Source organism: Glacieibacterium frigidum, from assembly GCF_007097155.1.
GTDB lineage: Bacteria > Pseudomonadota > Alphaproteobacteria > Sphingomonadales > Sphingomonadaceae > Glacieibacterium > Glacieibacterium frigidum.
In genome coordinates, this window is the sequence record NZ_VJWA01000001.1 from 1 (window position 1) to 112,794 (window position 112,794).

Consider the following 112,794-nt stretch of genomic DNA (forward strand, 5'->3'; position numbering starts at 1 on the left):
AGGGAGGGGCAGCAAGGGCTAGTTGTCGATGCTCTTGCGCGCGCCGGCGGAGTCGGCGGCCGGGTCGGCGGCGGGCTCGGTGGTCTCGGTGGCCGGAGGCGCCGAGGCTTCGGCGGTTGCCGCCTCGGTTGCCGCAGCTTCGGCGGGCGGCGTGACGGGGGTCTCGGTCGTCATCGCTTCGGTCGTCGTCGCGGGCGTCGTGGCGGTCGGCTCGGCGGCGGGCCGGCCGCAGGCGGTCAGCGCGAGGCCGGCGGCGGAAACGAACAGGATGGTCTTGATCGACATGGTTCTGGGCTCCCGACGCTCCCCCACGAAGCGCCTGACGCCGACGCTATCACGCCGTTACGCGCCCGCCTAGGCGGACAGCGACGCGAGCAGCGCGGCGAAGCGCGGCGACTTGCGCACGGGGTCCAGCAGCGGGTCGTGGCGGGCGTAATACAGTCCCGGATCGCGCACCGCGCGCGCCCGCTCCAGCGCCGCCAGCGCGCCCGCGCGGTCACCCCATTGCGCGCGCACCTGCGCCTGCTGGTAGATCGCGCTATCGCCGTTCTCGGCCACCAGTTGGCGGAAAGCCGCGTCGGCGGCGGCGGCGTTGCCCAGGCGGCGCTCGACGATCGCCAGGCCGGTCAGCCGCGCCCAGCCCTGCGGCTCGACCACATATTCGGCGCGGGCGGCCTTCGCGTCGCCCATCATCAGCAGCGTGTCGCCGATCACCGCGTGGCCCGACTGCAGCGCGGGCGACAGGCGCAGCGCCTCGCGCTGGCGCGGCAGCGCCTCGGCATAGCGCCGCGCATTGTAAAGGCCGAGGCCCAGGAACTTCCACGCGCGCGGGTTGAAGCGGTCGAGCGCGACGGCCTTTTCCAGCGCCGCGATGCCCTTCGCCATGTCGCCGGCGCGGACGTTGAAGGTGCCGTAGCGGATCAGGATGTCGGCATCGCCGCCGCCCGCCGCGATGCTGCGCTCGTACGCCTCGCGCGCGCCGCGCAGGTCGAGGCGCGACTGGCGGACATACGCCAGCGCCGACTGCGCCTCCGCCAGCCCGGGGGCGAGCGCGACGGCGCGGTCGGCGGCGGCGAGGGCGGCGGCGCTGACCGGCGGCACGGCGTCGAGGGTCAGGAACTGCGACGCGATCGTCGTCAGCGTGCGGGCGCGCGCGGCGTGCGCGGCGGCATAGCGCGGATCGGCGGCGATCGCGGTGTCGAACTGCGCGAGCGCGGCGCGGTAGGTCGCCTCGTCCCCCGACAGGTCGAACAGCTGGCGGCCGCGCAGGTATGCGTCGTGCGCCTCGATCGATCCGGTCGCGCCTTCGGCCAGCCGCTGCGCCTCGCGCGGCAGCAGGCGGATCTTCAACGCGTCGGTGACGGTGCGCGCGATCTCGGTCTGGATTGCGAAGACGTCGCTGACCTCGCGGTCATAGGTCTGCGACCATTGTTCGTACCCCGTGCGTGCGTCGATCAGCTGCGCCGAGACGCGGACGACGTTCCCCGAGCGGCGGACGCTGCCGTCGAGCACGTGCGCAACGCCCAGCTTTTTCGCCACTGCGCCGACCCCTTCGGTCGAAGCACGAAACGCGTTCGACGAGGTGCGCGCCGCAACCCTGAGCCCGCCGACCCCCGACAGCGCGCCGCGCAGCTCCTCGGCCATGCCGTCGGAGAAGAACGCCTGGCCGGGATCGCCGCTCAGATTGTCGAAGGGCAGCACCGCGATGCTGTTGGGCGGCGCCGCGGCGGGGGCGGCGATGGTCGGCGCGGGCGGCTTTGCGGGCTCGCCGGTGAGGCGGGTGAAGACCAGGACGATCAGCGCACCCAGCGTCAGCACGCCGACGATGATCGGCAGCGGATCGAAGCGCCCGGCGGTGCCGCCGTCGTGCCCGCCCGGAATCGCCGCGGCGGTATCGGGCAGCGCGATGTCGTGCGCCGACAGGCCCGACGCGGTCATCCGGAAGTACCACGCCCCGCCGAGTGCCAGCGGAAAGCCCAGCACCAGCGCGCCGAGCAGCACCTTCATCGTCGCCGACGGCAGCTCGAGGATGTTGGTCAGCAGGCCGCCGACCTCCAGCACGAGCCAGGCGACGACGAGATAGGTCGCGGCGACGCGCAACACCCCCCGCCGCCTGAACTCCCCCAGCAACTGCACGCCCCGTGTCCCTCCGTCGCCCTATGGGCGATCTTGCACGCGGACGCGCCCCGGTCCAGCACCCCTTGCCCCGCCGCCGTGCCAGCCGTAAGACCGCGCTCGCGTCAGGTTCCCGGCAACGGGATGAAAAGGGAACCCGGAAGCGGCCTCGCAAGGGCCGTAATCCGGGGCTGCCCCCGCAACTGTGACCGGCGAGCGGTCGCTCCACATGCCACTGGGTTCCGGCCCGGGAAGGCGGAGCGGTCCGTGCTGACCCGGGAGCCAGGAGACCTGCCCGGCGCGGTCGGCCCTTCGTGCGCACGGGGTACTTGCGCGTGATCGGGGGAGCACCCTCGCGTGGCGACAAGCAAGACCGGGCCTGACCGCCCGGTTGTCGTCAGGAGTCTGCCCCGTGCCCATGCTATTGCTCGCCGCCGCCACAGTTGCGGCCGCCGTTCCCGTTTCCGATTCCTCCGCCGAGACCATCGTCGTCACCGCGACCCGCTCGCCCGAGCCGCTGTCGCGCGTCGGCCAGTCGGTCACCGTCCTCGACAGCGTCGAGATCCGCACCCGCCAGACGCAGGTCGTCGCCGACCTGTTGCGCACCACGCCCGGCGTCACCGTCGCGCGCAACGGCCCGCCGGGGGGCGTCGCGTCGGTGTTCATCCGCGGTGCCGAGAGCGACCAGACCGTCGCGCTGATCGACGGGGTCAAGCTCAACAACCCCGCCTCGCCCGGCGGCGGGTTCGACTTCGGCAATCTGCTGACCGGCAATATCGACCGCATCGAGGTGCTGCGCGGCCCCTCGTCGGTGCTGTGGGGCAGCCAGGCGATCGGCGGCGTCGTGAACCTGATCACCATCCCGCCGAGCGCCGACCTGATCATCAACGCCCGCGCCGAGTACGGCGGGCGCGACACCGCACAGGCGGTGGCGAACGTCAGCGGCACCGCGGGTCCGCTGGCGATCAGCGGCGGTGCAGGGTACTACCGCACCGACGGCTTCTCGGCGTTCGACAAGGGTGCGGAGCGCGATGGGTACCGCAACTACGGCGCCAATGCGAAAGTCGTGGCGACGTTCAGCGACGCGATCAGCCTCGACCTGCGCGGCTACTATTCCAACGGTCGCGCCGATTTCGACGGGTTCGCACCGCCGACCTTCGCGTTCGGCGACACGCGCGAATACGGGCGGGTCGAGGAGATCGTCGGCTATGCCGGCGCCAACATCGCGCTGTTCGGCGGCAGGCTGAAGAACCGCCTGGGCTTCGCCTACACCGACACCGACCGCGACAATTTCGACCCCGACGGCTTTACCCGCGAGACGTTCAGCAGCGTCGGTCGCAACGAGCGCTTCGAATACCAGGGCGTCGCCGACCTGGGCGTCGCCACCGCGACCTTCGGGGCCGAGCGCGAGACCTCGAAGCTGCGGACATTGAGCTTCGGCACCCCCGACCGCGACCGCGCGCGCATCGACAGCGTCTACGGCCAGATCGGCGTGACGCCCGTCGCCGGCCTGACCGCGACCGCGGGCATCCGACACGACGATCATGACCGCTTCGGCGGCGCGACGACGGTGGCGGGGAGCGCGGTCTGGACGATCGCCACGACGACGCTGCGCGCCAGCTACAGCGAGGGCTTCAAGGCGCCGACTTTGTACCAGCTCGTCGGCGAATACGGCAACGCGACGCTCGCCCCCGAACGTGCCCGCGGCTGGGATGCGGGCGTTACGCAAAGCGCGCTCGACGGGCGGCTGGAGGCGTCGGCGACCTGGTTCGACCGGCGCTCGCGCGACCTGATCGACTTCGTGTCGTGCTTCGGCGTCGCGTCGCCGATCTGCGTCGGCCGGCCGTTCGGCACCTACGACAACGTCGCCCGCGCCCGCTCGCGCGGGGTCGAGGTCGGGCTCGCGGCACGGCCCGTCGATGCGCTGCGGCTGGGGGCGAACTACACCTACCTGAAGGCCGAGAACCGCAGCCCCGGCAGCGCCAACTTCGGGCGCCGCCTGGCACGTCGCCCGGCACACAGCGCCAATGTCACCCTCGATTATGTCTGGCCGTTCGGCCTGACGACGGGCGCGACGCTCAGCCACGTTGGCGACAGCTTCGACAACGCCGCCAACACGCGGCGGCTCGAGTCGTATGTCCTGGCGGACATCCGCGCGGCGTTTCCGGTGACCGCGAACATCGAGGTGTATGGCCGCGTCGAGAACGCCTTAGACGCGAATTACGCGACCGCCTTCGGCTATGGCACGCCGGGCCGCAGTGCCCATGCGGGCGTCCGGCTGCGCTATTGATCCGGGTCGCGGCCCTCGCGCTGCTGCTCGCGTCGCCGGTGGCGGCGCGGGCGCCCCGTATCGTGTCGATCAACCCGTGCATCGATGCCGTGCTGGTGCGCGTCGCCGATGCACGGCAGATCGCGGCGATCAGCCATTATTCGCACGACCCCCGCGCCACCTCGATTCCGCTTGGCGTGGCGCGGCGCTTCCCCTCGACCTCGGCGACCGATCAGATCGTCGCACTCGCCCCCGACATCGTCATCGCGGGCGGCCACGTCGACCCCGCGACGTCGAGCGTGCTGGCCCGCCTCGGCATCCGGCTGGTCAAATATCCGGTGCCGACAAGCATCGCCGAGAGCGTCGCACAGGTCCGCAGCATCGCGACGGTCGCCGGGCAGCCCGCCCGAGGCGAGACGCTGGCGCGGGACATCGAGGCGGCGCTGACACCGGTTACCGCCGCGCCTGTCCCGGCGCTGATCTGGCAGGGGGGCGGCATGGTACCCGGCGCAGGGACGCTTGCCGACGACCTGCTGCGCCATGCGGGGTTCAGCAATTTCAGCGCGACCCTCGGCCTGTCGCAATGGGACGTGCTGGGGCTCGAGTATCTCGTCGCCCGTCCGCCGCGCGTGCTGTTCACGACGCCGGGTGCGACCGACCGGCTGCTCGGCCACCCGGTGCTGCGCGACCTGCGCACCCGCGTCGCGGTGAAGGCTTTTGCCCCACGCCTGCTGTGGTGCGGCGGCCCGGCGATCCCCGAGGCGCTGGCGGTGCTGCGTGCTGCGCGGGCATCGCTCCCTGCCACAGGCGCGGCGCGTGATTAGACCCACCCCCGGGCCGGCTGCGCCGTCTCTCGCCCCTCCCCACGGGGAGGGGCGCCTCAACCTCCTTCTCGCCGTCGCCCTCGTCGCCGCGATGCTGCTCGCCCTGATGGCGGGCAAGATCTGGCTGCCCGCCGCGGCGTGGGACTTTGGCGATCCGCGCTTCGCGATCGTCGCCGAGCTGCGCGCGCCCCGCATCCTGCTCGCCGCGATCATCGGCGCGGGGCTGGGCGTGTCGGGGGCGGCGATGCAGGGCTATCTGCGCAATCCGCTCGCCGATCCCGGCCTGTTCGGCGTGTCGGCGGGCGCCGCGCTCGGGGCGGTGTGCGCGCTGTTCTTCGGCATGGCGTCGGCGACTTTGCTGCCCGTGTTCGCGCTGATCGGCGCGGGCGTCACCATGGCACTGCTGGCCTTGCTCAGCGGGCGGTCGCCGAGCCTCGTGCTGTTCACGCTGGCGGGCGTCATGGTGTCGAGCATCGCGGCGTCGCTGACCGCGCTCGCGATCAGCCTCGCGCCGACGCCGTTCGCCGCGTCGGAGATCGTGCTGTGGCTGATGGGCGCGCTGTCCGACCGCAGCTGGGACGACGTGAAGCTCGCGCTGCCGCTGACCGCGGCCGGCGCAGCCGTGCTGGCGACCGCGGCGCGCGGCCTCGATGCGCTGACGCTGGGGGAGACCGCGGCCCGCTCGCTCGGCCTCGACGAGCATCGTTTGCGCGCGCAGGTCGTCATCGGCGTCGGACTGTGCGTCGGGGCGAGCGTCGCGGCCGCCGGGGTCATCGGCTTCGTCGGGCTGATCGTGCCGCATCTGGTGCGGGGCCTCGTCGGCGGGCGGCCGTCGGCGACGCTGCTGCCCTCGGCGATCGGCGGCGCGCTGCTGCTCGTCGTGGCCGACGCGCTGGTCCGTGCCGCGCCGACCGTCGGCGAGCTGCGGCTGGGCATCGCGATGGCGCTGTGCGGCGGGCCATTCTTCCTGTGGCTGCTGCTCCGCCTGCGCCGGACGCTGGCATGAGGGCGGCGGGCGTCACGCTGAGCCTCGGCGGCACGCGCGTGCTGGACGGGGTCGACGCGAGCTTCGCGCGCGGCCGCGTCACCGCGCTGCTCGGGCCGAACGGGGCGGGCAAGTCGACCCTGCTCGGCGTTCTGGCGGGGCTGCGCACGCCCGACGCGGGGACGGCGACGCTCGACGGCGAGGCGGTCGCGAGCCTGCCGCTCCGCGACCGCGCGCGCCGCATCGGCCTGCTGCCGCAAACCGCCGAGGTTCACTGGGACATCGACGTGCGCAGCCTCGTCGGTCTCGGCCGCTTCGCGCACCGCGACGAGCGCACCGCCACCGGCCAGGCGGCGGTCGATGCCGCGCTCCTCGCCACCGATACCGCGCACCTCGCCACCCGCGTCGTCGGCACGCTGTCGGGCGGCGAGCGCGGGCGGGTGCTGCTTGCGCGCGTGCTGGCCGGTCAGCCCGACTGGCTGCTGGCGGACGAACCCCTCGCCAGCCTCGACCCCGCGCACGCGCTAGCGATGTGCGCGCGGCTGCGCGACGCCGCGGCGGCGGGCGCGGGGGTGATCGTCGTGCTCCACGACCTCGGGCTGGCGGCGCGCTTCGCCGACGATGCGGTGATCCTCGACGGCGGCCGCGTGATCGCAGCGGGGGCGGTCGGCGACGTGCTGACCCCCGAGACGCTGCGCGCGGCCTTCGGCGTCGTCGCGCACTTCGGCGAGGTCGACGGCGTCCGCACGATCACCGGCCTGTCGGCGGCCTAGGACAGCCCCTCGATCCGCCCGTCCGCGCCCAGCGAAATGCGCGCCGCGGCGGGCACGCGCGGAAGACCGGGCATGGTGTTGACGCTGCCGCACAGCGCGACGACGAACCCCGCACCCGCCGCCAGCCGCACGCTGTCCACCGGCAGCACGAAGCCCGAGGGCGCGCCGTGGAGTTTCTCGTCGGCCGTGAAGCTGTACGGCGTCTTCGCCATGCAAACGGGCAGGCGCCCGTGCCCCTCGGCCTCGAAGCGCGCGAGGTCACGCGTCGCGCCCGCGCTGAACGCGACATCGGCGGCGCGGTAGATCGTGCGCGCGACGGCGCGGATCTTGTCGGCGAGCGGCAGGTCGTCGGCGTAGGTCAGGCTGAGCGGCGCATCGTGCGCGTCTGCCGCCGCAGCCACCGCGCGCGCCAGCCCCTCCGCCCCCGCGCCGCCGTCGGCCCAGTGCGTGCAGATGTGCGCCTCGACCCCCATCGCGGCGCAGGCGTCGATCAGCGAGCGATGCTCGTCGGCGGTGTCGCCCGTGAAGGCGTTGATCGCGACGACCACCGGCAGCCCGAACCGCTGCAGGTTCTCGACATGGCGCGCGAGGTTGGCGAACCCCGCCGCCAGCGGGTCGAGCGCGTCGCCGCCCTGGAGCTTGAGCGCGCGCACCGTCGCGACGACGACGGCGCACGACGGTGCCAGCCCGCTCGACCGGCACTTGATGTTGAGGAATTTCTCCGCCCCGAGGTCGGCGCCGAACCCGGCTTCGGTCACCGCGAACTCGCCGAGCGCGAGCGCGGCGCGCGTCGCGATCACCGAATTGCAGCCGTGCGCGATATTGGCGAAAGGCCCGCCGTGGATCAGCGCAGGCGAGCCGCCCAGCGTCTGGACGAGGTTGGGCTGGATCGCATCGGCGAGCAGCGCCGCCATCGCGCCCGCGGCATGCAGGTCGCCCGCGGTCACCGGCGCGTTGTCCGCCGTCCGCCCGACGACGATGCGCGACAGGCGCGCGATCAGGTCGGCGGGGTCGGCGGCGAGGCACAGCACCGCCATGACCTCGCTCGCCACCGTGATGTCGAACCCCGTCTCGCGCGCCGGGCCGTCGGCGAGGCCCAGCACGACCCGGCGCAGCGCACGATCGTTCATGTCGAGGACGCGCCGCCACGTCACCTTGCGCGGGTCGAGCGCGCTGCCGCCCCAGTAGAGCTGGTTGTCGATCATCGCGCTCAGCAGGTTGTGGGCGCTGGTGATCGCGTGGAAATCGCCGGTGAAGTGCAGGTTGATGCGCTCCATCGGCACGACCTGCGCATGGCCGCCGCCGGTCGCGCCGCCCTTGCGCCCGAACACCGGGCCCAGCGACGGCTCGCGCAGCGCGATGACCGCGCGCCGCCCGATGCGGTTGAGCGCGTCGCCCAGCCCGATGGTGGTCGTCGTCTTGCCCTCGCCCGCCGCGGTCGGGTTGATCGCGGTGACGAGGATCAGGCGGCCCGCGGGGCGGCTTGCGAGGCTGTCGAGATAGGGCCGCGTCAGCTTGGCGATGTGGTGGCCGTAATGGTCGAGGCCGGCGGCCGGAATGCCCGCTTCGGCGGCGATATCGGCAATGGGCCGCAGCGTCGCGGCGCGCGCGATTTCGAGATCGATCGACATGGGCGGAGGTGATGCACGATGCCGCCGGGCGCGACAACTTTGGACAAGGGTGCGCGGCCGCACTGTGCTATGCGCGCCACCATGTTCGAAGGCATCTCCGCGCTCGACCTCGCCCGCGCGCAGTTCGCGTTCACCATCTCGTTTCACTTCATCTTCCCGGCCTTTTCGATCGGGCTGGCGTCGTTCCTCGCGGTGCTGGAGGGGCTGTGGCTGTGGACGGGGCGCGACGTCTATCTCAACCTGTTCAAATACTGGCTGAAGATCTTCGCGATCGCCTTTGCGATGGGCGTCGTGTCGGGCATCGTCATGTCGTACCAGTTCGGCACCAACTGGTCGGTGTTCAGCGACAAGGCCGGCCCGGTGATCGGCCCGCTGATGGCCTACGAGGTGCTGACCGCCTTCTTCCTGGAGGCCGGGTTCCTGGGCGTCATGCTGTTCGGCATGCAGCGCGTCGGCAAGAAGCTGCACTTCGCCGCGACGTGTGCGGTGGCGGTCGGCACGGCGATCTCGGCGTTCTGGATCATCGTCGTCAACAGCTGGATGCACACGCCGCAGGGCCATGCCTTTAACGAGGTCGGGCAGTTCGTGCCGCTCGACTGGTGGACGATCATCTTCAACCCGTCGATGCCCTACCGCCTCGTCCACACCGTGCTTGGGGCGTACCTGACCACCGCGCTGGTCGTCGGCGGCGTCGCGGCGTGGCACCTGCTGAAAGGCCGGCGCGACCCCGAGCACAATACCGAAGGCGCGCGCGTCATGTTCTCGATGGCGATGTGGATGGCCGCGCTCGTCGCGCCGCTGCAGATCGTCGCGGGGCACGCGCAGGGCGAGAATACGCTCGCGTACCAGCCCGCCAAGATCGCCGCGATGGAGGGCAATTACAAATCCTACCCCGACGGTGCGCCGCTGACCCTGTTCGGCATTCCCGACAGCGAGGCGGGGGTCGTGCGCCATGCGGTCGAGATCCCGAAGCTCGGATCATGGGTGCTGAAGGGCGACATGGACGCCCCGCTCGAAGGGCTCGACGCCTTCCCGCGCACCGAGTGGCCGCCGGTCGAGATCGTGTTCTGGACCTTCCGCGTCATGGTCGGCATCGGCGTGCTGATGCTGGGGCTGGGCGCGTGGAGCCTGCTCGCGCGGCTGCGCGGCAAATTGTTCGACTGGCCGTGGCTGCACCGCGCCGCGCTGGCGATGGGGCCGAGCGGCTTCGTCGCGGTGCTGTGCGGCTGGGTGACGACCGAGGTCGGCCGCCAGCCCTATACCGTCTACGGCCTGATGCGGACCGCCGATTCGGTGTCGCCGGTCGGTGCGCCGGCGGTGGCGGCGTCGCTGACCGCCTTCGTGCTCGTCTATTTCGTCGTCTTCGGCGTCGGCACCTGGTTCATCGTCAAGCTGATGGGCCATGCCCCGCATCCCGGCGAGACCGGCGTGCCGCAGGGCGGGCCGACGCGCACCGCGGGCATCACGCCGGCACCGGGGCAGAACCCCGACGCCGTCGCGCATCCGGCCGAATAGCATGGGCCTCGGTTTCGACTTCGACCTGACGGTGATCTGGGCGGGCATCCTGGCGTTCGCAGTGTTCGCCTACGTCGTGATGGACGGCTTCGACCTCGGTATCGGCATCCTGTTCCCGCTGCTCGATCCGGGGCAGCAGCGCGACGCGACGATGAACTCGGTCGCGCCGGTGTGGGACGGCAACGAGACCTGGCTGATCCTCGGCGGCGGCGGGCTGATGGCGGCGTTCCCGCTGGCGTACGCGATCATCCTGCCGGCGGTGTACGTGCCGCTGATCGCGATGCTGCTCGGGCTGGTGTTCCGCGGCGTCGCGTTCGAATTCCGCTGGCGGACGACCCGCCAGCCGATCTGGGATTTCGCCTTCTTCGCGGGCTCGGTCGTCGCGGCTTTCACGCAAGGGGTCGTGCTCGGCGCGGTGCTGCAGGGCATCTCGGTCGAGGGGCGCAGCTATTCGGGCCTGTGGTGGGAGTGGCTGTCGCCCTTCAGCCTGTTGTGCGGCGCGTCGGTGGTCATCGGCTACGGCCTGCTCGGCGCGTGCTGGCTGATCTATCGCACCGAAAACGAGCTGCAGGACCGTGCGTACCGCCTCGCCTGGCTGTTCGGCATCGGCACCTCGGTGGCGGTCGTCGCGGTCAGCCTCGCGACGCCCTTCCTCGAGGCCGAGTACTACAAGCGCTGGTTCAGCGCGCCCGGCATCTATGTCCTGTCGCCGATCCCGCTGCTCGCGGGTGCCGCGGCGCTGGGCTTCTTCCGCGCGCTTTCCAAGCGGGCGGAGCTCGCGCCGTTCCTCCTTGCGCTGGCGCTGTTCCTGCTCAGCTTCATCGGGCTGGGGGTCAGCATGTTCCCCTATCTCGTCCCCGGCGAGATCACGATCTGGCAGGCCGCGGCCCCCGCCAAGAGCCAGATGTTCATGCTGGTCGGCACCGCGGTGATGGTGCCGGTCATCATCGCCTACTCGGCCTATGCCTACTGGGTGTTCCGCGGCAAGGTCGGCCACGAGGGCTATCATTGAGGCTTTGGCATTGAAGGCGCGCCAACTCGCGTGGTTCGTCGGCATCTGGGCGGCGAGCGTCGCGGCACTGGGCGCGGTCGGCTGGCTGATCCGGCTGTGGCTGCTCTGACCGCGCGCCTTGCCCTCACCGCGCGGCTTGGCTATTGACCGCCGCTCTTCACCCCTGCGGGCGTGGCGGAATTGGTAGACGCGCTGGTTTTAGGTACCAGTATCGAAAGATGTGGGGGTTCGAGTCCCTTCGCCCGCACCACACCGTCGCTCCCAAAACCAGACGAGTTGCCAGATGCGCATTGCCGAGACGTTGAACGAGGGCCTTCGCCGCGAGTATAGCGTGCACATCCCGGCCGCCGCGCTGACCGCCAAGATCGACGCCAAGGCGGTCGAGGTCGCGAAGCAGGTCAAGATGCCCGGCTTCCGCCCCGGCAAGGTGCCGCTCAACCTCGTCAAGAAGATGCACGGCCAGGCGCTGCGCGGCGAGGCTGTCCAGGCCGCGGTCAACGAGAGCGTCCAGCAGCTCCTCAGCGAGCATAACCTGCGCCCCGCGATGCAGCCGCAGGTCGACCTGACCAGCGACGGTGCGGTCAACGACGACATCGACTTCAACGTCGCGCTCGAAGTCCTGCCGACGATCGAGACGCCGAACATCGAGGGCCTGACGCTCGAGAAGCTGATCGTCGAGCCGTCGGACGAGGAGCTGAACTCCGCGCTGAACCGCCTGCGCGACCAGCAGAAGCAGTTCGAGGCCGCCCCCGCCGACCATGCCGCCGCCGATGGCGACGCGGTGCTGGTCGACTTCGTCGGCTCGGTGAACGGCAAGGAATTCGACGGCGGCAAGGGCCTCGGCCAGCGCATCGTGCTCGGTGCGGGCCAGCTCATCCCCGGTTTCGAGGAGCAGCTGATCGGCGCCAAGGCGGGCGACGAGCGCACCGTCAAGGTGACCTTCCCCGAGGATTACAACGTCGCGACCCTCAAGGGTAAGGCCGCCGAGTTCGCGGTCACCGTCAACGAGGTGCAGACCGCCGCCGAAGGCGCGCTCGACGACGAGTTCGCCAAGTCGCTGGGCCTCGACAGCCTCGACGGGCTGAAGGAGATCCTGAAGGATCAGCTGACCAGCGAGCTCGAGGGGCTGACGCGCACCCACATGAAGCGCAAGCTGCTCGACACGCTGGCCGCCAACCACGACTTCGCGGTGCCGCAGTCGATGGTCGACGCCGAGTTCGAGCAGATCTGGCAGCAGCTCGAGCACGAAGCGAGCCACGAGGCCGACAAGGACGAGGCGATGGCGCGCATCGAGACCGAGCGCGGCGATTACCGCCGCATCGCCGAACGTCGCGTGCGCCTGGGCCTGCTGCTGTCGGAGATCGGCCAGCAGGGCGGCGTCGTCGTCACCCAGGCCGAGATGAACCGCCTGATCGCGCAGGAGGCCAGCCGCTACCCCAACGAGCAGCAGCAGGTCGTCAAGTATTTCCAGGAGAATGCGATAGCGGCCGCCCAGCTGCGCGCGCCGCTCTACGAGGACAAGGTCGTCGATTACCTGATCGGCAAGGCGACGATCACCGAGCGCAACGTGACGCGCGAGGCGCTGACCGCCGAGATCGAGAGCGACGACGAGACACCCGGCCACGTCCATGGTCCCGACTGCAATCACGATCACGACCACGGCCATGATCACGCGCACGAGGCGCCCGCCGTCGCCGCCAAGCCCGCCAAGGCACCGCGCGCCAAGAAGCCCAAGGTCGAGACCGCGGCCGAGCCGCAGCTCGCCGATGCCGGCCCTGCCAGCCCCGAGGCGACGCTCAGCGACGAGCCCGTCGCCGCGGTGAAGCCCAAGCGCACGAAGAAGGCCGCCGACCCCGCTGCGTGACCGCGAGCGGGCGGCGCGGGCGGGGGGCTTGAACGCAGGCCCGTTCGCGCCGATGTTGTCGGTTCAGCCCAGCGGAGCCTTCATGCCCTTCCAGAACGACCCCAGCGCCATGCTCGTCCCCATGGTCATCGAGCAATCGAACCGCGGCGAGCGTAGCTTCGACATCTTCTCGCGCCTGCTGCGCGAGCGCATCGTCTTCGTCACCGGCCAGGTCGAGGACAACATGGCCTCGCTGATCGTCGCGCAGCTGTTGTTCCTCGAATCGGAGAATCCGAAGAAGGACATCGCGATGTACATTAACTCTCCGGGCGGCGTGATCACCGCCGGCATGGCGATCTACGACACGATGCAATACATCCGCCCCAAGGTCGGCACGGTCTGCGTCGGTCAGGCGTCGTCGATGGGCAGCTTCCTGCTCGCCGCCGGTGAGCCGGGGATGCGAGTCGCGCTGAAGAATGCGCGCATCATGATCCATCAGCCGTCGGGCGGCAGCCAGGGCATGGCTGCCGACATCGAGATCCAGGCGCGCGAGATCCTGCGTGTCCGGCATGCGCTGAACGAGCTCTACGCCAAGCATACCGGTCAGGAGCTCGACACGATCGAGCGCGCGATGGACCGCGACAAGTTCATGTCGGCCGAGGAAGCGATGGCTTTCGGCCTGATCGACGCGATCCACGACAAGCGTCCGGCGCCCTTGGAAGAGGGCGGCCTGCGGGCGGCGTAATCGACTATCTCATGCGCCGTTAACCCATGACGGTGCTTATTGCGTTATTGTGACGGATACGCGGCTTGCCGCCGTGTGCCGTGTGCCGCTAGACTGTCTGGCGGCCGGAGAGGAAACCCATGACCAAGTTGAGTGGCGGGGACTCGAAGAACACGCTCTACTGCTCGTTCTGCGGGAAGAGCCAGCACGAGGTCCGCAAGCTGATCGCGGGCCCGACGGTGTTCATCTGCGACGAGTGCGTCGAGCTGTGCAACGACATCATCCGCGAGGAAACCAAGACGGCTTTGGTCAAGACCAAGGACGGCGTGCCGACCCCGCGTGAGATTGCCAAGCACCTCGACGACTATGTCATCGGCCAGGCACACGCCAAGCGCGTGCTCGCGGTCGCGGTGCACAACCACTACAAGCGGCTGAACCACGGTGCCAAGGGCGCCGAGGTCGAGCTGGCGAAGTCGAACATCCTGCTCGTCGGCCCGACCGGCTGCGGCAAGACCCTGCTCGCCCAGACGATGGCGCGCCTGCTCGACGTGCCGTTCACGATGGCCGACGCGACGACGCTGACCGAGGCCGGATATGTCGGCGAGGATGTCGAGAACATCATCCTCAAGCTGCTCCAGGCGTCCGACTATAACGTCGAGCGGGCGCAGCGCGGCATCGTCTACATCGACGAGATCGACAAGATCAGCCGCAAGGCCGACAACCCCTCGATCACCCGCGACGTGTCGGGTGAGGGCGTCCAGCAGGCGCTCCTCAAGATCATGGAGGGCACCACCGCCTCCGTGCCGCCGCAGGGCGGGCGCAAGCATCCGCAGCAGGAGTTCCTGCAGGTCGACACGACGAACATCCTGTTCATCTGCGGCGGTGCCTTCAACGGTCTCGAGAAGATCATCGGCGACCGTCTGCAGGGCAAGTCGATCGGTTTCGGCGCGCATGTCGCCGGCCCCGACGAGCGCCGCACCGGCGCGATGCTGCGTCAGTGCGAGCCCGAGGACCTGCTGCGCTTCGGCCTGATCCCCGAGTTCATCGGCCGTCTGCCGGTGATCGCGACGCTCGAGGACCTCGACGAGCCCGCGCTGATCAAGATCCTGACCGAGCCCAAGAATGCGCTGTCGAAGCAGTACGGCCGCCTGTTCGAGATGGAAGGCGTCAAGCTGAGCTTCGAGATCGACGCGCTGTCGGCGATCGCCAAGCGCGCCATCGAACGCAAGACCGGCGCGCGCGGCCTGCGCTCGATCATGGAGTCGATCCTGCTCGACACGATGTTCGACCTGCCCGGCCTCGAGAATGTCGAGGAGGTCATCGTCGACAAGGATGTCGTCGCCGGTATCAAGGAGCCGGTGCGCGTCCCGCTGAAGGAAAAGGCGGCCTAACGCGGCGCGATGGTCACCCATCCATCGCGCCCACGGGCTGCGGTTTGAAATCTACACCGACGATCACGAACCGCCGCACGTCCATGTCAGTGGGGACGGCGAATTGAAGGTCGTCATCCGGGGTCTGACGGCCTGCCCGAACTTGTCTATGCTATCGCGATGAAGACAGCCCAGCGCCGCCGCGCGATGGATGTCATCCGGGACGAGCAGGCAAACTTTCTGGCTACATGGCAGGCGATACACGGGAGCGGAGAATGACCGCGCATTGGTCCGACGCCCAGATCGACGCCGCGACGGCACGTGGCGAGGCAATGCTGGCGACCGAGCCCCGCGCCCGCGCCGCTCGCTATGATGCTGCGGCGGACCGCATCGTCATTGATCTCGTCAACGGTACCAGCTTCGCATTTCCGCCGCGGCTGGCGCAGGGCCTTCGGGACGCCAGTGCGGCCGATCTTGCCGAGGTCGAAGTCGCGGGCGCCGGTTTCGGGCTGCACTGGGAGCGCCTCGACACCGACTTCTCGGTACGCGGCCTGCTTGAGGGCCGATTCGGTACGCGCGCCTGGATGGACCAGTTGAACCTCGCCGTTGCAGCGGAGTAGCGGTGGCCACTCGCCTGCGGCGATTGCCGGCGCTATGAAGCGGCAACGTCGCGCGGGCTTGCCGACGACAGCCCAGGACCTGATTTGACCTCGCTCTATCACCGCTACGCCCTTCACATCGCCGATGCCCTCGCCGCGCTCGTCGCGGCAGGCGATCTGCCGCCGGGGCTCGACACGTCGGCCGTGACCGTCGAGCCGCCGCGGGACCCGACGCACGGCGACCTGTCGACCAATGCCGCGATGGTGCTGGCCAAGCCTGCGGGCATGAAACCCCGCGATATCGCCATGGCGCTGGCGCAGAAGCTCGCTCGGCTGCCTGAGGTCGAGACGGCCGAGGTCGCGGGGCCGGGGTTTCTCAACCTGCGGCTGCGCGCCGGCGAGTGGCAGGACGAGCTGCGCGCCATCCTGACCGCGAAGACCGAGTACGGGCGCTCGACGATGGGCGCGGGGCGGCCGGTCAATGTCGAATATGTCTCGGCGAACCCGACGGGCCCGATGCACATGGGGCATTGCCGGGGCGCCGTGGTCGGCGATGCGCTCGCCAGCCTGATGGCGTTCGCGGGCTTCGCGGTGACGCGCGAATATTACATCAACGACGCGGGCGGGCAGGTCGATACGCTCGCGCGGTCGGCGCACCTGCGCTACCGCGAGGCGCTTGGGGCGACCATCGAGATCCCCGAGGGCCTGTATCCGGGCGACTATCTGGTCCCCGTCGGCCAGGCGCTGGCGGCCGAGTTTGGTGACACCTACGTCGCGGCCCCCGAGACCGAGTGGCTGGTTCTGTTCCGCACGCGCACCGTCGCGTTGATGATGGAGCTGATCCGCGCCGATCTCGCACTGCTCGGCATCCGGCAGGACGTGTTCTTCGCCGAAAGCTCGCTGGGCGACGCGGTGCAGGCGGCGCTCGACGATCTGGCCGCGAAGGAGCTGATCTACGAGGGCGTCCTCGAGGCCCCCAAGGGCGAAGGTCATGACGATTGGGAGCCGCGCCCGCAGACGCTGTTCCGCGCCAGCGATTTCGGCGACGACAGCGACCGCGCGCTCAAGAAGTCCGACGGCAGCTGGACCTATTTCGCGGGCGACGTCGCGTACCACTACAACAAGCTGCGGCGCGGCTTCGTCGATCTGGTCGACCTGTTCGGCGCGGACCACGGCGGCTACGTCAAGCGCATGCAGGCGGCGGTCAAGGCGCTGAGCGGCGGCAGCGTCAACCTCGACGTCAAGATCGTCCAGATGGTTCGGTTGTTCCGTTCCGGCGAGCCGGTCAAGATGTCGAAGCGGTCGGGATCGTTCGTGACGCTCGCCGACGTCGTGCGCGAGGTCGGCAAGGACGTCGTGCGCTTCATCATGCTGACCAAGAAGTCCGACAGTCAGCTCGATTTCGACTTCGCCAAGGTCGTCGAGCAGTCGCGCGACAATCCGGTCTTCTACGTCCAGTACGCCCATGCGCGCATCCGCTCGGTCGAGCGGCGCGCGGCGACAGCGGGCATGGTTTTGCCCGAGCCCGACCTGACCCTGCTCGATGCCGAGGAACTGGGGCTGGTGCGCTTTGCGGCGCAATGGCCGCGGATCGTCGAGGCGGCGGCGGCGACGCGCGAGCCGCACCGCATCGCCTTCTACCTCGGCGACCTCGCGGCGGCGTTCCATTCGCTGTGGAACCGCGGCAACGACGATGCGTCGCGGCGGCTGGTCATCGAGGACAATGCCGCGCTGACCGCGGCACGACTGGCGCTGGCACGCGGGGTCGGGCACGTTATCGCCAGCGGCCTCGCGGTGATGGGGGTCGAGCCCGCCGAGGAGCTGCACTGATGGCGCGCCGCGATGACGATTACGACGACGACGATGTGCCGTGGCTCGCCGAAGTCGAGGAGGAGCGCCCGGCTTCGACCTCGGTGTCGCAGCGCAAGCTGATCGGCGGCATCGCGCTGTTCGCGGCGCTGCTGGCGCTGATCATCGGCGGCGTCTGGGCGATCACCTCGGGCCAGCGCGAGGGCGGCAGCTCGGGCGAGGTCGCGGTGAATGCCGAGGACGTGCCGCTGATCCCCGCCGACCCCGGCCCGTATAAGGTCCGCCCGGCCGATCCCGGCGGCATGCAGATCGACGGCGCCGGCGACACGATGTACGCGGCCGGCGAGGGTGCCGACGTCGGCGGCGCGCTCGACCCAGGCGCGTTGCCCGAGGATCCGATGCCGCGTCCCGGCACGGCGGCCGCCCAGCCCGAGGACCTGCTCCCCGCCGAGGGCGCGTCGGCGCAGGTCGCGATTCCGCCCGCGCGCGGCACCGTGGCGCCCGCCGCAGGAGCCTCGGCGCAGGTCGCCATTCCGCCCGTGCGGACACCTGCTGCTCCGCCACCGGTGCCGGTCGCCAAGCCTGCGCCGCTGAAGCCGCTGCCCAAGCCCGTTGCGCCCGTCGCCGGCACGCCTCCGGCCAAGCCGTCGACCGGCAGTGCCGCGCTCCAACTCGGCGCCTTCTCGTCGAGCGCCGCCGCCGACACCGCGTGGAAGGACCTGACCAAGCGCTTCACCTACCTCGGCGGCCTGAGCAAGGCGGTCGGCAAGGTCGAGCGTGACGGCAAGACGCTGTATAGGCTGCGCGCCACCGGCGTCACCGACGCCGCCAAGGCCGCCGACCTGTGCGCGCGCCTGAAGGTCGCGGGCGAAGACTGTCTGGTCGCGCCATGACGCCGCTGTTCCTCGGAATGAGCGGTCCGGTGCTGACCGACGACGAGCGCGCGCTGTTCGCCGCCGCCGACCCGGCCGGGTACATCGTCTTCAAGCGCAACTGCGTCGATCCGGGCCAACTGCTCGCGCTGACCGATGCCTTGCGCGATCTGGCAGGCCGCAACGTGCCGATCCTGATCGACCAGGAGGGCGGGCGCGTTGCGCGGCTCGGGCCGCCGCACTGGCCGGTGTTCCCCGCCGCGGCTGCATTCGGTGCGCTGTACGACCGCGCGCCGATCTCGGCGATCCAGGCGGCACGGCTGAATGCCGAGGCGATCGCGCTGACGCTGCGCGGCGTCGGGGTCAACGTCGACTGCCTGCCGCTGCTCGACGTCCCGCAGCCCGGAGCGCACGGCATCATCGGCGACCGCGCCTATGCCGCCGACCCGCAGTGGATCGCGGCACTCGGCAAGGCGACGCTCGACGGCCTGCGCGCGCGCGGCGTCTGCGGGGTGATCAAGCATATCCCCGGCCACGGCCGCGCGATGGTCGACAGCCACCTCGACCTGCCCGTCGTCGACGCGTCGCGCGAGGAACTGGAGACAGACTTCGCACCGTTCCGCGACCTGAACGATGCGCCGATGGCGATGACCGCGCACGTCGTCTACACCGCGCTCGACGCCGCGCGGTGCGCGACCATGTCACCGGTGGTCATCGACCTGATCCGCAGCGACATCGGCTTCGACGGGCTGTTGATGTCCGACGACCTCGGCATGCAGGCACTCGGGCACGGCGCTTCGGGCAGCAACGGCACCAACGACTTCGGCGCCCGCGCGCTCGACAGCCTTGCCGCCGGTTGCGACATCGCGCTCCACTGCTCCGGCGACTTCGCCGAGATGCGCGCGATCGTCGAGGCGGGGCCGGTGATGACAACGCAAGCCACGCGCCGCCTCGATGCCGCGATGGCGTGGGCCGCGACCCCCGACCCCCGCGAGATCGCCGACCTCGTCGCCAACCGCGATGCCTTGCTGGCGCTTGCCTAACCCCTCCCCTTCAGGGGAGGAGCGAGAGACGCCGCAGGCGGGGTGGCGGGGCTGGCCGTGAACGCCGATCGTCCCCACCCCCCGGCCCCCTCCCCTAAAGGGGATGGGGAAGTCCTTCACCTCGACCTCGGCGCGTGGGAGGGGCCGCTCGACGTGCTGCTGGCGCTCGCTCGGGCGCAGAAGGTCGACCTCGCGCAGCTGTCGATCCTGTCGCTCGTCGACCAGTATCTGGCGTTCGTGGCGGACGCGAAGGCGCTGCGTCTCGAACTCGCTGCCGACTATCTCGTGATGGCGGCGTGGCTGGCGTATCTGAAGTCGTGCCTGCTGCTGCCCGCCGACCCGGCTGCCGATCCCGATCCGCACGACCTCGCGGCGCGCCTCGCGTGGCGGCTGCAGCGGCTCGACGCGATGCGTGACGCGGGCGCGCGGCTGATGGCGCGCGACCTCGGCGACCGCGACGTGTTCCGCCGCGCCGCGCCCGAGGGGCTGCGCCCGCTGGTCCGCATCCGCCACGACTGCTCGCTGTTCGACCTGCTGAGCGCCTATGGCGCGATCCGCGCGCGGACGGCGCAGGGCGTCTACCGCATTGCGCGGCGCGCCGTACTGGCGCTCGACGAGGCGATCGAGCGGCTCGAAATGCTGCTCGGCACCGCGCTCGACTGGACCGAGCTGGCGCGCTTCCTGCCGGAAGCCGAGGAGCATGCGGGCGACGAGGAGTATCGCCGCTCGGCGCTCGCCAGCACCTTCGTCGCGACCCTCGAACTGACGCGGCAGGGGCGTGCCGAGCTGAGCCAGGGCGACGCCTTCGGCCCCCTGCTGGTGCGCGCGCGATGAGCCTCGACCGCGAGCTCGAGGCGCTGCTGTTCGCGTCCGCGACGCCGCTTACCGTGACCGAGATCGCGCGCTACCTGCCCGAGGGTGCCGACGTGCCGGCGCTGCTCGCCGACCTCGCTGCCAGCTATGCGACGCGCGGCATCGTGCTCGTCGAGCGTGGCGGCGCATGGCTGTTCCAGACCGCCCCCGACCTCGCGCACGTCGTCCAGCCGGCGCGCGAGCGGCCCGCGAAACTGTCGAAGGCAGCGGTCGAGACGCTGGCGATCATCGCCTATCACGAGCCCGTGACGCGCCCCGAGATCGAGGGCATTCGCGGCGTCGCGGTGTCGGCGGGCACCATCGACGTGCTGCTCGCCGCGGGCTGGGTGCGCCCCGCCGGGCGCCGCGAGTCGCCGGGGCGGCCGCTGCAGTACGCGACGACGCGCGAGTTCCTTGTGCACTTCGGGCTGCAGAACCGCCGCGATCTGCCGGGCCTCGCCGACCTCAAGGCGGCGGGGCTGCTGGAGGCCGACATCGCGCCCGGGGATGACAGCGGCGCGGGCGACGGCTAGGTCGGTCGGGTCCACTTCCTTTCGTCATCCCCGCGCAGGCGGGGACCCAAAGTCCCGGAGTTTGGTGACCTTGGGTCCCCGCTTACGCGGGGATGACGACGAACAGATCGGCAGCTCCCATGACCCATACCACCGACGTCCTCGCCATCGGCAACGCCCTCGTCGACGTCATCGCCACCGCGCCCGCCAGCTTCTTGAGCGAGAACGACATCCCCAAGGGCTCGATGCGCCTGATCGGTGCCGACGATGCCGAGCGGCTGTACGCGCGGATGGGCGCGACGCGCGAGGTGTCGGGCGGCTCGGCGGCGAACACCGTCGCGGGGATCGCGGCGATGGGCGGCAAGCCGGCGTTCGTCGGGCGGGTCGCGGCCGACCAGCTCGGCGAGGTGTTCGCGCACGACATCCGCGCCGCGGGCGTCAGCTACGACGTCGCGCCGATGGCCGACGGCCCGCCGACCGGGCGCTGCCTGATCGTCGTGACGCCCGACGGCGACCGCACGATGAGCACCTATCTCGGCGCCTGCCAGGAACTCAGCGAAGCCGACGTCGACGAGGCCGCGGTGCGCGCGTCCGCCGTGCTGTATCTTGAGGGCTATCTGTGGGACCCCGAGCATCCGCGCGCCGCGATGCGCAAGGCGATCGACATCGCGCGGGCAGCCGACCGCAAGGTCGCCTTCACGCTGAGCGACGTGTTCTGCGTCGAGGGCTATCGCGAAGACTTCAAGGCGCTGCTCGGCACCCATGTCGACGTGATGTTCGGCAACGAGCACGAGGTCTGCGCGCTGTACGAGACGCAGAACCTCGACGCGGCGATGGCCGAGCTGGCGAAGCATGCGACGATCGCGGTCGTCACGCGCTCGGCTCAGGGGGCGGTGGTGCTCGCGAACGGCCAGCGCCACGTCGTGCCGTGCCACCCCGCGACGCAGGTGCTCGACACCACGGGTGCCGGCGACCTGTTCGCGGCCGGGTTCCTGAGCGGCATGGTTGCGGGCCGCAGCCTGCCCGACTGCGCCCGCCAGGGCACGATCGCGGCGGCCGAGATCATCGCCCATTACGGCGCGCGCCCCGAGCGCGACCTGAAGGCCCTGGTCGCCGAGCAGCTGGGGCGCTGACGCGCCCCAGCCTTTACTTCGTCATCGGTGTGCCCGGGGGGGTGTCGGCGTCGAACTCCGGCACCTCGACGATGCCCTTGCCCAGGTGGCTGGCACGGCGGCTGTACAGGAAGTAGATCGCCAGCCCGATGCCCGCCCAGCCCAGGAACAGCATCAGGGTATAGGTCGAGAGCGAGAAGAACAGGAAGGTGCACCCTGCCGCAGCCAGCGGCGCGGTGACCCACACCAGCGGCGTGCGGAACGGACGCTTGCGGCCCGGATCGCGGACACGCAGCACCAGCACGCCGATCGCCACCATCAGGAACGCCAGCAGCGTGCCCGAATTCGAGATGTCGGCGAGCTGTTCGACCGGGAAGAACGACGCAAAGATCGCGACGAACACGCCGGTGATGGCGGTGATGACGTGCGGCGTCTGGTACTTCGGGTGGATCTTCGCGAACACCTGCGGCAGCAGCCCGTCGCGCGCCATCACGAAGAAGATGCGCGTCTGGCCGTACATAAGCGTCAGGATGACCGACGGCAGCGCGATGCCGGCGGCGATCGCCAGCAGGTTACCGCCCCAGCCGTAGCCGATTTCGGTCAGCACATAGGCCAGCGCCTCGCTCGACTTCGCCAGCTCGCCCATCGGCTGCGCGCCGACCGAGCCCGTCGCGGCGGCCGCGACCAGCATGTACAGCACCGTCGACACGCCGAGCGCCCCGATCAGGCCGATCGGGATGTTGCGGTTGGGGTTGATCGTCTCCTCGGCGGCAGTCGACACCGCGTCGAAGCCGACGAAGGCGAAGAAGATCGTCGCCGCCGCCGCCGACACGCCGACCGAGATCATCAGGCCGGGGTTGTACGGATCGGGGATATCGTGCGCGAAGAAGCCGCGCGGCATGAACGGCTCGAAGTTGACCGACTGCATGACCGGCAGCGCGAGCACCAGGAACATCAGCAGCGCCGCGATCTTGATCATCACCAGCACGGTGTTGAAGCGCGCGCTCTCCTTGGTCCCGACGATCAGCAGCGCCGCCATGGCGAGCGCGATGAACATCGCGGGCAGGTTGATCAGCCCGGGTTCCTTGTCGAACGGCCCGTGGACGAAGGTATTGGCGATGTCGGTGCCTAGGAAGCGCTCGGCCAGGCCGACCATATACCCCGACCAGCCGACCGACACGGCGGACGACGCGATCGCGTATTCGAGCACGAGCGCCCAGCCGACGATCCACGCCAGCATTTCGCCGAAGGTCGCGTAGGTGAAGGTGTACGCCGACCCCGATACCGGGATCATCGCGCACAGCTCGGCATAGGCGAGCGCGGTCAGGAAACAGACCAGCCCCGCGATCGCGAAGCTGATCATCATCGCCGGGCCGGCCTTGGTCGCGGCGGTCGCGGTCAGCACGAAGATGCCCGTGCCGATGGTGCCGCCGATCCCCAGCATGACCAGCTGGAAGGCGCCGAGACTGCGCGTCAGCGACTTTTTCTCGGCGGTACGAAGAATCGCGTCGAGCGGTTTGATGCGCCAGTTCAAAAGACTATCCCCTCATCGTGACAGGCGCGGGCTTGGCCCTGCTCCCCGTCGCGGTCTGCATGGGTTTACGGTTGGCCTGTGCCGCGTGGCACGTCAAGCATCTAGCGCGGCAGCATCGCCCCCATCTGCGTGCCGCCGAAGATATGGACGTGGAGGTGCGGCACCTCCTGATGCGCATGGATGCCGGCATTGGCGAGCAGCCGGTACCCCGGTTCCTCCAGCCCCAGTTCGCGCGCTACCTGCCCGACGGCGCGGACGAAGCCGGCGATTTCTGCATCGCCGGCGTTCGCCGAGAAGTCCGCCCACGACACGTACGCCCCCTTGGGGATGACCAGCACGTGCACCGGCGCCTGCGGGTTGATGTCGTGGAACGCCAGCGCGTGATCGTCCTCGAAGACCTTGCGGCACGGAATTTCGCCGCGCAGGATCCGCGCGAAGATATTGGCGTCGTCGTAGGGGGCGAGGGCGGGGACGGGCATGGGTCAGCCTTTCCGTGAAGCTTTCTCGGCGAGCCCCGACACGCCTTCGCGGCGTACCAGTTCGGCGCGGATATCGTCGAAGCTCAGGCCTGCGTCGGCCAGCAGGACGCTGAGGTGGTAGACCAGGTCGGCGGCCTCCGCCGTGATCGCGGCGGGGTCGTCCTGCATCGCGGCGATGACGGTCTCGACCGCTTCCTCGCCCAGCTTCTGTGCGATCTTGGCGCGGCCCTTGGCGGTCAGGCGCGCGGTGTGGCTCTGCGCCGGGTCGCCGAGGCGGTTCGCCACGACGGTCGCGTGCAGGCGGTCGAACACGTCGGCGGAGGCGTCGGTCATGCGTGGTCCCATGCGGCGACGGGCGGGGGCGGGTCAAGGAACGCTTGCGGGCCGCAACGGTTAGGCGGCGATGACAAATGACAGCCGATTGACGACACTGGCGCGGCTCGGCTTTGCGGCACGGGGGTTGACCTATGTGCTGATCGGCTGGTTCGCGATCGCCGCGGCGCGGTCGGGCGGCGCGCCGGGCGACAACCGTGCGGCGCTGGGCAGCCTGGCGGACAGCGCAGCAGGCCAGTGGCTGCTCGCGGTGATCGCGCTGGGGCTGCTCGGCTATGCGCTGTGGCGGTTCAGCGAGGCGTGGTTCGACCCCGAGCGGCACGGCAGCGACGCCAAGGGGCTCGCCAAGCGCGGCGGCTTCGCAGTGAGCGGCTTGGTACACGTCGGCCTAGCGCTGTTCGCGGCGCGGCTGGCGCTTGACTGGGGTGGCGGCGGCGGGTCGGGCGATGCCGAGGCCGACGAAGGCGCGGCCGGGCTGATGGCGCTGCCCGGCGGCGTCTGGCTGGTCGGCGCGGTCGGCCTCGTGCTGCTCGCGTCCGCTGCAGGCAATTTCGCCGAAGCCTATAAGGCCGGCTTCGCGAAGTATTTCCGCGGCGACCTGCCCGCCCGCGAGGCGGTCGTCGGCGCGGGCCGTCTCGGCTATGCGGCGCGCGGCGTGGTGTTCGTGCTCGTCGGCTGGTTCGCGCTGCAGGCGGCGCTCAATCACGATCCTGAGGCCGCGGGCGGCACGGGGCAGGCACTGCGCACGCTGCAGGACCAGCCCTATGGCCCGCTGCTGCTCGGCATCGTCGCGGCGGGTCTGCTGCTGTTCGGCGTGTTCGGCATCGTCCAGGCGCGGTATCGCCAGGTGCAGGTGGTCAGCCCGCTATAGACGCCGCACGCTGATGCCCGCCGCCGCCATGGTGGCGCGCGCCTCGGCCAAGGTCGCCTCGCCGAAGTGGAAGATCGAGGCGGCGAGGACGGCGCTGGCGTGGCCTTTGACAACGCCCTCGACGAGGTGGTCGAGGTTGCCGACGCCGCCGCTCGCGACAACGGGCACGGGCACCGCGTCGGCGATGGTGCGGGTAAGCGCGAGGTCGTAGCCGGCGCGGGTGCCGTCGCGGTCCATGCTGGTCAGCAGGATTTCGCCCGCCCCGCGCTCGGCGGCTTCGCGCGCGAAGGCGACCGCGTCGATGCCAGTCGGGCGTCGGCCGCCGTGGGTGAAGATCTGCCAGCCGTCACCGACGGCCTTGGCATCGACCGCGACGACAACGCACTGCTCGCCGAACTGCCGTGCCAGCGCGTCGATCAGCGACGGGTCGGCGATTGCGGCCGAGTTGACCGCGACCTTGTCGGACCCCGCGAGCAGCAGCGCGCGCGCATCCGCCACCGAGCGCACGCCGCCGCCGACCGTCAGCGGCATGAAGCACTGGTCGGCGATGGCGCGGACGACATCGAGGATGATGCCGCGCTCCTCGTGGCTCGCGCCGATGTCGAGCATGGTCAGTTCGTCGGCACCCGCAGCGTCATAGGCGCGCGCCGCCTCGACGGGGTCGCCGGCGTCGCGCAGCGAGACGAAGTTGACGCCCTTGACGACGCGGCCGGCGTGAACGTCGAGGCAGGGGATGATGCGGGTTGCAAGCATAACTACCCCTCCCCTTCAGGGGAGGGGCGAGAGACGGCGAAGCCGGCCCGGGGGTGGGGCAATCCCGCGCTCGAACATCCCCACCCCCGGGGCCGCTGCTGCGCAGCGTCTCTCCGCGCCCCTCCCCTGAAGGGGAGGGGGAGCGACCGGCGAGCCTTCACGCCGCCGCCAACGCCTGCGCCAGGTCCAGTCGCCCGTCGTACAGCGCGCGCCCGACGATGACTCCCTCGATGCCGTCGCCGGCATGGGCACGCAGCGACACGATATCGTCCAGCCCCGCAACGCCGCCGCTCGCCAGCACGGGGATGCGGACCGCCTGCGCCAGCGCCAGCGTCGCCTCGAGGTTGACCCCCGTCATCATGCCGTCGCGGCCGACGTCGGTGTAGAGCAGCGCTGCGACGCCCGCGCCTTCAAAGCGCTTGGCGAGTTCGGCGACGGGGACGCGCGAGGTCTCGGCCCAGCCGCGGGTCGTCACCATGCCGCCGCGCGCGTCGACCGCGACGACGATGCGCCCCGGGTGCGCCTTCGCCGACTGGACGACGAGATTGGGATCGGCGAGCGCCGCGGTGCCGAGCACGATGCGCGCCACGCCGCGCGCAATCCACGCGTCGAGCGTCGCGCGGCTGCGGATGCCGCCGCCCAGCTGGACGCGGCCCGGGAAGGCCGCGACGATCCGCTCGACCGCGGCCCCGTTGACGCTGCCGCCGGCGAACGCGCCGTCGAGGTCGACGACGTGCAGCGCGGTGGCACCGGCGGCAGCGAAGGCCTCGGCCTGGGCGGCGGGGTCGTCGTTGTAGAAGGTCGCGGTGTCGAGCTCGCCTTCGGACAGGCGCACGCACTTGCCGGCGTGGAGGTCGATCGCGGGGTAAAGCGTGAAGGTCATGCGGTCAGCCAGTTGCGCAGGAAGGCGAGGCCATAGGCCTGGCTCTTCTCGGGGTGGAATTGCACGCCGGTGATGTTGCCCGCCTGGACGATGGCGGCGATCGTCTGGCCGTAATCGGTGGTGGCGCGGACCATCGCCGGATCGGCGGGCACGAAGCGGTAGCTGTGGACGAAGTACGCGCTGCCGGTGCCGCCATCGCTGTCGGTCACGTCGTTCCAGCCCATATGCGGGATCTTCAGCTGGCCGGGGCCGGGGTCGAGCCGCGTCACGTCGCCGGGCATCCAATCGAGCCCGGCGTGTTCGCCATGCTCGTGGCCGGTGGTGGCGAGCAGCTGCATGCCGACGCAGATGCCGAGGAAAGGCTTCGCCTGCCCGTGCACTGCGGTGTCGAGCGCGTCGACGAGCCCCGAGCCCTTCAGCGCGCCGATGCACTGCGCGAACGCCCCGACGCCGGGCAGCACGATGCGGTCGGCGGCGGCGATGTCGGCGGCCGTCGACGCGATACGCACGTCGCCCGCGCCTGCCGCCTCGAGCGCCTTCGCCGCCGAGCGCAGATTGCCTGCGCCGTAATCGACGACGGCGATGCGCTCAGCCACCGAGGCTGCCCTTGGTCGAGGGGATCATCCCCGCCTTGCGCGGGTCGAGCGTCACCGCCTGGCGCAGCGCCCGCGCGAGGCCCTTGAAGCAGCTCTCGACGATGTGGTGGTTGTTGGTGCCGTACAAAGTCTCGATGTGCAGCGTCAGGCCCGCGGTCTGCGCGAAGCTGGAGAACCAGTGTTCGATCAGCTCGGTATCCCATTCGCCGAGGCGCTGGACGGTGAAGCCCGACTTCCACGTGCAGTGCGGCCGGCCGGAGATGTCGAGGACGACGCGGGTCAGCGTCTCGTCCATCGGCGCATGCGCCTCGCCGTAGCGCGCGATGCCGCTGCGGTCGCCGAGAGCGGTGCTGACCGCCGAGCCGAGGGCCAGCGCGACATCCTCGGTGGTGTGGTGCTGGTCGATGTGCAGGTCGCCGGCGCAGGTCAGCTCGAGGTCGAACAGGCCGTGGCGCGCCACCTGCTCGAGCATGTGATCGAAAAAGCCGATGCCGGTGTGGATGCGGTACTGGCCGCTGCCGTCGAGATCGAGGCGGCCGTCGATGCGCGTCTCCGACGTGTGGCGGGCGATGATGGCGGTGCGCGGCATGGCTGCGAGGTAGGGCAGGGCGGGCGTGCGGGCAAGGCTGGAGAGGTCAGTCGCCGGGGATGGTGAAACGGAAGACCGCGCCGCCGCGCAGGCCGGGCTCGTACCAGATGCGACCGCCGTGCGCCTCGACGATGGTGCGGCTGATCGACAGGCCGATGCCCATACCGCCGGCTTTCGACGTCGCGAAGGGGGTGAACAGGCGCGCATGGCCCTCGCCGTCGAGGCCGCGGCCGGTGTCGTGCACGGCGACCTCGCAGAGACCGTCGGGCAGGCGCCGCGTCTCGATCAGCACGTTGCGCAGCTCGAGGTCGCGCAGCGCCTCCAGGGCATTGCGCAGCAGGTTGATGACGACCTGCTGGATCTGGATGCGGTCGACGACCACGGTCCGGGCGTGGGGATCGAAGCGCGTGCGGTAGACAACCCCCAGCGTGGCGGCATCGACCATGGCGATGCCGCAGGCCTCGTTGATCAGCGCCGGCAGGTCCTCCGCCTGCCGCGTGACGTCGCCGCGCGCGACCAACGCGCGCAGGCGGCGCACGATCTCGCCGGCGCGCACCGCGCTGCGGTCCGCGGCGGCAAGCGCATCGATGAACTCGTCGCGGATCGACGGGTCGATGCCCTGCGCCAGACGCCGGCAGCCGCGGACATAGTTGGCGATCGCGGCGAGCGGCTGGTTCAGCTCGTGCGCCAGCGTCGTGCCCATCGCGCCCATCGCGCTGAGCCGGGAAACGTGGATCAGGTCGGCCTGCAACTGCTGCAGCTGGGTCCTCGCACGGTGCTTGTCCTCGATGTCCTCGACGGTGCCGTACCAGCGCACGACGCTGCCGTCGGCGGCGCGGCGCGGCGCGGAGCGCGAACGTATCCAGCGGTAGCTGCCGTCGCGGATCTGGACGCGATGCTCGTGATCGTGCGGCACGATGCGCTCGACTGCGTCGCCCCAGGTCGCGAAGACGCTCGCGACATCGTCGGGATGGACGACGCGCAGCCAGCCAAAGCCCAGCGATTCGTCCAGCGTCGCGCCGGTCAGGTCGAGCCAGGCGTTGCCGATGCCGATCAACTGACCTTCGGGCGACGCGGTCCAGGGGATCAGTGCGCCGAGCTCGATGGTGTAGCGATAGCTCGCCAAACTCTCTTCGAGCGACGCCTGTGCCTGCATCAGCTCCGAAGTACGCGCCTCGACGCGGGCCTCGAGCGTGACGGCGAGGTCGCGGACCTGCTCCTCGGCGGCCTCGCGCGCCGCCAGATACGCCTGGGCGCGCCGCTGCCGGGCGCGGGCGCGCAACGCCGCGCGGGCGGCACTGACCAGCGCGGTCGGGTGCATCGGCGATTCGAGGACCGTGACGTTGCCCAGCGCTGCCACCGCCCGCGGCCCGCTGCGCGCCACCGCCGACCGCGGCGTCAGCACGATGAACGGGCAGTCGGACCAGGGCGGCTGCGTGGCCAGCGCCTCGCTGGTAGCGCGCAGGCCGGCGTCGGTCAGCGCGTCGTCGGTGACGATCGCGGCACCCACCACGCCTTCGTGGATCGCCGCGACCAGTTCGCGCGGCGTCGCCACCGTGCAGGCGATTTCCGCTGCCTCCAGCTGCGCTTCGATGACCGCGGCGTCACGACCCTGCGGCGCGACGACCAGGAACTGGTCGACTTCGCTCAAGCGATGTCCAGCAGCGGCGTCCGCCCCGCATAGACCGGTACCGCCGCCAGCATGCCGGTGAAGCCGTCGAGCACCGTGCCGACATGGATGCCGCCCTGGTCGAAGCTGAGTTCGCGGATCGACCGCTCGTGGCGGCCGGTACGCTTCTTGATGACCGAGATGGCGCGGCGGATCTCGCTGCCCGCTTCGAAGAAGCGCACCAGGAAAACGCAGTCGGCGAGATAGGTCATGTCGAGCGAGGCGCGCAGCTGCGCCCCGACGCCGTCCTGCGCGAGGGTCAGGATGGTCAGCACGTCGAGTTCGTTCAGGTAGGTGACGAGCTCGTGCAGCTGCAGCAGCAGGTGCGTCTCGTCGGGCATCGCGTGCTGATAGCCCGACAGCGAGTCGAGGATGACCGCCGTGGTGCCCGCGGCGACGCGGTGGCGGATCGATCCCGCCAGCTCGCCGGGCGTGATGTGGGCCGGGTCGATCGCCACGAACACCAGCCGCCCGCTGTCGAGATGGCGCTGCGCGTCGAGACCGATGCCGGCGGCGCGGCGTTCGAAATTGCGCCGCGTCTCGTCGAAGCTGATGAAGACCGCGGTCTCTCCGCGGTCGAGCAGGTCGCCCAGCAGGCGCAGCGCCAGCGTCGATTTGCCCGCGCCCGACGGCCCCAGGATCAGCGTCGTGGTACCGCGGTCGAGCCCGCCGCCCGACAGCGCGTCGAGTTCCGCCAGGCCGCTCGGCACCAGCACCTGCGCGTCGCCGGGCGCGCGGCTGGCTTCGGAGATCAGGCGCGGGAACACCTCGACCCCGCCATGCCGTATGACGACGTCGTGATAGCCGCCGCAGAACGAGCGGCCGCGCATCTTGAACACCCGCAGCCGCCGCCGCTCGGCCCCATAGCCGGGGGCGTCGTGTTCCAGGCGCACGACGCCATGGCCGATGCTGTGCAGCATCAGATCCTCGTCGGGCTGGCTCAGGTCGTCGAGCAGCAGCACGGTGCAGCGCTGCGCAAAGAAAAAGCGTTTCAGCGCCAGGATCTCGCGGCGGTAGTAGAGCGCGCTTTGCGCCAGCAGGCGGATTTCGGACAGGCTGTCGATGACGACCAGCGAGGGCGCGGTGGCGATCACGGCTTCCATGACGCTGCGCACCGTCTCGCCAAGCTCCAGGTCGGCGGCGTGGATGATCGACTGGCGCTGCTCTTCGAGCGGGTCGAGGTCGGGCGCGAACAGCTCGGCGATCTCGATGCCGTCGAGCGACAGGCCGTGGCTTTCGGCGACGCTGTGCAGCTCGTGCGCGGTCTCGGAGAAGGTGACGTACAGGCAGGTCTCGCCGCGGGCCTGGCCGGCGATCAGGAACTGCATCGCCATCGTCGTCTTGCCCGCGCCGGGGCGCCCCTCGATGAGGTGGATGCGGTTGGCGGCGTAACCGCCGTCGAGGATATAGTCGAGGCCGGGGAGGCCGGTGGAAACGGTGGCGATCGGGGTATCGGGCATGAGCGGCCTTAGTTGTGCGTCACGTGTCGTCCGCCCGGCGTCGGGACCGGCATGGCGATGGGCAGGATGCCGGCGCGGAACGCGATACGCAGCGCGTCGGGCAGGGTGCGGACGCCGAGCCGGTCCATCATGCTGGCGCGGTGCATCTCGACGGTCCGCACGCTCAGGCCCAGCTCGTACGCCAGCACCTTGTTCGACCGCCCCTCGATCAGCCCGTGCAGCACGTCGTGCTCGCGCTGGGTCAGCCGGGCGATGATGGCGCGCGCCGCGTCCTGCGACGTCATGTCGAGCGCGTGATCCTCGAGCACCACGAAGGCGCGCTCCAGCGTCGCGATCATCTCGTCCTCGTCGCACGGCTTTTCGAGGAAGTCGCTCGCCCCCAGCTTCATCGCGCGGACGGCGGTTGCGACGTCGCCGTGACCGGTCATGACGATCGCCGGCATTGCCGAGGTGCGGTCGCCGAGCGCCGCCAGCACGTCGAAACCGTCGAAGTCGGGCATGCGGACGTCGAGCAGGATGCAGCCCAGGCGCAGACTCGTCACGTCGGCGATGAAATCGCGGCCGCTGGCGTAGCTGCGGGTCGCAAATCCGGCCGCCTTAAGGAAGAACGCCAAGGAGGCGCGTACGACAGCATCGTCATCGACGATGTAAACAATTCGACTTACGTTCATGACGTTGCCCTCTCCGTCACCTCCCCCGTCAGACAGACTATACCCTAAGTCAACTGATTGAAATCGACGGCGGCGTAACTTTCGGCCGGGTGGGCTGTTCGGCAACAGACTTGATAACGCGCCGTTAACTCTTGCTGATTTTTCTTCAACTGTTTGAAGCTTTGAAGGCAGACTGCCTGAATTGATGTTTTCCGGGCTGACTCGACCACCCGCATTGCGACTGATAGAACAGAACAGGAACAATGAGTCGCGAGTCGAGCCTCTTGTCCGCGCTGCGGACCCAGATTTCCGCACCGGCGGAGGCTCATGCATGGCCGTTCGTCGCGACCGGGTCGAGCGTCGCCGACGCACGGCTGGGGGGCGGCCTGGCGCGCGGCGCACTGCACGAACTCTATGCCGAGGAGGGGCATCATGCGGGTGCGGCTGGGTTCGCGCTCCTCGTCTCGCTGTGCGGCGACGCGGCCAAGCCGCTGATCTGGGTGCGTGAGGACAAGGGCGAGCGCGGCGACGGGCGGCTGCACGCGCCGGGCCTCGCCGAACTGGGGGCCGATCCGGCGCGCATCATCCTGGTCACCGGCCGCGACGCGCTGAGCGTGCTTCGAGCGGCAGCGGAGATCGTCGGCTGCGGTGCGGTCGGCGCGGTGGTCATCGAACCCTGGGGCAAGGCGCCGGCGCTCGACCTGACGGCGTCGCGGCGGCTGGCGCTGGCGGCGGCGCGGTCGGGGGTGCTGACGCTGGTGCTGCGCGCCGGCGCGACACCGTCGCCCAGTGCCGCGACGACGCGCTGGCGGGTCGGGGCGGCACCGTCGGGGCCGCTCGCCGCCAATGCGCCGGGACGGCCGACGTTCGACATCAGCCTGCTGCGCCACCGCAGCGGCATTGCCGGGTTCGATGCCCGTGTGGAGTGGGACCGTGACGCACGAAGTTTCCGCGACGCCGCCCCTCATCGGGTCGACGTCGGCACGCCGCTACCTGGGCGCGTATTTGCCCCTGCTGCCGTCCGAACGGTTGCGGAGTTCGGGCGGCGCGCCGCCTGACCTGCCGTTCGCGCTGGTCGAGACGGTGCGCGGCGGCATCCGCCTCGCGGCGGTCGACGCGCGCGCACAGGCACTCGGCATCGTCCCCGGGCTGACGCTGGCGGACGCCCGTGCGCGCGTCCCCGAACTCGCGTCGATCGAGCATCGCCCGGGCGACGACGCGGCGCTGCTCGACTGGCTGGCCGACGCCTGCGACCGCTATTCGCCCTCGGTCGCCTGCCATCCGCCGCAGGGCCTCGTGCTCGACATCACCGGCTGCGAGCATCCCTATGGCGGCGAGGCGGGCCTGCGCGACGATCTCGCCGGCCGGCTGGCACGGCGCGGCCTGACCGCGCGGCTGGCGTGCGCTGCTACCCCCGATGCCGCGCTCGCGCTGGCGTGCCATGCGACCGCAGACATCGGCGCGCTGCCGGTCGCCGCGCTGAGCGTCGACGGCGACACGCACCAGGCGCTGCGTCGCGCCGGGCTGCGGACGATCGGCGACCTCGCGGCGCGGCCGCGCGGACCGCTCGCGGCGCGTTTCGGCGAGGCGCTGCCGGTGCTGCTCGCCCGGCTGCTCGGCGAGGCCGACCCACGCATCGTGCCGCGCCGCCAGCCGCCTGCGGTGCAGGTCGAGGCGCGCTTTGCCGAGCCCGTCGCGCGCACCGGCTTCGTCCTCGACACGCTCGACCGGCTGGTCGGCGAGGCGGCGGTACGGCTCGGCGAGCAAGGCTGCGGCGGGCGGCGGTTCGAGGCTGCGCTGTTCCGCAGCGACGGCCAGGTCGCGCGCCTCGCGGTCGAGACGGGTGCCCCGGCGCGCGATCCGGCGATTCTTGCGCGGCTGTTCCGCGAGCGCATCGACGGGCTGGCCGACCCGCTCGATCCGGGGTTTGGCTACGACCTGATCCGCTTGGCCGTGCCCGTCATCGAGCCGCTTGGCGTCCAACAGCTGCGCCTCGATGGCGGCGCAGTCGCCGATGCCGAGCTGGCGGGCCTGATCGACCGGCTGGCGACGCGGCTGGGGCGCACCCGCGTCCGCCGCCTCCATGCGGGCGACAGCCATATCCCTGAGCAGGCGGCGTTCGAGCTGCCCGTCGGCGACCCCGCGCCGCCGTCGGCCTGGCCGCCGCTCGAACCCGGCGAGCCGCCGCTGCGCCCGCTTCACCTGTTCGATACGCCGCAGCGTATCGAGGTGCTGGCCGAGGTCCCCGACGGCCCGCCGCGCCGCTTCCGCTGGCGGCGCGTCCAGCACGACGTGATCCGCTCCGAAGGTCCCGAGCGCATCGCCGCGCAGTGGTGGCGGCGGCGTGACGGCAAGGGCCTGACGCGCGACTATTACCGCGTCGAGGATGCGCGCGGGCGGCGCTTCTGGCTGTTCCGCCACGGCCTGTACGAAACCGAGAAGGCCGACCCCGACTGGTACGTCCACGGCCTGTTCGCATGAGCTTCGTCGAGCTTGCCGCCGCCACCAACTACTCGTTCCTGCACGGCGCGTCGCATCCGTCGGACATGGTCGCCGAGGCGCTGGAACTGGGCCATGCCGGCATCGGCATCGCCGACCGCAACAGCGTCGCGGGGGTGGTCCGCGCCTACGTCGCACTGCGCGACGCGGTCGAGCGGTCGGGCGAAACGCTCGACTTCCGCCTCGTCGTCGGCGCGCGGCTGGTGTTCGTCGACGGTACGCCCGACATCATCGCCTATCCCGCGACGCGGCACGGCTGGGGTCGGCTGACGCGGCTGCTGACCGTCGGCAACCTGCGCGCCGAGAAGGGCGGCTGCATCCTGCATCTCGCCGACCTGCTGAGCCACGCCGACGACCTGTTGCTCATCGTCATGGCATCGCGGCGCGACGAGGCGGCGCTGCGGTCCGTCGCGGCGGCACGTCCGGGGGCGGTGTGGCTGGGCGCCGCGATGCCGCGCCAGGGCAGCGACCGGCGGCGCCTCGCCGGGCTGATGGACCTGGCCGGGCGCACAGGCGTGCCGCTGCTCGCCACCAACGACGCGCTGTACGCGAACCCCGACGCGCGCCGCCTGCACGACGTGCTGACCTGCATCCGCGAAGGCACGACGGTCGCGCTGGCCGGGCGGCGGCTCGCCCCCAATGCCGAGCGGCACCTGAAGCCCGCCGACGAAATGCTCCGGCTGTTCCGCGACTGTCCCGAGGCGGTGGCGCAGACAACCGCCTTGATGGCGCGCATCGGCTTCACCCTCGACCAGCTGCGCTACGAATATCCGCACGAGCCCGTGCCCGACGGCTGGACGCCGCAGGACTGGCTCGAAAAACTCGCCTTCGACGCCGCGCATGCGCGCTTCCCGGACGGCCTGCCGCCCAAGCTGCTGCGGATGCTCGACGAGGAGTTCACGCTGATCCGGTCGCGCAACTACGCCTATTATTTCCTGACCGTGCACGACATCGTGCATTTCGCGCGGTCGCAGACGCCGCCGATCCTGTGCCAGGGCCGCGGCTCGGCGGCGAACTCGGCGGTGTGCTGGCTGCTCGGCATCACCGCGGTCGACCCGATGAAGCACGACCTGCTGTTCTCGCGCTTCATGTCGGAGGAGCGCGACGAGCCCCCCGACATCGACGTCGATTTCGAGCACGAGCGGCGCGAGGAGGTGATGCAGTACATCTATCGCCGCTACGGCCGCCACCGCGCGGGAATTGCCGCGACCGTCATCCACTACCGCCCGCGCAGCGCGGTGCGCGAGGTCGGCAAGGCGCTGGGGCTGAGCGCCGACGTGACCTCGCGGCTGACCAGCACGGTGTGGGGCAGCTTCGCCGATACGCTGGAAAGGCAGCGCTTCGAGGAGAGCGGCTTCGACCCCGATTCGCCCGAGATCGCGCGGCTCGGCGACCTGGTGCAGCAGCTGCTCAAGTTCCCGCGGCATCTGTCGCAGCACGTCGGCGGCTTCGTGCTGACACAGGACCGGCTCGACGAGACGGTGCCGATCCACAACGGCGCGATGGTCGACCGGACCTTCATCGAGTGGGACAAGGACGATATCGACGCGCTCGGCCTGATGAAGGTCGATGTTCTGGCGCTCGGCATGCTCAGCTGCATCCGCAAGGCGTTCGCGCTGATCGAGACGCACATCGGCACCCGGTACGCGCTCGACAACATCCCCGACGAGACCAACGCCGATGTCGGCGACGTCTACGCCATGCTGAGCCGTGGCGACACGATCGGCACCTTCCAGGTCGAGAGCCGCGCGCAGATCAACATGCTGCCGCGCCTCAAGCCCAACAAACTCTACGACCTCGTCATCCAGGTCGCGATCGTCCGGCCCGGGCCGATCCAGGGCAACATGGTCCACCCCTACCTGCGCCGCCGGCAGGGGCTGGAGGCGGTCGAGTACCCCTCGCCCGGGCCGCCGCACGACCCCGACGAGCTGAAGGGCGTGCTCGGCAAGACGCTCGGCGTGCCGCTGTTCCAGGAACAGGCGATGAAGCTGGCGATCGTCGCCGCGAACTTCACGCCGTCGGAGGCGAACCAGCTGCGCCGCGCCATGGCGACCTTCCGCAACGTCGGCGGCATGCCGAAGTTCGAGGCGAAGATGGTCGGCGGCATGGTCAGGCGCGGCTATGACCCCGACTTTGCCGCGCGTTGCTTCGAACAGATCAAGGGCTTCGGCAGCTACGGCTTCCCCGAAAGCCACGCGCTCGCCTTCGCGCGGCTGGTCTGGGTCTCGTGCTACCTGAAATGCCGCTATCCGGCGGTGTTTGCCGCCGCGCTCCTCAACGCCCAGCCGATGGGGTTCTACGCGCCGGCGCAGATCGTCAGCGACGTGCGCGCGCACGACGTCGAGGTGCGCGCAATCGACATCAACGCCAGCGACTGGGACTGCACGCTGGAACCCGACGGCGACGCCTTCGCGGTGCGCTTGGGGATGCGCCAGATCGACGGCTTCCGCGAGGCCTGGGCGGCGCAGATCGCCGCAGCGCGGCCGTTCGACAGTATCGAGGCGCTCGCGCGCCGCGCCGTGCTGCCCCAGCGCGCGCTGCGCCTGCTTGCCGATGCCGACGCGTGCCGCTCGATCGGCCTCGACCGGCGCGAGGCGCTGTGGGAGGCGCGGCGCACTCCGACCGACGTGCTGCCGCTGTTCGCCGCTGCCGCGGCGCGCGAACTCGGCATCGAGCCCGCCGCCGACCTGCCGGCTATGCGCCCCGCCGAGCATGTCGCGGCGGACTATCAGACGACGCGCCTGTCGCTGAAGGCTCACCCCCTGAGCTTCCTGCGCGCGGATTTCGACCGCGAGGGCATCGCCAGCTGCGCCGCCACCTCGGCGGCACGCGACGGGCGGCGGATCCGCACGGCGGGCATCGTCCTCGTCCGCCAGCGCCCGGGCAAGGGCAATGCGATCTTCGTGACGATCGAAGACGAGACCGGCATCACCAACGTCGTGATCTGGGCGCGCCTGTTCGAGACCTACCGCCGGGCGATCATGGCGTCGCGGCTGATGCTGGTCGAGGGCGTCCTCCAGCGCAGTCCCGATGGCGTCGTCCACCTGATGGCGACGCGCATCATCGACCGCAGCGCCGACCTGAACCGCCTGTCCGAAACCCACGACACCAATACGCAGGCGTCACGCGGCGATGAAAACCTCGCGCCGGGCTATCCCCAAACGCACGGCCACCCGCGCAACGTCCGCGTTCTGCCTAAGTCGCGGGATTTTCATTAGTCGACTTCCGCCAGGACAGTCCAAGTTTACTGAAAATAAATATTATTTACCCGGTTGACTCGTTACGCCAGTCGCAGGAACTTCGTCTTCTCGTCAACGCGTCCAAAAAGGGGAATTTCAGATGAGGTCGTTACTTGCTGCTCTTGCATTTACCCTGGCGGCGCCAGTTGGCGCTGTCACCATATCAAATCCGACACCTATCGTAATTGTCGACGGCGGCGAGGCGTCGAGCGCCATCAACGTCAGCGGCCTCACCGGCAATATCACCAATCTGACGCTGACGATCTCGGGGCTCAGCCACACCTATCCCGACGATCTGGTGATGGGGCTGTACAACGAGAGCCTCAACCTCGGCTTCGTCTTCATGAGCTTTGTCGGCGGCAGCACAGACATCAATAACGTCACGCTGACCTTCAGCGATGCCGCGTCGGGCTTCCTGCCCGAATCGTTTGTCGACAACTTCCCGGTGACATCGGGAACCTATCTGCCATCGAACTTCGGCGGCTATGCGTTCAACAACTTCGACGATGCCGGCTCGTTTGCCGGATTCAACGGCAACAGCGCCAATGGTGAGTGGACGCTGCTCATCGCCGATGTCTTCCCGGCCGACTTCGGCACTGTATCGGGCGGCTGGAGCCTTGACATCACCACGGACGGCATCGCGGCGGTGCCCGAGCCCGCGAGCTGGGCGCTGATGATCGGCGGCTTCGCGATGACCGGCGTCGCGCTGCGCCGTCGCAAGGCTGTCATTACGGCTTGAAGGCTTGATCGATAATCGGGGGCGGTCCGTTGAGACCGCCCCTTTTTTCGTGTGGGCAACCTCTGGTCGAGCCGCTAGCGTCGCCGACGTTACAGGGGGGATCATCGGATGCGCTGGCTGGTCGTGATGGGCGTCGCTTCGGTCGCCGCACCGGCGGCAGCTGCCGATTGCACTTCGCTGCTCAGCGCCAAGCTGCCGATGGCCTCGGTGACCGCGGCGAGCATCGTCCCCACCGGCACCGCGCCGCTCAAGCCCGCGGTCGACGTCTGCCGCGTCACCGTCACCGCGCGCCCGAGTGCGGACTCCGACATCCGTATCGAGCTGTGGATCCCGCAAGGGTCGGCGTGGAACGGCAAGTACATGCAGGTCGGCAACGGCGGCTTCGCCGGGCAGATCCCGTACCGCACCATGGCGCTCGGGCTGCGTGCCGGTTACGCCGTCGCGGGCACCGACACCGGGCACCAGACCGAGGACGCGATCGATGCGCGCTGGGCGCTCGGGCATCCGGAGAAGGTCGTCGATTTCGGCTGGCGCTCGATCAAGGCGACCGGCGACGCCGCGAAGGCGCTGCTCGCGGCGTACGGCACGTCGCCGAAGCGCGCCTATTTCCTCGGCTGCTCCGACGGCGGGCGCGAGGCGCTGATGGCGGCGCAGCGCTTCCCGCAGGATTACGACGGCATCGTCGCGGGTGCGCCGGCCAGCCACTGGACGCAGCTGATGGCAAGCGCCGGGCTGCTCGACCGCACCATGTCGCGCCCCAAATTCGCGCTGACTGCGGCTAAGCTGCCGGCGCTCCAGGCGGCGGCGCTCAAGGCGTGCGGCGGCGGCAAGCCGTGGGTCGCCACGCCGCAGCAGTGCAGGTTCGACCCCGGCGTGCTGGCGTGCAAGCCCGGCACCGACACCGCGCAGTGCCTGACCCGCACCGAGATCGCGACGGTGCGCATGGTCTATCGCGGCCAGCGCGACCCGGCGACGGGCAAGCAATTGTTCGGCCTGCGTCCCGGCGCCGAGGCGGCGTGGCAGGGCTGGCTCGTCCCAGACCCCGGCCAGACCAACGAGAAGGGCTTCGCGCCGAGCTATTTCACCAACCTCGTGCGTGAGGATGCGAACTTTAAAATCGCCGACCTGACGACCGCCGACCTCAAGAAGAGCGAGGTGAAGCTGGCGCCGGTCCTCAATGCGACCTCGCCCGACCTGTCGGCGTTCCGAGCGCGCGGCGGCAAGCTGATCCAGTATCACGGCTGGAACGACCCCGCGATCCCGCCCGACTACAGCCTCGCCTATGCCGCGTCGCTGAAAGCGAAGCTGGGCGACACGCGCGATTTCTACCGGCTCTACATGGTGCCCGGCATGCTCCACTGCGGCGGCGGCGCCTCGCCGACGCGCGTCGACTGGATCAAGCCGCTCGAGGCGTGGGTCGAGGGCGGTTCCCCGCCTGGAACGCTGAACGCGACCGGTGCCGAAGGCGCGACGCAGGAGCTGCCGCCGACACCCTAGGCGCCGCCGCTGTACAATATGGTGACGCTGATCCGCCGGTTGCGCGGGTCGGTGCGGTCCTTCGGGTTGAAGGGGTCGGTCGCCGCGACCCCCTCGATGCGCCGGAAGCGCGCGTCGTCGACGCCGGCGTCGCGCAGCACCCGCCGCGTCGCGTCGGCACGCGCGGTCGACAGCGTCCAGTTGTTGGCGTCGCCACGGTTGTAGGCGACGGCGTCGGTATGGCCGCGAACTGTCAGCGCCGAGGGCCCGTCCTTCAGCGCGCGCGCGACGGTGCGGACCAGCGCCAGCGCCTCGGGGGTGAACACGCTGGTGCCGCTGCCGAACATCGAGAAGTCGGCACGCTCGACGATGTCGATGCGCATCCCTTCGCGCGTCGGCACGAAGCGGATCTGGCCCTTCAGGCCTTTGAGCGTCGGGTCGCCCGCCAGCCGCGCCGCGACGACGCGGCGGACTTTGGCGAAGCGCGCCTCGTCGGCGAGCCGCCGCGCGCCGGGCGCGGTCGCCTTGTCGGGCGAGGCGACCGCCGACTCGAGCGGTCCGCCGCCGCCGCCTGCCGCAAGCGGGGTCGGGCGCTTGCCGTCGCCCGCGGCGCGCAGCGCCTGGCCCTCGTCCATCGCCATGCTGCGCCCGCCGCCGACGCCGTTCGACCCGCCCGAGTTCTTCATCTGGATGACCGTCGGGGTGAAGTAATCGGCGATGCCCTTGCGCTGGTCCTCGTTGGTCGCGCCGATGATCCACAGCAGCAGGAAGAACGCCATCATCGCGGTCACGAAATCGGCATAGGCGATCTTCCACGCCCCGCCGTGGTGCGCGGCGTGCTTGTCGGTCTTCCAGCGGACGACGACCTCGGGCTCGAAATGCGTGGCGGGGTCGAGCTTCACCGCGCCCTCGCTTTTGTGGGTCGGGCGCTCACCGCGCCCTCATGCCGTCGAACACCTCGCTGAACGTCGGCTGGTTGGCAGGCGCGATCGCGGTGCGCGCCGCCTCGATGACCAGCGGCTGCGGCTGGCCTTTGAGCGACGCGACGATGACACGGCGGATGACGAGGTAGATCTCGTGATCGGCATCGAGCACCGACTTCAGCCGCGCCGCACACGGCCCGACGATGCCGTAGCTGAGCAGCACCCCCAGGAAGGTGCCGACCAGCGCCGAGCCGATCATGCCGCCCAGGATCGCCGGCGGCTGGTCGATCGACCCCATCGTCTTCACGACGCCCAGCACCGCGGCGACGATGCCCAGCGCGGGCAGCGCGTCGGACAGGGTCGTCAGCCGCTCGACGGGCAGATAGGCATGGGAATGGTGCGTCTCGATCGCCGAATCGATGACGTCCTCGACCGCCTGCGGGCTGACCCCGCCGGTCGACACGACGAGCAGCCGCAGGCTGTCGGTCAGCAGGTGCAGGAAATGCTTGTCCTTCAGGAACTGCGGATATTCGGCGAAGATCGCGCTCGTCGCGGGATCCTCGATATGCGGCTCGACCGCCACCGCGCCGTCGGTCTTCAGCATCTTCATCAGCCGCGCGGTCAGGTAGATCGCGGCGGAGTAGTCGGCGCGCTTGTAGCGCGGCCCCTTGAAGATCGCGACGAAGCCGCCGCCGATCGCCTTGATACCCTTGATATCGGTGGAGATAAGCGTCGCTCCGGCGGCAGCCCCGCCGATGATGAGCATCTCGTGGGGGAGAGCGTGCATCACCACGCCGAGGTTGCCGCCGGTTAACGCAAAGCCACCGAACACCATGACGAACAGCACGATCAGGCCGATTACCGAGACCATGCGCCCTCCCGCCGACCGACCCAAACGCCCGTCCGTCGAGCCCAGTTACGGCGCGGTGTTGCGTTGCTTGAGGGTCAGAGGCGTTCCCACAGCGAGAGCGCGTTCAGGCGGACAAAGCTCGCCTGCGTCGCCTCGAGGACCGTCGCCAGGCGCTGCAGCCGCGCGATCGCCGCGGCGAGGTCGAGCCCCTCGACCTTCGACAGGTCGTCGGCGAGGCGCAGCCCGTCGCTGCGCAGCCGCTCGGTCTCGGCCTCGACGCGGGCCCCGAGGTTGCCGATTCCCGCTTGCGCATCGGCAATGCGCGTCGTCGCCACCGTGAGGCCGGTGAGGCTGGCCGACAGCGCATCGGCGCGGGTCGCGTCGGGCGCGGTCAGCGCGGCGGCGAGATCGTCGAGCAAAGCGAAGGCGTCGCCGTCGGGGCCTGCGAAGGCGCGCGCGTCCGTCCCTGTCGGAACCGTCGCGCTGCCCAGCGCGATTACGGGCGGCGTGCCGGTGCCCTGCCATGCCACGTCCCCCGCAGCGTCGCGCGCGAACGCCGGGCCGGTGCCCTTCGCCCCGCCGAACAGCGGCGTGCCGTCGGCGGCGGTGCGATTGGCGATCTCCAGCAACTGCTCGCCCAGCGACACGGCTTCGGCCGCGAGCGTCGCGCGGTCGGCGGCATTCAGCGTCGCGGTGCTGCCGAGCAACGCCACTTCCTGCGCGCGCTGCATGACCCGCGCCGCGCTGCCCAGCGCGACATCGGTGGCGCTCAGCCGGCTCGCCGCGCCGTCGAGGGCGCGCAGCTGGGTCTCGCCCGCCGCCGCAACGCGCTTGAGGCGCGCCGCGATGCCGTTCGCGACGGGGTCGTCGGAGGGTTTGGTGATGCGCTTGCCGGTGGCGATGCGGCCCTGCTCGGTGTCGAGCTGGCGCTGCAGGTCGCCCATCCGCGCGACGCGGGCGTCGTGGCTGGCGCGGGTGTTCACTTGCACCGCCTACCCCTCCCCTTCAGGGGAGGGGCGAGAGACGCGCGAAGCGCGGCCCGGGGGTGGGGCCTTCGCGCGGGGGACATTTCCCACCCCGGGGCCGCCGCTGCGCGGCGTCTCTCCGACCCTCCCCGCAGGGGAGGGTGAGCTGCTCGCGGCGGCGCTCACCGCGCCACCGCCAGCAGTTCGTCGAACAGCGCGCGTGCCGTCGCCATGACCTGCGCGCTTGCCTTGTAGGCCGCCTGCAGCCGCGTCAGCTCGGCCGCCTCGGCGTCGAGATCGACCCCCGACACCGCGTCCTGCGCGCGCTTCGCGTCGCTCGCCAGCGCGGACGCCGCCTCGCCGAGGCGCAGGGTTTCGGACAGGCGGCTCGCCAGCCCCGCGACGGTCGCGTCGAGGTCGTCCTCGATGCCCACGTCGCGGCTGGCGAGCAGGTCGCGGACCGTGCCGCTGTCGGCGCTCGACGCGCCGGCGCGGACGATGCGGAAGGTATCGCCGACCGCGGGCGCGCCGTCGACGCGGAAGCTGAACCCCGCGCCCGCGACTGCCGCCCCGGTCGGATAGCTGCCGAGCACCGCGCCGCCCGTGTCGAGCACGTCGAAGCCGCCCGCCGTGGCGCGCAGGGCATAGGCACCAATTGCGGGCAGCCCGGCGGCGCTGTCGTCGAGCGTCACAGTCAGCCGCCCGGTGCCGGCATTGCTCGCGGCGCCGTCCCCCAGCCAGCGTGCCGACACCGCGACCTGCGCCGCCGACAGCGGCCGCAGCGCAATGCCCCCCGCGCCGTCCCGCGCGACAAGCGCGAACGAGTCGCCGTCGCGTGCGCCCGCGCCGGGCGTCACCGTGACGCCGTCGAGGGTCAGCGTCGCCGTCCCGCTCACCGTCCCCGACCCATCGGCGCGCGCCAGCATCCAGCCGCTCCCGGCGCGCCGCAGCACATAGCCGTCGCCGAGCGTCGCACCATCGGCGATCTCGACCCGCACGCTCGCATCGCCCGCGTTCGCCGCGCCGGGCACGACGCCGAGGCTGCGCGTCGCGAACAATGTGCCTCCGTCCGCCCCCGTCGCGTCGACGCCGCCCGCATGGATGCTGTTCGCGGCTTCCGCGAAGCGCGCGGCGAGCGTGTCGAGACTGGCCAAGATCTCGCGGCCCGCGCGCGCCGCCTCGATCAGGCCCGACAATGTGCCGCTCGCGGGCAGGCGGATGGCGCGCGCGTCGTGCCCGGGGTCGAGCACCAGTTCCGCGCCGTTAGCACCGTCGCGCACCGCGATCCGCGTCGCCGTGCCACCGTCGACCAGCGCAGGGGCGGCGGGGCCGTCGCCCGCGGTGACCGTCACCACGCCGCCCTTGCCCTCGGTCACGCCGATCCGCACGAAGCCGCTCAGCGCTGCCAGCAGCCGGTCGCGCTCGTCGAGCAGCGCGTTCGCCGCGGCGCCCCCGGTCGTCCGGCTGCCCGAGGCGCGCTTGAGCTCGACGTTGACCGCGGCGAGCGAGGTCGTGAGCCCGTTGACCTCGCTCGTCGCTGCCTCTGTGGCTGCCGCGAGGTCGCTCTGCAGGCCGTCGATCGACTCCGCAGCTCCCCGGAACGCCGCCGCCGCCTGGTCGGCCCGGTCGAGGAAGATCGTCCGTGCCGCGGTCGAGCGCGGATTCGCCGCGAGGTCCTGCGCGCCGTCGTAGAAGCCGCCAAGCGCGCCATCGAGCCGTGCGGTGTCGCCACCCACGGTCGCCTGCAGCCGCGTCAGCCAGTCGGCGCGTGCGTCGAGCCGTGCCGCGTCGCCACCGGCGTTGCGCGCCGCCTTGGCCTTCAGCGCGTCGTACGCCCGCGTCGCGATGCCGGGATCGACCCCGCCGGCGCTCGCGAGATCGCGCGACAGCGGCGTGCCCGGCCCGGCGCGTGCCGAGGCGGGGGTGATCGTGCGGCGCACATAGCCCGGCGATTCGGCGTTCGCGACATTGTCGCCGACCACCTCCAGCCCGCGCGCATAGGCCCGCACGCCCGCCGCGCCGAGGGCGATGAGGTCGGTCATTTCAGCAGCTTCGCGACGCCGAGCGGCGCGGCAGTGGCGAGGCGCTGCGCGAGGTCGCGGTCCTGCGCGTCGCGGAACGCGCCGTCGTCGGGGGCGAGGGGGTCGTCGGTGAGCTGCGCCGAGCGGGCGGCCTTGAGCATCTGGGCGATGAACAGAGCTTCGAAATCGCGGGCGACGGTTCTCTGCCCCCCTCCCTCTTCAGGGAGGGGTTGGGGGTGGGTGCGCAGCACTTGCTGCGCTTTCGCTGCAAAGAGAGGGCTCGCCAAGCGGCTCGCACCCACCCCCGGCCCCTCGTGCAAGCGGAAGGGGGGAAGATCGACGCCAATCATATCACCACCAGCTCCGCCCGCAGCGCACCCGCCGCCTTCAGCGCCTCGAGAATCGCCACGAGATCCCCCGGCGCGACCCCCAGCGCGTTGATCGCCCGCACGATGTCGGCCAAAGCGACGCCCGGCGCGAACAGCGCGGCGCGCGCCGGGGGTGCCTCGACCGCGACGTCCAACCTGGGCACGACGACGGTGCGCCCCGCGGCCTCGGGGTTGGGCTGGCTCGCGCTCAGCATCTCGGTGACACGCACGGTCAGGCTGCCGTGCGCGATCGCGGTGGGCAGGACGCGGACGCCCGCGCCGATCACCACCGTGCCGGTGCGGGCATTGACGACGACGCGCGCGGGCGGCGCGTCGACCGCGATGTCGAGCGTCTCGATGCGTGCGGCCAGCGCGATGCGCTCGCGCAAGCCCGGCGGGGCAGCGATGCGGACCGTCGTCGCGTCGACCGCCTGCGCCGCCGGGCCGATGGTGCGGGCAATGCTCTGCGCGGTGGTGAAGTCGGGCTCGCGAAGGTCCAGTGTCAGCGCGTCGCCGTCGGCGAAGGGGGAGGGTACCGCGCGCTCGACGCTCGCGCCGCCCGGGATGCGCCCCGACGACGGCGTGTTGACCACCAGCTTCGACCCGTCGCGCCCCTCCGCGCCGAAGCCGCCGACCGACAGATTGCCCTGCGCCAGCGCATAGGCCTCGCCGTCGGCGCCGAGCAGCGGCGACAGCAGCAGCGTGCCGCCACGCAGCGACTTGGCCTTGCCGAGCGCCGACACGGTGACGTCGAGGCGCTGCCCCGGCTTGGCGAAGGCGGGCAGTTCGGCGGTCACGATCACCGCGGCGGCGTTCTTCAGGCCGGGCGCGATGCCCGGTGGCAGGGTGACGCCGAAGCGCTGCGCCGCGCTGCGCATCGACTGGACGGTATAGTCGAGATTGTCGTCACCGGTGCCGGTCAGCCCGACGACGATGCCGTAGCCGGTCAGCGCGTTGGCGCGGACGCCGCCGAAGGTCGCAATGTCCTTGATGCGGTCGGCGTGGGCGGGGGCGCTCATGCCCAACGCCGTCATCCCGGCGAAAGCCGGGACCCATCTCCAGCAGCGGGAAATGGGTCCCGGTTTTCGCCGGGATGACGGCAAAAGAAAGATCACAACGGCGACACCTTCGCGAAGAAGCGCGCCAGCCAGCCCTGGCGACTCTGGTCCGCCACCTGCCCCGTGCCCGAATAGCGGATGCGCGCGTCGGCGACGCGGGTCGAGACGACGCTGTTGTCGGGCGCGATGTCGGCGATGCGGACGAGGCCGGTCAGCTGGACCTGCTCCTCGCCGCGGTTGAGCGTCAGGCGCTTTTCGCCCGCGACGCGCAATATGCCGCCGGGCAGGCGCTCGCGCACCGTGACGGCGATCTCGCCCGACAACAGATTGTCCTGCGCCGCGGCCCCGCTACCCTTGAAAATCTGATTCGATCCGCCGCGGAGCAATCCTTTAGGGATGAAGGAAAACGGCTTGGCGGTCGGCAGGTCGATGCTCGTCTTGCCGTCGCGGCTGGCGTCGGCGCTGGCGGACTTGGACGCGCGCGTACGCTCGACGAGGCGGATGGTCAGCAGGTCGCCGACCCGCGCCGCCCGGTCGTCGCCCGCCAGCGCCGCATAGCGCCGCGCGTCGAACAGGCTGCCCGTCGGCGGCAGCGGCGGCGGCGCCTCGGCGAGCGTCGCGGGGACGGGCGGGGTGCTCGCGAAGGGGGTCAGGGCGCAGCCTCCCAGCATAAGCAGGGGCGCAAACCTAAACATTCTGCGTGACATAGCGCGCCATCTCGTCGGCGGCGTTGATCACCTTCGCGTTGACCTCGTACGCGCGCTGGGTCTCGATCATGTCGACCAGTTCCTGCACGGTGCTGACGTTCGACCCTTCCAGGCTGCCCTGGCGGATCGACCCCGTGCCGTCCGCCCCCGGTGCACCCGCCTGCGCGGCGCCGCTGCCCGCCGTCTCGCCGTAGAGATTGCCGCCCAGCGGCAGCAGGCCGCCGGGATTCAGAAAGCGCGTCAGCTGGATCTGCCCCAGTTCCTGTGCCGCGGTGTCGCCCGCGAGGCGCGCCGAGACGGAGCCATCGGGGGCGATGGTGATCGCGGTGGCGCCGTCGGGGATGATGATCTCAGGGTTCAGTCGCTCGCCGCTGGCGGTGACCAGCCGCCCCTCGGCGTCGAGCTTGAAGGCACCGTCGCGGGTATAGGCCTGGGTGCCGTCCGGGCGCGTCACCGCGAAGAAGCCGCCGCCCTCAATGCCCAGGTCGAGGGCATTGTCGGTTGGGGTCAGCGCCCCCTGTGCATGGATGCGCTCGCTGCCGGTCACGCGCACGCCGGTGCCGGTGCCGAGTGCAGCGGCATATTGCTGGTCGCCGCCCGCCGGGCTGCCCGCCTCGCGCGCGGTCTGGTACATCATCGTCGCGAAGCTCGCGCGGTCGCGCTTAAAGCCCGTGGTATTCACGTTCGCGAGATTGTTGCTGATCGTCTTCATTCGCGCGTCGAGGGCGTCGAGGCCCGAACGCGCGATCTGCAGGGCGGCGGTCATCCTCGGGTCTCCTAATTGTCGAGGCGCATCAGGCGCGCGCCGCCCTCGTCGATCTCGCGCGTCATGCGCAGCAGGCGGGTGACGCCCTCGAAGCCGCGCGACTGCTCGAGCAGTTCGACGAGCGTCGCCGCGGTGCCGACGTTCGACCCTTCGAGGGTGCCGCCGCGCAGCCGCACGCCGGGATCGGCGTCGAGCGGTGCCGCTGTGCCGAAACGCCCGTCGGGCCGCTTGATAAGACCCGTGCCGTCGACGAGCCTTATGCGGCCCGCGACGACCCCGCCTGCCGACACCGTTCCGTCGGGCGCGATGCTCAGCGCGACGCCGCTCGGCACGGTCAGTGGCCCGCCCTCGCCCAGCACCGCGTCGCCCTCGCCGGTTTCGAGGACACCGTCAGCCGAGACGCGCAGGTCGCCGCGCCGCGTATAGCTTTCGGCGCCGTCGGCGGTACGCACCGCGATCCAGCCGCGTCCGTCGACCGCGATGTCGGTGTCCTTGCCCGTCGCGGTCATCGCGCCGCCTTCGAGCATCGCGGTGCGCACGATCCCGTCCGCCTGGGCGCGCGTCGCATCGCCGCCGTCGAGCCAGTGCGCGGCGACGCTCGCGAGTTCGCGCCGGAAGCCCGGCGTCGAGGCGTTGGCGAGGTTGTTCGCGGTGATCGCCTGCGCGGCTTGGCTGGTCCGCATCGCGGTCAGCGCGGTATAGATCAGCCGGTCCATGATCAGTTGCGGATGTTGATGATCGTCGACAGCAGCGTCGACGAGGTCTCGATCGCCTTCGCATTGGTCTGGAAGTTACGCTGCGCGGTGATCAGCCCGACAAGTTCCTCGGTCAGGTCGACGTTCGAGCGTTCGAGGCTGCCCGACAGGATGGTGCCGGCGCCGCCCTGGCCGGCCTCGGCGGTCAGCGGCGCGCCCGACTGCGGCGTGGTCAGGTAACTCGCGTCGCCGGTCTGTTTCAGACCCTGCGGGTTGGCGAAGACCGCCATCGCGACCTTGCCGATGACCTGCACGACGCCGTTGGAAAAGCTCGCCTGCAGCTTGCCCGCGGCGTCGACCGCGACGCTTTCGAGTTGGCCGGTGGCATAGCCGTCCTGGGTTATCGTCGAGACGGTGAACGGCCCCGATTGCTGCGTCGTCAGGCTGCCATGGTCGATCGCGACGACCTGCGCCTCGCCGCTGTCGGGCGGCGTGAAGGGGTCGAACGCCACCGCTGCGGTCGGCGCGGTCAGCACGCCGCCGGCGTCGAAGGTCAGCGTCTGCCCCGCGACGCCGCCGCGGGTCAGCGCCGTGTCGCCGACATAGGTGTAGGCGGTCCACTGGTGGACGGGCGCGGCCGTCGTCGGCGCGGCGGTCTTGACGTAATAGACGGTCGCCGGAAGCGGATTGCCGAGCGCGTCGTAGACCGTCGTCGAGGTCGCGTTGTTGTAGGTCGCCGCATCGTTGCGATCGAACGCATAGGCGTTGGTCGCGGTATAGATCGGCTTGGCCGGGATGATCGGCGCGCTGGCGGGCAGGTTGACCGTCAGCTTGACTACCCCCGTCGCCTGCGGCGCGCCCGAAGTCAGCGGCAGCTGAGCCGCGAGCGTGGCGTCGAGCTGGGTTGTGCGGACATTGCCGTCGGCAGTGGTCGGGAACAGCTGCAGCCGCCGCCCTGCCGCATCGACGACGAAGCGGTCGGCGGTGACCGCGAAGGCGCCGTTGCGCGTGAACACCGCGCCGCCGTCCTCGCCCTTCACGGTGAAGAAGCCCTGGCCCGAGATCGCGAGGTCGAGGGCGTTGTCCGAAGTCTGGATCGCCCCCTGCTGGAACTGCTGCGCGACGCTGCGCACCGCGGTGCCGCTCCCGATGACCCGCGCGGGGTTCTGCAGCGGCGACGAGGCGATGATGTCGCCGAACGCGACGCGCGACTTCTTGAAGCCGTTGGTGCCGGTGTTGGCGATGTTGTTGGACACCGTCGCGAGTTCGGTCTGCGCGGCGTTGAGGCCGGTCAGGGAGGTGAAGAACGACATGGCGCTATTCCTTCGCGGCTAATGTGGCGGCGATCAGCGTGTCGAGCTTGGCGCTGATCTCGCCGAGGCCCGAAACCTGCGAGAACTGCGCCATCTGCGAGACATACTCGCTGTTATCGACGGGCTTGGTCGGGTCCTGGTTCTTCAGCTGCGCCGACATCAGCGCGAGGAAATCCGACTGGCCGAGCGTCGTCTTGTGGACGGGCGCCGCGGCGGTCTGCGTGCGAAGGCCGATGGAATCGATCATTTGCCCATCCTCAAAGTATCCAGGATCAAGGACTTGGCGGTCGCCATGACCTCGACGTTGTTGGCGTACTGGCGCGCGGTCTCGGTCATCTCGATCAGCTCCTGGTTGGTGTCGACGCGCGCCACCCAGACGTCGCCAGCCGCATCGGCGAGCGGGTGGGTCGGGTCGTGACGGCGTTCGGGCGCGCTGCCGTTGGCGATGCGCTCGACGTCGACCGTGGCGAGCGAGCCTGAGTATTCGGTCGCGAAGACGGGTTTGAGCGCGCGATAGGCGCCCGCCTCGGACCCCGCGGCCGACCCGGCGTTGGCGAGGTTCGACGCGACCGTGTTGAGGCGCACGAGCTGCGCCGACATCGCGCGGCCGGCGATATCGAAGACCGTCAGCGCGCTCATTCTCCGCCCCTCAGCGCGGTCATGATCGTGCCGACGCGGCCGTTCAGGAAGGCGAGGGTGGTGCGGTACTGCACGGCGTTCTGCGCGAATTGCGCCTGTTCGACCGACAGCTCGACCGAATTGCCGTCGAGCGACGCCTGCACGGGGATGCGGTAGCGCTCGGCCTTCGCGCCATCGAGTGCGGCACGGAAATCGAGATCGCGCGCCTTGAACCCCGGCGTCGCGGCATTGGCGATGTTCGACGCGAGCAGCCCGAGCCGCGCCTGGCGGACTTCGAGCGCCCGGCCATGAATGCCGAACAGGGGATCTGGCGTCGTCATGGCGAACGCTGTGCAAGGCGTGTGCCAAGTGGGTTTGTCGAGGGGGACGGCGGGGCGGCCGGGTGGTGACCGGCAAGGGGTTGCCGGGTGGGCGGCAATGCGGTGCCTCGATCGTTCAGCCGTCATGCTGGCGAACGCCAGCACCCACTGTCGAGCAAGCCCGGTTTGCGCGTCTCGCACCGCCATGGGTGCTGGCATTCGCCAGCATGACGACCGTTCCCCGCGAGAAGTGGCCCACTCCTTGCAGCGTCCCCCTGAAAGGAGACCCCGCCATGCTCGCCGCCGCCCTCGCCGCGCAGATCGCCGCCTTCACCGGCCAGCCCGTCACCCTCGACCCGCGCCTCGCGCCTCCTGACTGCGCGGCGACGCCGGTCATCGCCTGGGTGCCGCCCGGACGTGGCGCGGTCAGCGTCAGCTGCGCCTCGCCCGGCTGGCGGCTGTTCGTCCCCGTCGCGGGCAACGCCGCCCGCGCCGCGCCCGTCGTGCGGCGCGGCGACGTCGTCGCGGTCGTCGCGGGTGGCCCCGGCTACCGGATCAGCGTCGCGGCGATCGCCGAAACCGACGCTGCGCCCGGTGCGCGCCTGCGCCTGCGCAACCGGGCTACAGGCGAGCGCCTGCAGGCCGAGCTGCGCGACGACGGCGAAATATGGTTAGCGGGCCTTTAAACTCTCGGCGCCCCGCCGTTATCGTGGGTGAAGGGCCCGGGCGTATCGCCGGTGCCTGCGTGGAGTTTGCTCGATGAACGTACCCCCGATCACCACGACCCGCGCTGCGGCTCTCGAGCCCGGCAACGCGCGCAGTGCCGCGACCGCTACGTCGCCGGCGCTTGCCGTGACGCGCGCACCCGATCCGCTCGCCTTGTCGCCGACTGCACAAGCGGCGCGCGACCTCGCCGCCGCACCTCCGGTCGACACCGCGAAGGTGGCGGCGCTGAAGAGCCAGACCGCGGCGGGCAGCTACACGGTCGACCCCGCGCGCATCGCCGACGCGATGATCGCGCTCGATCTACCGGGCAAATGAGCGAGCCGCCGTTCGAGGTGCTGCTCGCCGCGCTGCGCGCCGAACTCGCGGCGCTCGACGGCGACAATGCCGACACGATTGAGGCTGCGACGACGGCCAAGCTTGCGGCACTCGGCGGCTTGCGCGAGGCGCCGACCCGCGCGCAGGTGGAAACCGCGCAAGCCTTGAACGCGCTTGCCGCTGCCCGCGTCCGCACCAAGGCCGCCGGTATCGAGCGCCGCCTCGCCGCGCTGGCGACCGCCGCCGGGCGCGGCCCCGCCCTGTGCTATGGACGCGACGGGCGAACGTCTCTATAGGCCCGCGCTCGCGAAACTGAATCGCCCGGCCGTATTGGGCTGCCGTGGCGATTCGAAAGCGCGTCTTTAGGAGACCGAAATGCCCAAGTTGAAGACCAAGAGCGGGGTCAAGAAGCGATTCAAGATCACCGCTTCCGGCAAGGTCAAGCATGGTGTCGCCGGCAAGCGCCACCGCCTGATCCACCACACCTCGAAGTACATCCGCCAGAACCGCGGCACCACGGTGATTTCCGATGCAGACGCACGGACGATCAAGCTGTGGGCCCCGTACGGTCTCGGTTAAGGGAGGCCTAGGAAATGGCACGCGTTAAGAGGGGCGTTACGTCCCATGCCCGCCACAAGCGGGTCCTCGACCAGGCGAAGGGCTATTACGGCCGTCGCAAGAACACTATCCGCATCGCGCGTCAGGCCGTCGAAAAGGCCGGCCAGTACGCGTACCGCGACCGCAAGGTGAACAAGCGCAACTTCCGCGCGCTGTGGATCCAGCGGATCAACGCCGCGGTTCGCGAGATGGGCCTGACCTACGGCCGCTTCATGCACGGCGTGAAGCTCGCGGGCATCGAGCTCGACCGCAAGGTCATGGCCGATATCGCGATGCACGAGCCCGAGGCATTCCGCGCGATCATCGCGCAGGTGCAGTCGGTCCTCGACGTGCAGGCGCCGAAGCAGACCGGTCCGGTTGCGGGCGTCGCCGCCTAAATAGCGGTTACGAAGAACAAGGGGCGCGGATGGCTTGCCGGCCATCCGCGCCATTTTTCGTGTGCCGCAATGCCTTGCTTATTCGACTGGTAGAACTTGGCGCATCTAGTCGTCCGTCACTTCCACGTCTGCGAGAACGACGCGGAAGAACGCTGGCACAGGCTGATGCGGATCATTTTCACGCTTGTATGTGACCTTCATTTCACCCTCGACATATGGCAAGCGAACGGCTGTAGCCGGGGCGATCAGATCAACAAACACTCGCATCTTTCCACGGCCGAAAAACCTGGTTTTGGGGCTCGGACCTTCGATATTTACAAACTCCCGCGGGTCAATTGTAATTCTGGCCACGCTGGACTCTTTGGGTACACCTATAGCCGGCAGTCTTTCTATCGCTTGCAGCTCCAGTAAGTAGGGGAGCGTATAAGTAAGTGAAACCAGCTCCTCATTCCCTTTAGCGGTCATAGAATTGATCAGATCTGCAACCGCCATATCTGTTTGCAAAATATCAGTGACAACTCTATTTAGAGACCAAACTAGAGAAAACGCCTGCATAGGTGGCGATATATCTGAAACTATTACGGCAACATTGTCTCTCATATGGTACACAACGTAACCGCATGCTATTTCCCCCGACTCGTATGTAATTTCTATTGACTGCAGAAACGCGTAGTTGTGCTTACATTTGTTACAAAGAATGGTAGAAAATCGCTTTAATTTACGTACAATAGTGCGGTACTCGTTTTGTATCTTGCTCGACGGATTTAGCAATTTAATTATCTCGGTTTCATATAGTTCGAAGAGTTCGGATGCAGCATAGACTACGTCTAGAAAATCATCTAGATGGTCGTTTGTGTTACCTTTGCTGCTTTTATCCCAACCTTCATTTTGCCGACTACTCTGATAAACCTCCAAAGATGCTAGGCACCGTTTAAGTGCGCGTTGTAGACGACGGGAAAGGATAGAATATCCGACCAGAAGGTCGCTGACTCTCGACTGTGTTGCGCCAAGTCGTTTACCATGCAGCGCCTCGGCGAGAGGGGACAGAAATACCGCTTTGTCGACACTGGTTGATTCGCTCATCCTGAAGTGTGTGAGGAGTTAATCCTTGTGTCCAGCACCCAACATTCAGGGTCTATCCGCCAACTCCGCAACCGCGATACCTGCTCGCCCCATGGTATCTTTCGGCGCTCGCCCTCTGCCGCGACCGCTGCGGCCGAGCTGTGGCGGCACGTCATGGCCGAGGACGATGCGACGATGGCCAGGCGCAAGCTCAAGTGGACGCAGCGCTACGGCGGGCTTCTTCGCATCGCACCCGGTCAGCCTGAAGTAGGCGGCGACGCTCGCCGCAGCGGTAGCGTCGATGAACGACCCGGGCGACCCCGGTGTCGCATCGCATCGGGCGGCGATCGCGCCGCATCTGCCGCGTTTTCTGAATGCGCAGGTGAGCCTCAATGATTTCGGCGGCTTGGACTATCTGCTCGGCCAGTTGGCCGCGAGCAGCGGCTGGTCGGGTGATCTCCTCTATGCGCGCGGCGAGTTGTACCGGCGGCGGGGCGAGCCCCGCGATCTCGTGACCGCTTCGCAATTCTACGGCGACGCACTCAAGGCGGGCTACACCGCACCCGAAGTGCACCGCGACCTCGGCCTGTCTCTGCTGCGCAGCGGCCAGCCTAGCGGTGCGAAACAGTCTCTTTCCGAATATCTCCGCCTTAAGCCCGACGCCGGCGACGCCAAGGCGATCGCTGCGCTGCTCGCCAACTAGGGATCGACGATGACCAGCCTTCGCTTCGCTTTGTCACTCGCTGCGCTGCTGGCCGCAGTCCCTGCGCTCGCCAACTCGCTTGTCGCGCCGGGACCTGCAACCGGCATCGCCAAGTCGAGCTTTTCCGCGGCCCCGACGAGCGAGTGGAACCGGCTGAGCGCGCGTGAGAGCAAGAAGGCCGAAACCTGGACGCTCGACGGTCCCGACCTCAACCGAGTCGTTTTCTTCGGCGGCATCGCGGTCGGCGAGCCGCTTTTCCGTGAGTTCGACAAGAAGAAGCAGCCGCTGCCGCGCGTCACGCCCAACATGCTGATCACCGACATCCCTGTGCTGCTCGAAACCAGCTACCGCAGCCGCGGCCTCGTCAGCCAGTTCAACGTCGACACGATCGAACCGGCCACCGTCGGCGGCCACAAGGGCGTTCGCTTCACCTATCGCTACGTCCGCGCCGACGATGTCGAGCGCAAGGGGGAGGCGATGGGAGCGATCGTCAAGGGGCAGCTGTATCTGACGACCTACGAAGCCCCCGCGATCTATTTCTTCGACCGCGATCTCGAGAAATTCCGCCAGCTTGCAGGCACGCTGAAGATGTGAGCGGGCAGGCTACCCGGCCCGGTCGCTGAGATACGCGCGCAGCTCGTCACTGCCGCCGATCCGCTCGTCGTCGATGAAGATTTGCGGCGTGGTGTCGACGCCGTGTTCTTCCTTGAACGCGTCGACCTCCTCGCGCGTCTGCAGCAAACGATCGTCGACCTCGTAGCCGCCGTCCTGCAGCAGCTGGTGCGCGGCCACGCCGAACGGGCAGACATGATCGGGGAGGACCATGCGGTAGAGGATTGCGCTGCTCATGGGGGTCGCCTTTCGAATGGGCGAGGGAAACGCGCGGGTGCCGGCGCAGGCCCCACCGGGGTTTCGTTTTCGGCCCCCAGCGGCTACCAGCCTCGCGCCATGACCGAAACGCTTGAACACGACCTTCTCGCCCACATCGCCGCCGCCGACACGCTCGACGCGCTGGAGGCGGTGCGCGTCGCTGCGCTCGGCAAGGCGGGGTCGGTGACCGCGTTGATGAAGACGCTGGGGGGCATGGCGCCCGACGCGCGGCTGGTCGAGGGTCCGCGGCTCAACGCGCTGCGCGAGGTCGTCGCGGGGGCGATCGCGGCACGCAAGGGCGAGCTGGAGGCCGCCGCGCTCGACGCGCGGCTGGCGACCGAGCGGCTCGACATGACGCTGCCCGCGCCCGAGCGGCCGACCGGCACGATCCACCCGATCAGCCAGGTGTTCGACGAGCTGGCGGAGATCTTCGCCGACCTGGGTTTCGCGGTCGCGACCGGCCCGGAGATCGAGGACGACTGGCATAATTTCACCGCGCTCAACATTCCCGAGAGCCACCCGGCGCGGGCGATGCACGATACCTTCTACTTCCCGCAGAACGCCGCCGACAGCGACCGCAAGATGCTGCTGCGCACCCACACCTCGCCGGTGCAGATCCGCACGATGATGACGCAGGCGCCGCCGATCCGCATCATCGCGCCGGGGCGGACGTATCGCAGCGACAGCGACGCGACCCACACGCCGATGTTCCACCAGGTCGAGGGGCTGGTCATCGACCGGGGCATCACGCTCGGCCACCTGAAGTGGACGCTGGAAACCTTCATCAAGGCATTCTTCGAGGTCGACGATGTGACGCTGCGCCTGCGGCCGAGCTATTTCCCTTTCACCGAGCCCGGTGCCGAGGTCGATGTCGGTTGCTCCTGGGCGGGCGGGCGCCTGAGCATCGGCGGCAGTGAATCGTGGCTCGAGGTGCTGGGCAGCGGCATGGTGCACCCGCGCGTCATCGCTGCCTGCGGCCTCGATCCCAACGAGTGGCAGGGCTTCGCCTTCGGCTGCGGCATCGACCGGCTGGCGATGCTCAAGTACGGCATTACGGACCTGCGCGCCTGCTTCGACGCAGACCTGCGCTGGCTCAAGCATTTCGGCTTCCGCGCGCTCGACGTGCCGACGCTCAGCGGCGGGATCGGCGCATGAAGTTCACGCTCAGCTGGTTGAAGGACCATCTCGACACGACTGCCAGCGTCGACGAGATCGCCGCCGCGCTGACCGGCCTTGGGCTGGAGGTGGAGGGCGTCACCGACCCCGCCGCCGCGCTCGCGCCGTTCACCGTCGCGCACGTGCTGACCGCCTCGCGCCACCCGCAGGCCGACAAGTTGCAGGTGCTGACCGTCGATACCGGCGACGGCGCGCCGAAGCAGGTCGTGTGCGGTGCACCCAATGCGCGTGCCGGCATGAAGGGCGTGTTCGGCGGGCCGGGCGCCTATGTGCCGGGCAGCGACCTGACGCTGAAGGCCGCCACGATCCGCGGCGTCGAATCATTTGGCATGATGTGCTCGGCGCGCGAGTTGCAGCTGTCCGACGAGCACGACGGCATCCTCGAACTGCCCGACGATGCGCCGGTCGGCACCGCCTACGCCGCCTATGCCGCGCTGTCGGACCCGGTGTTCAACGTCGGCATCACGCCCAACCGCCAGGATTGCATGGGCGTGTCGGGCATCGCGCGCGATCTCGCCGCCAAGGGCATCGGCACGCTCAAGGACCGGCCGGTCGAGCTGGTGCCCGGTGCTTTCCCGTGCCCGGTGCCGATCACCACGACCGACGACGGCTGCCCCGCCTTCCTGGGGCGAGTCGTGCGCGGCGTGCGCAACGGCCCGTCGCCCGACTGGCTGCAGCGGCGGCTGCGCGCGGTTGGGCAGAAGCCGATCTCGGCACTGGTCGACATCACCAACTTCATCACATTCGACCGCGGGCGGCCGCTGCACGTCTATGACCTCGCGACGCTGCACGGCGGGCTGACCGCACGGCGCGCGAAGGACGGCGAGAGCGTCGTGGCGCTGAACGGCAAGACTTATGCGCTCGACGAGACGATGACCGTGATCGCCGACGAGGCCGAGGTGCACGACATCGGCGGCATCATGGGCGGCGCGGCGTCGGGGGTCAGCGAGACGACGACCGACGTGTTGATCGAGTGCGCCTATTTCGATCCCGCACGGATCGGCGCGACGGGGCGCAAGCTCGGCATCTTCACCGATGCGCGCGCGCGCTTCGAACGCGGCGTCGACCCGGATTTCCTGATCGCCGGGATCGAACTCGCGACGCACATGGTGCTCGACCTGTGCGGCGGCGAAGCGTCCGAAGTGATCACGGCAGGCGAAATTCCGCAGCCCGCGCTGACCGTCGCGTATCGCCCTGAGCGCACGCTGGGTCTCGCCGGGGTTGCGGTGCCCGAGGACGTGCAGGCCGATATCCTGTCCCGCCTCGGCTTCCGCGTCGAGATGGGTGAGCCCTGGGTTGTCGGCGTGCCGTCGTGGCGGCGCGATATCGACGGCGAGGCCGACATCGTCGAGGAGGTCGTCCGCCTGTTCGGCTTCGAGCATGTCCCGTCGACACCGCTCGAACGCGCCCCCGGCGTCGCCAAGCCGACCGCGACGGCGGCGCAGAAGCTCGAGCGCGGCGTCCGCCGGGCGCTCGCGGCGCGCGGACTCGACGAGGCGATCACCTGGAGCTTCGTGCCGCCCGCGCAGGCCGAGCCCTTCGGCGGCGCGGCGTGGACGCTCGCCAATCCGATCTCCGCCGACCTCGCGGCGATGCGCCCGTCGCTGCTGCCCGGACTGCTGGCGGCGACCGCGCGCAACCTCGCGCACGGCCAGTCGTCGATCCGTCTGTTCGAGCTGGGGCGGCGCTATCTGGCCGGGGGCGAGCCGCTGACTGCGGGCGTCGTGCTGGCGGGCGAGCGTACCGCCCGCGACTGGCAGACCGGCGCTGCAACGGCGTTCGACGCGCTCGACGCCAAGGCCGAGGCGCTGGCGGGCCTTGCGGCAGCCGGCCTGCCGGTCGAGCGGCTGATGGTCCTGCCACCCGCCGACGGCTGGTACCACCCGGGGCGTTCGGGCCGCCTCGGCCTCGGCCCGAAGACGATCCTCGCGGCGTTCGGCGAGCTCCACCCGCGTATCGCCGCGCAGTTCGACCTGAAGGGTCGCGTCGCCGTCGCCGAGCTGTTCCTCGATGCGGTGCCGCCGTCGCGCGCGACCGGGCGCACCCGCCCGTCGTATGCCCCGCCGGCGCTTCAGGCGCTGACGCGCGACTTCGCCTTCCTCGTGCCCGCCGACCAGCCCGCCGAGGCGCTGCTGCGCGCGGTGCGCGGGGCCGACAAGGCGCTGATCGCCGACGTCCGCCTGTTCGACCGCTTCGCCGGGCCGGGCGTGCCGGAGGGTCAGGTCAGCCTCGCGCTGACGGTCACCATCCAGCCCGCCGACCGCAGCCCCACCGACGCCGAGATCGAGGCGCTCGCCGCGAAGATCGTCGCGGCGGCGGCGAGGGCTGGGGCGACGCTGCGGGGTTGATTGATAACGTCGTGTGATGACGTTACACTCGGGTCATGCGGACGATCATCGATATACCCGACGAGCAGTTGCGACGCGTCGATACAATCGCGCGGCGGCGCAACTGGTCGCGTGCGGCGACGGTCCGCAAGGCGCTCGAGCAGTTCGTCGAAAGCCAGCCCGACGACTTCGACGCTGTGCTCGACAAAGCGATCGCCGCCTGGTCGCATATCGAGATCGACGGTCTCGAATGGCAGCAAAGGCTGCGTGCCGAATGGGATAGCAGTGTTTCCGCCGAATGATTTTTGACAGCTGCGTCGTAATCGACGGCCTGAAGGCTCACCCCGCCGCGCGCGAGATCGCGCGCTCGGCACCGCGTCGCGTGATCAGCGTCGTGACCCGGGCAGAGGTGCTCGCTGGAGCCAGCGCGGGTGCCGCCGAGATCGGCGCTTGTGCCTATCTCGACCTGTTCGAAGCGATCGATATCGACAGCGCCCTGGCAGATACCGCCGGGCGTCTTCGTCATCGGCTCAAGCTCAAGACGCCGGACGCCCTGATCCTCGCAACCGCGCAGAGGCTCGGCCTGCCGATCGTCACGCGCGACAAGAGGCTGGCGAGCGCCGCTGGGACAACGCCCGCCTACACGCTCGACTAACCCCGGCGCCCGCGGAAATCGTCCTCGACGATCGGCGAGATGTGGATCTCGACGCGGCGGTTCTGAGCACGGCCGGCCTCGTCGGCGTTCGACGCGATCGGCTGCGACTTGCCGAAGCCGCGCGTCGCGATGCGGGCGCGGTTGACGCCGCGGGCGCTCAGATAGTCCGCGACCGCCAGGGCACGCTCCTCGGACAGGCGCTGGTTGACCGCGTCGGTGCCGACCGAATCGGTGTGGCCAGTCACGTCGACATAGGTCGACTGATAACTGCCGAGCGTCTGCGCGACCTGGTCGAGCGTGCCGCGGAACGGCGTCTTCACGGCAGCCGAGTTGAAGTCGAAGGTGATGCCGCTGGGCATGCGCAGGTCGAGATTGTCGCCGCGCCGCACGACCTCGACGCCGGTGCCCGCGGTGCGGGCGCGCAGCTCGCGCTCCTGCCTGTCCATGTACCCGCCGACCGCGCCGCCCGCGACCGCGCCCAGGCCCGCGCCGATGATCGTCTCGGCGCGGTTGTTGCGGCCGCCGAGGATCGCGCCGAGCACCGCGCCGGTGACCGCGCCCGCGCCTACGCCGATGCCCGCCTTCGATACGCGCTGCTGCCCCGTATCGGGGTCGGTGACGCACCCTGCGAGGCCCAGCGAGGCGATGGTGGCGATGACGAGGACGCGCGGCTTGAACATCGTGAAGTCTCCCTATTGGCTGCCGCGCTACGTCCGCGCGGCTGACGCGAAGCTGAACGATGAACCGTGGCGTGCCGGCTGCGTTCCAGTTAAAACCACCGCTGACGAGCATGCGCGCCCGCCCGCGCTACTGGAGACTATGGACGCCTTCCCCTGGCTCGACGCAGCCATCATCGTCGCGCTGATCCTGCTCAACGGTGTCTTCGCGATGTCCGAGATGGCGATCGTCTCGTCGCGCAAGCCCCGGCTGCGCGCCATGGCGAACGGCGGCAGCCGCGGTGCGAAGGCGGCGATCGGCCTGGCCGAGAACCCCGGGCACTTCCTGTCGACGGTGCAAATCGGCATCACGCTGGTCAGCATCGTCAACGGTGCCTTCTCGGGTGCGTCGCTGGCGGTGCCGGTCGGCCAGCGGCTGTCGGCGTCGTTCGGCCTGCGCCCCGAGACGGCGGAGAACATCGGCTTCGGGCTGGTCATCGTCGTCATCACCTATCTGTCGCTGATCATCGGCGAGCTGGTGCCCAAGCAGTTCGCGTTGCGCCGGCCCGAGAACATCGCCAGCCTGGTCGCGCCGCTGATGGCCGGGCTGACCAAGGTGCTGACGCCGGCCGCCTGGCTGCTCGAACGCTCGACGCACTTCGTCTTCGTCGCCCTCGGCCAGCGCCATTCGGCCGACCAGAGCGTCACCGAGGAGGAGCTGCGCTCGGTCGTCGCCGAGGCCGAGACGGCGGGCGTCATCGAGGAGCAGGAGCATGCGATGATCACCGGCGTGATGCGCCTGGCGGATCGTCAGGTGCGCGGCGTGATGACCCCGCGCGGCCAGGTCGAATGGCTCGACGCGGGCGACAGTGATGCCGAGATCCGCGCCGCGCTGGTCGCGACGCCGCATACGCGCCTGCTCGTCGCCGAGGGGTCGGTCGACATGGTGATCGGCGTCATCCAGGCACGTGACGTCGTCGCCGCACTGATCGAGGGGCGGGCGATCGACCTGCGCGCGCTGGCGCGGCCCGCACCCGTGCTTCCCGACGTCATCGATGCGGTCGACGCGCTCGCCGTTCTGCGCGACGCCGAAATCCCGATCGCGCTGGTCCACGACGAGTACGGGCATTTTGAGGGGATCGTGACTCCCGCCGACCTGCTCGCGGCGATCGCGGGCGCATTCCGCAGCGACATCGACAATGGCGAGGAGGCCGCGGTGCAGCGCGACGACGGGTCATGGCTGTTGTCGGGCTCGATGGCCGCCGACGAGATGGCCGATCGCCTGGGCCTCGATCTGCCGGTCAACCGCGACTACCAGACCGTCGCGGGCTATCTCCTGTCCGAGATGCGCCACTTGCCCGAGACCGGCGAGGCACTGACCGTCGGCGACTGGCGCTTCGAGGTCGTCGACATGGACGGGCGCAAGATCGACAAATTGCTCGTCAGTCGGGCCTGAGCGGGGGACTTGCCACGCCTGCCGCGTAATGACCCGCGGATGCTGAGCGTGACCCCCGACGACGACGCGACGCTGATGCAGCGGGTCGCGGGCGGCGACGCCGATGCCTTCACGCTGCTCGTTCGCCGCCTCCATGCCCCCGCGCTGGGCCATGCGATGCGCATCCTGATGAACCGCGCCGATGCCGAGGATGCCGTGCAAGCGGCGCTGACCCGGCTGTGGACCGCTGCGGCGCGTTACGACCCCGCGCGCGGCAGCGTCGGGGCCTGGTTCCACCGCCTGCTGACCAACCTGTGCCTCGACCGGCGGCGCAGCGTCCGCCTAGTGACGACGCGGGTTTCAGCGACGCTCGACGACGCGTGGGACATCGCCGACACCGGGCCTGACCCCGCGCAGGCAGCGGTGGCCCGCGCGCAGGCGCGGCGCATCGATGCCGCGATGGCACGGCTCAACCCGCGCCAGCGCGCCGCGATCGCGCTGTTCCATGGCGAGGGCGCATCGATGGCCGAGATCGCCGAGGCGCTGGGCACCACCCCCAAGGCGGTCGAGGGATTGTTGGGCCGCGCACGTAGTGAATTGAAACAGCTGCTCGCCAGCGATGCCCCCGAAAGCGCCCGATGACGCCCGCCGACCTGATCGATATCTATGGAGCCGACCCCGCCCGCTGGCCCACCGAGGACCGTGCCGCTACACTCGCTGCGATTGCCGCCGATCCGGCGCTCCAGGCGAAGCTTGCCGAGGCGCGGGCGCTCGACGCTATGCTCGGCGACTGGGCGGCGCGCGTGCCTGCACGGGCCGATGCCGACGCCGTCGCCGCACGGATCCTGCGACCGGCGCCGCGCTGGCCGCGCATTGCCGGAACCGGCGGACTGATCGCGGCGGCAGTCGCGGCGGTCGTGCTGGTGACGCCACCGACGCTGGCGCCTGCGCCGGTCACCACCGTCGCCGCGACGGCCGACATCGAGGCCGCCGACGATGCTGATTTCGCCACCCTGTTCACACCGACGCCCGACGAGGAGAGCCTGACATGAAGATTTTGCTGACCGCCTCCGCCGCGCTGCTCTGCGCGACTGCGGCAGCCGCGCAGGTGACCCCGCCCGCGCCGCCCAGTCCGCCGGCGATGACGACGCCGCCAATGCCCCCGATGCCGCCGCGCGGCGGGATGCGCGGCTTCGGCGCGATGAGCGAGCCCGGACGCCAGGCGATGATGGGCGCGATGCGCGCCGACCGTGCCGCGAACCGGGCCGACCACGACCGCGTCAAGGCGTCACGCGACCGGATGCTGGCCGTGCTCGATGCCGAGCGGCTCGACACCGCCGCGCTCAAGCGCGCGATGGACGAGGAGCGCGAGGCCGCCAATGCCATGAAGGCGCGGCGCCAGTCGGCGATGCTCGCGGCGTTTCAGTCGCTGTCGGTTGCCGACCGCCGGGCCTTCGTCGCCGACGCGCGCAGCATGCGCGACCGGGTCGAGACGCGCGTCGAGAAGCGCATGAACCGCCGGATGAAGCGCCACGGCGGGGGCGACGACATGGTCCCGCCGATGCCCCCGATGCCGCCCCAGCCGCCGCGCTGAGGCGTCAGTCCATCAGGCTTTCGTAACGCCGCAGGTGGAAATCGGCATCGCCGAACTGGCTCTCGATCATCGACGCGCGCTTGAAGTAGTGGCCGATCGCGAGCTCGTTCGAAATGCCGATGCCGCCGTGGATCTGCACCGCGCCCTGGCCGACGAAGCGAAGCCCGCGCGCGATCTTGTTCTTGGCGGCCGAGACATGCTTCGACCGGTCGGCGTCGTTGAGGCGCAGCGTCGCCATCAGCGTCATGCTGACCGCCTGCTCGACCTCCATGAACATGTCGACCATGCGGTGCTGCAGGACCTGGAACTCGGCGATCGGTCGACCGAACTGCTTGCGCTGCCGGGCATAGTCGAGCGTGCCCTCGTGGAGGCGGCGCGCGACGCCGGCGCCTTCGGCACAGACCGCGGCGATGGCCTCGTCGACGACCTGCTCGACGAGCGGCAGCGCGCCGCCTTCGTCACCCAGCAGCTGGTCGGCGGCGGCGCGGACGTTCTCGAAATAGACTTCCGAAGCGCGCGCGCCGTCGACGGTCGGATAGTCGCGGCGCGTGATGCCGGCAGCATCAGCCGGGATCAGGAACACCGAGACGCCGCCGCTCTCGCGCTGCGAGCCGCCGGTGCGCGCGGTGACGATGAAATGCGTCGCGAAGGGTGCGTCGCGGACGACTGCCTTGTGGCCGTTGATGACGAAGTCGCTGCCGTCCCTGCGCGCCGTGGTGCGCAGGTCGGCGAGATTGTAGCGGCCCTGCGGCTCGGCATAGGCGAAGGCGATGACGACCTGCCCGCCGATGATCTGCGGGATCACCGCATCGGCGTTGCCGCCACCCGCGCGTTTGAGGAAACCGCCGCCGATTACGACGGTCGACAGGTAAGGTTCGATGACGAGCGCCTTCCCGATCTCCTCCATGATCACCATGTTGTCGACCGCGCCGCCGCCCAGGCCCCCATGGTCTTCGGCGAACGACGCGCCGAGGATGCCGAGCTCCTGCGCGAAGGCCTGCCACACCGCGGGGTTCCATCCGGCCTCGCCGTGCACGGTCTTCATCCGCGTCTCGAAGTCGTAGGTATCGGCGAGGTAGCGCGCGACCGAGTCGCGAACCATCGTCTGTTCGTCGCTGAAGTTGAAGTCCACGGCACTTTCTCCCCGCGCGCGTTCGGCGCTGCTTCATCTCTAGATAAACGTCATGCTGGCGAACGCCAGCACCCACTCCTGCCCGCGCGCCCGTCGCCGGGTCACGCTGCGAACTGGGTGCTGGCGTCCGCCAGCATGACGCGCGCTTAGTTCAGAGCCCCAGCACCATCTTCGCGATGATATTCCGCTGGATCTCGTTCGAGCCGCCGTAGATCGACGTCTTGCGGACATTGAAATAGGTTGGCGCGGCGCGGTGGGCGTAGTCGGGGCCGATCGGGTGCTCGTTGTCGCCCTCGCCGAAGCCGCGGAAATAGGGCGCGCCGTAGTGGCCGACCGCTTCCAGCGCGAGTTCTGTGATGCGCTGCTGGATCTCGGTGCCCTTGATCTTGAGAAGCGACGATTCCGGCCCCGGGCCCTTGCCCGACGCTTCGCCCGCCAGCGTGCGCAGCTCGGTGAATTCGAGCGCGGCGAGATCGATCTCGAGCTCGGCGACCTTGCGCTTGAAGAACGGGTTGGCGAGCAGCGGCGCACTCTCGTCGCCGAAGCTGTCGAGTTCGGTGCGCGCGATCGCCTTGACCTTCTCGACGCCACGCTTCGAGGCCGCGACGCCGGCGATACCGGTGCGCTCGTGCGCGAGCAGGAACTTGGCGCAGGTCCAGCCCTTGTTCTCGTGGAAGACGCGGTTCTCGACCGGCACGATGACGTCCTCGAGCCAGACCTCGTTGACCTCGTGCTCGCCGCCCAGCGTGATGATCGGCCGAACGGTGATGCCCGGCGTCTTCATGTCGATCAGCAGGAAAGAGATGCCCTCCTGCGGCTTCGAAGTCGGGTCGGTGCGGACGAGGAAGAAGCCCCAGTCGGCGTGCTGCGCCAGCGTCGTCCAGGTCTTCTGGCCGTTGACCTTGTAATATTCCTTGCCGTCGTCGCCGGTGAAGCGCTCGGCCTTGGTGCGCAAGCTGGCGAGGTCCGAACCCGCACCCGGCTCCGAATAGCCCTGGCACCACCACACCTCACCCGACAGGATGCCGGGCAGATGCTGCGCCTTCTGCTCCTCGGTTCCGAAGGTCCAGATGACGGGCGCGACCATGTTGAGGCCGAAGGGCAGCAGGCGCATCGCATCGGCGCGTGCGCTCTCCTCGCCGAAGATGTACTTCTGAACCGACGTCCAGCCGGTGCCGCCATGCTCCTTGGGCCAGGCGATGCCGGCCCAGCCCTTCTTCGCCAGCGCGCGGTGCCAGCTCAGGAAATCCTCCTTCGACAGCTCCTCGCCCTCTTCGGACTTGGTGCGCAGCTGTTGCGGATAATTCTCGGCGATGAAGGCGCGAACCTCGTCGCGGAAGGCAAGGTCCTCGGGCGAAAAATCAAGGTTCACGACGGCGACTCCCCAGTCAGGTTGACGTTTACGTTAACATGCGCGCGGAGGCTGCGCCAGCCGGGGCCGGGTGTCGCACCGCGGATTCAGCTGATCGCGGCCATCTCGTACAGGAAATCGACGAAGCCCATCGAGCTGCCGACCAGCCCCTGCACCTTGGGGTTCGACGATTCGACGACGAAATACTCGTTCGGGGCATGCGCGCCGCTGCCGTGGCCCAGCCCGAACTGGCCCGCGGGCAGGCTGACCGGCGGCGCGGTGAAGGTCGCCCCCGGCCACGATCCGGCGAGGCGCGGGAACAGCGTCGCCTGCGCCCCGGCGCGCGCGTACACCGCCTGCTGGGCGCGGATGACGCGGCTGGTCTCGGCGGTCTCGGTCGGGTCGTAGCCGCCGCTGACCTTGACCTCGATATCGCCGAAGCCGCGCTTGGCGAGATGCGCGCGCAGCTTGGCCTGCGCCTCCTTCGCGGTCTGGTTCGGCACAAGGCGGAAGTCGAGCTTCGCGACCGCACGCCCGGGCAACACGGTCTTGCCGCCGGGGCCGGTATAGCCTGCGACCAGCCCCTCGATGTTGACCGTCGGCTGCGACGCGAGCCGCTCGGCGGCGGTGGTGCCGGTCTCGCCGTTGATCCATTGCTTCACCCCGAGCGCCGACAGCCGCTCGGCATCGTCGCTTGCCTTGGAGTTGAGCGCGATCAGCTGGCGCTCGCGGGCGGTCAGCGGGCGGACATTGTCGAACCAGCCGTCGATCGCGGGCGTGTTGCCGTCGGGGCCGACCAGAGTCTGGAGCGCGGCGACGAGGTGGAACGACGGGCTGTCGACGATCGCGCGCAGCGACGAGTGGATGTCGCCCTTCGGACCCTTGCCCCACGCCTCGCCGCTGGCGATCAGCTCGACCTCGATCATCCCCTTGGCGCCGAGGTTGATGTCGACCGCGCCCGATTTCGCCTGCCACGCGCTCGGGATGACGATGCCCTCGCAGCGCTTGAGCGCGGCGAGCACCTGCGGGGCCTGCACGACCTGATGGAAGTTGGGCGACCCGATCTCCTCCTCGCCCTCGGCGACGAGGACGAGGTTGACCGGCAGCTTTTTGCCCGCCGCGCGGAAGGCATGCAGCGCGCCGAGGAAGGCGCCCTGCGGCCCCTTCTGGTTGACCGCGCCGCGCCCGACGATGACCTTGCCCCAGCCGGGCTTGTCGACCAGCGCGGCGTCGAACGGCGGCGAGCTCCATTCGGACGCCACCACCTGCTTGACGTCGTACATGAAGTAGATCCCCATCGTCCGCCGGGCACCGGCGTCGAGCGTCGCGAAGATGCCGGGCTGGCCGACCGTCGGCATCTTCTGCACCGTCTGGAAGCCCGCATCGCGCAGCATGTCCATGGTGAAGGCGCACGACTGCTCCATCTGCCAGTTCTCGGCGGCGATGCCGGGATGGCGGATCCACTCCTGGATGCGCGCGACGCTCGCCGCGGCACCCGCGTCGGCGGCGGTGCGGATCGCCTTCAGGTCGCCGCTGGCGGCCAGCGCCTGACCGGGCACGAACCCCAATGCTGCCGTCGCCCCCAGCAGTTCACGCCGATCGATCATGACTAACCCCTTCGTTTCGCGCCTTTGCGGCTTTGCGTGATCCAGTCTTTCCCGCTCATCCCAAAGGTCGGCAAGAAGAATTGCTCACGCGGCGCCGCAAAGCCGCGAAAAGGCGTCACTCCGGCCCGAGCGGCCAGTCGTCGGGAAGGGGGGCGGTGACGCGGATCGGGTCGGCGCCTTCGCGGTAGGGGATCTCGATGGCCGCGGCGTGCAGGCGCATCGGCCCGCCGCCTGCGCCATAGACCGGATCGCCGAGGATCGGGTGGCCCAGCGCCGCGGCATGAACGCGGACCTGGTGCGTGCGCCCGGTCTCGGGGCTGAACTCGACCAGCGCGCGGTTGCCGTCGCGCCGCAGCACGCGCCACCGCGTCGCGGACGCCTTGCCGCCCGCATCGACGACCATCCGCCAGCCCTGCTCGGCGCTCGAAATCTTGGCCAGCGCGGCGTCGATCCGCCCCTCGTCATCCGCCGGCGCGCCGTCGACGACCGCCAGATAGGTCTTGCCTATACGCCCGCCCTCGAACAGCTGGGTCAGCTTTTTGTGCGCCTTCGGGTGGCGCGCCAGCACGAGGCAGCCCGAGGTGTCGCGGTCCAGCCGGTGAGCCGGCTGCGGGTTTCGCACGAAGCCCTCGCGCAGCTCCCACAGATGATCCTCTAGGCTGCGCGGCGTGCGCGGCCCGGGATGGACCGCGAGGCCGGCGGGCTTGTCGATGACGAGGCAGTGCGCGTCGATGTGAAGGATCGGCAGGATCATGGCTGCCCCCTAGCACCGATGCCGCCATTAAGCATTTCCGGACCCCCGCCGTCCTGAGCCACGCAACCGCAACGGGAGTGGACCATGACCGTCATCAACACCAACATCGCCGCACTGACCGCCCAGGCGGGCCAGCGTAGCGCGCAGATGGGCCTCAGCATGGCGATGGAGCGCCTGTCGACCGGCCAGCGCATCAACTCGGCGAAGGACGACGCCGCCGGCCTCGCCATCGCCACCCGCATGACCTCGGACGTCCGGGGCCTCAGCGTCGCGATGCGCAACGCCAACGACGGCATCAGCCTCGCGCAGACCGCCGAAAGCGCGATGGGCGAGGTCACCAACATGCTGCAGCGCATGCGCGAACTCGCGGTGCAGGGCGCCAACGGCACGATCACCGGCGACGACCGCGCTGCACTACAGGCCGAAGTCGTGCAGCTGCGCTCCGAGATCGACAATGTCGCGACGCGCACCAACTTCAACGGCATCAAGCTGCTCGACGGCTCGGCCAAGGGCCTGCTGCTGCAGACCGGCAGCCGCGCCGGCGAGACCGTCAGCTTCGGCATCGGCAGCGCCAAGGCGACCGACCTCGGCACCGGGCGCACCGCCGCGCTGACCGCGACGGGCAGCTATGAGGCGACGGCGTCGAACCTGACCGCCAACCAGGCACTGAGCGCCGGCGACCTCGTCATCAACGGCGTGACCATCGGCTCGGGCTCAGCCGACGACGACAATGTCAGCTCGAGCGAGAAGTCGGCGTCGGCGCTGGCCAAGGCCGCCGCGATCAACCGCGCCAGTGCCGAGACGGGGGTGCGCGCCGTCGTCGGCAAGGCGGTGATGACCGGCACCGCGATGACCGCCGCGACGCTGACCGGCACGATCACGATCAACGGCAAGACCACCGACACGATCACCACCAACACCAATGCCGCGCAGAGCCGCAAGCTGGTGCTCGACGCGATCAACGCGATCAGCGGCCAGACGGGCGTCGTCGCGGTCGACACCGGCGACGACAATGCCGGGCTGCGCCTCGAGGCCGCCGACGGGCGCAACATCGTCGTCTCGATGACGACGCTCACCGGCGCCGCCACGGGCGTCAAGACCGGCGCGCAGTCGGGCACCTTCTCGCTCGTCGCCGACAACGGCAAGCCGATCGACGTCGGCTCGACGGGGTCGGGGCGGATCAGCCGCTCGGGGCTGACGGCGGGCAGCTACGAGCGCGGCGTCTCGACCGCTTCGACCGACGCCCGCGCCGTCGCGACGAGTGCGGCAACCGCCTACACGCTCAACAACGGCGACCTCAGCATCAACGGGACCAACATCCGCGGCGCGACGGCCGAGGACGACGTGTTCTCCGATGCGACCGCGCTGTCGTCGAAAAAGGCTGCGAGTGCCATCGCCATCGCCAACGCCATCAACGCATCGTCGGACACGACGGGCGTCAAGGCATCGGCGAACGCGCTGACGCTGACCTCGTCGACGACCACGGTGATCGGCGCGACCGCCACCGCGACGCTGGTGATCAACGGCGTCAGCCTCGACGTGACGCTCGACGCCGCGGACTCGGCGCAGGCGACGCGCGATAACGTCGCCAAGGAGATCAACAAGTACAGCGGCCTGTCGGGCGTCACCGCCAAGGACAATGGCCGCGGCGGGCTCGAACTGACCGCTGCCGACGGGCGCAACATCAGCGTCTGGGTCGACAGCGACGAGGCGACCGCGGCGAACCTCGGGCTGGGCGGCGTCACGGTACAGGGCACCGGCACGGCCTACACCGTCGTCGGCGTCACCGACCCGACCGACGTCTCGGCGTCCGCGGTGCAGACCGCCTATTCGACCGTCTCGCTCAGCGCGTCGAAGGGCATCGAGGTCAAGGCGGGCAGCCTCGCATTCGGCAGTGCGTCGAATTTCACGCGGCTCGGCTTCGAGGAGAACAGCTACGGCACCGACAAGGGCGGGCTGAAGATCCGCGACGTCGATGTCTCGACCTCCGAAGGCGCCAGCGCCGCGCTCGGCGCGATCGACGAGGCGCTGCAATCGGTCAACATCGACCGCGCCAACCTCGGTGCTGTACAGAATCGGCTGGAGGCGACGGTCAACAACATCACCTCGAACGTCACCAACCTGTCGGCCAGCCGCAGCCGCATTCAGGACGCCGACTTCGCCGCGGAGACGACCAACCTGGCGAAGGCGCAGGTGCTCAGCCAGGCCGCGCAGGCGATGCTGGCGCAGGCCAACCAGAGCCAGCAGCAGGTCCTCCAGCTGCTCCGCTAATTCCGCTTACCCCTCGACCTCGCCCGGCGCTCACCCCGCCGGGCGTTTTTTCGTGCGCGGCACCGACACGCATGCTACGCGCCGCGTCCGCGCAGCGGAGCGGTGGCCGAGTGGTCGAAGGCGCACGCCTGGAAAGTGTGTATGGGTCAAAAGCCCATCGTGGGTTCGAATCCCACCCGCTCCGCCACGGACCAGTTTGGACAGGTCTTACAGTCGCGATGACGGGATCGTCAGGACGACCTTGCCCTCTACGGTGCCGGACTGCAGCGCCGACGCAGCTTCCGCGATCTCGCGCCAGTGACGGACGGTGCCGACGGGAACCTTGAGGTCGCCAGCGGCGATCAGGGCCACGACTTTGGCCAAGGGTTCGGCGACCCCCGGACCATGGCCGCCGAGGAAGAGACCGTGGAGGCGCACGTTGCTTTTCAGGTAGAAGTCACGGACGTCGAAGGTCGTCTTGGCGTTCGATGAATTGCCGCAGTTCACGCACAGGCCGTTCGACGCCAGCGAGGTCAATGCGAGGGCGAGATAATCGCCGCCGACCGAGTCGAGGATGAAGTCGTAGGGCCCGGCGAGACTGGCATCCTCCATGCTCGCATGGAGGACCGTTCCGGCGACGCCGTCGGCGGCCAGGAGCGACGGCAGCTCGGCGCGGCGACTGACCGCGCTGACCTGCGCCCCGCCGCGTGCGGCCAGCTGGATGGCGAAGCGTCCGACCCCTCCCGACGCGCCCGTGATCAGCACGCGCTTCCCCTGAAGATCGCCGCCGAGTTCGATCGACAGATAGGCGGTGCTCGCCGCTACCGGCAGCGCCGCCGCGTCGGTGAAGCTGATCCGGTCGGGCAACGGCACGAGGCTGGCCGCGTCCGCCGCCACGAACTCGGCCCATCCGCCCCGCGCGACGGCGCCCACCACCCGGGTTCCGGCCGGCGGGGTGCTGCCGTCGGCGGCGCTCTGCTCGATCACGCCGGCGAAATCCCAGCCCGGGGCGTAGGGCTCGGCAGCGCCGAGCGCCGTGCGCGTGTCGCCGGCATTGAGCGAGAAGGCGTGCACCCTGACCAGTGCCTGCGACGGCGTCGGCACCGGCATCGGCACCTCGGCGATCGTCAGCGCCGGTTCGTTCGCCGCATCGGCCCAGATCGTCTTCATGCACCCACCCTCGTAACTCGCATCGTCGCTCGACATCGGATCAGGCGAAGGTCGGGTGCGCATAGATGGGCGTGACTTCGATGTTCTTCAGATACTCGAAGATCGGCATGCCCTGCAGGATCGAGGCCAGCGCCTGATGATCCTCGGCCTCGACGACGAAGATCGAGCCGCCGGCGTCGGCACGCCGCCACAAGGCCTTCAAGGCGCCCGCCTCTTTCAGTTCGAGCGCCTGCGCGGCGTCGGCACTGGCGATCTGCTCGCGCTGCGCGTCGAACCCGAGCGCCTGCTGATCGATCTGGATCTTCACATGGTAGAGCATCAGAACTTCTCCGGCATCAGGGGCTGGTTCGATGCGACTTCGGCAAGCGGACGCGGTGTCGCGAAATCCGGGAAAACCGGGTGCGGAAGGATCGGCAGCACCTCGACATGATCCCAGTATTTGAACATCGGCAGGGTGCGCAGGTCTTCGGCCAGCGACTCATGCGACGGCGTGTCGATGATGAAGATCGAGCCGTTGCAATCGGCGCGCCGGAACAGGCCGATGGTCTTACCCTCGGCACGCGCTTCGCGGGCGCGCTTGATCTCGCCGGCGTAGACTTCCTCCTTGTTCGGGCAGGCGTTGAACGCCGCCCGGTTCAGGTAGGTGTGGACAAGAAACAGCATGAAATCTCCTCGAGTGGAGGCCGCGAATGATCAGGCGGCGATCGGCAGGGCAGGCGTCGGATCGAGCTGGGCGTAAAGCCGCTCGCGCTCGAGCAGGGCAGCGGCGTGGTTGCGGTCCTTGACGTGCCCATAGCCGCGAATGCGCAAAGGCAGTGCCGCGATGGCCGTCGCGGTATCGAGCGTGTCCGGCCGCAGGCGTGCGGCCAGAGTTTCGACCTCGGCGATGTAGTCCTCGATCATCCGGCGCTCGAGCCGGCGGTCGGTCATGCCGCCGAAGGGGTCGAACGGCGTGCCGCGCAGGCGCCGCCCCTTGGCGAGGAGCTTCAGTAGCGGGGTCATCCACGGGCCGAAGCGCTGCTTGCGCAGCTCTCCCGTCGCCGGATCGCGCCTGGCGAACAGCGGCGGCGCGAAGCTGTAGCTGATGCGCGGCGTGCCTTCGAACTGCGCCAGTACGCCGGATTGGAAACCGGATTCGACGTGCAGCCTGGCGACCTCGTACTCGTCCTTATAGGCCATCAGCTTGGCGAGGCTCTTGGCGACGGCAATGGTGAAGCGCTCGCTGCCGGGCACAGCCACGTTCTCCGCAGCGCGCGCCGTTTCAGCAAGTGCACGGAAGCGCGCTGCGTAGGCTGCATCCTGGTACCGGCCGAGCAGGTCGGCGCGATGATCGATGACGCCCTGTGCCGTCTCGGCCTGCGGCGGCAGATTCGCGGGCGCATCGACCGCGCGTGCCACCGCCGCCGGGTCGTGCGCCTCGGCGCGACCCCAGGCGAACGCGGCGCGGTTCATGCCTACGGCGGCACCGTTGAGGATGACCGCACGCTCGATCGCGTCGAGGCTGAGCGGGATCAGGCCGCGCTGAAACGCGAAGCCCAGCATGAAGGCGTTGGCGCCGATCGCATCCCCGACCAGCGCCTCGGCGCGGCGTGCCGCATCGATCACCGAGAGCTTGCCGCCGACGAGCGCTTCCAGCCTTGCAAGCATCGGGCGGCGCCCGAGGTCGAGGTCCGGCTGACCCAGAAAGGCGCCGGTCGGAATGACGTGATCGTTGGCGATCACATGCGAAACACCGTCCTCGAGCGTCGCCAGGGCTTCGGGCGCGGTCGCGACGATCGGATCATAGGCCAGCATCAGGTCGACATTCCCGGGCGCTATGCGGACCGCATGAAGATCGTCGGGGCGCGGCGCCAGCCGCACATGGCTGGTCACCGCGCCACCCTTCTGCGCCAGCCCCGTGAAATCGGAGACCGTGCAACCGCGCCCTTCGATATGCGCCGCCATGCCCAGCAAGGCGCCGATCGTGACCACCCCGGTGCCGCCGACACCGGCGACCAGGATGTTGTACGGGCGGTTCAGCGGGCGCGTCGCAGGTTCCGGCACCTCGGGCGGCTCCGCGGCTACACCGGTGCGCCGGGTGCCCCGCAGCGTGCCGCCCTCGACGACGATGAAGCTCGGGCAAAAGCCCTTGGTGCACGACAGGTCCTTGTTGCAGCTCGACTGCGCGATCGCGCGCTTGCGCCCGAGATCGGTGTCGAGCGGAACGACCGAGACGCAGCTCGACGCTTCCGAACAATCGCCGCAGCCCTCGCAGACGTCCGGGTTGATGAAGACCCGCACCGCGGGGTCCGCCAGCGTGCCGCGCTTGCGCCGCCGGCGCTTCTCGGTCGCGCAGGTCTGCTCATAGACGAGGATCGTCGTCCCGGGCACGTCGCGCAACGTCCGCTGGACAGCGTCGAGATCGTCGCGGTGGTGCACCTTCACGTCCGCCGGCAGATCGCTTCGACGGTGCCAGTCGGGGTTGTCGGAGACGACGTCGACCCGGGCGACCCCTTCGGCCTGGACCTGCCGCACCACCTGCGCGACCGAAAACTGGCCTTCGGCGGGCTGTCCGCCGGTCATCGCGACGGCGTCGTTATAGAGGATCTTGTAGGTGATATTGACCCCGGCCGCCGCCGCCGCGCGGATGGCGAGCAGCCCGCTGTGGGTATAGGTCCCGTCGCCCAGGTTCTGGAAGATGTGCGCGTCGGTCGAGAAGGGTGCCTGCCCGATCCAGTTCGTGCCTTCTCCGCCCATCTGGGTGAAGCCCGCCGTCGCGCGGTCCGGCAGCAGGGTCGCGATCCCGTGACAGCCGATCCCGGCATGGGCACGGCTGCCCTGGGGGACCTTGGTGGAGCTGCTGTGGGGACATCCCGAGCAGAAGACCGGGGTGCGTGCCAGCGCACCCGGCGCCGGCGCGGGCTGGGTGGCGAAAGCCTCGATGCGCGCCAGGCGCTGGGCGATCGGCGCATCGATCGCAGCCATGGCCGCCAGCCGCTTCGCAATGGCGATCGCGACACCGGAGGCGCTCAGCTGGCTCTCGCTCTGCAGCAGGATGCCACCGGCGTCGTTGCGCTTGCCGTGGATGCGCGGGCGCCGGCCGGCAGGCAGATTGTAGAGCAGATGGGTCAGCTGGGCTTCGATCAGCCCCTGCTTCTCCTCGACGACCAGGATCTCGTCGAGCCCATCGGCAAAGCGCAGCGCCCCTTCGCTCTCGAGCGGCCACGACATGCCGACCTTGTAGACGCGCACGCCCAGTTCATCGGAGCGCCGGTCGATCCCGAGCTCGATCAGCGCCTGGGCGACGTCCAGATAGCTCTTGCCGGTCGTGATGATGCCGAAGCGCGCGCGACCCCCGCCGACGACGATGCGGTCCAGCGCGTTGGCGCGGGCGAAGGCGGCAACGGCGTCCATCTTGGGCCCGTGCAGGCGCGCCTCGGCAGCCAGCGGCGGGTCGGGCCAGCGGAGATGCAGGCCCCCGGGGGGCGCCGGGAAGTCGCTCGGCATGACGATAGCGAGGGCGTCCGGATCGACCGAGATCGAGGCCGAGCTTTCGACCGTCTCGGCGAGCGCCTTGAAGCCGACCCAGCAGCCCGAAAAGCGCGACATGGCGATGCCGAGCATGCCGTAGTCGAGATATTCCTGCACCGACGAGGGGTTCAGGATCGGGATCATCGCAGCGATGAAGGTCTGGTCGCTCTGGTGGGCGAGGGTCGAACTCTGCGAGATATGATCGTCACCTGCGACGGCGAGAACGCCGCCGTGGCGCGCCGTCCCGGCGAGGTTGGCGTGCTTCAGCGCGTCGAGACTGCGATCGACCCCCGGCCCCTTTGCGTACCACAGCGAGAAGACGCCATCGACCGTCGCCCCGCCGAAAGTGCCGACCTGCTGCGTCCCCCAGACCGCGGTTGCTGCAAGCTCCTCATTGACGCCGGGGCTGAACACCACGTCGCTCCCCTCGAGGTGCCTGGCCGCGCGCCACAGTTCATGGTCGAGCCCGCCCAGCGGTGACCCGCGATAGCCCGACACGAAGCCGCCGGTGTTCAGGCCCTGCCGCCGGTCACGCTGACGCTGGTCGATCAGCAGCCGCACCAGCGCCTGCACGCCCGACAGATAGACCTGCCCCGACGCGAGCGTGTACTTGTCGTCGAGCGCAACCTCGCGAAGGCGGGGCGCGGCCGCTGCAGTTCGGGTCATGGTGGCCGCGGTCATCGCGTCAGTTCCTGATCGTGAACTCGACGCCGACTACCCGCGGCTCGTTGAGGGCCTGGTAGGCGAAGCCAAGACCGCTGGTGCCGGCCCCCTGGACGAACTTGGTATCGAACAGGTTCTTGACGAAGACCCCGGCCTCGTACCGCCCGCTCGACGCGCCGATGCCGATCCGGCCGTTGACCAGGTTCGACTTGTCCTGAAGGAAGGTCGCGCTGTTCGACGGGTCGGAGAAGCTCTTGCCGCGATAGGTGTAGGTCAGCGACGTGTCGGCATAGTGCCTGTCGCTGAGGTCGAACTTGTAGGATGCGGTCGCCGATGCCGTGAACTTCGGTGCCTCGATCAGCGTGTTCCCGTCGTAATTGCCGAACACCGGCGGTGGCCCGGCCGCGATCAGGAAGGCGTTGGGAAACGAGTCGAACTTCGCGCTGTTGATGCCGACGCCGCCGGACAGGTTCAGGCCACGCACGGGGACGGCCTCGAAATCGATCTCGATGCCCTTGCTCGTCACCTTCGCGGCGTTGTTGATCGTGTTGAAGCGCACGACCGAGGTCACGCCGCCGATCGTCTGGGTCGTCGAATTAAGCTGCGATACCTGGAAGTCGTCGAACTTCATCACATAGGCCGCGAGGTTCAGGCGCAGGCGATTGTTGAAAAACTGGGTCTTCAGCCCGGTCTCGTAGTTCTTCACGGACTCGCCGCCGAACCGGAGGCCGCCGAAGGTGAAGTTGGTCTGCGACGTCAGGTCGACGTTGAAGCCGCCGGGCCGGGCGCCGGTGCTGAACAGGGCATAGCCGTTGATCGTCTCGGTCGGCCGCACGCTGACGCTGATCAGCGGGCTGAGCTTGTTGCTCGAAAGCTTATCCTCGTAGAGCGGCACGTTGGCGAAGCCGAGACCCGTGAGGATGCCGGGCACCTGCGTATAGCGGACATCCTTGGTCGTCCGGCCATAGCGCAGTCCGGCGTCGACCGAGAGCCAGGTCAGGGGCCGCAAGGTGGCGCGTCCGAACCCGGCGATGACCTCCTGATCGACCTTTGCGTGGATGGTGAGCAGGCCGCCGCGCAGCGCCGGGACGGCAAAGTCGGGTCCGGTGCTGAGCGCCCAGTTCCAGCTCGGGCTGCCAGAGAAGTAAAATGCCCCCAGAACATAGTCGAACAGGCCGCCGCTGGACGAGGCAAGGCGCAACTCCTGGCTGAAACTACGGTCGCGGTCGCGGATGTTGTTGGCGCCCTGGCTCAGCGGCGATTGATCGAAGTCGATGTTCAGCAGGTCGCTCGTCGACCGGCGGAAGGCGCTGATCGAGGTGAGCGCCAGGCCATTGTCGAACTGATGCTCGATGTTCAGCGACACGCCGTAGATCGACCGGTCCTTGGTCGGCGAGTTGTTGAGGTTGACCTGATAATCGGAGAGTCCGAGCGTCGCACCGGGGCCGGTGATCGGCCTGCCGCCGAGCAGCACATCGGACTTCGAGCTTGCCCCGTCCAGCGCCAGGTCGACCGTGGTGCCGTCCGACTTGTAGCGCAGCTGAACCCGGCCCGCGACGTTCGAACTGCTCCCGAGTTTCTTGTTGTTGAACAGGTTGCGATAGTAGCCGTCCTGCGACTGGGCGGCGAACGAGACCCGCACCGCGAGCGTGTCGGTGATCGGCGCGTTGACGAAGGCGTTGCCCTCGATCAGGTCGCGGCTGCCGAGACGCAGCGTGCCGCGGTAACCGTCCTCGAAGCTGGGCTTGGCGGAGGTGATCGAGATCACGCCGGTCAGCGAGTCCTTGCCGAACAGGGTGCCCTGCGGGCCTCTCAGGACCTCGACACGCTCGATATCGAAGATCGGGAATTCGGTCGTCGACGACCTGCCCAAGAACACGCCGTCGAGATAGATGCCGGCGCGGTTGTCGAAACCGGGATTGCGCGAGAAGTCGCCAACGCCGCGGATGCCCAGAAAGGGCTGCAGCCGGACGCTCTGGTTGCCGAACGACAGGCTCGGCACCTTGGCATCGAGGTCGATGATCGAGCGGACGCTCATCGCCTCCAGCCGGCCACCCTTGATGACGCCCACCGAGACGGGGACCTTCTGAAGATTTTCCGATACCTGGCGCGCCGTCACGACGATCTCGCCGACCGTATCGTCGGCGTCGGCCGCCGGCGCCGCTGCCGCGGTCTCGGACGGGGCAGCCGTCGCGGCCTGCTGCGCCAGCGCGGCGGCGGGCACCATGCCGGCGAGCGCTATGCCGAACGTGGTCGCGTAGAGGCGGGCCCTGAACGCCGCGAGACCCAGTCCATTGTGTCGTGCCATCATCGAGTTCATGTCGATTTCCCCAAGTCTTGATTGTTTTTATTGCAGACTTTTCCGCTGAAGCCCGGAAGGGCGCAGCGTGTGTTCAAATTGCTTCTTCGAACTGGGCATGAGCCATGCCGGGTGAATAGCTGGTCGGGACCAGCAGCTCGTTGCTCGCCGTGCGAACGAGAATGCCGTCGACCTCGGTCTCGGCCTTGAGACGGATCCACTCCGGATCGGCGAGGAACCCGTCCCAGACCGCCTCGCGCTCGGCAAGCGACTGCCAGGCGAGCAGATACATCAAGGCGTTGTTCGAACTGCCGACCATGGTCGTCCAGAACCCCAGCGGCCGGATCCCAAGCCGGGCCCAGATGGGCAAGGTGATCGTCTCGAAACGCCGATGCAGCGCCGCCAGGCGTCCCGGCATCGCCTCGTAAACACGCAGCTCGCAGATCATGCGAAACACTCCCCCGCGGTGCCCTTGAGCTGCAGCATCTCGCGAACCTCGGCGGGCGACGCGACGGCGAGGCCGAGCGCGTCGAGGACCCTGGTGATCCGGCGCACCTGGTCGGCGTTGCTGCGCGCCAGCTGGCCGGGGCCGTCCCAAAGCGAGTCTTCGAGCCCGACCCTGACATTGCCGCCCATCGCCGCCGCCATGGTGGCGATCGGCAGCTGGCTGCGGCCGGCGCCGAGCACCGACCAGTAATAGTCTCCGCCGAAAAGCCGGTCGGCGGTCCGCCGCATCTGCATCAGGTCCTCGGCATGGGCACCGATGCCGCCGAGTAGGCCGAACACCGACTGGATCAGCAGCGGCGGCTTGAGCACGCCCGCTTCGAGGAAATGCGCCACCGTATAGAGATGGCCGATGTCGTAGCATTCGAGCTCGAAGCGGGTGCCGTTGTCGGCGCAGCGCAGCAGGATGTCGCGAATGTCGCAAAAAGTGTTCTTGAAGACACCGCTTTCCGACGCTTCGAGATAGGGGCGTTCCCACTCATATTCGAATTGCTCGAAGCGCTTGAGCATCGGGAACAGGCCGAAGTTCATCGACCCCATGTTGAGCGACGCGATCTCGGGCTTGAGCGCGAGCGCCGGCTGGATGCGCTCCTCGACCGGCATGGACGGTGCACCGCCCGTCGTGATGTTAACGATGACGTCGCCAGCGGCGCGGATCTGCGGCAGGAACTGCCGGAACAGGTCGGTATCCTGCGAAGGCTGTCCGGTCTGCGGGTTGCGGGCGTGAAGATGCACCACGGCGGCGCCCGCCTGGGCTGCAGCGATCGCCTCAGCCGCGATCTCGGCGGGGGTCACCGGCAGGTGCGGCGACATCGACGGGGTGTGGATCGAGCCCGTGACCGCGCACGTGATGATGACCTTGTCCTGCCTGGCGGCCATGGCCGGCCCTAGCGCGCGCAACCGGGAAAGATCGCCGAGCACGGCACCGATGCCAGTTTCGACTTTCCGCCCCAATTGGTTTTTTGAGTAACCATGGGACCTGAGTACCGAGGCCCGGGGACGCTTTCTAATATCGGTTGGGCATCGCGCTTATCGCGCAACGCGCTCTGCTAATTGCCGAACGATGGCGGCAGCGAGCCACCCGCCGCATCGTCGTCGATCAGGGCGCGACCCGCTGCGGCAATGTCGTTGCAGCCGGTCAGGATCATCGCCACCCGCAGCTCCGACTGGAACCGGTCGATCATCGCCTCGACGCCGCGCTGGCCGGCAGCCGCCAGCGCAAAGGCCCAGCTGCGGCCGACCATGACCGCCGATGCCCCGAGCGCGACGGCCTTGAGGACATCGAGCCCGGAGCGAATGCCGCCGTCCATCAGGATCGTCGCCCGGCCCCCGACCCGATCGACGATCGCCGGCAAGGCCGCAATCGATGACCGCACCCCGTCGAGCTGGCGGCCGCCATGGTTCGAAACGACGATGCCGTCGGCACCGTGATCGATGGCCTGCCCCGCGTCGTCGCCATCGAGGATGCCCTTGATCACGATGGTGCCCGGCCAGAGGCTGCGGACCCAGGCCAGATCGGCCCAGCTGACGCCGGGATCGAAATTCTCGCCGACCCAGGCCCATTGGTCACCGAGTCCTGCCCCGGGTGCCATCGCCCGCGCAAAGTTTCCGAAGGCGTGCGGGCGGCCACGCGTATGGACGTTCCATAGCCAGCCCGGGCGCGCCAGACCCTGTACGGCCTGGCGCGCCAGGCCGCGCATGCCGGGGTCGAGCAGTCCCGACCGCCGGTCCCGGTAGCGGGTGCCGGCGACCGGCAGATCGACGGTGAAGACCAGCACCCGCACGCCGCAACTCCAGGCGCGCGCGATGAGGTCGGCCATGTAGCCACGGTCGCGGATCATGTAGAGCTGAAACCAGGGCGGCGCCGTGACCGCGGCCCGGACCTCCTCGATGCTGCAGATCGACAGGCTCGACAGGCATGATTGCAGCTGCCGGCTTTCCGCAGCGCGCGCCGCCTGAACCTCGCCGCGGCGCGCATACATGCCGGCAAACCCCACGGGCGCCAGGATGACAGGCAGCGCCATGGCCTCGCCGAACAGCGTCACCCCCAAGTCGAGCTTCGAGCCATCGACCATCACGCGTTGCCGAAGCGCGAGCGTCTCGATGTCACCGACATTGCGCCGCAGAGTCGTCTCGGCATAGGAGCCGCCGTCGATATAATCGAACAGCATCCGCGGCAGCCGGCGCTGCGCCTTCCGCCGATCATCGTCGAAACTCATCTCAGCGCCCGCCCGAAACATCCAATGTGGCGCCGTGGACATAGCTCGATGCATCGCTGATCAGGAAGAGCGCAGTTTCCGCGACTTCCTCTGCGGTGCCGGCGCGCCCCAGCGGGACGCTGGCCGATGCGGCCGAGATCGTCGCTTCGCCGCCGTGCACCGCGTGGATCGCAGTCCGGATCAGCCCCGGGCGGAGCGTGTTCACACGCATGCCGTGCGCCGGCAGGTCCTTCGCGAGCGCCAGCGTGAGGCTGTCGACGGCGCCCTTGCTCGCGGCATAATGCGTTTCGTTCGGCATGCCCCCGTGCCGCGCTGCCGCCGAGGACATGTTGACGATGGCACCGCCTCTCCCGCCATTCTGCACCGACATGTGCTTTACGGCCGCCCCGACGCTGTAGAAAATGCTGAAGACGTTGTTGCGAAAGACATCGGAAAGGTGGTCGGTATCGACCTCCGCGATGGCGCGGGGCGCCCCGATGACGCCGGCATTGTTGATCACGGCGTCGATGCGGCCGAAGTGCGCCATGGTTCGGTCGAAGGCCGCAAAGACCGCGTCGCGCTCGCCCATATCGGCTTGCAGGGCCAGCACGTCCGCGCCAGCCTGGGCGGCGTCCCGCTGCGCGCGCTCGGCGGCGCCGCTGTCGCTGCGGTAGGTGAAGGCGACGTCATAGCCACGGGCCGCGGCAAGCAGCACGATCGCGCGGCCGATCCCTTGCCCGCCCCCAGTGACGACGAGGACGGGGCGCGAACCGCTCATCCGCCTGCTCCGGGACACAAGGAGCCGCGCATCCGCGCCCCGCCCAGCGATGAGATCACGACCTCCGGGATTTTCCTGATCATGGCTGCGGACGCTAGGGTGCGGGCGCGCGGTTATCCAATGCGCGACGGGCATAAGGCCTATCTGGCGTGGTTATGCCCGGCATGATAGCAATCGTCCCTGCCGCTACCGGTTCGGCATAGGACGGCGATGGATATCCAGCATCTCAAGTCATTCCTCGAAATCGCGAAACACCGGGGCTTCAATCGCGCGGCGATCCATCTCAACATTGCCCAGTCGGCGCTCAGCCGGCAGATCAAGCAGCTCGAACACGAGCTTGGCGTGGAATTGTTCGAGCGCAACGGGCGCGGCGTCCAGACCACCCCGGCCGGCGAGCGCATGCTCGTCCATGCCGAGCTCATCCTGAAGCATATCCGCCAAGCGCGCGAAGAGATCATCGCCGAAAGCGACCAGCCGCGTGGCGAACTGAATATCGGTTTCCCGCACTCGCTCGAGCAGGCGATCGGGGTGCCGCTGCTGAGCGAATTCATAGGCCGCTACCGCGATGTCCAGATTACCAGCTTTACCGGCACCAGCATCGAACTGCGCGAGCGGCTGCTGGTCGGCATGATCGACCTGGCCGTCATCGGCGTCCTGGAACCCGAGACCATTCTCGAATCGCACAGCTTCTTCCGCGATCCGCTCTATCTCGTCGGCCCGCCCGGATGGGCCGAGGGAAACGATGATCCGGTGGCGGTCGCCGATTTTGCGGATCTGCCGCTGTTGCTCACGTCACGCGGCAACAGCCTGCGCATCCTCCTCGAAAATTCCGCACAGCGCAGCAACAGCCGGCTCAACGTCGCGCTCGAAGTCAGTTCGATCCCGTTGACCGTCGCGCTCATCCAGAGCGGGACCGGCTTTGCGGTTCTGCCCTACACCTGCGTGCGGGACATGCTGCAGCAACGCCTCCTGTCGGCGCGCCGTCTCAAGAACCTCTCGTTCAACTGGGTGATCGTGCATTCGCGCGAGCGCCGGCTGTCGGCGGCCGGCCGCCAGATGGTGGCGATGCTGCAGAAGTTCGCGACACTCGAGCCCAGCGACGCGCACCGGTTCGACCCCGCGCTATGACTTGCCGTCCGCAGCGGGATCCTCGAGCGCCAGCCGACGCCCGTGCGTCTCGATGCCGAGAAAGGTGAAGGCAAGGCCGACGACCAGCCCGCAAGCGGCGAGAAACAGAAAGCCCGGGACCACCGCGCTCTTCGTCGCGGCCGGCGTGACCACATTGTTTGCACCCGCGATCAGGGCCAGGACCAGCGGCCCGATGATGCGACCGGCACCGTTCGCCGCCTGGCCGAGCCCGGTCCCGCGTGCCGCCAGCCGGGCCGGGAACAGCTCGGTCGGCATCGGCCCCAGGTTGACCGCACCGCCGTCGAAAAACACTGCGCCGACGATCAGGCAGATGAGCAGCAAGGGCAGCGCGCCGACCAGGGCATCGCTGCTGAACGCCGCCGCTCCCAGGGCCAGCGCGATGCCGAAGCCGATGAGCTGACCGGCGCGGCGCCGTCCGATGAACTGCGGAACGACCGAGAAGGCGATGCGACCGGCGATGCCGGCGAGGCCGACCATAACGAACATGCCGGCCGCCTCGCTCGGGGTCACGCCGAGCACCAGCGAGAGGATCGTCGGTCCCCAGAGATAGACGCCGTAGCTTGCGGCGCTGAACCCGACCCACATCAGCACGACGAACCAGAACCGCCGCGGGTCTGCATAGATGTCGGACCAGCGGGACGCATCGACCCTTGAGTCGAGCTTTGCCGGGGCGGGAGGCAGCGCGGGCTGGCGAAGCTGATGCGCAGCGACGGCATGCGCCTCCCTGGCGCGGCCACGGACGACCAGCCACCGGACCGACTCCGGCACGAAGAACATGCAGGGGATCAGCAGCACCAGCGGCACGAAGCCGATCATCGCAAGGCCGCGCCAGCCGATCACCGGCAGCATGGTCGACGATAGCGCCGCAGCCGCAAGAATGCCGAAACTGACCGGTACGATCATAGCGCTGGTCAGCATCGTGCGGACGCGCGTCGGGGTGATCTCCACCGCGATCGTGATCGATGCCAGCGTCGCGCCGGAAATGCCGAACCCCGCGAGGAAGCGCAGGACCGCGAACAGCTGCCACGATCCGTCGGCAATGAAGCCGACGGCACCGCTGCTGATCGCGCAAAGCGCGACCGCGCCGATCAGCATCGGCTTGCGCCCGAACCGATCCGAGATCGGCCCGAGCACCAGCGCGCCGACGATCGAGCCCAGTCCGGCGCTGAGCAGCACGATCGAGGTCTGGGCATAGGTCAGCTGCCAGGCCGGCCCCACGACTGAAATGACGAAGCCGACGATGAAGAAGTCGAAATAGTCGAACACCGAGACCAGCATGAGCAGGCCCACGGCAAGCCAGAAGCGATCGGTGAGCGGCGCATTGTCGATGGCGTCGAAAAACGCGTCTGCATCGGCGGCCGTCCGGGGCGGGGGCGTCGCGGTCATGCGCCTGCCGCCGCGGGAATGACGGGCAGCAGGACATAAGGCCGGGCACCGTCGTCGAAGTGCAGCGTGGTGGTGCCGCCGAAGACATCGACCGGCCGGTCGGCCGGGTCGTTGTGCGTGAACGGCCCGCAACCCTTCATGGCGAACTTCATGTTGGAGAGTCCGGACGGCGCCTCGTCATGCTCGAAATCGCGGCCCAGGATCGACAGCGCCAGCCGGTGGCCCGCGGGCACGACGATCGAGGTCGGCCAGATCTCGATATCGAGATCGACCGGCACGTCCGGTGTCAGCAGCTCGTCCTCGTCATGGGCGTGATAGGGGCGATAAACTTCGCTCAGCTCGGGAACCAGCTTGCGCCGCGACGCGCGCAGCCAGCCTTGCGCGACCGGCGTCTTGGGGTCGAGCGCGCCGCGAAACAGCACCTCCTTCCCGGCTGGATCGAAGACGCGCAGCACGAGAAACAGGTCGGCATTCTCGGTGCTCGACGAAATCCTGAACTTGGCGGCCGACGGGCCGGTTATTTCCATCGGCGCGGCGAGCGGCGGCGTCGTGAAGTGCAACCCCTTGCCCAAGGCTTCGAACGCCAGCCGCTTCGGGGCGCCGCTGTCCGGCTCGTCGACCACCAGCCCGCCATCGGCGTGAAGATAGAATTTGGTCCAGTTGGTTCGTGCCAGCGGCCACTCCTGCTCCATTCGCTGGACGAACGTGTCGCCGGGATGGCGGATTTGCAGCTGAACCCGCGGTTGCTTGAGCCAGCCGGTCGGCTCGCCCTTCAGGAAATGCCCGAAGAAGCGCTTCTGCAGGTCGATGCCGTAATCGGTATAGAAGCTGACCCAATGCTCATAGCCGTGCATTTCGAGCCACTTCTGGCTCGATGCGGCGCGCACGAAGCCCTCGACATTGCCGCGGGTATGCAGCGGTTGACCACCCCAGTTCCCGGCGGTGAGCAGAGGCACGATGGTTTTCGCAAAATCGGCCGACCGCTCCGCATACCACTCATCGGCGAACGGATGCTCGGCGATGAGCTTCCGGATCGGAAAGCGGTTTCGGGCAAGCTCTTCTTCCGACAGGGTGACGTCCCCGCACACCAGCTGCCCGGTCACGGCACTGCGCGGCCCGTTGACCCCGCGGCCGTACTGCACCGTGTTCATCTGCATCTCGACGGTGTTGGCCACCATCTCGTTCAAGATGCCGGCGGTGTAGCAGCACTCGCGGTACAGGTCCGCGAACCCTTCCCAGACGCAGATCGCTGCCAGCGACGGCGGCTGATGCTTGGCGACATACCACTGGTTCTGCGCGAAATAGGATATGCCGTTCATCCCGACCTTGCCGCTGCTCCAGTCCTGAACCGCGGCCCATTCGATGCAGTCGTACAGATCGCGGATCTCGCGCGCCGACTGGGAATCGAAATAGCCCGGCGAGCGTCCCGACCCGCGCGAGTCGATCCGCAAGCAGGCGTAGCCATCCGGCACCCACTTCTCGGGATCGACGACTTCCCAGTTCTGGTACTTGTTGGTCGACCCCGCCGCGACTTCGGGGAATTTCTCGATCATGATGTTCCAGGCCGAGGGAAAGCCCTCCTGCATGGCGAGGCCCTTGCCATAGGCACCCATGCTGAGAATGACCGGATAGCGACCCTCTTCGACCGGCAAGAACAGGTCGGCACGCAGGACTAGGCCGTCGTCCATCTCGATCGGCACATCCCAGTAGATCCGCATCCCGTCGGCGATCGTCGGTGTGCCCGATGTCGGGTTCGCGTCAGCCATGATCAAACACCCCAAGCGTTCCGTATTTTCTCGATGGCTACAGGGAGGGCGTTCGACTGGCCAATGCTATTGGCCGATGAAACCAATGCCGCTCCGCGATGGGCAAGGCCCGTCACGCATTAGCCCTGGGCGCCCCATTCATATATCGGCCGGAGTGTGCCCCGCCCCCGGCCTCCGGCTGCGCCGGCGTTCGAGCCACCACAGCAGCGCCGATACCAGCAGCCACCCGACGAACCAGGGCCAGGAGGGCCCGCGGGCACCATCGTTGCTTGTGGCGCTGGGGGGAGACTGGGGCGCGGCTTGCAACTGCAGCATGGCGGTGCGGTTTTCGGCCGCTGCCAGCGCGCGGCCCGGGGTGGCGATGTGGAAGCGCCAGGCCTTGCCGCTGCTGGTAACGCTATGCCAGCCCGCCAGGCGGGGCCAATACCCCGCGCAGCCGGGGGCTGCCGGGTCGGCGAGCAGGGTCGTCGTCGCGCCGCCGGGGTCGGCGACTGTTGCCGGCAGGCTGAGGTCGCACAGTGCCAGTCGTCCGCCGGGTGGCCCGATGACCCTGGGTGGCGCGCCGGCCCGCGCGCGCGCGAGGGTTGCGAACAAGTGGCTCCACAGCCCGGCGTGGCGCTCGGCGGTGCCGGCGAGGGCGAGGATGTAGAGATCGGTGACCGGCCACAGTCCGATGCGGCCGCGGCCGCTGGCCCGCCAGGCGCCGAGCGGGGCATCGGCGGCGTCGCGGTCCAGGGTGACGGTGTCGCGCGGCAGCGGTCCGAGTTGTAGGGCAGTGGCTTCCGTCTCTCCCGCGCCAGCCAGACGGACGGGCACGACCGCCTTGCCGAGCGGCAGTCCGAGCGCCGCCCATTGCCGGCGGGTCGCATCGGGCACCGGTCCGGTGACGCGCAGCACGACGCCGAGGCCGCCGCGCACCGCCGCAAGCACGGCGCCACGCTGCTGGCCCGACAATGCCGCCCAGCTGCGTTCGTCGAGCACGAGCAGATCCTGGCGGGCCAGCGTTCCGGGATCGAGCCGGGCCGCGGCGTCGCCGATATCGAGGCCGGCGCCCGCGGCGACGCTGGCAGTGAGAACGATGCCCGCATCGGATGCCCAGCGGCGCAGATATTTGAGGTCGGGCCCCGCCGCGCCGGCGACGACGAGCACGCGCGGCGGCGCCGCGACCGTGGCATCGACCGGGACGACGACGGTTTCGACGACGGTTTTCGCCACGTCGCGGACGCGCAGGCTGAAGTCGGCAGGGCCGGCGACCCGCGCGGCGCCGGTCAGGACGAAGTCGCCGGAACGCGGCAGCACCGCGGTCGCGACCAGTGCGCCGGCCGGATCGCGCAGCTCGACACTGCCGCCGGGGACACCGCCGACGTTGCCGCCGACGCGGAAAGCGGCGCCGGGGGCGACCGCCGGAGGCAGCGCCAGCGCGTGGAGGCCCGGCGGCAGCGGTGCGGGGGCGAACTCGACTGGCAGCCCGGCGGCGACCTCGCGGTCGCGCGGCGGCAGGCCCTGGCCGATGACGCGCAGCCGGGCGGTGCCGGGGTAACGGCGCAGCGCAGTGCCGAGGTCGGGCACCCGCTCGGCGCCGGCCAGCGCCGGCGCTTCGGGCAGCGCGACCAGCGCGTCGCCCGCAGCGAGCGCATCGAGGCGGGGGGCATCGGCCGTGGCAACGACCAGCGTGCCGGCGCTGCCGGGCACGCGCGGCGGCTGCAAGGTGAGGAATAGCAGCCCGGCGGCGACGGGTTGCAGCGCTACCAGCAGCGCCAGCCGCCACCACGGCGCGCGGTCGGCGGCGGGCGCCCGCACCTGCCACAGCGCGAGGCGCGCCCAGGCGATGGCGACGCCGAGCGGCAGTAGCCCGGCGAGCAGCAGAGGCGGCGGCGTCGCGGTCATCGCAGCGCATCCAGATAGCGGCGGCCGGCCGCATCGCCGGTGGCGCGACGCTGCACCTGCGCGGGTGGGGTCGCCAGCGCCTGCCACAACAGGCCGCGCAGACGGTCGCGACAGGCGCGACAGCCGGGGTCGCGCGCGACGGTGTCGATGGCAGCGGCGAGGGCCAGCGGGTCGCCGACGCGGCCTCCGGCGCGGTCGATCCAGCGCTGCAGGGCGCCGAGCTGGACGTCGCCGGACCCGGCCAGCGCCCGCCAGGCCGCGGCGGGCACAGCGTCGATGTCGCCGGCTTCGCGGGGTGGCGGGGCCAGGCGTGGGCTGCCGAGAGTCTTGCGGTCACCGGTCAGGCGGCGGGCCGGGTCGATCGGCGGCAGGTCGGGGCCGGTGCGCGCCAGGTAAATGCGGGTCGCCTCCTGCACCTGCTTGATCAGGCGGAGCGCGACATAGGCGTGCGGCCGCGCCTGGTCGGGTGCGCTCTGCCGCAGATTGCGTTCCGATTCGAACATGGCGTCGAGCGCCTGGCGCAACAGCGTGCGGGTTTCGGGATCGATCAGGTTTGCGTCACCCTCAGCATGGGTGTGGCCAAATTCGGCGAGGACGTCGCTGGCGTTGCCGAAAACGGCCGATTTGGCCGGCGCATGGTCGTGGCCGTCGTCGAGTGCATGGCCGCTGGGTAGCGCCGCCGGCGCTTCGGCAGCGGGTTTCGGTTTGGCAACGGGGGCGTCGTTGGTCGGCAGCGACGGTTCCTCGCTGACTTCATCGCCCAGAAATCGCCCATAGCGCTGGCGCAGGATGCTCTGGTCGACGCCCAACGCGTTCGAACGCTGCGAAAAGCGATCCGCGGGTAGCCGGCGGCGCTCGCGTTGCAGCGCCTCGGCATCGATGATGATCTGGCGCTGACTGCGGAAATAGGCCGGCAGCACGGTCTTCACCATGCCGTCGAGACCGCTGCCCTGCACGCCCTGGTCGGGCGGCCAGCGCAGGATCAGGCTGGGGCCGCGCACCGCCTGGGGGCCTGGCTCGCGCATGTCGGTGACGATCAGCTGCGCGACGAGGTCGTTGCCGACCGTCAGGCCGAGCGCCGCGATGTCGAGGCTGGCGGAAAAGCGCCGCTTGCGCGCAGGTCCGCTGCCGGTAAGCGTGGTCGTGCGCTCCTGAAAGCTGATGTTTTCGCCTTCGCCCTTGGTGACGATCACGCGCAGGCGGGCGACCGCCGCTACGCCGTAATCGTCGCTCGCCTCGAAATTCAGCGTCCAGCGGCGCTGGCCGGACGTCTTCTGCGTCAGGGTTCGCTCGGGATCGAGGACGCGGATGACGGGCGGTGTGTCGCGGATCGCGTCGATCCGGTGCAGCAGTGGCAGCGCGGCGCCCCTGTCGCCGCTGCCGATGCGGTAGAGCATCGACCGGTCGAGCCCGCGCGTGAGGGTGAAGGTGTCGCCGCGCCGAGCGAGCTGGAGCCGCTCCCCGTTGAGAAGCGTCAGGACCACCGCACCTGGCGCGGGCCTGTACTCGATCGACCAGGAAAGACGCGAACCCACGGGCGCGCGGGCGTCGAGGCCGTTGATCGTCCGCGGCGGCAGGCCCGTATAAGCCGGCGGCACGATGCGGAGCTGCTGCGCCACCAGCTGTGGCGGGCCGCCGGGGACGGCAGCGACGTCGGGCCGGGCCGTCTCGCCGGAGCGCGCTGCCGGCCACAGCAGCGCGGCGGCGGCGATAACGAGGCCGGCGGTCCACGCGGCGGCAATGGCGCGGCCAGACCAGGCGGGGGCAAGCGCCGCGCCGGTTTCGTCGGCAAGCCGCGCCAGGAGCCGGGCGCGCTGAAGCTGCTGCAACGGGCCCAGCGCATCGGGGGCAGCGAGCAGCAGGTCGGTGCTGTCCTCCATGTCGGCGCGGCCGGCATCGAGGCGGCGGACGACCCAGCGCGCATCGAAGCGGCGGGCGCGATACACGGCGAGCCCGGCCGCCAGCGCCACGCCGAAAGCGAGGATGGCGAGGGCGGCGGCCATGCCCTGCCAGCGCCACGCCAGCCCGGCGGCGGCGAGGACCAGCGGCACGGCGACGGCAAGATCGTTGGCGATGCCGCGCCGGCGCGCGGGGGCGGCCAGAAGGGCGAGGTCGAACGGCGCGGTCACGGCGCCGGCGCCCGGGTGCGCCGTGTCGCCAGCCAGCGCTCCGCGATGAACAGCGCAGCGATCAGCAGGGCCAGCCAGGGCTGGAGATTGCGCGCCGGCTGCGGCCAGGCGGGGGCGCCGGTGACCGGACGCACGTCGCGAGCGGCGACGCGGGTCGGCAGCGGCGGTGCATCGCCGAGCAGCGCGGCGAGCTGGCGGGGAAAATCGGGATCGAGCAGAATCGGCAGGGCACCGGCGTCGAGCGGACGGGCGAAGCGCAGCAGGCGGCCCTTGCCGAGCGGGCGGGCGGTGGCGACCGCGGCGCCGGTCTCGTCGCGCCACACGACGGTATCGGCGGCGTTGCCGGCTTCGCTGTCTTGCGGGACGAGGGCGGTACCGCCGGCTTCGATCCAGGCGCGGACGGTGGCGGGGAGCGGGCCGGGAGCGAGCCAGGCGAGGACGCGCGGCGGGCGAGGCAGCGGCGCGTCGGGCGCGGCGGTATCGAAGGCCGGCGGCTGGCCGGGCGGCGTCCAGGCCGCGGCGGCGGCGCGAAGGTAGCGCAGGCCGCGATCGGGGCCGGACGGCTGGCGCAGGCTGAGCGAGGGCGGTGCGGCGCGCACCGGCGCGGGTGCCGCCATGGCGCCGGGCACGATCTGCCAGTCGACGCGGCGGGACAGGCGCGGGCGTTCGGCGTCGGCGCCTTGCAGCACGGTAGGGACGATGATGCGCAGCGGCACGCCGGGGGCAAGCTCGGCGTCGAGCTGGCGAACGAGGCTGAAGACGCTTGCCGCGGATGCCGGCTCGGGGGTGCGCGAGTCCGGAAAGCCGGGGGCGAGCCAGACGGCGCGCGTGCCCTCGGCGGGGGTTGCGCTCACCCCCGGCAGAACTGCCACCACGGGCGTGCGATCGGCGCTGCCCGGCAGCACCGGGAGCGCCAGCCACAGGACGACCAGCGCCAGCAGCAGCAGCCGCGCCGCCAGCAGCAGCCATTCGTCGAAGCGCAGGCGCGAGCGCGGGCGCGGTTTCTGCCGCAGCCATTGCAATGCCGCGAAATCGGTCGGCTGTGCCTCGCTGCGCCGCGCCAGATGGATGGCAAGCGGGATCGCCAGCGCCAGCAGCGCGGCCAGCGCCGCCGGCAGCAGCAGCACCGGCATCAGCGATACTCCGCCGCGGCCTGGGCGCCGAACAGGCGGCGCAACGGGATGTCGAGTTGCTCGTCAAGGAACAGCGCGGCGTGGCGGATCCCGAGACTGTCGAGCCGGGCATGGCGTTCGCTGCGCGCGGCACCGAAGCGCGCGAAAAATTCGTCACGCAGCGCGGCGCCGTCGCCGAGCAGCTCCTCGCCGGTTTCGGGATCGCGGAACCGGTAGCCGCCGCGGTAGGGAAAGTCGCGTTCGGTGACGGTCAGCACCTCGATTGCGACGACCTCGCGGCGCGCGGCAGCGAGGCGGGCGGCGAGATCGAGTGTCGCGGGATCGAAGAAATCGCTGATCATCACGACAAGATCGTGCGCGCCGACGCGGTCCCACAGCGGCGCCAACTGGCCGGGCGCAGGGAAGCCGCCGCCGGCGTCGAGCCGGCGCAGTTCGAGCGCGAGCCGGTCGCGCTGCCGGATCCCGCTGCCCGCAGCGAGCAAGGATAGGCCGGCATGCGAGAGCCCGATGAAGCCGAAGCGGTCGCCCTGTTGCATCGCCAGTTCAGCGGCGCAGGCGGCAAGGCTCCGCGCGGCGGCGAGGCGCGACCAGTCGGGCCGGCCGGGATCGGCCTGTGCCATCGAGGCGCTGGCATCGACCAGCAGCCACAGCGCCAGCGGGCTTTCGCGCTCGGATTCGCGCACGAAAAACCGGTCGGAACGCGCGTAGAGCTTCCAGTCGATGGCGCGCGGCTCGTCGCCGCGCTCGTAGGCGCGGAACTGCGCGAATTCGAGCCCCGCGCCGCGGCTGCGGCTGTGATGGAGGCCGATGCCCTGAAGGTCGACGGCGCGCCGCGCGGTGATGCGGAGGGTCTTGAGGCGATTGCGGACGGCCGGGGGGATAAGGTCGGGCGACACCGGGCTGCGGGTGTCAGGCCGCAGGATGCGGCACGCTGCCGAGCAGCGCGGCGATCACGTCGTCGGCGGACTTGTTCTCGGCTTCCGCGGCGAACGACAGCAGCAGCCGGTGGCGCATCACCGGGGCGGCCAGCGCCATGATGTCGTCGCGGGTGACGGCCAGCCGGCCCTGGAGCAGGGCCCGCGCCTTGGCGGCAAGGACCAGCGACTGGCCGGCGCGCGGGCCCGCGCCCCAGCGGACGTAGCTGTTGACCACTTGCGGCGCCCCCGTGCCGGGGCGGCTGGCGCGGACCAGCCGCGTGATCCAGGCGAGCAGGTCCTCGCCCAGATGGACGTCGCGGACCCAGCCCTGCAGCGCCAGCACGTCCTCGGCATGCATGACCTGCGGCACGACGGCGGCGCGGTTGCCGGTGGTCTGCGCGAGGATGTCGTGCTCCTCCTGCTCGGTCGGATACTCGACGCGGATCAGCAGCAGGAAGCGATCGAGCTGCGCCTCTGGCAGCGGATAGGTGCCGGCCTGTTCGAGCGGGTTCTGCGTCGCCAGCACGAAAAACGGTTTCGGCAGCTGATGCGTGACGCCGCCATAGCTGACGGTCTTTTCCTGCATCGCCTCGAGCAGCGCTGCCTGGGTCTTCGGCGGCGTGCGGTTCAGTTCGTCGGCGAGCAGGAGATTGGTGAACACCGGGCCGGGCTGGAAGCGGAAGTGGCGCTTGCCGGTGCCATGGTCTTCCTCGAGCAGTTCGGTGCCGAGAATGTCGCTCGGCATCAGGTCGGGCGTGAACTGGACGCGGCGGAATTCGAGCTCGAGCGCCTGACCGAGCGAGCGCACCAGCAGCGTCTTGCCGAGGCCGGGAACGCCTTCGAGAAGGCAATGCCCGCCCGCCAGAAGCCCGATGAGCAGCTGTTCGACGACATCCTCCTGCCCGACGATAGCCTGGGCGATGGCGGCGCGCAGGTCGTCGAGCCGGGCGAGCCGGGCCTTGATCTGCGCTTCGGTAACGGCGTCGGGCATCGGGTTCCGGTTCTCAGCTGTTCAGGGCGTACATGACGATATTGACCGCGAACTTGGTATTGTCTTCGGCAAGGAAGCGCTTGTTGCGCCAGTCGTAATCCCATTCGCAGCCATAATCCTTGTTGCTGTAGAGCACCCCAAGGCGGCCATCGATGGTGATGCCCTTCAGATAGTCGTGGACGAGGTCGTCGCCCCAGCCGTTCAGCTCGAAGCCGGTGGCGGGCGGTGCATCGAACTTGAAGAAGCTGCGCAGCAGCGGGTGGCGGGGCGGCAGTTTCTTCAGCGCCGCCGGACCGAAGATGCGCGCCATCTGGGCTTCGAACGACTTGGCGAACAGGCCGTCGATGTCGTGGTTGCAGTCGTCGACGAGGACGAAGCCGCCGTTCCGGACATAGCGTTCGAAGTTGCGGCGCTCGGCCGCGTCGAACTCGACGAGCTTGTGGCCGGCGAGATAGCAGAAGGGCGCGGTCAGCATCGCGGCATCGGACAAGGCGACGACATGCTCGCGCGGGTCGACCCGCAGGTTGGTATAGTCGATCAGCGCGGTGATCAGGTTCGACGGCATGCGCTGGTCGACATCCCAGTCGCCCGAATTGTAGCGCAGCCGCGTGAAGCGGAAGTCATAGGGCAACGCCCGGGGGGCGGCGGCGGGCAACGCCGCCATGGCGATGCCGGCGGCGGCCATGCGCAGGAAGCGGGCGCGGGAGATCACCACCGCGCCCGCAGCAAGATCAAACCGCGTCCGACAGCGAGGTGAAGGTGAAATCGCGCAGCTTCATCGGCGGGATCACCGTCACCATGTCGCCCTCGTCGGCGGAAACGCGGACCGGCTTGCCCAGCTCGTCGATGTTGTTGAGCATGATCACCGGCGACTCGTTGAAGCGGAAATTCTTCAGCGGATATTTGATCTGCCCGTTCTCGATGAAGAAGGTGCCGTCGCGCGTCAGCCCGGTCAGCAGCACGGTCTGCGGATCGACCATGCGGATGTACCAGGTGCGGGTGACCAGGATGCCGCGCTGCGTGCTGCGGACGAGGTCGGCGGTGCTGCGAGTGCCGCCGGCCATCAGCAGATTGCCGACCTGGCCGACGGGGCGCTTGCCCTGCTTCTGGGCCCAGAAGCGCGAATAGTTGAGGTTGGCGATCTTGCCGCCTTCGACCAGCGCCATCTTCTCGCGCGGCAGGCCGTCCTCGTCCCAAGGCATGACCTCGGCGCCGGGGTACCAGGGATCGGTGGTGAAGCTGACCCGCGGGTCATAGACCTGCTCGCCGATCTTGTTCCCGCCGCCCTTCTTCGACAGGAAGCTGCGGCCTTCATCGGCCTGGCGGGCGTCGAAGAAGCGCATCATGAACGTGATCAGCCCGGCGGCAGCGGCGGGTTCGAGGATGACGGTATACTTGCCGGGCTCGAGCGCGCGCGCATCGGCCGAGGCACTGGCCTTGCGCATCGCGGTGCGGATCTCATCGGCGGCGTTGAAGCTCGTCGAATCCTGAAGGTTGCGACCGACCCAGCCCGAGCCGCGGCCGTCTTCGGTGCGGACGGTGCAGGTGTAGTCGAGCGCCGTGCCGGTCTGGTAGCCATAGTTGCCGCGGCTGTTGGCAAAGGCGACGAAGCGGTTGGTGTCGGTCAGGAAGCCGGCGGCGATCAGCTTTTCGGCCTTGCACGGCGCGATCGACGCGTTGGCCATCTTGGCGCGATACTCGGGCGTGATCGCGGCGGTGGCGGCGCTGAAGGTGTTGGTGGGCCGATAGGTCTGCTTGGCGACAGCAGGGACGAACTCGGGGTTCTCCGGCGCCAGCCTTGCCAGATCCTCCGCCCGCCGCACGACGCGTTCCAGCGCCGCATCGTTGAACTCGTTGATCGTCGCGATGCCGACACGCTTGCCGAAGGCGACCTGCACGGCCAGTTCGGTGTCGGTGACGATGCCGCTGGTCGACACGTTGTTGAGGGCAAAGCGGATGTTGCCGGTGGTGGTGCCGGTGATCTGCGCCGTGCATTCGTCGGCCTTGGACATGGCGACGACCTTCAGCAGGATCGCCTTCAGCTCGGCTTCGGTGGGAAAGCTCATGTGTCTGGTCTCCTGCGCCGCAATCAGCCGAGCGAGCGGGCGGTGTTGATTACGTTGATGCCGTTGAAGCGGGCGGTGCTGGAGCCGTGGCTGACCGCCGAAACCTGCGACGGCTGGCCCTTCCCGTCGAAGAAGGAGCCGCCCAGGCGATAGTCGCTCTCGTCGCAAACCGCGCTGCACGCGTTCCAGAATTCCGGCGTGCGGATCTGGTAGGCGACATCCTCGATCTGGGCGCCGAGCTTGCCGTTCTTGATCTCGTAGAACAGCTGACCCCCGAACTGGGCGTTGTAGCGCTGCTGGTCGATCGAGAACGACCCGTCGCCGACGATGTAGATGCCGTTTTCGACGCCTGCGATCATGTCGGCGACGCCCAGTTTCGCCTTGCCCGGCTGCAGCGAGACATTCGCCATGCGCTGGAACTGCACGCTCGACCAGCTGTCGGCGTAGCAGCAGCCGTCGGATTCGGTCTTGCCGAGGATGTGCGCCTGGTCGCGGATCGACTGGTAGTCGACCAGCTTGCCGTCCTTGATCAGATCCCAGCGCTTGGTCTTCACGCCCTCGTCGTCATAGCCGACATGGCCGAGGCTGCCGACCTGCACCTTGTCGGCGAAGATGTTGACCTTGTCGCTGCCGTACTGGAAATTCTCCTTGCGCTTGTCGAGCGTCGCGAAGCTGGTGCCGGCGTAGTTGGCTTCGTAGCCGAGCACGCGGTCGAGCTCAAGCGGGTGGCCGACCGACTCATGGATGGTCAGCCAGGTGTGCGACGGGTCGAGCACGAGGTCGTACTTGCCGGGCTTGACCGACGGCGCGGTCAGCTTGGCACGGGCCTGCTTGGCCGCGGCAATGGCGTCTTCCTTCATGTCGTACGAATTGCCGTAGTTGATGACGCCGTTCGGCGACACGAACTTCCCCGAGGCGGCGCCGTCGAGATATTCGAACCCCATCCCCATCGGCGACGACAGGCCTTCGCGCGTGCGGAACTTGCCGCTGGCCTTGTCGATCGCCGTCGCCGTCATCGGCGCCCAGATACGGTGGACATCCTGGTCGATGTACGAGCCGTCGGTGCTCGCGAAATACTTCTGCTCGTTGACGAGGAAGAGGATCGAATTGACGAAATCGGCGCCCGCCGCCAGCGCCGCAGCGTTGACCTGCAGCAGCATGTCGACCTTGTCCTTGATCGGCACTTCCATCGAATTCTTGACGATCGGCGTCTTCCACGACACTTCGCCGACGCCCTTGACCGGGGCCAGCCGGACCGGTGCGGTCTGGCTTCCGGAATTGGCCTTGGCGATGGCGGTGGCCTGTCTTGCGGCTGCGGCGACGCCGTCGACGCTCAGGTCGTTGGTTGCGGCAAAGCCCCACGCGCCGTTGGCGATGACGCGGATGCCGACGCCGGTCGATTCGGTGTTGACGACGTTCTCGACGTTGGCTTCGCGGGTGATGACGAACTGGCGCAGGTAGCGGCCGACGCGGACGTCGCAGTAGCTGGCGCCGGCGCCGGTCGCGGCGGTCAGCGCCGCATCGGCCAGCCGCTTCTTGATGGCCACATCCATCGTCGATTGCAGCGCCTCCGCGGCGATCGCGCGACCGAACGCCGACGGTATGACGAGCCCGCCGCCGACCAGGCCGGTGACCGCCAGGAAATCACGTCTCAACAAGGCATTTCTCCCCCAGTGCAGGCCCCTGACCGGACCCGGCCGCGCAATGACCGCATGCAGGCGAACCCAGCCGCGGCGCAGGCCGTCGACTATATTCGACGCTTGCGACAGTCATCGCCGCTCGGCTGGGCCGCGTCAATTATCCGCATGCCTCAGCCCAGCGAGCGCGCTGTGTTGATGACGTTTATACCGTCGAACCGCGCGGTGCTCGATCCGTGGCTGACCGCCGAGGATTGCGAGGGCTGACCCTTGCCGTCGGAGAAGGTGCCCCCGAGCCGATAGTCGCTGGCGTCGCAGATGGCGGTGCAGGCGTTCCAGAATTCCGGCGTGCGGATCTGGTAGGCGACATCCTCGATCTGGGCGCCCAGCTTTCCGTTCTTGATCTCATAGAACAGCTGGCCGCCGAACTGGGCGTTATAGCGCTGCTGGTCGATCGAGTAGGAACCGCGGCCCAGCATGTAGATGCCGTTGTCGACCCCGGCGATCATGTCGGCGACGCTCATCTTCGCCTTGCCCGGTTGCAGCGAGACATTGGCCATGCGCTGGAACTGCACGCTCGACCAGCTGTCGGCGTAGCAGCAGCCATCGGATTCGGTCTTGCCGAGGATATGCGCCTGGTCGCGGACCGACTGGTAATCCACGAGCTTGCCGTTCTTGATCAGGTCCCAGCGCTTGGTCTTCACGCCCTCGTCGTCGTAGCCGACATGGCCGAGGCTGCCGGGTTCGGTCTTGTCTGCAGTGAAATTGACCTTGTCGCTGCCGTACTGGAAGCCCGCGTCGCGCTTGTCGATCGTGGCAAAGCTCGTGCCTGCGTAGTTGGCTTCATAGCCGAGCACGCGGTCGAGCTCGAGCGCATGGCCGACCGACTCATGGATCGTCAGGAAGCTGTGCGACGGGTCGAGCACGAGGTCGTACTTGCCGGGCTTCACCGACGGCGCGGTCAGCTTGGCGCGGGCCTGTCTGGCCGCGGCGATCGCGTCGGCCCTCATGTCGTAGCTGGTGCCATAGGCGACGACGCCATTGGGCATCTCCTGGCGACCCTCGGCGGCGCCGTCGAGAAATTCGAAACCCATGCCCATCGGTGCAGCGAGGCTGTTGCGGGTACGGAACTTGCCGCTCGCCTTGTCGATGGCGGTGGCGGTGAACGGCGCCCAGATGCGGTGGATGTCCTGGTCGATGTACGAGCCGTCGGTGCTGGCGAAATACTTCTGCTCGTTGATGAGGAAGAGCGACGAACTGATGAAGTCGGCGCCGGCTGCCATCGCCGCGGCGTTGACCTGCAGCAGCATCTCGACCTTGTCCTTCGGCGGCACGGCCATGCCGTTCTTGACGATCGGCGTCTTCCACGACACCTCGCCGACGCCCTTCACTGGCGCCAGTTTGACCGGTGCAGTCTGGCTGGCGGCATTGGCCGTGGCGATGGCCGTCGCCTGGCGCGCTGCGGCGGCGACGCCGTCGTTGCTCAGGTCGTTGGTCGCGGCAAAGCCCCAGGCGCCATTGGCGATCACCCGGACGCCGACGCCGGTCGATTCGGTATTCACGACGTTCTGGACCGTCGCCTCGCGGGTGACGACGATCTGGCGCAGGTAGCGGCCGATGCGGACGTCGCAATAGGTGGCGCCCGCTGCGGTTGCAGCGCCAAGCGCGACGTCGGCGAGGCGCTTCTTAACCGCGACATCGATGGTCGACAGCAGCGCCTCGGCGGCGATCGCCTTGCCGAAGGCGGACGGTACCACGAGACCGCCGCCGACAAGGCCGGCGGCCGCCAGAAAATTGCGTCGCAGCACGGCAGTTCTCCTTGTCGGTGGTGATTAGCTGCCGACCGTGGGTCCCGCAAACGCCAAGTGCCCGTCGTTCTTCGGAAACGACCGGCGCAGGCTCCGCCGCCGCTGATGCGCTTCTTTGGATCGTACTGTTACGCCGCGCCGGCCAGGCGACGAGCAGAGCACGCTGATGGGAAGAAGGGCGGCACGGCGCCCCGATGTTGGGCATGGGGCACCGTGCCTACCGAGCCCTACACTTTGAGGAACAGGACCCAGGTGTAACGACTATCGATAATCCGCCGCCTTATTGCAATCCGCAAAGCGACTAAAACCGCCATAAACTCAACAAGTTACGCGAACGAAACGGTCGTTCGTAGTAGGCACGGAAAGACCGCCAGGCGCGAGTTCCCTCGGCGGCCTGGCGGTTGAATCAGAGACGATGCGTCGTTGGTTAGGCGGTCAGGCCCGGGCCGCCGCGCGACCGGAGCGGCGGACGGCCAGACCGGTGAACGCGAAGCCCAGGATCATCATGAGCCAGCTCGACGGCTCGGGGACGCCCGGAACGGCGTCGAGCGTGTCAAAGACCAGATTGTCGATGCCGCTGTTGAACGCGTCCGGCCCGATCTGCAGGATGAAGCCATTGGCGACATTGTAGGACACGAACTCGTTGCGCTCATGGCCGACCCCGGGGGCGACGACGTCATAGGCTTCGAGCGGGTTGTACTGCAGGTCGAACAGATGGACCGACGTGTTACGGTTGGTGCGGAACCAGCCGGCGATGTCGAAGGCGGTGAAGGACAGGCCGCGCTGCCCCAAGGGCTCGATGCGGATCTCGGTCACACCTTCCTCGACGGACGCATAGGCGATGCCCTGCAGGTCGCCGTAATCGGTGCTCCAGAAGCGCACGAACGGGTCGATCAGGGCGGTGGCGCCAACGCCGGCGCGCGTCGCATAGGTGACGTTGAAGTCGGCGGTATCGCCATAGTCCTGGCTGATGACCGAACCATCGGCGCACGCTGTCAGGCCGCAGGCCGTATCGGCGTCGAAGGTCAGCGTCGTCACGGCCTGAGCCGCCGAAGACAGGCACAAAGCCGCAGCAAGAATCGCAAATTTAATACGCATACATACGCTCCCGAAACACATGTTAATTACATGCAATAACTAGGCCATTTCGTTACTGCAATCTTTTCAACACCTTAGCCCAGATCGATTTTCGGGACTGTAAAATCTGCCGACATTCCAATGGGCGGCGCAAGCTGGGCCTGGACAAGCGAACGCCCGGGCCACTTTCGTGACCCGGGCGCTTGCCGTGCATTGCTGGCTTAGAACCCGAGCGTGAAGGTCGCCTTGACGCCGTTGTCGCTGTTGTTCTTGCCGATGACGCCGCTGTAGCCGACGCCGAGCGAGGCCGTCGTGCCGAGGCGGAAGTCGACACCCGCCTCGCCAACGAAGCTGCTCTTGTCGAGCGCCACGCCGCGGATGGCGGCATAGCTCGACGTGCCCTGGAACGCCGACAGTGCCACCGGACCCCGGTCGCCGCTGACGTTCTGGTAGCCGGCCGAGCCGCGCAGCGTCGCCGAGCCGCCCAGCGAGGTGCTACCACGCAGACCCACCGAAGCGACGGTGATGTCATACTTGGCATCGAGCTGCGTCAGAGCCGCGAAACCGCCCGCTTCGCTGTACCCGTCGAGGTCGTACTTAACGTACGCCAAGCGGGCAAACGGCTCGATCCGCACGGCTTCGGTCGCCGCCAGGTCATAGGCCACTTCGCCGAAGACCTGATAGACGGTGCCGTCGGTGTCGCCGGTCAGCGACTGGGCGATCCCAGCCGTGCCGATGGTGCGCGAGGTCTCGCCCTTCACGCTGCTGATCGCGGCACCCGCACCGAGCGCGAAGCCGCCCGCCGGGCGATAGCCGACGTAGAGACCACCACCGGTGCTCTCGACCTTGCCCTCGCCCAGCGACTGGGTCTCGACGTCCGACTCGATGTAGTTGAACAGCGCGCCGACCTTCACGTCGCCGAAGCTGTAGTCGATGCCGGCAATGATGCCCTTGGCCTCGATGTCAAGCGCTGCGCCATTGCCGTCGCTGTCGGTGTCGGTCCACGACCCGATGGCGCGACCCCAGAGCGTCGTCGCACGATCGCCGTTGGTCGTCGTCGTCGCGGCATCGCCGTCACGCAGCGCCGCCCCGAGCCGGTCGAACGCGGCTTCGCGAACGTGGCGCGTGTCGGCAAGTGCCGTACGGCTGTTCGCGGCACCGATCTCGCCGGTGAACTGGTTCAGCGAGGCGGTCAGTGCCGCGCCGTTCTGGAGGAACAGCCCGAAGAAGCTCTGCGGGTTGAACCCACCGGCGACGGCGGCGTCGAGCGCACCGGCGATGGCGTTGGTGTTCGCCGTGCCGCCGGCACCCTGCAGCGTCACGATCGACGCGGGGGCAAGGCGCAGCACGACGTCGTTGGCGCCGTAGGTCACCGTCGGGTTGAACGCTTGGCCGAACTGCGTGAAGCTGGTCGTCCCGAACGTGCCCGTGCGGCCGCCCGTTGCCGTCAGCAGCGTGTAGCTGGTGTTGAACAGCGGCGTGCCGCTCGGCGTGATCAGCAGGTTGGCGCCGCCGAGGCTCGCCGTGCCGTTGACCGTGAGCCGATCGGCGGTTGCGCCGACGTCGACCGCGAAGGTCGACCCTGCCTGGAAGGTCGCGTTGCCGTTGACCGTCAGCGTGCCGATCGCACCTGCGGTCGCGCCCGGCGATACGGTCGAGCCCGACTGCGCGGTGAACGAACCAACCGTGCCCGTACCCGCCAGCGTGCCGCCCGAAGCGACCGTGATCGGCCCCAGGACCGAACCCGCGACCGTCAGGGTGCCCGCGCCGACGGTGGTGCCGCCGGTGTAGGTGTTGGCGGCGCCCAGCACTAGATTACCCGTGTTGACCTTGGTGATGCTGCCCGCGCCGCTGATCACGCCGTTCAGCGTGAAGGTGCCCGTGCCGCTGTCGATGCGGCCGGCAGCCGTCGTCTGGACGGCGTTGGTGAGCGTCAGTCCGGTGACCCCCGCAGCCAGCGTCGCGCCGTTGTTAATGGCGATCGCGCCCGAACCCGCGGCGGTGTTGGTGCCGACGGTGACGGTGCCCTGGTTGATGCCCAGGTTCACGAAGCTGTTGTTGCCGTTGAGGACGAGGTTGCCCGTGCCGATCTGCGAGATCGACCCGGCGCCCGAGATCACGCCGTTGACCGTGAACGTGCCTGCACCCGAGTTGATGCGGCCGCTACCGGTGGTGAAGATCTGGTTGGTGATGGTCAGACCCGACACGCCGGCCGCGAGGATGGCGCCATTGTTGATGGCGATCGAGCCGATGCCCCCCGCCGTATTGGTGCCGAGCGTCACCGTGCCCTGGTTGATGCCCAGGTTGGTGAAGCTGTTCGCACCGTTCAGCACGAGGTTGCCCGTGCCGACCTGCGAGATCGACCCGGCGCCCGTGATCGGGCCGTTCAGCGTGAACGTGCCCGCGCCCGAATTGACGCGACCGCCGCCCGTGGTGACGATGGCATTGGCGAGCGTCAGCCCGCTGACGCCGGCAGCGAGGATGCCGCCTTCGTTGATCGCGATTGCGCCGACACCGGCGGCGGTGTTGGTGCCGACGGTGACCGTGCCCTGGTTGATGCCCAGGTTCACGAAGCTGTTGTTGCCGTTCAGCACGAGGTTGCCGGTACCGATCTGGCTGATCGAGCCCGCGCCCGCGATGTTGCCGTTCAGCGTGAACACGCCCGCACCGCTGTCGATGCGAGCACCGCCGGTGGTGATGATCCCGTTCGTCAGCGTCAGGCCCGACACGCCGGCAGCGAGAATGCCGCCGTTGTTAATCGCGATGCCGCCGACGCCCGCCGCGGTGTTGGTGCCGACCGTCACGCGGCCCGCATTGATGCCGAGGTTCACGAAGCTGTTGTTGCCGTTTAGAACGAGGTTGCCCGTGCCGATCGAGCTGATCGAGCCGGCACCCGCAATGTTGCCGTTCAGCGTGAAGACGCCCGACCCCTGGTCGATGCGCGCACCGCCCGTGGTGACGATTGCGTTGGCGATCGTCAGGCCCGACACGCCGGCGGCGAGGATACCGCCGTCGTTGATCGCGATACCGCCGATGCCGGCGGCAGTGTTGGTGCCGAGCGTCACACGGCCCTGGTTGATGCCCAGGTTCACGAAGCTGTTGTTGCCGTTGAGGACAAGGTTGCCCGTGCCGATCTGCGAGATCGAGCCAGCACCACCGATGTTGCCGTTCAGCGTGAACACGCCAGCGCCGCTGTCGATGCGACCGCCGCCCGTGGTCACGATGGCGTTGGTGATCGTCAGACCCGACACGCCGGCGGCGAGGATCGCACCATCGTTGATCGCGATGCCGCCGACGCCTGCTGCGGTGTTGGTGCCAAGCGTCACGGTGCCCTGATTGATGCCGAGGTTGGTGAAGCTGTTGTTGCCGTTAAGCACGAGATTACCCGTGCCGATCGCGCTGATCGAACCGGCACCGCCGATGTTTCCGGCGAGGGTGAAGGTGCCTGCACCTTGATCGACGCGGCCGCCGCCCGTGGTGACGATGTCGTTCGTCAGCGTCAGGCCAGAGACACCCGCCGCGAGGATCGCGCCGTCGTTCAGCGCGATGCCGCCGCTGCCTGCTGCAGTGTTGCTGCCGACAGTCACCGTGCCGGCATTGATGCCGAGGTTCACGAAGCTGTTGTTGCCGTTGAGCACGAGATTCCCCGCGCCAATCGAGCTGATCGAGCCGGCGCCCGCGATATCGCCGTTCAGCGTAAAGGTACCGGGGCCCTGGTCGACACGACCGCTGCCCGTGGTGAAGACGGCGTTCGCCAGGACCAGGCCGTCGGCGCCCGCCGCGAGGATCGCGCCGTCGTTGATGATGATCGCGCCGCTGCCAGCTGCAGTGTTGGTGCCGACGGTCACCGTGCCCAGGTTGATACCCAGGTTCACGAAGCTGTTGTTGCCGTTCAGGATCAGGTTTCCGGTGCCGATCTGGCTGATCGACCCCGCGCCCGCGATATCGCCGTTCAGCGTGAACGTGCCGGGGCCCGAATCGACACGACCGCCGCCCGTGGTGAAGACATCGTTCGCGAGGACGAGGCCATCGGCGCCCGCCGCAAGGATCGCGCCGTCATTGATGATGATCGCACCGCTGCCGGCGGCGGTGTCGGTGCCAACGGTCACCGTGCCTTGGTTGATGCCCAAGTTCACGAAGCTGTTGTTGCCGTTCAGCACGAGATTACCCGTGCCGATCTGCGAGATCGAGCCTGCGCCGGAGATGTCGCCGTCGAGCGTGAAGATGCCCGGGCCCGAGTTGACGCGGCCGCCGCCCGTCGTGAAGATGTCATTGGCAAGCGCCAGGCCATTGGCGCCGGCGGCGAGGATCGCGCCATCGTTGATCGCGATCGCGCCGATGCCTGCTGCGGTGTTGGTGCCGACCGTCACCGTGCCGGCATTGATGCCGAGGTTCACGAAGCTGTTGTTGCCGTTTAGCACGAGGTTGCCCGCGCCGATCGAGCTGATCGAGCCGGCGCCCGCGATATCGCCGTTCAGTGTGAAGGTGCCGGGACCCTGGTCGACGCGGCCGCTGCCCGTGGTGAAGATCGCATTGGCGAGAGCCAGGCCATCCGCGCCGGCTGCGAGGATCGCGCCGTCGTTGATCGCGATGGCGCCGACGCCTGCTGCGGTGTTGGTGCCGACGGTCACCGTGCCGGCGTTGATGCCGAGGTTGGTGAAGCTGTTGTTGCCGTTGAGCACGAGGTTGCCCGCGCCGGTCGCGCTGATCGACCCGGCGCCCGAAATGTCACCGGCAAGCGTGAAGGTGCCAGGCCCCTGATTGATCCGGCCGTTGCCCGCGGTCGAGATGGCGTTCGTCACGACGAGGCCGTCCGCTTCGGCGTCCAGACCCGTGTTGTCGGCGAGAGCGACATCGCCCAGGCCCAGTGCCTGGTTGTTGCCGACGCCGATCGTGCCGGCATTGATCGAGAACAGGCCGGAAAAGGTGTTCGCGGCAGTCAGGTTCAGCTTCCCGACGCCAAGCTTCTGAAGCGGACGCGAGCCACCGGTTTCCGAGATTACGCCCGTCTGGGTTGCCGTCCCCGTCGAGACGCGGACGACCGAGGTGTCGTCATCCAGCACGATGGGCGTGGCGCGGGTCGAGCCGTCGGCGTAGTTGACGACGACCGCCGATGCTGCCGCGCTGCCCAGCAGCAGTCCGAGCAGCGAGCCGTGCGCAACCGCCCGGAACGGTGCAAAAAACGGAACCGTCGTGAGATTGTTGAGCTTAAGCATAGCTACCCCGCGGATAAGACTGTTGTGAACCGAACCTGTATGGCCGGATTGCGCATGAAACAACAGAGAAGTTGGGTTCTAAGCGATAAACCTGCGTTAATCTGCGGCCTGCAAGCCACAGCATCAAATCATTCCGCCAACGCAACGGAATGAGCTCTTGTATGAACGGCGTGTCGAGGATGTCGATTTCTAGATGTAGCCGGGCATATACTCACTCATACTGTCATAAAGATTATCAAGATCTCCCGATGACGCGGCGTACAGGTCAACTGGACTTCAAAGGACCTGATCGCCCTTGGCGGCGATTCGATATCGACGCGCGTGCCCGAGCTGCTTTCGGGCCGGCATGGAAGAACTGACAAGGTCGGTCGCGCGCGCCGGCTAAGACTGTGCGGATCAAGTAAATATCGGCACGAACTTTACGGCCGAAGCGCGACCTTGAGACTCCAGAACATGAGCGCTGCTATGCCCAGACTGATGAGCGTGCCCCAAAGCCAGTACGGCAGGAGCAGGGCATCCGCGATCGCGCCCGTATCCGACCGGTGCATCTGGCCGCCGATGCTGCCGCCGGCGGTGAACAAATAGCCGAATTGTTTCCACGCACTGATGCAGGCCTGCACGCCGAGAATCTGTGTTCCGAGACGCTGCTGCGATGGCGTTCCGCGGTACGCGAGCGCCAGGATAGCAAGTCCCAGCCCGGGGAGCACGATCCAGCCGGTCCACGACCTCACCCAGATCAGGGTCGACAGGATCAGCGTCGCACCAAGCACCGACAGCGCTTGTCGCGCCCTGTTGCGGGAGGCGATGATCAGCAGCGCGCCGGCCACCGCCGGGCCCATCGGCCCACTGGCTGCGACCACGGCGATCTGGAACCGCGATTCGTTGTTCGGGGTCATGAGCTGCGCAACCCCCGAGCCGTTCGGGAAGATCAGCAGGCGCTCGAAGCTGGAGCCGGTGGCCATCGCAGCGATACCGTGACCCATCTCGTGAAACCATGTCGCGAGGATCGTCAGCGGGTAGAGGATGAAACTGCCCAAAGTCGTCTGCCACAGCACGACCAGGGCAAACCCGATCCCGAGCAGCAGGAAGGCGCGATGGCGGCGATCCTGATCGACGAGGCTGCTGGACATCATACGCACCCAGATACGACCGGCGCATTTTTCTGCAACCAGCCAGGCAGTTATCAGGCCGGTCGATCGTCGCCAGAGCGCGCGCGGCTCACACGCGCGTCGCGACGCAAGGCCTAGCCGAGTCCCGCGGCGCGGCGGACGGCGAGGGCGGTCGCGGCCCAGTCGATGTCGTCGCCCTCCTGGGCGATAACGGCGCGCAGGTGGTCACGGACGATGCCGAGGATGGGCATCGGCACCTTGAACGTCGTCGCTGCGGCGTCGGCGAGGCCCATGTCCTTCAGGCCGAGCGGGGCGGCGAACCCGGCGGGGCGGAACTTCTGCTCGAGGAGGATCGCGCCGTAGCTGTGGTAGACCGGCGCGTCGAACAGCGTGCCGGTCAGGACCTCGAGCAGCACGGCAGGCGGCACGCCGCCCTTTTCGGCGAGGGTCATCGCCTCGGCCATCGCCTCGACCGCAGCCATGATCATGAAGTTGCCGCTGAGCTTGACGAGATTGGCCGCCGGCGGGTGATCGCCGATTCGGAAGGTCCGCTGACCGATCGCGGCGAACAGCGGCTCGCACAGGTCGAGCGCCTTGCCGTCGCCCGCGGCCGCGACGAACAGCTTCGCCCCCTGCGCCGCCGCGGGCCGGCCGAAGACCGGGGCGGAGACGAAGCCGTCGCTTTGATCGGCGGTCAGCCGCTCAGCGAGCGCGATGCTGATCGTGCTGTGCGAGACGTGGAGCGCCGGGCTGCCGAGAATGCCGTTCGCGCCGTAGACGACCGCCTCGAGCGCTGCGTCGTCGGCGAGCAACGTCATGACGACTTCGCCCTGCGCCGCGTCGGCAGGGCTGGCGGCGAGACGCGCGCCCGTGTCGACGAGCGGCTGTGCCTTCTCGGGGCTGCGGTTCCACACCGACAATTCGTGGCCGGCGGCGAGCAGGTTGGCCGCGATCGCGCTCCCCATCTGGCCGAGGCCGATGAAGCCGATCTTCACGCTTTGCCGCCCCGGCCCTGGTCGAACAGGTTTTTGTATTGGCGGGGCTGACAGCGCAGATATTGCGGCGGCGCCTCGACGCTCGCGCCGAGATGCGCGGCGGCGTGCCACGGCCAGCGGGGGTCGTACAGGATCGTCCGGGCGAGCGCGATCAGGTCGGCGTCGCCCGTGCCGACGATCGCCTCGGCCTGGTCGAAGTCGGTGATCAGGCCGACGGCGATGACCGGAATGCCGACCGCCGCCTTGACCGCGCGGGCGAGCGGCACCTGATAGCTTGGGCCGACGGGGATCTGCTGGCGCGCATCGAGCCCGCCGCTCGACACGTGGATCGCGGCGCATCCACGCGCCTCGAGTTCGCGCGCGAACCGGACGGTCTGCGCGGCATCCCAGCCGCCGTCGACCCAGTCGGTGCCCGACACGCGCATGGTGACCGGTTTCGATGCAGGGAAGGCGCTGCGCACCGCTTCGAACACCGCGAGCGGAAAGCGCATGCGGTTTTCCGCGCTGCCGCCATACTCGTCATCGCGCCGGTTCGACAGCGGCGACAGGAACTGGTGCAGCAGATAGCCGTGCGCGCCGTGGATCTGGACCGCGTCGATCCCCAGACGGTCGGCGCGGCGCGCGGCATCGGCAAACGCCTGGATGATCGCCTGCATCCGCTCCGCATCGAGCGCGGCGGGGGCGTTCTCGCCCTCGGCAAAGGCCAGCGCCGACGGCGCCTCGGTCTGCCAGCCGTTGGCATCGCCGGGCGGCAGCTGCTTGCCGCCCTGCCATGGCACCTCGGTCGATGCCTTGCGGCCGGCGTGAGCGAGCTGGACCGCGATCGGCATGTCCGACCATCTGCGAATGCTGGCGAGCGTCGTCGCCATCGCAGTCTCGGTGGCATCGTCCCACAGGCCGACGTCGGCGTAGGTGATCCGCCCCTCCGGCACGACGGCTGTCGCCTCGATGGTCAGCAGCGCGGCGCCCGACAGCGCGAGCTGGCCCAGGTGGATCGTGTGCCAGTCGGTCATGCAGCCGTCCTGCGCCGAATACTGGCACATCGGCGCGATGACGATCCGGTTGGCGAGCGCCAGGCCGCCGACATCGAGCGGCTCGAATAATTTGGGCGACGGCACGCGAAAGGCCTCCTTGGCTGGCCCGCTCTCAAATGCTGGCTGGTGCAGGTGTTCCATGGCGCGCGAACAGCGCCTGCTGGCGCGCCAGTTCGTCGGCGAGGGGCTGATAGGCGGTGCGGTCGGCGTCGGGTGTGTAGCCGTCGAACAGGCCATTGGGGCAGTGGCGCTGGTCGTCCCACCCGCGGTGGCTGAGGATCGGGTACAGGCAGACGCCTTCGAGCGGTATGCCCGCCGCCCGGGTGAAGGCGGCCTCGTCGGCGATATAGTGGAGCCACGCGGCGCGGAAGACCCCCTCGGTGCCCGTCTCGGCGATCAGCAGCGGCTTGTGGTACCGGTCGTAAACGCGCGCCAGCTGCTCACGCAACGGCTGGAAGCGCACGTCGCCCAGATGCATCGTCTGGCCGTGGTCGATCCACTGGTTGTTGTAATAGACGTTGAGGCCGCAAACATCGAGGCAGTCCTCGCTGCCGCCCAGCTCGGGCGACTTGCGGCCGGTTAGCATGTCGACCGCCTCGAACTGCGACTCCATGTAGAGCGCGGCCGCCCGGACATGATGATCCTGTGCCGACTGCGGCAGGATGTTGATCAGCGGCTCGGCGGTGATGAAGCGGGCGTTCGGGACGACGGCGCGGATGGCGCGGATCGCGGCGATCGCCATGCGCGTCAGCTGGCGCTTGAGCTCGGCGCCGCGGCCGCGGCCGAAGGGGTTCATGCCGCCCATGTCGCCGCCCGCCCAGCTGAGGAAGCTGATCTCGTTGACCGCGCAGAACCACGGCGGCCCGTCGGCCTCTGCGGCGATCTGCTGCGCGCAGGCGGCGGCGAAGGCGGCGAAGCGGTCGACCATCGATGCGCTCCACGGGTCGACGCCGTTGGGCCAGCCATAGTGGAACAGGTCCCAGATCACCTGCACGCCGTTGGCGCGCGCCGCGGTCAGCTGGGGTATCAGGCTCGACCAGTCGTAGGCGCCGCGCCGCGCCTCGATCAGGTGCCAGCGCACGCCGTCGCGCGCCGCCATCAGGCCGTGCTGGGCAAGCAGCGCATAGTCGCGCGCCGCCTGGACGTCATGGCCGGTCAGGCCGACGAGATCGAGGCGGATGCCGTCGGCACGCTTGTGCGTCGAGCATTCGAATCCGCCGAGGAAGAACGACTTGAAATTGGGCTGCATCGGCGCCGCGTGAAGCAAAGCGCCGCCTTAATCAATCGATTGCGACCTTCGCCGGGGCGAGCCGTGGGCTGAGCAGGTGGACCGCCAGAAGCGCGAGGAAATAGGCCGAACCCGCGACCGCAAACAGCGGCGTGTAGCTGCCGATGCTGTCGAGCACGAAGCCGGCGTATTTCGCCATCAGCATGCCGCCGATCGCGCCGACGGTGCCGCCGATGCCGATCACCGAGCCCACCGCGCCGCGCGGGAACAGGTCCGACGGCAGGGTGTAGAGATTTGCCGAAAACGCCTGGTGGGCGGCGGTCGCGATACCGATGATCAGGACGTTGAGCCACAGGCTGTCGATGCTCTGCGACCAGAAGATCGGCACGACCGCGAAGGCGCAGATCAGCATCGTCATCTTGCGCGCGTAATTCACGCTGCGCCCGGCGCGGATCATCTTCGACGACGCCCAGCCGCCGGCGACGCTGCCGACGTCGGACAGCAGATAGATCACCACCAGCGGCGGCCCGAAGGTCTTGAGGTCGAGGCCATAGCGCGTGCCGAGGAAGCCCGGCAGCCAGAACAGGAAGAACCACCAGATCGGGTCGATGAAGAACTTGCCGAGCGCGTACGCCCAGGTCTCGCGCAGGCCCAGCAGCTTGCGCCACGGGATCGGCACCACCGGATCGGCGGGGTCCTGCTGGATATAGGCGAGCTCCTCGGGCGACACGCGCGGTTGCTCGGCGGGGCGGCGATAGATCGCCAGCCAGGCGACGAGCCAGATCAGGCTGACCGCGCCGGTGATCACGAACGCCATGCGCCAGCCGTAGGCGAGGGTCAGCACGGGGACGACGAGCGGCGTGATGATCGCGCCGATATTGGCACCCGCATTGAACACGCCGATCGCGAAGGCGCGCTCCTTCTGCGGGAACCACTCGGTGACCGCCTTGATGCCGGCGGGGAAGTTGCCCGCCTCGCCGATGCCGAGGCCGAAGCGCGCCATGGCGAACTGCGTGACCGAATAGACGCCGCCGTGCGCCATGTGCGCGACGGTCCAGATCACGAAGGCGACGGCATAGCCGAAGCGCGCGCCGATCACGTCGACGATCCGTCCGAAGCCGAGGTAGCCGATCGCGTAGGCGAGCTGGAAGAAGAAGATGACGTTGGCGAAGTCGGTCTCGGTCCAGCCGAGATCGGCGCTCAGCGTCGGCTTCAGGACGCCGATCATCTGGCGGTCGACATAGTTGATCGCGGTCGCGGTAAACAGAAGCGCGACGATCACCCAGCGGTAGCGCCCGACCTTGACGGTCACTCCCGGCGCGATGGCAGCTTCGTTCGCCATGTTCTACTCCCCCTTCGCCGCGTCCGGTTCAGCCGGACTGCGGCATCGCTGCGACGAACTCGCACGTCAAAGTTTCGGCGCCGAAGCGCGCGATTGCCGACTGGCCGACATGAACCTGGTGGACGCCGCTGATCGCGCCCGTCGATACCAGCAGGCCGTCGGGCACCGCGATGCCGCGACGTGCCAGCACGGTCAGCAGGAAGCGCACCGACCCGATGATGCCGTCCGGAAAGCTGCGCGCACGGCCCGTGCCGGCCGGGGCGCCGTCGATCTCGACCGCGACCTCCCAGTCGTCGAGGCCCGCGGCCCGCCAGTTATCGATCGCCGGGCCGACGATCAGCCCATGGTTGTTGCCGAAGTCGGAAATGGTCACCGCGGGCCCCAGCGCGTTGATCGCCGCGAGCGGCGAGCTGGCGATCTCGATGCCGATATGGACGTCGGCGATCTGCGCGGCGGCGGCGTTCAGCGTCCAGTCGCGGCGCGCCGGGTCGGCGGCCCTCAGGACCACGACGAACTCGGCCTCGACCGCGGCGAAACCCTCGCCGAACACCGGCATGGCGGCGGGCGCGGGGCCGGCCGTGACGATCTGGTCGGCGAAGATCGGGCCCGCGAGCCGGTCGCTGCCGAAGGCCGCGTCGAGCGGTGGCTGGATGCGCCCGACCTTCCAGCCGGCGACGCGGCCGCCGTGCAGCTCGATCGCAGCGTCCTGGATGGCATAGGCGTCGGCGAGCGTCGCGGGCACGGTGCCGGGGTAGGCGTCGAGGCCCTGGGCCGCGCGCCGCGCCGCGACGAACGCCTGCGCGACCGCTCGGGCCTCGGCGAAATTCCCCCCACTCACGTTACGAAACACTCCCCGGCGTCTTGTTCGGTAACCGGTGTCATAACCCTGCGTTTCGCGCAAGCCCGCTCTGGCGGTGGCCGCATCGCGTCGCTAGGGTCGTGCCGAAACGGGGAGCAAACGGTGGATAACGACGGTTCGGGCAAGGCGACGATCAACGACATCGCGCGTCTCGCAGGCGTTTCGAAAAAGACCGTCAGCCGCGTCATCAACCGCTCGGCGCTGCTCAACGAGGACACGCGGCAGAACATCGAGGCGATCATCCGCGAGACGGGGTACGTCCCCAACCCGCAGGCGCGCGCGCTGGCGTTGCGCCGCAATTTCCTGATCGGCCTGGTGCACGACAACCCCAATGCGCAGATGGTGCTGGGCGTCCAGCAGGGTATCCTCGGCGTGCTGAAGGGCACCGAATACGAGCTGATCGTCCATCCGGTCGACCGCGGCTCGACGACGATGGTCGCCGACATAAGGCAGTTCGTGGAGCGGCAGCGCCCGCACGGCATCGTGCTGCTGCCGCCGATCAGCGAGAACCCCGAGCTGGCCGAACTGTGCCGTCAGCTCGGCTGCCGCTACGTCCGCATGGGGTCCGACGTGCTCGACGCGCCCGAGAATTCGGTCGCCTCGAACGACCGCGCGGCGGTCCACGCCGCGGTGCGCCACCTGGTCGACCTCGGCCACCGCTTCATCGGGCTGATCGCCGGGCCAGAGGGCTTCCGCTCGGCCTTCGAGCGGTTCGAGGGGTTCAAGGACGCGATGTACGACGGGCCGATGCATTTCAACGCGCAGGCCGTCGAGCGCGGCGACTATCGCTTCGAATCGGGCATCGCGGCGGGCGAGCGGCTGCTGGCGAACGAGCCGCGGCTGACCGCGATCTTCGCGTCGAACGACGAGATGGCGGCGGGCGCGCTGCACGCCGCGAAGCGCCGCGGGCTCGACGTTCCCGGCGACCTGTCGATCGTCGGCTTCGACGACACCGCGATCGCCGCGCACCTCTGGCCGCCGTTGACCACGGTGCGCTGGCCGATCCTCGAGATGGGGCGTGCCGCGGCGCGCAAGCTGCTTGCAGGAACGCGCGATGCGCAACCCGAGGCGGCGGGCGACCCGCTGTTCCTGTCGACCCTGATCGAGCGCGCCTCGGTCGCCTCGCCGCGGGTTGCCTGACCTTTTGACACCGGTTACCAAGGCGCCGCGATGCGACCCCTGACGCTCTATCCCGACCGCCTGTTTCCCGCCGATCCGGGGGTGCGGGGCATCGCGCGCGCGCTGTTCGCCGAGGTCGAGCGCCTGCCGATCATCAGCCCGCACGGCCATACCGACCCGGCATGGTTCGCGAGCGACGCGGCCTGGTCGAACGCCACCGAACTGCTGCTCGCGCCCGACCATTATCTGTACCGGATGCTCTACAGCCAAGGCGTGACGCTGGAGGCGCTGGGCGTGCCGGCCCACGGCATCGCGCCCGCTACCGACCCGCGCGAGGCGTGGCGGGTTTTCGCAGGCATGCAGCTACTGTTTCGCGGCACGCCGTCGCGGATCTGGCTCGATCACGTCTTCACCCAGGTGTTCGGCATCGACGTCGCGCTCGAAGCCGCAACCGCCGACCTCTACTACGATACGATCGCGGCGCGCCTCGCCGAGCCCGCGTTCCGCCCGCGCGCGCTGTTCGACCGGTTCGGGATCGAGTTGCTCGCGACGACCGAGGGCGCCCACGAGACCCTCGATCATCACGCCGCGATCCGCGCCTCGGGTTGGCCGGGGCGCGTCGTCACCACCTACCGCCCCGATGCGGTGGTCGACGCCGAGCACCAGGATTTCCGCGCCGCGCTCGCTGCCTTCGCCGAGCTGACGGGCGAGGATATCGGCACGTGGCGCGGCTATCTCGCGGCGCACCGGAAGCGCCGCGCCGACTTCCGCGCCGCGGGTGCGACCGCGACCGATCTCGGCCACCCGACCGCGGCAACGCTCGACCTGCCCCAGGCCGATGCCGAGGCGCTGTTCTGGCGCGTCATGCACGGGTCGCCGACGCCTGCAGATGCCGAGGCCTTCCGCGCGCAGATGCTGACCGAGTTCGCCGGCATGAGCCTCGACGACGGCATGGTCATGCAGCTCCACCCGGGCAGCCGCC

103 protein-coding genes, 2 tRNA genes, 2 pseudogenes and 1 riboswitch (1 of these 108 only partly in view) are annotated in these 112,794 nt (G+C 69.2%); of the genes and pseudogenes, 46 read left to right on the forward strand and 61 right to left on the reverse strand.

Annotated features, from left to right (window positions below; all coding sequences use genetic code 11):
• Positions 1-18 precede the first annotated feature (18 nt).
• Together FMM06_RS00005 and FMM06_RS00010 are read right to left on the reverse strand one after the other, a co-directional pair.
• Positions 19-285 carry a hypothetical protein gene (locus FMM06_RS00005; protein WP_185964976.1) on the reverse strand — a complete coding sequence of 89 codons (267 nt, stop codon included), beginning with the start codon at positions 283-285 and terminating at the stop codon, positions 19-21.
• 69 nt (positions 286-354) lie between these two features.
• Complete coding sequence (locus FMM06_RS00010; protein WP_143554187.1) at positions 355-2,136, reverse strand: tetratricopeptide repeat protein; 1,782 nt, start codon at positions 2,134-2,136, stop codon at positions 355-357.
• Positions 2,137-2,225: 89 nt separating this feature from the next.
• Positions 2,226-2,428: riboswitch (cobalamin riboswitch) on the forward strand.
• 105 nt (positions 2,429-2,533) lie between these two features.
• Between FMM06_RS00010 and FMM06_RS00015 the strand changes: the two genes are divergently transcribed.
• The 4 genes from FMM06_RS00015 (at position 2,534) to FMM06_RS00030 (ending at position 6,966) form a co-directional block, all read left to right on the forward strand.
• Positions 2,534-4,405 carry a TonB-dependent receptor plug domain-containing protein gene (locus FMM06_RS00015; protein ID WP_144236999.1) on the forward strand — a complete coding sequence of 624 codons (1,872 nt, stop codon included), beginning with the start codon at positions 2,534-2,536 and terminating at the stop codon, positions 4,403-4,405.
• The gene (locus tag FMM06_RS00020) at positions 4,402-5,208 is read left to right on the forward strand and encodes an ABC transporter substrate-binding protein (protein ID WP_143554188.1); all 807 of its coding nucleotides are present in this window, start codon (positions 4,402-4,404) and stop codon (positions 5,206-5,208) included. Before FMM06_RS00015 ends, FMM06_RS00020 begins: the two co-directional genes overlap by 4 nt.
• A gap of 91 nt (positions 5,209-5,299) precedes the next feature.
• Positions 5,300-6,214, forward strand: coding sequence for a FecCD family ABC transporter permease (locus FMM06_RS00025; RefSeq protein ID WP_144237000.1), 915 nt, complete (start codon positions 5,300-5,302; stop codon positions 6,212-6,214).
• The gene (locus FMM06_RS00030) at positions 6,211-6,966 is read left to right on the forward strand and encodes an ABC transporter ATP-binding protein (RefSeq protein ID WP_143554189.1); all 756 of its coding nucleotides are present in this window, start codon (positions 6,211-6,213) and stop codon (positions 6,964-6,966) included. The genes FMM06_RS00025 and FMM06_RS00030 overlap by 4 nt, the downstream gene beginning before the upstream one ends.
• On the opposite strand, the gene FMM06_RS00035 is transcribed toward FMM06_RS00030, so the two are convergent.
• Positions 6,963-8,597, reverse strand: a complete 1,635-nt coding sequence (locus FMM06_RS00035) for a formate--tetrahydrofolate ligase (RefSeq protein WP_143554190.1) — start codon at positions 8,595-8,597, stop codon at positions 6,963-6,965. The two genes, FMM06_RS00030 and FMM06_RS00035, sit on opposite strands and share 4 nt — an antisense overlap.
• Positions 8,598-8,678: 81 nt before the next feature.
• Here FMM06_RS00035 and FMM06_RS00040 point away from each other — a divergent pair, with 81 nt between their 5' ends.
• From FMM06_RS00040 to FMM06_RS00110, 15 genes are all read left to right on the forward strand, one after another.
• Positions 8,679-10,112: a cytochrome ubiquinol oxidase subunit I gene (locus FMM06_RS00040; protein WP_143554191.1), complete on the forward strand. Its 1,434-nt coding sequence runs from the start codon at positions 8,679-8,681 to the stop codon at positions 10,110-10,112.
• A gap of 1 nt (position 10,113) precedes the next feature.
• Positions 10,114-11,124, forward strand: coding sequence for a cytochrome d ubiquinol oxidase subunit II (cydB, locus tag FMM06_RS00045; protein ID WP_143554192.1), 1,011 nt, complete (start codon positions 10,114-10,116; stop codon positions 11,122-11,124).
• A 4-nt stretch (positions 11,125-11,128) separates the two neighbouring features.
• On the forward strand, positions 11,129-11,233 hold the full coding sequence (locus FMM06_RS00050) for a DUF2474 family protein (RefSeq protein ID WP_235888968.1): 105 nt from the start codon (positions 11,129-11,131) through the stop codon (positions 11,231-11,233).
• Positions 11,234-11,289: 56 nt separating this feature from the next.
• Positions 11,290-11,374: transfer RNA gene (locus tag FMM06_RS00055), tRNA-Leu, on the forward strand.
• 33 nt (positions 11,375-11,407) lie between these two features.
• Positions 11,408-12,988 (forward strand): trigger factor, encoded by a 1,581-nt coding sequence (gene tig, locus FMM06_RS00060; protein WP_143554194.1) that lies wholly within the window; start codon positions 11,408-11,410, stop codon positions 12,986-12,988.
• Between the two features lie 82 nt (positions 12,989-13,070).
• Positions 13,071-13,712, forward strand: coding sequence for an ATP-dependent Clp endopeptidase proteolytic subunit ClpP (gene clpP, locus FMM06_RS00065; protein ID WP_143554195.1), 642 nt, complete (start codon positions 13,071-13,073; stop codon positions 13,710-13,712).
• A gap of 119 nt (positions 13,713-13,831) precedes the next feature.
• On the forward strand, positions 13,832-15,082 hold the full coding sequence (gene clpX, locus FMM06_RS00070; protein WP_143554196.1) for an ATP-dependent Clp protease ATP-binding subunit ClpX: 1,251 nt from the start codon (positions 13,832-13,834) through the stop codon (positions 15,080-15,082).
• A 49-nt stretch (positions 15,083-15,131) separates the two neighbouring features.
• Positions 15,132-15,245 carry a DUF4160 domain-containing protein gene (locus tag FMM06_RS17035; protein WP_235889192.1) on the forward strand — a complete coding sequence of 38 codons (114 nt, stop codon included), beginning with the start codon at positions 15,132-15,134 and terminating at the stop codon, positions 15,243-15,245.
• 91 nt (positions 15,246-15,336) lie between these two features.
• Positions 15,337-15,681 carry a DUF2442 domain-containing protein gene (locus FMM06_RS00080; RefSeq protein WP_143554197.1) on the forward strand — a complete coding sequence of 115 codons (345 nt, stop codon included), beginning with the start codon at positions 15,337-15,339 and terminating at the stop codon, positions 15,679-15,681.
• Positions 15,682-15,765: 84 nt separating this feature from the next.
• Entirely contained in the window at positions 15,766-17,490 is a 1,725-nt protein-coding gene (argS, locus tag FMM06_RS00085) for an arginine--tRNA ligase (protein ID WP_143554198.1), read from the forward strand.
• Positions 17,490-18,362, forward strand: coding sequence for an SPOR domain-containing protein (locus tag FMM06_RS00090; RefSeq protein ID WP_143554199.1), 873 nt, complete (start codon positions 17,490-17,492; stop codon positions 18,360-18,362). Before argS ends, FMM06_RS00090 begins: the two co-directional genes overlap by 1 nt.
• Entirely contained in the window at positions 18,359-19,384 is a 1,026-nt protein-coding gene (nagZ, locus tag FMM06_RS00095; RefSeq protein WP_143554200.1) for a beta-N-acetylhexosaminidase, read from the forward strand. Before FMM06_RS00090 ends, nagZ begins: the two co-directional genes overlap by 4 nt.
• A 57-nt stretch (positions 19,385-19,441) precedes the next feature.
• The gene (locus FMM06_RS00100) at positions 19,442-20,218 is read left to right on the forward strand and encodes a segregation and condensation protein A (RefSeq protein WP_143554201.1); all 777 of its coding nucleotides are present in this window, start codon (positions 19,442-19,444) and stop codon (positions 20,216-20,218) included.
• The gene (scpB, locus tag FMM06_RS00105) at positions 20,215-20,769 is read left to right on the forward strand and encodes an SMC-Scp complex subunit ScpB (protein ID WP_143554202.1); all 555 of its coding nucleotides are present in this window, start codon (positions 20,215-20,217) and stop codon (positions 20,767-20,769) included. Before FMM06_RS00100 ends, scpB begins: the two co-directional genes overlap by 4 nt.
• 119 nt (positions 20,770-20,888) lie before the next feature.
• Entirely contained in the window at positions 20,889-21,881 is a 993-nt protein-coding gene (locus FMM06_RS00110) for an adenosine kinase (protein ID WP_143554203.1), read from the forward strand.
• Between the two features lie 13 nt (positions 21,882-21,894).
• Here FMM06_RS00110 and FMM06_RS00115 read toward each other — a convergent pair whose 3' ends face one another.
• The 3 genes from FMM06_RS00115 to FMM06_RS00125 form a co-directional block, all read right to left on the reverse strand.
• The gene (locus FMM06_RS00115; protein WP_143554204.1) at positions 21,895-23,394 is read right to left on the reverse strand and encodes an amino acid permease; all 1,500 of its coding nucleotides are present in this window, start codon (positions 23,392-23,394) and stop codon (positions 21,895-21,897) included.
• Between the two features lie 101 nt (positions 23,395-23,495).
• Positions 23,496-23,873 carry a histidine triad nucleotide-binding protein gene (locus FMM06_RS00120; protein WP_143554205.1) on the reverse strand — a complete coding sequence of 126 codons (378 nt, stop codon included), beginning with the start codon at positions 23,871-23,873 and terminating at the stop codon, positions 23,496-23,498.
• Between the two features lie 3 nt (positions 23,874-23,876).
• The gene (locus FMM06_RS00125) at positions 23,877-24,206 is read right to left on the reverse strand and encodes a phosphoribosyl-ATP diphosphatase (RefSeq protein ID WP_143554206.1); all 330 of its coding nucleotides are present in this window, start codon (positions 24,204-24,206) and stop codon (positions 23,877-23,879) included.
• Positions 24,207-24,294: 88 nt separating this feature from the next.
• Here FMM06_RS00125 and FMM06_RS00130 point away from each other — a divergent pair, with 88 nt between their 5' ends.
• The gene (locus FMM06_RS00130) at positions 24,295-25,077 is read left to right on the forward strand and encodes a DUF1206 domain-containing protein (protein WP_185964977.1); all 783 of its coding nucleotides are present in this window, start codon (positions 24,295-24,297) and stop codon (positions 25,075-25,077) included.
• Here the strand turns inward: FMM06_RS00130 and hisF are convergent.
• The 7 genes from hisF to FMM06_RS00165 all read right to left on the reverse strand — a co-directional run bounded on the left by hisF (position 25,072) and on the right by FMM06_RS00165 (position 31,698).
• On the reverse strand, positions 25,072-25,830 hold the full coding sequence (gene hisF, locus FMM06_RS00135; RefSeq protein ID WP_143554208.1) for an imidazole glycerol phosphate synthase subunit HisF: 759 nt from the start codon (positions 25,828-25,830) through the stop codon (positions 25,072-25,074). The two genes, FMM06_RS00130 and hisF, sit on opposite strands and share 6 nt — an antisense overlap.
• Positions 25,831-25,987: 157 nt before the next feature.
• Positions 25,988-26,713, reverse strand: a complete 726-nt coding sequence (gene hisA, locus FMM06_RS00140; RefSeq protein ID WP_143554209.1) for a 1-(5-phosphoribosyl)-5-[(5-phosphoribosylamino)methylideneamino]imidazole-4-carboxamide isomerase — start codon at positions 26,711-26,713, stop codon at positions 25,988-25,990.
• The gene (hisH, locus tag FMM06_RS00145; protein ID WP_143554210.1) at positions 26,710-27,309 is read right to left on the reverse strand and encodes an imidazole glycerol phosphate synthase subunit HisH; all 600 of its coding nucleotides are present in this window, start codon (positions 27,307-27,309) and stop codon (positions 26,710-26,712) included. Before hisH ends, hisA begins: the two co-directional genes overlap by 4 nt.
• A complete protein-coding gene (hisB, locus tag FMM06_RS00150; protein ID WP_143554211.1) occupies positions 27,302-27,898 on the reverse strand; it encodes an imidazoleglycerol-phosphate dehydratase HisB in 597 nt (198 codons plus the stop codon). Before hisB ends, hisH begins: the two co-directional genes overlap by 8 nt.
• A 46-nt stretch (positions 27,899-27,944) precedes the next feature.
• The gene (locus tag FMM06_RS00155; RefSeq protein WP_143554212.1) at positions 27,945-29,549 is read right to left on the reverse strand and encodes a sensor histidine kinase; all 1,605 of its coding nucleotides are present in this window, start codon (positions 29,547-29,549) and stop codon (positions 27,945-27,947) included.
• Positions 29,546-31,027, reverse strand: a complete 1,482-nt coding sequence (locus FMM06_RS00160) for an ATPase domain-containing protein (protein WP_143554213.1) — start codon at positions 31,025-31,027, stop codon at positions 29,546-29,548. Before FMM06_RS00160 ends, FMM06_RS00155 begins: the two co-directional genes overlap by 4 nt.
• A gap of 8 nt (positions 31,028-31,035) precedes the next feature.
• Entirely contained in the window at positions 31,036-31,698 is a 663-nt protein-coding gene (locus tag FMM06_RS00165) for a response regulator transcription factor (RefSeq protein ID WP_143554214.1), read from the reverse strand.
• A 263-nt stretch (positions 31,699-31,961) separates the two neighbouring features.
• Between FMM06_RS00165 and FMM06_RS00170 the strand changes: the two genes are divergently transcribed.
• From FMM06_RS00170 to FMM06_RS00190, 5 genes are all read left to right on the forward strand, one after another.
• Positions 31,962-32,735 (forward strand): ImuA family protein, encoded by a 774-nt coding sequence (locus FMM06_RS00170; RefSeq protein ID WP_143554215.1) that lies wholly within the window; start codon positions 31,962-31,964, stop codon positions 32,733-32,735.
• The gene (locus FMM06_RS00175; RefSeq protein WP_143554216.1) at positions 32,683-34,158 is read left to right on the forward strand and encodes a Y-family DNA polymerase; all 1,476 of its coding nucleotides are present in this window, start codon (positions 32,683-32,685) and stop codon (positions 34,156-34,158) included. Before FMM06_RS00170 ends, FMM06_RS00175 begins: the two co-directional genes overlap by 53 nt.
• Positions 34,155-37,394, forward strand: coding sequence for an error-prone DNA polymerase (locus FMM06_RS00180; protein ID WP_143554217.1), 3,240 nt, complete (start codon positions 34,155-34,157; stop codon positions 37,392-37,394). The genes FMM06_RS00175 and FMM06_RS00180 overlap by 4 nt, the downstream gene beginning before the upstream one ends.
• A gap of 121 nt (positions 37,395-37,515) precedes the next feature.
• On the forward strand, positions 37,516-38,154 hold the full coding sequence (locus FMM06_RS00185; protein ID WP_143554218.1) for a PEPxxWA-CTERM sorting domain-containing protein: 639 nt from the start codon (positions 37,516-37,518) through the stop codon (positions 38,152-38,154).
• Positions 38,155-38,262: 108 nt separating this feature from the next.
• A complete protein-coding gene (locus FMM06_RS00190) occupies positions 38,263-39,651 on the forward strand; it encodes a tannase/feruloyl esterase family alpha/beta hydrolase (RefSeq protein WP_143554219.1) in 1,389 nt (462 codons plus the stop codon).
• Here the strand turns inward: FMM06_RS00190 and FMM06_RS00195 are convergent.
• The 13 genes from FMM06_RS00195 to FMM06_RS00255 all read right to left on the reverse strand — a co-directional run bounded on the left by FMM06_RS00195 (position 39,648) and on the right by FMM06_RS00255 (position 50,255).
• The gene (locus FMM06_RS00195) at positions 39,648-40,532 is read right to left on the reverse strand and encodes a flagellar motor protein MotB (RefSeq protein WP_235888971.1); all 885 of its coding nucleotides are present in this window, start codon (positions 40,530-40,532) and stop codon (positions 39,648-39,650) included. The two genes, FMM06_RS00190 and FMM06_RS00195, sit on opposite strands and share 4 nt — an antisense overlap.
• 28 nt (positions 40,533-40,560) lie before the next feature.
• Entirely contained in the window at positions 40,561-41,424 is an 864-nt protein-coding gene (gene motA / locus FMM06_RS00200; protein ID WP_143554220.1) for a flagellar motor stator protein MotA, read from the reverse strand.
• Positions 41,425-41,498: 74 nt separating this feature from the next.
• Positions 41,499-42,386, reverse strand: coding sequence for a flagellin N-terminal helical domain-containing protein (locus FMM06_RS00205; protein ID WP_143554221.1), 888 nt, complete (start codon positions 42,384-42,386; stop codon positions 41,499-41,501).
• 164 nt (positions 42,387-42,550) lie between these two features.
• Positions 42,551-44,410 carry a FlgK family flagellar hook-associated protein gene (locus FMM06_RS00210; RefSeq protein ID WP_143554222.1) on the reverse strand — a complete coding sequence of 620 codons (1,860 nt, stop codon included), beginning with the start codon at positions 44,408-44,410 and terminating at the stop codon, positions 42,551-42,553.
• A complete protein-coding gene (locus FMM06_RS00215; protein WP_143554223.1) occupies positions 44,407-44,640 on the reverse strand; it encodes a hypothetical protein in 234 nt (77 codons plus the stop codon). The genes FMM06_RS00210 and FMM06_RS00215 overlap by 4 nt, the downstream gene beginning before the upstream one ends.
• A 95-nt stretch (positions 44,641-44,735) precedes the next feature.
• Positions 44,736-45,776 carry a flagellar basal body P-ring protein FlgI gene (locus FMM06_RS00220; protein WP_235888974.1) on the reverse strand — a complete coding sequence of 347 codons (1,041 nt, stop codon included), beginning with the start codon at positions 45,774-45,776 and terminating at the stop codon, positions 44,736-44,738.
• A gap of 92 nt (positions 45,777-45,868) precedes the next feature.
• On the reverse strand, positions 45,869-46,486 hold the full coding sequence (locus tag FMM06_RS00225; RefSeq protein ID WP_143554225.1) for a flagellar basal body L-ring protein FlgH: 618 nt from the start codon (positions 46,484-46,486) through the stop codon (positions 45,869-45,871).
• A 16-nt stretch (positions 46,487-46,502) separates the two neighbouring features.
• Entirely contained in the window at positions 46,503-47,288 is a 786-nt protein-coding gene (gene flgG, locus FMM06_RS00230) for a flagellar basal-body rod protein FlgG (protein ID WP_143554226.1), read from the reverse strand.
• 11 nt (positions 47,289-47,299) lie between these two features.
• The gene (locus FMM06_RS00235; protein WP_143554227.1) at positions 47,300-48,004 is read right to left on the reverse strand and encodes a flagellar basal body rod protein FlgF; all 705 of its coding nucleotides are present in this window, start codon (positions 48,002-48,004) and stop codon (positions 47,300-47,302) included.
• A 2-nt stretch (positions 48,005-48,006) separates the two neighbouring features.
• Entirely contained in the window at positions 48,007-49,296 is a 1,290-nt protein-coding gene (locus FMM06_RS00240) for a flagellar hook protein FlgE (RefSeq protein WP_143554228.1), read from the reverse strand.
• Positions 49,297-49,300: 4 nt separating this feature from the next.
• Complete coding sequence (locus FMM06_RS00245) at positions 49,301-49,543, reverse strand: flagellar hook assembly protein FlgD (protein ID WP_143554229.1); 243 nt, start codon at positions 49,541-49,543, stop codon at positions 49,301-49,303.
• Positions 49,540-49,935 (reverse strand): flagellar basal body rod protein FlgC, encoded by a 396-nt coding sequence (gene flgC / locus FMM06_RS00250; protein WP_143554230.1) that lies wholly within the window; start codon positions 49,933-49,935, stop codon positions 49,540-49,542. The genes FMM06_RS00245 and flgC overlap by 4 nt, the downstream gene beginning before the upstream one ends.
• Complete coding sequence (locus tag FMM06_RS00255) at positions 49,932-50,255, reverse strand: flagellar basal body rod protein FlgB (RefSeq protein WP_143554231.1); 324 nt, start codon at positions 50,253-50,255, stop codon at positions 49,932-49,934. Before FMM06_RS00255 ends, flgC begins: the two co-directional genes overlap by 4 nt.
• A 272-nt stretch (positions 50,256-50,527) precedes the next feature.
• Between FMM06_RS00255 and FMM06_RS00260 the strand changes: the two genes are divergently transcribed.
• From FMM06_RS00260 to rplT, 5 genes are all read left to right on the forward strand, one after another.
• Positions 50,528-50,920 carry a flagella basal body P-ring formation protein FlgA gene (locus FMM06_RS00260; RefSeq protein ID WP_185964978.1) on the forward strand — a complete coding sequence of 131 codons (393 nt, stop codon included), beginning with the start codon at positions 50,528-50,530 and terminating at the stop codon, positions 50,918-50,920.
• Positions 50,921-50,993: 73 nt separating this feature from the next.
• Complete coding sequence (gene flgM / locus FMM06_RS00265) at positions 50,994-51,275, forward strand: flagellar biosynthesis anti-sigma factor FlgM (RefSeq protein ID WP_143554233.1); 282 nt, start codon at positions 50,994-50,996, stop codon at positions 51,273-51,275.
• A complete protein-coding gene (locus tag FMM06_RS00270) occupies positions 51,272-51,571 on the forward strand; it encodes a hypothetical protein (RefSeq protein WP_143554234.1) in 300 nt (99 codons plus the stop codon). The genes flgM and FMM06_RS00270 overlap by 4 nt, the downstream gene beginning before the upstream one ends.
• 79 nt (positions 51,572-51,650) lie before the next feature.
• Entirely contained in the window at positions 51,651-51,854 is a 204-nt protein-coding gene (gene rpmI / locus FMM06_RS00275; protein ID WP_143554235.1) for a 50S ribosomal protein L35, read from the forward strand.
• 14 nt (positions 51,855-51,868) lie between these two features.
• Positions 51,869-52,270, forward strand: a complete 402-nt coding sequence (gene rplT, locus FMM06_RS00280; protein ID WP_143554236.1) for a 50S ribosomal protein L20 — start codon at positions 51,869-51,871, stop codon at positions 52,268-52,270.
• 105 nt (positions 52,271-52,375) lie between these two features.
• Here rplT and FMM06_RS00285 read toward each other — a convergent pair whose 3' ends face one another.
• Positions 52,376-53,353, reverse strand: coding sequence for a hypothetical protein (locus FMM06_RS00285; protein ID WP_143554237.1), 978 nt, complete (start codon positions 53,351-53,353; stop codon positions 52,376-52,378).
• Between the two features lie 280 nt (positions 53,354-53,633).
• On the opposite strand from FMM06_RS00285, the gene FMM06_RS00290 reads away from it, so the two are divergent.
• Entirely contained in the window at positions 53,634-54,035 is a 402-nt protein-coding gene (locus FMM06_RS00290; RefSeq protein ID WP_143554238.1) for a tetratricopeptide repeat protein, read from the forward strand.
• 9 nt (positions 54,036-54,044) lie between these two features.
• The gene (locus FMM06_RS00295; RefSeq protein ID WP_143554239.1) at positions 54,045-54,629 is read left to right on the forward strand and encodes a hypothetical protein; all 585 of its coding nucleotides are present in this window, start codon (positions 54,045-54,047) and stop codon (positions 54,627-54,629) included.
• A gap of 9 nt (positions 54,630-54,638) precedes the next feature.
• On the opposite strand, the gene FMM06_RS00300 is transcribed toward FMM06_RS00295, so the two are convergent.
• Positions 54,639-54,884, reverse strand: a complete 246-nt coding sequence (locus FMM06_RS00300; protein WP_235888976.1) for a glutaredoxin domain-containing protein — start codon at positions 54,882-54,884, stop codon at positions 54,639-54,641.
• A 99-nt stretch (positions 54,885-54,983) separates the two neighbouring features.
• On the opposite strand from FMM06_RS00300, the gene pheS reads away from it, so the two are divergent.
• The 4 genes from pheS to FMM06_RS00320 are packed head-to-tail and all read left to right on the forward strand — an operon-like array spanning position 54,984 to position 59,063.
• A complete protein-coding gene (gene pheS, locus FMM06_RS00305) occupies positions 54,984-56,060 on the forward strand; it encodes a phenylalanine--tRNA ligase subunit alpha (protein ID WP_143554240.1) in 1,077 nt (358 codons plus the stop codon).
• Positions 56,057-58,429: a phenylalanine--tRNA ligase subunit beta gene (gene pheT, locus FMM06_RS00310; RefSeq protein ID WP_143554241.1), complete on the forward strand. Its 2,373-nt coding sequence runs from the start codon at positions 56,057-56,059 to the stop codon at positions 58,427-58,429. Before pheS ends, pheT begins: the two co-directional genes overlap by 4 nt.
• A 35-nt stretch (positions 58,430-58,464) precedes the next feature.
• Positions 58,465-58,710, forward strand: coding sequence for a ribbon-helix-helix domain-containing protein (locus tag FMM06_RS00315; RefSeq protein WP_143554242.1), 246 nt, complete (start codon positions 58,465-58,467; stop codon positions 58,708-58,710).
• On the forward strand, positions 58,707-59,063 hold the full coding sequence (locus FMM06_RS00320) for a PIN domain-containing protein (RefSeq protein ID WP_143554243.1): 357 nt from the start codon (positions 58,707-58,709) through the stop codon (positions 59,061-59,063). Before FMM06_RS00315 ends, FMM06_RS00320 begins: the two co-directional genes overlap by 4 nt.
• Here the strand turns inward: FMM06_RS00320 and FMM06_RS00325 are convergent.
• Positions 59,060-59,743: an OmpA family protein gene (locus FMM06_RS00325; protein WP_143554244.1), complete on the reverse strand. Its 684-nt coding sequence runs from the start codon at positions 59,741-59,743 to the stop codon at positions 59,060-59,062. The genes FMM06_RS00320 and FMM06_RS00325 overlap by 4 nt on opposite strands.
• A gap of 139 nt (positions 59,744-59,882) precedes the next feature.
• On the opposite strand from FMM06_RS00325, the gene FMM06_RS00330 reads away from it, so the two are divergent.
• Genes FMM06_RS00330 through FMM06_RS00345 form a run of 4 tightly spaced genes read left to right on the forward strand, consistent with a single transcriptional unit; the run spans position 59,883 to position 62,748 of the window.
• Positions 59,883-61,175 carry a hemolysin family protein gene (locus tag FMM06_RS00330; RefSeq protein ID WP_144237003.1) on the forward strand — a complete coding sequence of 431 codons (1,293 nt, stop codon included), beginning with the start codon at positions 59,883-59,885 and terminating at the stop codon, positions 61,173-61,175.
• Positions 61,176-61,214: 39 nt separating this feature from the next.
• Positions 61,215-61,796, forward strand: a complete 582-nt coding sequence (locus FMM06_RS00335; protein ID WP_143554245.1) for an RNA polymerase sigma factor — start codon at positions 61,215-61,217, stop codon at positions 61,794-61,796.
• Positions 61,793-62,206, forward strand: coding sequence for a hypothetical protein (locus FMM06_RS00340; protein ID WP_143554246.1), 414 nt, complete (start codon positions 61,793-61,795; stop codon positions 62,204-62,206). Before FMM06_RS00335 ends, FMM06_RS00340 begins: the two co-directional genes overlap by 4 nt.
• Positions 62,203-62,748 (forward strand): periplasmic heavy metal sensor, encoded by a 546-nt coding sequence (locus FMM06_RS00345; RefSeq protein WP_143554247.1) that lies wholly within the window; start codon positions 62,203-62,205, stop codon positions 62,746-62,748. Before FMM06_RS00340 ends, FMM06_RS00345 begins: the two co-directional genes overlap by 4 nt.
• A gap of 4 nt (positions 62,749-62,752) precedes the next feature.
• Here the strand turns inward: FMM06_RS00345 and FMM06_RS00350 are convergent, their stop codons facing one another.
• From FMM06_RS00350 to FMM06_RS00365, 4 genes are all read right to left on the reverse strand, one after another.
• A complete protein-coding gene (locus FMM06_RS00350) occupies positions 62,753-63,880 on the reverse strand; it encodes an acyl-CoA dehydrogenase family protein (protein WP_143554248.1) in 1,128 nt (375 codons plus the stop codon).
• 151 nt (positions 63,881-64,031) lie between these two features.
• Complete coding sequence (locus FMM06_RS00355; RefSeq protein ID WP_143554249.1) at positions 64,032-65,252, reverse strand: acyl-CoA dehydrogenase family protein; 1,221 nt, start codon at positions 65,250-65,252, stop codon at positions 64,032-64,034.
• A gap of 86 nt (positions 65,253-65,338) precedes the next feature.
• Positions 65,339-66,838, reverse strand: a complete 1,500-nt coding sequence (locus tag FMM06_RS00360) for a M20/M25/M40 family metallo-hydrolase (protein ID WP_143554250.1) — start codon at positions 66,836-66,838, stop codon at positions 65,339-65,341.
• A gap of 115 nt (positions 66,839-66,953) precedes the next feature.
• Positions 66,954-67,592, reverse strand: coding sequence for an RluA family pseudouridine synthase (locus tag FMM06_RS00365; protein ID WP_143554251.1), 639 nt, complete (start codon positions 67,590-67,592; stop codon positions 66,954-66,956).
• A gap of 84 nt (positions 67,593-67,676) precedes the next feature.
• Between FMM06_RS00365 and FMM06_RS17040 the strand changes: the two are divergent.
• The 3 genes and pseudogenes from FMM06_RS17040 to FMM06_RS00375 all read left to right on the forward strand — a co-directional run.
• Positions 67,677-68,087 (forward strand): annotated as a pseudogene (locus FMM06_RS17040) (flagellin N-terminal helical domain-containing protein); the annotation flags it as partial.
• Positions 68,088-69,590: 1,503 nt separating this feature from the next.
• Positions 69,591-69,863: pseudogene (locus FMM06_RS17045) on the forward strand (flagellin); the annotation flags it as partial.
• 96 nt (positions 69,864-69,959) lie between these two features.
• Positions 69,960-70,050 (forward strand) — tRNA-Ser (locus FMM06_RS00375).
• Between the two features lie 20 nt (positions 70,051-70,070).
• On the opposite strand, the gene FMM06_RS00380 is transcribed toward FMM06_RS00375, so the two are convergent.
• From FMM06_RS00380 to FMM06_RS00420, 9 genes are all read right to left on the reverse strand, one after another.
• The gene (locus FMM06_RS00380) at positions 70,071-71,012 is read right to left on the reverse strand and encodes a zinc-binding dehydrogenase (protein ID WP_143554253.1); all 942 of its coding nucleotides are present in this window, start codon (positions 71,010-71,012) and stop codon (positions 70,071-70,073) included.
• 40 nt (positions 71,013-71,052) lie between these two features.
• Positions 71,053-71,331 carry a muconolactone Delta-isomerase gene (locus FMM06_RS00385; RefSeq protein ID WP_143554254.1) on the reverse strand — a complete coding sequence of 93 codons (279 nt, stop codon included), beginning with the start codon at positions 71,329-71,331 and terminating at the stop codon, positions 71,053-71,055.
• Complete coding sequence (locus FMM06_RS00390) at positions 71,331-71,675, reverse strand: muconolactone Delta-isomerase family protein (RefSeq protein WP_143554255.1); 345 nt, start codon at positions 71,673-71,675, stop codon at positions 71,331-71,333. The genes FMM06_RS00385 and FMM06_RS00390 overlap by 1 nt, the downstream gene beginning before the upstream one ends.
• A 30-nt stretch (positions 71,676-71,705) precedes the next feature.
• On the reverse strand, positions 71,706-75,203 hold the full coding sequence (locus FMM06_RS00395) for an indolepyruvate ferredoxin oxidoreductase family protein (protein WP_235888978.1): 3,498 nt from the start codon (positions 75,201-75,203) through the stop codon (positions 71,706-71,708).
• A gap of 4 nt (positions 75,204-75,207) precedes the next feature.
• Entirely contained in the window at positions 75,208-77,496 is a 2,289-nt protein-coding gene (locus tag FMM06_RS00400; RefSeq protein ID WP_185964979.1) for a TonB-dependent receptor, read from the reverse strand.
• Positions 77,497-77,578: 82 nt separating this feature from the next.
• Positions 77,579-77,932: an NIPSNAP family protein gene (locus FMM06_RS00405; protein WP_143554257.1), complete on the reverse strand. Its 354-nt coding sequence runs from the start codon at positions 77,930-77,932 to the stop codon at positions 77,579-77,581.
• Positions 77,929-78,867: a BKACE family enzyme gene (locus FMM06_RS00410; RefSeq protein ID WP_143554258.1), complete on the reverse strand. Its 939-nt coding sequence runs from the start codon at positions 78,865-78,867 to the stop codon at positions 77,929-77,931. Before FMM06_RS00410 ends, FMM06_RS00405 begins: the two co-directional genes overlap by 4 nt.
• A 170-nt stretch (positions 78,868-79,037) precedes the next feature.
• Entirely contained in the window at positions 79,038-80,207 is a 1,170-nt protein-coding gene (locus FMM06_RS00415; RefSeq protein WP_235888980.1) for an L-lactate dehydrogenase, read from the reverse strand.
• A gap of 1 nt (position 80,208) precedes the next feature.
• Complete coding sequence (locus FMM06_RS00420) at positions 80,209-80,964, reverse strand: SDR family NAD(P)-dependent oxidoreductase (RefSeq protein WP_185964980.1); 756 nt, start codon at positions 80,962-80,964, stop codon at positions 80,209-80,211.
• Positions 80,965-81,174: 210 nt separating this feature from the next.
• On the opposite strand from FMM06_RS00420, the gene FMM06_RS00425 reads away from it, so the two are divergent.
• Complete coding sequence (locus FMM06_RS00425; RefSeq protein ID WP_143554261.1) at positions 81,175-82,092, forward strand: LysR family transcriptional regulator; 918 nt, start codon at positions 81,175-81,177, stop codon at positions 82,090-82,092.
• On the opposite strand, the gene FMM06_RS00430 is transcribed toward FMM06_RS00425, so the two are convergent.
• The 19 genes from FMM06_RS00430 to FMM06_RS00520 form a co-directional block, all read right to left on the reverse strand.
• Positions 82,087-83,499: an MFS transporter gene (locus FMM06_RS00430; protein ID WP_143554262.1), complete on the reverse strand. Its 1,413-nt coding sequence runs from the start codon at positions 83,497-83,499 to the stop codon at positions 82,087-82,089. The genes FMM06_RS00425 and FMM06_RS00430 overlap by 6 nt on opposite strands.
• Complete coding sequence (locus FMM06_RS00435; protein WP_207790219.1) at positions 83,496-85,265, reverse strand: CocE/NonD family hydrolase; 1,770 nt, start codon at positions 85,263-85,265, stop codon at positions 83,496-83,498. Before FMM06_RS00435 ends, FMM06_RS00430 begins: the two co-directional genes overlap by 4 nt.
• Positions 85,266-85,403: 138 nt before the next feature.
• Positions 85,404-87,152: a carboxypeptidase regulatory-like domain-containing protein gene (locus tag FMM06_RS00440; protein ID WP_143554263.1), complete on the reverse strand. Its 1,749-nt coding sequence runs from the start codon at positions 87,150-87,152 to the stop codon at positions 85,404-85,406.
• Complete coding sequence (locus tag FMM06_RS00445) at positions 87,149-89,281, reverse strand: DUF4175 family protein (RefSeq protein WP_143554264.1); 2,133 nt, start codon at positions 89,279-89,281, stop codon at positions 87,149-87,151. The genes FMM06_RS00440 and FMM06_RS00445 overlap by 4 nt, the downstream gene beginning before the upstream one ends.
• Positions 89,278-90,414: a BatA domain-containing protein gene (locus FMM06_RS00450; protein ID WP_235888981.1), complete on the reverse strand. Its 1,137-nt coding sequence runs from the start codon at positions 90,412-90,414 to the stop codon at positions 89,278-89,280. The genes FMM06_RS00445 and FMM06_RS00450 overlap by 4 nt, the downstream gene beginning before the upstream one ends.
• Positions 90,414-91,310 (reverse strand): DUF58 domain-containing protein, encoded by an 897-nt coding sequence (locus FMM06_RS00455; RefSeq protein ID WP_143554266.1) that lies wholly within the window; start codon positions 91,308-91,310, stop codon positions 90,414-90,416. The genes FMM06_RS00450 and FMM06_RS00455 overlap by 1 nt, the downstream gene beginning before the upstream one ends.
• Positions 91,311-91,323: 13 nt before the next feature.
• The gene (locus tag FMM06_RS00460; RefSeq protein WP_143554267.1) at positions 91,324-92,322 is read right to left on the reverse strand and encodes an AAA family ATPase; all 999 of its coding nucleotides are present in this window, start codon (positions 92,320-92,322) and stop codon (positions 91,324-91,326) included.
• Positions 92,323-92,335: 13 nt separating this feature from the next.
• On the reverse strand, positions 92,336-93,034 hold the full coding sequence (locus FMM06_RS00465; protein WP_235888983.1) for a DUF4159 domain-containing protein: 699 nt from the start codon (positions 93,032-93,034) through the stop codon (positions 92,336-92,338).
• Between the two features lie 19 nt (positions 93,035-93,053).
• On the reverse strand, positions 93,054-94,388 hold the full coding sequence (locus FMM06_RS00470; RefSeq protein WP_143554268.1) for a TldD/PmbA family protein: 1,335 nt from the start codon (positions 94,386-94,388) through the stop codon (positions 93,054-93,056).
• 23 nt (positions 94,389-94,411) lie between these two features.
• A complete protein-coding gene (locus tag FMM06_RS00475) occupies positions 94,412-96,046 on the reverse strand; it encodes a TldD/PmbA family protein (protein WP_143554269.1) in 1,635 nt (544 codons plus the stop codon).
• 152 nt (positions 96,047-96,198) lie between these two features.
• Complete coding sequence (locus FMM06_RS00480; RefSeq protein ID WP_143554270.1) at positions 96,199-97,833, reverse strand: TldD/PmbA family protein; 1,635 nt, start codon at positions 97,831-97,833, stop codon at positions 96,199-96,201.
• A gap of 435 nt (positions 97,834-98,268) precedes the next feature.
• Positions 98,269-98,931 carry a PEPxxWA-CTERM sorting domain-containing protein gene (locus tag FMM06_RS00485; protein WP_185964981.1) on the reverse strand — a complete coding sequence of 221 codons (663 nt, stop codon included), beginning with the start codon at positions 98,929-98,931 and terminating at the stop codon, positions 98,269-98,271.
• A 200-nt stretch (positions 98,932-99,131) separates the two neighbouring features.
• Entirely contained in the window at positions 99,132-104,126 is a 4,995-nt protein-coding gene (locus FMM06_RS00490; protein ID WP_143554272.1) for a beta strand repeat-containing protein, read from the reverse strand.
• 419 nt (positions 104,127-104,545) lie between these two features.
• Entirely contained in the window at positions 104,546-105,256 is a 711-nt protein-coding gene (locus FMM06_RS00495; protein ID WP_143554273.1) for a M50 family metallopeptidase, read from the reverse strand.
• 113 nt (positions 105,257-105,369) lie between these two features.
• Complete coding sequence (locus FMM06_RS00500; protein ID WP_143554274.1) at positions 105,370-106,230, reverse strand: NAD(P)-dependent oxidoreductase; 861 nt, start codon at positions 106,228-106,230, stop codon at positions 105,370-105,372.
• Positions 106,227-107,348 carry an NADH:flavin oxidoreductase/NADH oxidase gene (locus FMM06_RS00505; RefSeq protein WP_144237007.1) on the reverse strand — a complete coding sequence of 374 codons (1,122 nt, stop codon included), beginning with the start codon at positions 107,346-107,348 and terminating at the stop codon, positions 106,227-106,229. The genes FMM06_RS00500 and FMM06_RS00505 overlap by 4 nt, the downstream gene beginning before the upstream one ends.
• A gap of 28 nt (positions 107,349-107,376) precedes the next feature.
• Positions 107,377-108,513, reverse strand: coding sequence for a beta-glucosidase (locus FMM06_RS00510; RefSeq protein ID WP_143554275.1), 1,137 nt, complete (start codon positions 108,511-108,513; stop codon positions 107,377-107,379).
• A gap of 31 nt (positions 108,514-108,544) precedes the next feature.
• Positions 108,545-109,834: an MFS transporter gene (locus FMM06_RS00515; protein WP_143554276.1), complete on the reverse strand. Its 1,290-nt coding sequence runs from the start codon at positions 109,832-109,834 to the stop codon at positions 108,545-108,547.
• A 28-nt stretch (positions 109,835-109,862) separates the two neighbouring features.
• On the reverse strand, positions 109,863-110,672 hold the full coding sequence (locus tag FMM06_RS00520) for a 2-keto-4-pentenoate hydratase (RefSeq protein ID WP_143554277.1): 810 nt from the start codon (positions 110,670-110,672) through the stop codon (positions 109,863-109,865).
• A 123-nt stretch (positions 110,673-110,795) separates the two neighbouring features.
• Between FMM06_RS00520 and FMM06_RS00525 the strand changes: the two genes are divergently transcribed.
• Positions 110,796-111,833: a LacI family DNA-binding transcriptional regulator gene (locus tag FMM06_RS00525; RefSeq protein WP_143554278.1), complete on the forward strand. Its 1,038-nt coding sequence runs from the start codon at positions 110,796-110,798 to the stop codon at positions 111,831-111,833.
• A 30-nt stretch (positions 111,834-111,863) separates the two neighbouring features.
• On the forward strand, positions 111,864-112,794 hold the 5' portion of the coding sequence (gene uxaC / locus FMM06_RS00530) for a glucuronate isomerase (protein ID WP_143554279.1). It continues 479 nt past the right edge of the window; the window shows 931 of its 1,410 coding nt (coding positions 1-931); it begins with the start codon at positions 111,864-111,866; its stop codon lies off the right edge, out of view.

What these genes read in the sequence shown, in the direction of transcription:
- FMM06_RS00190 (WP_143554219.1), top strand. Translation starts at nt 38,263, where the DNA reads ATGCGCTGGCTGGTCGTGATGGGCGTCGCTTCGGTCGCCGCACCGGCG.
- FMM06_RS00405 (WP_143554257.1), bottom strand. Translation starts at nt 77,932, where the DNA reads ATGATCTGCGAGCTGCGTGTTTACGAGGCGATGCCGGGACGCCTGGCG.
- FMM06_RS00335 (WP_143554245.1), top strand. Translation starts at nt 61,215, where the DNA reads ATGCTGAGCGTGACCCCCGACGACGACGCGACGCTGATGCAGCGGGTC.
- FMM06_RS00460 (WP_143554267.1), bottom strand. Translation starts at nt 92,322, where the DNA reads ATGCCCGACGCCGTTACCGAAGCGCAGATCAAGGCCCGGCTCGCCCGG.
- hisF (WP_143554208.1), bottom strand. Translation starts at nt 25,830, where the DNA reads ATGCTTGCAACCCGCATCATCCCCTGCCTCGACGTTCACGCCGGCCGC.
- FMM06_RS00395 (WP_235888978.1), bottom strand. Translation starts at nt 75,203, where the DNA reads ATGACCGCGGCCACCATGACCCGAACTGCAGCGGCCGCGCCCCGCCTT.
- FMM06_RS00035 (WP_143554190.1), bottom strand. Translation starts at nt 8,597, where the DNA reads ATGTCGATCGATCTCGAAATCGCGCGCGCCGCGACGCTGCGGCCCATT.
- FMM06_RS00025 (WP_144237000.1), top strand. Translation starts at nt 5,300, where the DNA reads ATGCTGCTCGCCCTGATGGCGGGCAAGATCTGGCTGCCCGCCGCGGCG.
- flgC (WP_143554230.1), bottom strand. Translation starts at nt 49,935, where the DNA reads ATGAGCGCGCTGACGGTCTTCGATATCGCCGGCCGCGCGATGTCGGCG.
- FMM06_RS00485 (WP_185964981.1), bottom strand. Translation starts at nt 98,931, where the DNA reads ATGCGTATTAAATTTGCGATTCTTGCTGCGGCTTTGTGCCTGTCTTCG.
- FMM06_RS00390 (WP_143554255.1), bottom strand. Translation starts at nt 71,675, where the DNA reads ATGCTGTTTCTTGTCCACACCTACCTGAACCGGGCGGCGTTCAACGCC.
- FMM06_RS00185 (WP_143554218.1), top strand. Translation starts at nt 37,516, where the DNA reads ATGAGGTCGTTACTTGCTGCTCTTGCATTTACCCTGGCGGCGCCAGTT.
- FMM06_RS00125 (WP_143554206.1), bottom strand. Translation starts at nt 24,206, where the DNA reads ATGACCGACGCCTCCGCCGACGTGTTCGACCGCCTGCACGCGACCGTC.
- FMM06_RS00330 (WP_144237003.1), top strand. Translation starts at nt 59,883, where the DNA reads ATGGACGCCTTCCCCTGGCTCGACGCAGCCATCATCGTCGCGCTGATC.
- tig (WP_143554194.1), top strand. Translation starts at nt 11,408, where the DNA reads ATGCGCATTGCCGAGACGTTGAACGAGGGCCTTCGCCGCGAGTATAGC.
- FMM06_RS00030 (WP_143554189.1), top strand. Translation starts at nt 6,211, where the DNA reads ATGAGGGCGGCGGGCGTCACGCTGAGCCTCGGCGGCACGCGCGTGCTG.
- FMM06_RS00260 (WP_185964978.1), top strand. Translation starts at nt 50,528, where the DNA reads ATGCTCGCCGCCGCCCTCGCCGCGCAGATCGCCGCCTTCACCGGCCAG.
- FMM06_RS00425 (WP_143554261.1), top strand. Translation starts at nt 81,175, where the DNA reads ATGGATATCCAGCATCTCAAGTCATTCCTCGAAATCGCGAAACACCGG.
- FMM06_RS00360 (WP_143554250.1), bottom strand. Translation starts at nt 66,838, where the DNA reads ATGATCGATCGGCGTGAACTGCTGGGGGCGACGGCAGCATTGGGGTTC.
- FMM06_RS00410 (WP_143554258.1), bottom strand. Translation starts at nt 78,867, where the DNA reads ATGGCCGCCAGGCAGGACAAGGTCATCATCACGTGCGCGGTCACGGGC.
- FMM06_RS00160 (WP_143554213.1), bottom strand. Translation starts at nt 31,027, where the DNA reads ATGCCCGATACCCCGATCGCCACCGTTTCCACCGGCCTCCCCGGCCTC.
- FMM06_RS00315 (WP_143554242.1), top strand. Translation starts at nt 58,465, where the DNA reads ATGCGGACGATCATCGATATACCCGACGAGCAGTTGCGACGCGTCGAT.
- FMM06_RS00220 (WP_235888974.1), bottom strand. Translation starts at nt 45,776, where the DNA reads ATGAGCGCCCCCGCCCACGCCGACCGCATCAAGGACATTGCGACCTTC.
- FMM06_RS00430 (WP_143554262.1), bottom strand. Translation starts at nt 83,499, where the DNA reads ATGACCGCGACGCCCCCGCCCCGGACGGCCGCCGATGCAGACGCGTTT.
- FMM06_RS00490 (WP_143554272.1), bottom strand. Translation starts at nt 104,126, where the DNA reads ATGCTTAAGCTCAACAATCTCACGACGGTTCCGTTTTTTGCACCGTTC.
- FMM06_RS00495 (WP_143554273.1), bottom strand. Translation starts at nt 105,256, where the DNA reads ATGTCCAGCAGCCTCGTCGATCAGGATCGCCGCCATCGCGCCTTCCTG.
- FMM06_RS00110 (WP_143554203.1), top strand. Translation starts at nt 20,889, where the DNA reads ATGACCCATACCACCGACGTCCTCGCCATCGGCAACGCCCTCGTCGAC.
- FMM06_RS00235 (WP_143554227.1), bottom strand. Translation starts at nt 48,004, where the DNA reads ATGGACCGGCTGATCTATACCGCGCTGACCGCGATGCGGACCAGCCAA.
- FMM06_RS00325 (WP_143554244.1), bottom strand. Translation starts at nt 59,743, where the DNA reads ATGTTCAAGCCGCGCGTCCTCGTCATCGCCACCATCGCCTCGCTGGGC.
- pheT (WP_143554241.1), top strand. Translation starts at nt 56,057, where the DNA reads ATGAAGTTCACGCTCAGCTGGTTGAAGGACCATCTCGACACGACTGCC.
- FMM06_RS00005 (WP_185964976.1), bottom strand. Translation starts at nt 285, where the DNA reads ATGTCGATCAAGACCATCCTGTTCGTTTCCGCCGCCGGCCTCGCGCTG.
- FMM06_RS00385 (WP_143554254.1), bottom strand. Translation starts at nt 71,331, where the DNA reads ATGCTCTACCATGTGAAGATCCAGATCGATCAGCAGGCGCTCGGGTTC.
- FMM06_RS00365 (WP_143554251.1), bottom strand. Translation starts at nt 67,592, where the DNA reads ATGATCCTGCCGATCCTTCACATCGACGCGCACTGCCTCGTCATCGAC.
- FMM06_RS00165 (WP_143554214.1), bottom strand. Translation starts at nt 31,698, where the DNA reads ATGAACGTAAGTCGAATTGTTTACATCGTCGATGACGATGCTGTCGTA.
- FMM06_RS00285 (WP_143554237.1), bottom strand. Translation starts at nt 53,353, where the DNA reads ATGAGCGAATCAACCAGTGTCGACAAAGCGGTATTTCTGTCCCCTCTC.
- rplT (WP_143554236.1), top strand. Translation starts at nt 51,869, where the DNA reads ATGGCACGCGTTAAGAGGGGCGTTACGTCCCATGCCCGCCACAAGCGG.
- FMM06_RS00340 (WP_143554246.1), top strand. Translation starts at nt 61,793, where the DNA reads ATGACGCCCGCCGACCTGATCGATATCTATGGAGCCGACCCCGCCCGC.
- cydB (WP_143554192.1), top strand. Translation starts at nt 10,114, where the DNA reads ATGGGCCTCGGTTTCGACTTCGACCTGACGGTGATCTGGGCGGGCATC.
- FMM06_RS00470 (WP_143554268.1), bottom strand. Translation starts at nt 94,388, where the DNA reads ATGAGCTTTCCCACCGAAGCCGAGCTGAAGGCGATCCTGCTGAAGGTC.
- flgG (WP_143554226.1), bottom strand. Translation starts at nt 47,288, where the DNA reads ATGACCGCCGCCCTGCAGATCGCGCGTTCGGGCCTCGACGCCCTCGAC.
- FMM06_RS00120 (WP_143554205.1), bottom strand. Translation starts at nt 23,873, where the DNA reads ATGCCCGTCCCCGCCCTCGCCCCCTACGACGACGCCAATATCTTCGCG.
- hisA (WP_143554209.1), bottom strand. Translation starts at nt 26,713, where the DNA reads ATGACCTTCACGCTTTACCCCGCGATCGACCTCCACGCCGGCAAGTGC.
- FMM06_RS00400 (WP_185964979.1), bottom strand. Translation starts at nt 77,496, where the DNA reads ATGATGGCACGACACAATGGACTGGGTCTCGCGGCGTTCAGGGCCCGC.
- FMM06_RS00040 (WP_143554191.1), top strand. Translation starts at nt 8,679, where the DNA reads ATGTTCGAAGGCATCTCCGCGCTCGACCTCGCCCGCGCGCAGTTCGCG.
- FMM06_RS00240 (WP_143554228.1), bottom strand. Translation starts at nt 49,296, where the DNA reads ATGTCGTTCTTCACCTCCCTGACCGGCCTCAACGCCGCGCAGACCGAA.
- FMM06_RS00300 (WP_235888976.1), bottom strand. Translation starts at nt 54,884, where the DNA reads ATGAGCAGCGCAATCCTCTACCGCATGGTCCTCCCCGATCATGTCTGC.
- FMM06_RS00015 (WP_144236999.1), top strand. Translation starts at nt 2,534, where the DNA reads ATGCTATTGCTCGCCGCCGCCACAGTTGCGGCCGCCGTTCCCGTTTCC.
- FMM06_RS00510 (WP_143554275.1), bottom strand. Translation starts at nt 108,513, where the DNA reads ATGCAGCCCAATTTCAAGTCGTTCTTCCTCGGCGGATTCGAATGCTCG.
- pheS (WP_143554240.1), top strand. Translation starts at nt 54,984, where the DNA reads ATGACCGAAACGCTTGAACACGACCTTCTCGCCCACATCGCCGCCGCC.
- FMM06_RS00435 (WP_207790219.1), bottom strand. Translation starts at nt 85,265, where the DNA reads ATGGCTGACGCGAACCCGACATCGGGCACACCGACGATCGCCGACGGG.
- FMM06_RS00210 (WP_143554222.1), bottom strand. Translation starts at nt 44,410, where the DNA reads ATGACCGACCTCATCGCCCTCGGCGCGGCGGGCGTGCGGGCCTATGCG.
- FMM06_RS00450 (WP_235888981.1), bottom strand. Translation starts at nt 90,414, where the DNA reads ATGCCGGTGCTGCTGCTGCCGGCGGCGCTGGCCGCGCTGCTGGCGCTG.
- FMM06_RS00255 (WP_143554231.1), bottom strand. Translation starts at nt 50,255, where the DNA reads ATGACGACGCCAGATCCCCTGTTCGGCATTCATGGCCGGGCGCTCGAA.
- FMM06_RS00380 (WP_143554253.1), bottom strand. Translation starts at nt 71,012, where the DNA reads ATGAAGACGATCTGGGCCGATGCGGCGAACGAACCGGCGCTGACGATC.
- FMM06_RS00225 (WP_143554225.1), bottom strand. Translation starts at nt 46,486, where the DNA reads ATGCTGGGAGGCTGCGCCCTGACCCCCTTCGCGAGCACCCCGCCCGTC.
- FMM06_RS00290 (WP_143554238.1), top strand. Translation starts at nt 53,634, where the DNA reads ATGAACGACCCGGGCGACCCCGGTGTCGCATCGCATCGGGCGGCGATC.
- FMM06_RS00245 (WP_143554229.1), bottom strand. Translation starts at nt 49,543, where the DNA reads ATGATCGATTCCATCGGCCTTCGCACGCAGACCGCCGCGGCGCCCGTC.
- FMM06_RS00090 (WP_143554199.1), top strand. Translation starts at nt 17,490, where the DNA reads ATGGCGCGCCGCGATGACGATTACGACGACGACGATGTGCCGTGGCTC.
- FMM06_RS00180 (WP_143554217.1), top strand. Translation starts at nt 34,155, where the DNA reads ATGAGCTTCGTCGAGCTTGCCGCCGCCACCAACTACTCGTTCCTGCAC.
- FMM06_RS00515 (WP_143554276.1), bottom strand. Translation starts at nt 109,834, where the DNA reads ATGGCGAACGAAGCTGCCATCGCGCCGGGAGTGACCGTCAAGGTCGGG.
- FMM06_RS00295 (WP_143554239.1), top strand. Translation starts at nt 54,045, where the DNA reads ATGACCAGCCTTCGCTTCGCTTTGTCACTCGCTGCGCTGCTGGCCGCA.
- flgM (WP_143554233.1), top strand. Translation starts at nt 50,994, where the DNA reads ATGAACGTACCCCCGATCACCACGACCCGCGCTGCGGCTCTCGAGCCC.
- FMM06_RS00320 (WP_143554243.1), top strand. Translation starts at nt 58,707, where the DNA reads ATGATTTTTGACAGCTGCGTCGTAATCGACGGCCTGAAGGCTCACCCC.
- clpP (WP_143554195.1), top strand. Translation starts at nt 13,071, where the DNA reads ATGCCCTTCCAGAACGACCCCAGCGCCATGCTCGTCCCCATGGTCATC.
- FMM06_RS00440 (WP_143554263.1), bottom strand. Translation starts at nt 87,152, where the DNA reads ATGACCGCGACGCCGCCGCCTCTGCTGCTCGCCGGGCTACTGCCGCTC.
- nagZ (WP_143554200.1), top strand. Translation starts at nt 18,359, where the DNA reads ATGACGCCGCTGTTCCTCGGAATGAGCGGTCCGGTGCTGACCGACGAC.
- FMM06_RS00270 (WP_143554234.1), top strand. Translation starts at nt 51,272, where the DNA reads ATGAGCGAGCCGCCGTTCGAGGTGCTGCTCGCCGCGCTGCGCGCCGAA.
- FMM06_RS00415 (WP_235888980.1), bottom strand. Translation starts at nt 80,207, where the DNA reads ATGAGTTTCGACGATGATCGGCGGAAGGCGCAGCGCCGGCTGCCGCGG.
- scpB (WP_143554202.1), top strand. Translation starts at nt 20,215, where the DNA reads ATGAGCCTCGACCGCGAGCTCGAGGCGCTGCTGTTCGCGTCCGCGACG.
- motA (WP_143554220.1), bottom strand. Translation starts at nt 41,424, where the DNA reads ATGGTCTCGGTAATCGGCCTGATCGTGCTGTTCGTCATGGTGTTCGGT.
- FMM06_RS00345 (WP_143554247.1), top strand. Translation starts at nt 62,203, where the DNA reads ATGAAGATTTTGCTGACCGCCTCCGCCGCGCTGCTCTGCGCGACTGCG.
- FMM06_RS00080 (WP_143554197.1), top strand. Translation starts at nt 15,337, where the DNA reads ATGACCGCGCATTGGTCCGACGCCCAGATCGACGCCGCGACGGCACGT.
- rpmI (WP_143554235.1), top strand. Translation starts at nt 51,651, where the DNA reads ATGCCCAAGTTGAAGACCAAGAGCGGGGTCAAGAAGCGATTCAAGATC.
- FMM06_RS00420 (WP_185964980.1), bottom strand. Translation starts at nt 80,964, where the DNA reads ATGAGCGGTTCGCGCCCCGTCCTCGTCGTCACTGGGGGCGGGCAAGGG.
- hisB (WP_143554211.1), bottom strand. Translation starts at nt 27,898, where the DNA reads ATGCCGCGCACCGCCATCATCGCCCGCCACACGTCGGAGACGCGCATC.
- clpX (WP_143554196.1), top strand. Translation starts at nt 13,832, where the DNA reads ATGACCAAGTTGAGTGGCGGGGACTCGAAGAACACGCTCTACTGCTCG.